The organism is Pigmentiphaga sp. GD03639 (assembly GCF_029845405.1).
Classification (GTDB): domain Bacteria; phylum Pseudomonadota; class Gammaproteobacteria; order Burkholderiales; family Burkholderiaceae_B; genus Pigmentiphaga; species Pigmentiphaga daeguensis.
Window position 1 is genome coordinate 55135 of record NZ_JAOCLR010000006.1, and the last position, 109664, is coordinate 164798.

The window sequence follows — 109664 nt, forward strand, 5'->3', positions numbered from 1 at the left end:
GTGATTGACGTAGGCCGAGCCGTCGGCCCACTGGAAGGCCCGTGGCAGGGGGGCCGCGCATTGCTCGGCCGAGAATTCGAACGGCCGCACGGCGCGTCCGGCGTTCAAGGCGTCGTACAGGTCCTGCAGCTGCGGCGCGATGAAATTCCAGTCGTCCAGCGCGCGTTGCAGCGTGGGCGCGATCTCGGTGGCGAAATGGGCGGTGCGCAGGTCGCGGGAAACGACGATCAATTGGCCGTCGCGCGAGCCGTCGCGATAGGAAGCGAGTTTCATGGCTGCCTGGAAGGAATGCGATGGGGGGACAAGATGCCGAACAGTAACACGAGGCGGGCAGGGGCCGCGGCAGCCCGGTAGCAGTCGCTAACAGCCTGGCCGCGCGGGTCCAGTACGATAGAGGCATCACCGTATCGAGGGCCGCGCGAACGCGGCCCGGACTCGCCATGCCTTTCGTCTTTCGTCCCTCTCGCCGACATTTCACCCGCGCCTGCGCGGCCCTGGCGTTGGCCGCCGCCGCGCCCGCGCTGCATGCGGCCGAACGCTATTCGCCGCCCGCCTCGGCCGTCTTGACCTACAAGCTGAACGCCTCCGCCAAGGGCTTCAAGATCAACGTCGACAGCACGCTGGAATGGCAGCGCAACGGCAGCGACTACCGGCTGGTGAACCGCGGCAGCTTCCTGTTCTTCAGCTTCGTCTGGGAAAGCACCGGCAAGGTCGGCGACGACGGCCTGCAGCCCGCGCGCTACCAGGAGACGCGCAACAAGCGCGTCAAGACGGCCGAGTTCGACGCCGCCGCGGGCCGCCTGCGCCTGCCCAGCGGCAACGAGGAACCGCTCAAGCCCGGCACGCAGGACCGCATGTCGGTGCTGCTGCAACTGGCCTCGCTCGGCCGCGCCGACAGCGGCGCCTTCGCCGACGGCAAGGTCGTGCCCTTTCGCGTCGCCGGTTCGAGCCAGTCGGACAACTGGCGCTTCCGGGTGGTGGGCCGCGACAAGCTGTCCACGCCCATGGGCAGCATCGAGGCGGTGCACCTGAAGCGCGAGCGCGACCACGACGATGGCCAGAAGATCGAGGTCTGGCTGTCGCCCGCGCATGACTGGCTGCCGGTGCGGGTGCTGTCGAACGAAGCCGACGGCGACTTCCTGGACCAGGTGGTGCAGAAGATCGAGCGGTCCTAGCCCCCGGGCTGCGTTGCTCGCGCAGCAACGCATTGTTCCGCCCACGGTGATTGTCCACCCCGGTAGCGCCCGCGAGAATGGGCGCCTGGCATTTCCCGGGTGGTTCCGTGTCTTCTTCCTTCGTTTCTTCCGTGCTGCGGGACGGCATCGCCATCCTGTGGATCGATCATCCTCCGGTCAACGCCATCGGAGCGGACGTGCGTGCCGCCCTGGCCGAGGCGTTGGCCGGCATCGAGCATGACCGGGCCCTGCGCGGCGTGGTCGTGGCCGGCACGGGCCGTATGTTCTCGGGCGGCGGCGACCTGCGCGAGGTCGGCCGGCCCGATGCGTCCGGCACGGTCCGCATGGCCGACCTGGCGCGGCGCATCGAGACTTTCCCCAAGCCCGTCGTGGCCGCGGTGCGCGGCAAGTGCATAGGCGGCGGCACGCTGCTGTCGCTGGCCTGCCATGCGCGAGTCGGCGCCGACGACGCGCTGCTGATGCTGCCCGAGCTGAACCTGGGCCTGGTGCCGGGCGCCGGCGGGACTCAGCGCCTGCCGCGCCTGGTGGGCCTGGAGGCCGCCCTGGACATGGTGACGCGGGCCCGGGGCGTGGACGCCGCGGCCGCGCTGGCCCAGGGGCTGCTGGACGAGGTGGCCGACGATCCGGTGGCCGCCGCCGTGCGCCGCGCGAGCGACATCGCGTCGGGCCGCCTGCCGTGGCGGCGCACCGCCGAGCTGGCCGTTCCTGACGGCGCGCAGGCCGACGCGCTGCGCGCGCGCTACCTGGACGTGGCCGAGCAGGCTTTTCCCGGCCGCGAGGCCGGCCCCCAGGCCGTCGACCTGATCCTGGCCGCCGCGGCCTTGCCCTTCGAGCGGGGCTGCGAGGCCGAGCGCGAGCGTTTCGCGCAACTGGCCGCGGGCCCGCAGGCCCGGGCCCTGCTGCACCTGTTCTTCGCCGAGCGCGCGCTGGCCAAGGCCGCCGATGCGCCCGATGCCGCCACGCGCGCCCGCATCGCCCGCAGGCTGCGCGCCGCGGGCGAGCCCGTGCCGCCCTATGCCGCCTGGACAGAGGCCGCGCGCGCCTGCCTGGCCGAGGGCCTGGCGCCGCGCGCCGAATTCATCGATGTCATCGCTGTCAAGGACTGCGGCTTTCCCGCCCTGTCCGGAGGACCCCTGCACCATGCTGGACCGTATTGAATCCCCCGTCCGCGAGCACGCGGCCGGTTCCCTCGATCCGCTGTTCTCCCCGGCTTCGATCGCCGTGCTGGGGGCCTCGGCCGATCCGCTGAAGATAGGCGGGCGCCCCATCAAGTTCCTGAAGGCGCACGGCTATGGCGGCACCATACTGCCCGTGAACCCCCGGGGGGGCGAGGTGCAGGGGCTGCCGGCCCTGCGCGGCGTGGCCGAGCTGCCGTGGGGCGTGGACCACGCGGTCGTGGCGCTGCCGGCCTCGGCGGTGCTGGAGGCCGCGCAGGCCTGCGCCGACCGCGGGGTGAAGGCGATGACGGTGTTCAGCGCCGGCTTCGCGGAAGTCGGCCCCGAAGGCGCCGCCATGCAGGCCCGGCTGTCGGCGCTGGCGCGCGAGAGCGGCATGCGCATCATCGGTCCGAACTGCATGGGCGTGATGAACTTCCGCATCGGCATGATCGCCAGCTTCGCCTTCATGGTGGACCTGGGCCTGCCGCGCCTGGGCCGCACCGCGCTGGTCAGCCAGAGCGGCGCGTTCGGCGGCCAGGCGCTGGTGATGGCCCGCCGCCGCGGGCTGCCGCTGGGCGCGTGGGTGACCACCGGCAACGAATGCGACGTCGAGATGGCCGACTGCCTGGCGCACTTCGCGCGCGACGACGAGACCGACGTCATCATGGGCTACATGGAAGGCTGCCGCAGTCCCGACCGGCTGGTGCATGCGCTGGCGCTGGCGCGCGAGCGCGGCAAGCGCGTGGTCATGGTCAAGGCGGGCAGCTCGGACGTGGGGCGGGCGGCGGCGCAGTCGCACACGGGCGCGCTGGCCGGCAACGACCGTGTCTTCGACAGCCTGTTCCGCCAGTACGGCGTGCATCGCGCCGACTCCATCGAATCCTTCTTCGACGCCGCCTACGCGGCGGGCAGCGGCAAGCGCATCACCGAAGGCCGGGTGGGGGTGTTCACCGTGTCGGGCGGCGTGGGCGTGCTGATGGCCGACGTCGCCGAGCACGAGAAGCTGGACATGGCGCCGCTGCCGCAGCCGGCGCAGGACGAACTGCGCGCGATGCTGCCGCTGGCCGCCGTGCGCAATCCGGTGGACGGCACGGCGCAGATCTGGAGCGACATGGAACTGTTCCGGCGTTTCCTGCGCACGATGCTGCGCGAGGGGCGCTACGAAGCGGTGGTGTTCTTCCTGACCGCGATGCCGTATTCGCCGCCGTTGCAGCAGCCGCTGGCCGAGATCTTCGCGGACCTGCGCCGCGAGTTCCCCGAGCCGGCCCTGGTGTTGTCCATGCTGGCGCCGCAGGCGCTGCAGGACGAACTGGCCGACCACGGCTACCTGCTGATCGAGGATGCCTCGCGCGCGATCCGGGCGCTGTCCGCGCTGCGCGCGCTGTCGCGGTCCAGCCCCGGACCGGCCGACCCGGCCAGCCTGCCGAGCGTGCCGCACTTCCCGGCGCTGGAGGCGGCCAACGAGCATGCGGCCAAGGAAGTCCTGGCCCGGGTGGGCATTCCCGTGCTGCCCGAGCGGGCGGCGGCCGATCTCGACGCCGCCTGCGCGGCCGCGTGCGAACTGGGCTATCCCGTGGCGCTCAAGGTGCTGTCGTCCGACATCGTGCACAAGAGCGAAGCGGGGGGCGTGGCGCTGGACATCGCCGACGAGGCGGGGCTGCGCCAGGCCTGGGCCGCCATGCGCGAACGTGTCGCGCAGGCCGCGCCGCGGGCGCGCATCGAGGGCATGCTGGTCGCGCCCATGGCGCCCGCCGGCGTGGAAATGATCCTGGGCGTGCAGCGCGATCCGGTGTTCGGCCCGGTGGTGATGGTCGGCATGGGCGGCATCTACGCCGAACTGCTGGACGACGTATCGCTGTGCGTCGCGCCGGTCGACGCCGAGGGCGCGATGCGGATGGTGCGCGAGCTCAAGGCCTTCCCGCTGCTGGACGGCGCGCGCGGCCGGCCCCGCGCCGACCTGGACGCGCTGGTCCGCGCCATCGTGCGCCTGTCGGTGTTCGCGCACCAGCACGCCGACCGCATCGCGTCCATCGACATCAATCCTTTCCGGGTGTTCGAGGCCGGCCGCGGCGCCGCCGCGCTCGATGCCGTGCTGCTGACCCGCGAAGCGGAAGACGGAGGCCACGCGTGAAGACCCTGACCTTCTATTTCTCGCTGCTGTCGCCCTGGGTCTACATGGCCGGGCCGAGGCTGCACGAACTGGCCGCCGAGACGGGCGCCCGCATCGTCTACCGCCCCATCGACCTCTTGCGCGTGTTCCGGGAAACCGGCGGCGCGCCGCTGGCGGGCCTGCATCCCTCGCGCCGGGCCTACCGGGGCGTAGAGCGCACGCGCTGGGCCCGGCACCTGGGCATGCCCATCAACGACCAGCCGCGCCATCATCCCGTGGACGAGTCGCTGGCGGCGTGCACCGTGCTCGCCGCCGAGCGCGCCGGACTGCCCGCCTGGCCGCTGGCCCAGGCCATCCTGGCCGGGGTGTGGGTGCGCGACCTGGACATCGCCGATCCGGAGACGCTGGTCCGGATCGCCGACGAGGCCGGCTATCCCGGCCGCGAGCTGGTGGCCGAGGGGGATACTCCGTCCTGCCGCGGTCTGTTCGAGGACCATACCCGGGAGGCGCTGGCCAACGGGATATTCGGCGTACCGAGCTTCGTCATCGACGGTGAACTGTTCTTCGGACAGGATCGCCTGGATTTCGTGCGTCGCGCGCTTGTCTGACTAAGGAACCCATCATGAATCCTGCAAGGAAACTCTCCGCTTTCATCCTGCTCGCGGCGGGCCTGCTCGGCTGGCAGGGCGCCAGCGCCCAGTCCTACCCGGCCAAGCCCATCCAGTGGATATCTCCGTGGACCGCGGGCGGCGGCAACGACATCCTGTCGCGCGCGCTGGCCGAGCAACTGGCCAGCCGCCTGGGACAGCCCGTGGTCGTGGAGAACCGGCCCGGCGCCACCGGCACCATCGGCACCGCCCAGGTCGCGCGGGCAGCGCCCGACGGCTACACCCTGACGCTGGCCAGCGCCGCCACGCATGCGACGGCCCCGGCCATCTACAGCAAGCTGACCTACGATCCGGTCAAGGACTTCACGCCCATCACGCTGGTGGCGACCGTGGCCAACGTGCTCGTCATCCATCCCTCGGTGCCGGCGCACAACCTGAAGGAACTCATCGCCTACGCCAAGGCCAACCCGAACAAGCTGAACTTCTCGTCGGTGGGCGCGGGTTCCATCCAGCACCTGTCGGGCGTGATGTTCAACCAGCTGGCCGGCGTGCAGACCGCGCACGTGCCGTACAAGGGCACGGCGCCGGCGGTGGTGGACCTGCTGGCCGGCCGCGTGCAGATGGCCTTCGAGAGCCTGCCCACCATGCTGCCCCACATCCGCAGCGGCGCGCTGCGCGCCATCGGGGTGACCACGCCCAAGCGCTCGGCGGTGCTGCCCGAGCTGCCCACGCTGGCCGAGGCGGGCCTGCAGGGCTTCGATGCTTCGCTGTGGTACGCGGTGATGGGGCCGGCCGGCATTCCCCAGCCGGTGGTCAAGGTCCTGCACGATACCGTGGTGGCCAGCCTGCAGTCGCCGGAAGTCATGCGCCGCCTGTCCGAGCAGGGCGCGGAACTGGCGACCAGCTCGCCGCAGGAGCTGGCCGAGTTCGTCCGCAAGGACACCGAGAAGTGGAGCGGCTTCATCAAGCGCGCCGGCGTGACGCTGGATTAGGGCCTGTTCCCGCCCTCGACGTGGGCGCGCAGGTGGCGCAGGTAGGCGTTGACCGCCGGCGTCAGCCGGCGCCTGCCCAGCACGCAGATCTCGAGCGCGGTGCGGCCCAGCAGCGGGTCGGACAAGGGTACGCCGACCACCTCGGCGCCGGGCCCCTGCCGGCTCAGGGACAGGCCCAGCAGGATCGCCACGCCGCCCTGGTCGCGCACGAAGGCCTGCATCGCCGCGATCGAACTGGTGACCAGGGCTGGCGTCAGCTCCAGCTTTTCGACGCGGGCCACCGCGTCCAGCAGGTGCCGGATGCCGGTGTCCGGCGGCGGCAGCGCCAGCGGATAGGCCAGCAGCTCGGCCATCGATACCGAGGCCCGTCCGGCCAGGGGATGGCCGGGCCAGACCACCGCGCACAGCGGCGCAGGCAGGCGGACGGCACATTCGACCGCGCTGGCCGCGCGCGGCGACAGGGCGATGCCGATGTCGGCCCGTCCCGCCTCGATGGCCGCCATGATCTGGTCGCTGCCATCCATGGCAAGCTCGAAGGTGATGCCGGGGTACTGCCGGCGGAAGGTCGCGATCGTGGACGCCGCCAGTTCGGCGGCATGGCCCTCTATCGTGCGCAGCTTCACATGCCCCGTGCGCAGTCCCTTGAGCGCGTCCAGTTCCTCCAGCACCAGCTTGCGGTTCTGGCGCAGGCTCTCGACGTAGTTCAGGTAGACCTGGCCCGCCGGCGTCAGGGTCATGTTGCGGCTGTTGCGGTCGAACAGCTTGATCTGCAGTTCCGATTCCAGGCGGCCGATCTGCCGGCTCACGACCGAGGGCGCGAGGTCCAGCCGCTCGGAAGCCTTGCGTATGCCGCCGCACAGGGCGACCTGGTAGAAGCAGTCGAGCTCGTCGCTATGCATGGCCGGTCCGCGCCGGAACGCCGCGCGGCTCAGGGCAGCACATGGACCTGGTCGACGATGTCGGTCGTGAACGCCGACCGGTAATCGACCTTGGGACTCAAGAGCTTCTCGCGCACCATGAATTCATAGGTCTTCTTCCAGCGCGCGTCGGTCATGGTCAGCAGGCCCTGCGTCCTGGCGTCCCCGCCGTCGACCAGCCGCGCGTCGCGCAGCGCCTTGACGCCGTAGTCCAGCAGCGCCTTCGTCATCTGCGGGTTGTCCTTCAGGATCAGCGCGTTGCCGGGGGCGGGATTCTTCAGGTAGCTCTTCCAGCCCTCGGCGCTGGCCTCGACGAAGCGGCGGATCGCGTCCTTCTTCGCATCCAGCCCCGACTTGGTGGCCACGATGGTCTGTGCATACGGGGGGTAGCCGTAGGTGCCCAGCAGGAACACGGTGGGCTTGAAGCCCCCCTGGGTCTCGATGGTGTAGGGCTCGGACGCCAGGTAGCCCTGCACGGCGGAGTTCTTGTCCACCAGGAAGGGCTGGACCGAGAAGGTATAGGGCTTCTTCTGGGCGTCGGTGAAGCCGTACTTGGTCTTGAGCCAGGGCCAGTAGGTGGTTTCGCTGGCCTGGCCGATGTACAGGGTCTTGCCCTTCAAGTCGCCCAGGGTCTTGGGGCCGGGGTGGGAAACCAGGACGGTGGGCGACTGCTGGAAGGTGGTGGCCACCGTGACCAGCGGCAGGCCTTGTTCCACGGCCTTGTAGGTCTGCAGGTCGTCGCCCATGGCGACGTCGTACTGGCCGGCCAGCAGCAGTTGCAGCACGTTGATCTGCGGGCCGCCCATCTTGATGGTGACGTCCAGCCCGTGCTTCTTGTACGTGCCTTCGGCCAGGGCCTGGTAGAAGCCGCCGTGTTCGGCCTGGGCGTACCAGTTCGAGCCGAAGACGAGCTTGTCGGCCGGCGCGGGGGCCTGGGCGTGGGCCTGGAAGGCCAGGGCCAGGGTGGCCAGCAGGGAGGGGATTAGGGCGTGGGAGGGACGCATGGGCGGGCTCCGGGTAACGGAATGCGGTGGTGTTGCATGGTACCGGGGACGGGCGAGGGTCGCCAGATGGGGCCGCTACCGCATCTCGTGCCAGCCCCGCAGCACGACGCGCGACAACAGCGTCATCGCCGCGAACAGCACCACGCCGGCCACGGTGATGAGCAGCAGCGCGGCGAACAGGCGGGGGATGTTGATCTGGTAGCCGGCCTGCAGGATCTGGTAGGCCAGGCCGGTTTGCGAGCCGCCGGTGCCGGCGACGAATTCGGCCACGACGGCGCCGATCAGGGCCAGGCCGCAGGCGATGCGCAGGCCGCCGAAGAAGGCCGGCAGGGCCGAGGGCAGGCGCAGCCGCCACAGGATCTGCCAGCGGCTGGCCCGCTTCAGGCGGAAGAAGTCGAGCAGGCCGGGGTCGATGCTGCGCAGTCCCAGCACCGTGTTGCTGATGATGGGGAAGATCGCGACGATGGTGGCGCACAGGGTCAGCGCCACCAGGGTGTGCTTGACCCAGATGATGATGAGCGGCGCGACCGCCACGATGGGCGTGACCTGGAGCAGCACCGCATAGGGGAAGAGGCTGGCTTCGATGACGCGGCTCTGCACGAACAGGAAGGCCAGCAGCACGCCCAGCACGGTGGCGGCCAGCAGCGCGAGGCCGGTGATCTCCAGGGTGACCCAGAGCGAGCCGGACAGCAGGTCCCAGTCCCGCACCAGTGCCTGGGCCACGTCCATCGGTGCGGGCACCAGGTAGACGGGGACGTCGAACGCGCGCACCAGGGCCTGCCACAGCGCGATCACGATCAGCGCGACCACGACAGGGGCGCCCAGGCGCAGCCAGGTGTTCATCGCTGTCCCTCCAGCAGCGCGGCCTGCAGGCGCGCGGCCTGCATGGCGAAGGCGGGCGAGACGCGGAAGGCGGCGTCGCGGGTGGGGGCCTCGATGGGAATGTCGGCCACGATGCGGCCGGGCCGGCGCGACAGGACGATGACGCGGCTCGACAGGTAGACGGCCTCGAAGATGCTGTGGGTCACGAACACCACGGTCAGCTTCTGACGCGCGGCCAGGCCCAGCAGTTCATCGTCCAGGTGCTGGCGGGTGATGTCGTCCAGCGCGCCGAAGGGTTCGTCCATCAGCAGCAGGCTGGGCTCGGTCGCCAGCGCGCGGGCGATGGACACGCGCATGCGCATGCCGCCGGACAGCTCGCTGGGGCGCGCGGTGTCGAAATCGGCCAGCCCCACCCGTTCCAGCGCCTCGCGCACCCGGCCGCGCCGCGCTTGCATGGGCAGACGGCGCGGGCCGCGTTCCAGGTCCAGCGGCAGCCGCACGTTGGCGGCCACCGAGGCCCAGGGCATCAGCGTGGCATCCTGGAACACGTAGGACAGGTCGTCGACGTCGCCGTGCCGCCGCAGGGTGCCGGCGGTGGGCATATCCAGCCCGGCGAAGATGCGCAGCAGGGTCGTCTTGCCGCAGCCGGACGGGCCCAGCAAGGTCACGAACTCGCCCGCGCGCACGGTCAGGTCGATCGGCGACAGGGCGTCCACGCCGTTGGGAAAGCGGCGGGCGACGCCTCGGGCCTCCAGGACCGGCGTGGCGTTCAATGCGTGGCGCCGTCGCGGAAGAAGCGCACGGTGCGTTCGGCCAGGGGTTCGCCGGTCTCGTCGCCGCATGCGCTGGCGGACGAGGGTTGCGGATCGACGTGGTCGAAGGCCGTGTCGCCTTCCGGGTCGGGCACGCCGGTCGGCCGGAGGTTGGCGAAGTCGAACAGGCCGCGGTCGAGCAGGTGCGAGGGCGTCACGCGCGACAGGGCGTTGAAGATGTTCTCGATCCGCCCGGGGAAGGCCCGTTCCCATTCGTCGATCAGGCGGCCGGCTTCCTTGCGCTTGAGGTTTTCCTGCGAGCCGCACAGGTTGCACGGGATGATGGGGAAGGCCTTCCATTGCGCGTAGGCGACCAGGTCGTCTTCCTTGATGTAGGCCAGCGGCCGGATCACCGTGTGGCGGCCGTCGTCCGACACCAGCTTGGGCGGCATGCTCTTCAACTGTCCGCCGTAGAACATGTTCATGAAGAACGTGGCCAGTATGTCGTCGCGGTGATGGCCCAGCGCGATCTTGGTCGCCTTCAGTTCGTCGGCGACGCGGTACAGGATGCCGCGCCGCAGCCGCGAACAGAGCGAGCACATCGTCTTGCCCTCGGGAATGATGCGGGTGACGATGGAATAGGTGTCCTGGGTCTCGATGTGGAAGGGCACGCCCAGTTCGGTCAGGTAGCGCGGCAGCACGTCGTCCGGGAAGCCGGGCTGTTTCTGGTCGAGGTTGACGGCGACGATGTCGAAGTCGATGGGTGCCCGCTCGCGCAGCTTGAGCAGGATGTCGAGCATGCCGTAGGAGTCCTTGCCGCCCGACAGGCACACCATTACGCGGTCGCCCGCCTCGATCATGTTGAAGTCGCCGATGGCGCGGCCGGCCTCGCGCATCAGCCGTTTTTCCAGCTTGTTGCGCTCGCGTTCCTGCTTGAGCCGCGCGCGGCCCGCGTCGGCGGTATCCGGAAGGGGCGATACGATGGCGTTCATGTCGGCGCTCCATGGCGCTGCGCGCCGTCCCCGGGGGCCCGGGTGGCCGACACCTCGATGCCGACGGCCGCGCAGTCGGCGAAGGCCTGGGGCTTGGCGACGCGCAGTCGCACGTCGCGGATCTCGGGGAATTGGGCCAGCAGCCGCGCGGCCAGCCGGTCGCACAGGGTTTCGATCAGGTTGACGTGGGTGCGCGTGCACTCGTCGATGATGCACTCGCGCAGCCGGCGATAGTCCAGCACTTCCTGGATGCCGTCATGGGCCGGCATGTCCACGCCCTCGAGGTCGATCTCGGCGTCCACGTGCAGGGGCTGGGTGGCGCCGCGTTCGTGGTCCAGTATGCCGATCTGGGCATCGATGGCCAGGCGGTTGAAGAAAATGCGGCGTGTGCCCATGGTTCCACTCAAGTCTGGCCGGCGGCGTTGCCCGCCGGCGGGTTCATCATGCTGAAGTCGCGGTCGAAGCCGACCAGGTGCTGTCCGCCGTCCACCAGCAGCGTCGTGCCGGTGATCGAGCGGTTCTGCGCCGCGAACAGGACCGCCTGGGCAATGTCCTCGGGGTGGCTGGCATGGCCCAGCGGCGACATCGCATGGGTCTGCGCGAACTGCTGGGGCGTCTGCAGGTGGCTGATCATGGTCAGCCCCGGCGCCACGCCCACCACCCGCACCGCCGGCGCCAGCGCCTGGGCCAGCATGGTCGTGGCGGCTTCCAGGGCGGCCTTGCTCAGCGTGTACGAGAAGAAGTCCGGGTTGTAGTTCCAGAGCTTCTGGTCCAGCAGGTTGATCACCGCCCCGCGGGCATCCGGCCCGCGCCGCGCCACGTCGGCGGCCAGCGCGCGCGCCAGGATCACGGGCGCCACCAGGTTGGGCAGCAGGTGGGTCTGGAGCAGCCGGGTGTCGAACGAGGCGACGTCGTCGTATTCGAAGGTGGAGGCATTGTTGACCAGCGCGTCCACGCGTCCGAATCCTGTCCGGACGGCGGGGACCAGCGTTTCGGCGGCGGCCGGGTCGGCCAGGTCGCAGGCATGGGCCTCGGCGCGGACGCCCAGGGCGCGCAGGGCATCGCAGGTTTCCAGCGCGGCGTCGCGCGAGGTCGCATAGTGCACGGCCACGTCCCAGCCTGCGCGGGCGAAGGCCAGCGCGATTTCGCGGCCGATGCGGCGGGCGGCGCCGGTGACCAGGACGACGGGGCGGGAAGAGGAAGGGCGCGCTTCGCGCATGGCGAGTCGGGTCCGGAAAGGCGGCAAAACAGGGATTTTAGCAAGGAGCCGCCTGGCCGCGCTCTCCGCCCGGCCAGGGCCGGGGGAGCAGGCGGGGGGTTTACAGGTTCAGGTCCTCGGCCGCCTGATAGACGGACCAGGGAAGGTATTTGGCCAGGGTTTCCTGCGGTATGTCGGCCACGGGGAAGAAATAGTATTCGCCGCCCAGCAACCGGCCGCTGTCCGGTTGCGCATAGGCCGTCCGCTTGTAAGAGGCCAGCTTGCCCAGGTCGTACAGGCTCAGCTGGAAGCCCCTGCCGCCATCGACGGGCCGGCGGCCCGCGCCCTCGATGGGGTCTCGCAGCACGACGGCGTCGATGGGTACGGCGGGCTGGGACACGCGGCAGAAGCCGGTGCTGTCGAATAGATTGAACTCGTCGGCGAAAGTCTGGAAGTTGAATGCCTTGCCGTAGCGCTCGCGGATGACGGTGGCGAACGAGCTGTTGAGCTCGGCCGCGCTGGGCAGCCGCCAGGAGAACCGGGCGATCAGGTCTTCGCCGATGGCCGCCGACCATCCGGGCGGCATGTCGTCGGGCGAGCACGGATCGACGTAGGTGTTGCGCATCTCCCTGGGCAGGTCGAGATGGCCGGGCAGCCGGAATGCCTGGCTCTGCGCCGCGGGCATCATGGCATCCACCTGGTCGGTGGCCGTGCAGCGGCCAACCCAGGTGAGGCCGTGACGCAGATCGATGAGCTGGCGGCGGCTGCCCAGGTACCGAGGGCGCAGCTTTTCCAGGTTGATGGCGGAGGCTTCCAGCAACTGGTTCAGCCGCAGCACGGTCGCGGCGTTGACCTTCTTGCCGGTGAGCTTCTCGATCGACTCATGGGCATTGATCAGGTAGGCGTAGCACAGGGTGTTCCACTGCTGGAAGTAATCGAGCAGGTCGGTGTATTGCTTCTGCACCAGGGCGGAGTAATAGCGGCCCTTGCCCATGTACTCCATCCAGCGGGTGAGCACGCCGGCATCGAGGAATGAACGCAGGCCGACAAAGCGGTTGTAGGCTTCGACCAGTTGCGCGTCCCGGGCCACCAGGTCGTTGCAGTGCCTGAGCATGTCGGCCGAGTAGTCTTCCAGCGAAATCGCGCCGCGCTCGTAGTTGCCGGAGGTGCGGTTTATCGAGATGGAGATCGCGTCGAAGGCGTTGAATACGCTGCGCACTTCGTCGAAGCTGCGATTGAACTCTGCCTTGTCCAGCCGTTGCAGGATCTGCTGGATGTTGGCGGACAGGTCGCGCAACTGCGCCTTGATTTCCGCCAGGGTTTCCTTGACGGGGTCGGAGGAGGGGAAAAGCTGCTCCAGGATCAGGTCGCCCACGGTGCCGATGATGGGCACGCCGATGGCGCTCGCGCCTTTCTTGACGGCGAAGCCGAGGGCCCACTTGGCGGCCTTGGTCCAGTGGCGGTTGACCAGCTCCTTCAACTCGTCGGGGATGTTTTCGTCGATGAGGTCGTCGTACCGTGGCGTGCCGCCGCATTCGTCCGGCGCCCCGGCCGCCGATCGCGCGGAACGCCGGGCGCCGTAGCCGGACAGCGTGTCGTAGTTCGTGGCGAAGCCGTCGGCGATGCCTTGGGCCATGCCGTCGACGAGCGCGTCCAGGTAGCCTTGCAGCCCCAGGCCCGAAGCCTGGGCGCGGTGCGCGAGCCTGGCCTGGTCCAGCGCGCTGCCCGTCGGGCCGAGGTCCGACAGCAGGATCCAGGCGTCGACGCCGAAGAACTTCTTCATCACGAAATCGATGCCGGCCGGAGACAGGCGGGTGCGCTCGTAAAGCCTGGCCAGGACGGTCGGCAGGAGGTTGACGTCGATCACGGGCTGGATCTTCGTCCCGAAGTTGTATTCGAACCCGTACAGCCGCCCCTGGGCGGTGTCGGCCACGGCCACCAGGAAATTGCGGCCTTCCGCGGTGGACACGAATGTGCCCGCGGCATCGGTGGTACCGCTGTCCACCAGGATGTCGCGGACGTCGTAGACCTGTACCTGCACGCCGGCTTGCGGGGCATCGCCGATCATGACCGATACCGAGAAGCTCTGGCCCGGCGTGGGCGAGGCCAGCAGGTCGGGATCGATCGCCGGGGATTGGGGCAGCATGTCGAGGCCGTAGCGGTACTCGATCTGGTCGGCCACGATGGCGCCGCTGCCGCCGCAGCCGGACAGCCAAGCCAGCATGCCGCTCGCGGCGGCGGTGTTCAGGAAATGACGTCTATCCATGGGATCTGGTTCGTACGAGGGACGGATCAGCCTATCAGCGCCGCCGCAGGGGCGGGATCCCTACAAGTGGGTATTCGCAAGGCAGTCCGCCGGTTGCGGCGCGCAGTCATGGGAAAATGGCGGCATGAGCAAGCTTCCCGATCTCGACCCCGCGTCCAGCGCCCATTCCCGCCTGGTTGCCGACCATCTTGCCGCGCAGATACGCGGCGCCGGAGGCTGGCTGCCGTTCGATCGATGGATGGAGCAGGCCCTTTATGCGCCCGGCCTGGGCTACTACGCCGCCGGCAGCGCCAAGCTGGCCGAAGGGGGACGGCATCCGTCCGGGGATTTCGTGACCGCGCCCGAGCTGACGCCGCTGTTTGCGCAGACCTTGGCGCGCCAGGTGGCCGAGGTGCTCGAGGCCTGCGGCGGCATCGAGGTATTGGAGTTCGGCGCCGGCACCGGCGCCTTGGCGGCGGGGATGCTGGCGGCGCTGGACGAACTGGGCGTGGCGGCGCGCTACCGCATCGTGGAGGTCTCGGCCGACCTGCGCGATCGCCAGCGCGCCCGGCTGGCCGCCTACGGCGACCGTGTGGCATGGCTCGATGTGCTGCCGGCCGCCTTTACCGGCTGCGTGGTGGCCAACGAGGTGCTCGACGCCATGCCCGTGCGGCTGTTCCGCTGGACCGAAGGCGGCCTGGCGGAGCGCGGCGTGGCCCTGGACGAGAACGCGCGCTTCGTCTGGCGGGACCGCGCCGCGCCGGCCGACCTGGCCGAGGCCGTTTCATCGAGAATGCCGCCGCTGCCGGGCTACGTGTCCGAGATCAACCCGCGGGGCGAGGCCTTCGTGCGCGGCATGGGGGCGTGGCTGCGGGCGGGCGCGGCGCTGCTGATCGACTATGGCTTCTCGCGCGCCGAGTACTACCACCCGCAGCGCATGGAGGGCACGCTGATGTGCCACCTGCGGCACGTGGCGCACGCCGATCCGCTCGTCGCCGTGGGCGTGCAGGACATCACCGCCCACGTCGATTTCACCGCCATGGCCGAGGCGGCGGCCGAGGGCGGGCTGGAGGTGCTGGGCTATGCCTCGCAGGCCGGCTTCCTGATGAACGCCGGGTTGATGGAGCTGCTGTCGCGCTTGGATCCGGCGGACGCGGCCGCCTATGCGCAGGCGGTGGCGCCGGTGCAGAAACTGCTGTCGCCGGCCGAGATGGGCGAGCTGTTCAAGGTGCTGGCCGTGGGCCGCGGCCTGGACCGGCCGCTGTCGGGCTTCGGCCGGGGCGACCGCAGCCATACGCTCTAGAGCCCGTGCGGGCGCCTTTTAGCGTGAACAGGCCCTAGGAGGCGGTCGCCAGGCCCAGGCGGCGTGCCGTGTCCATGATGGCGCGCGCGCGGCGGATGAAGGGCGCGTCCACCATGCGGCCGTCCACCGTGAAGGCGCCCAGGCCGGCGCGCGCGGCGTCCTGCTCGGCCTGCAGTACCCGTGCCGCGTGCCGGACTTCCTCGTCCGTGGGCCGGAACGCCTCGTTGGCCATCGCCACCTGGCTGGGGTGGATGCAGCTCTTGCTCACGTAGCCCAGCCGCCGGGCCATGTGCGCCTCGGCCAGGTAGCCCGCGCGGTCGGCGATGTCGGCATAGGCGCCGTCGCAGGCCCAGACGCCGGCCCGGCCGGCGGCCAGCCGTATGGCCAGCAGGACGTGGTGCACGGCGGCGCTGTCGCGCCGGTCGACGCCCAGGTCTTCGAACAGGTCGCCCAGTCCGACCTGCAGGCCCGCCACGCGCGGATGGGAGCCAGCGAGTTCCGCGGCCCGAGCCAGGGCCTCGGGCGTCTCGATGTTGACCAGGATGCCGATCGGCCGGGCAATGCCCCGCGCGCGCTCGATCTCGTCCAGCCGCTGCGCCGTGGCCTGGATGGCTCGGGGGGATTCGGCCTTGGGCAGGTTGACCAGGTCCAGCGCCGGCAGCGCCACCGCGTCCAGGTCGGCGCCGAAATGCGGCGTATTCCAGGCATTGATGCGCACGACCATGCGCTTGCCGGTGCCGGCGGCCGACGACGCGAGAAAGGCAGCGACGGCCGCGCGCGCCTCGTGCTTGCGATCGGGCTGCACCGAGTCCTCCAGGTCGAAGGACAGCGCATCGGCGTCGCCGGCCAGGGCCTTGGCGAAAAGTTCGGGGCGGGAGCCGGGAACGAAGAGTTTGCTGCGCATGGCGGGTCTCTTGAAGGCGGGACCGTCAACGGTCCTCGTTTTCCTGGTGCACGGCGCCGTCCCGCACCAGTGCCTGGTAGCGCCCGTCGTCCACGCCCAGCGCGGCCAGCACCTCGCGGTTGTGCTGGCCGATGGCCGGAGCCGGTGTGCGGATCGCGCCGGGCGTGCCGCTCATGCGCGGCACCACGTGATGCATGGGGAAGGCGCCCATATCGGGATCGGGATAGTCGGCCAGGATCTCGCGGTCGACGAAGTGCGGATCGTCCACGATCTGCGAGATGTCGTAGATGGGGCCGATGGTGACCTGCGCCTCTTCGAAGAAGCGGACGTTCTCGGCTTGCGTGCGCCGCGCGATGAAGGCGCCGATGATGGCGTCGAGTTCCTCGGCATGGCGCACGCGGTCGGCGTTGGTGCGGTAGCGGGGATCGGCGGCCAGGTCGGGCCGGCCGATGGAAACGAACAGGCGCTCGGCCATTTTCTGGGTCGAGGCCGACAGGCCCACGTACAGGCCGTCCTTGCACAGATAGGCGTTGCGCGGACCGGAGTTGGTCGAGCGGCTGCCGGTGCGTGGCTTGATGCGTCCGGTCAGGCGGTAGTTGGCGGCTTGCGGGCCGAGCACCGCGAACAGCGGGTCGAGCAGGGGCAGGTCGATCACCTGTCCCTGTCCGCCGTTGACCTCGACCTCGCGCAGCGCGATCAGCAGGCCCGCCACGCCGTACAGCCCGGCCACCGTGTCGGCCAGGTACATGGGCGGCAGCACGGGTTCGCGGTCGGCGAAACCGTTCATGGCGGCGAAGCCCGAGATGCCCTCGACCAGCGTGCCGAAACCGGGCCGGCCGCGATAGGGTCCGGTCTGGCCCCAGCCCGAGATGCGCACCACGACCAGGCGCGGATTGCGCGCCAGCAGTACGTCGGGCGCGAGGCCCATGGCCTCCAGCACGCCCGGCTTGAAGCTCTCGACCAGCACCGCCGCCGAGGCCGCCAGTTCCAGCAGCAGCTCGCGCGCCGCGGGCTGGCGCAGGTCCAGGCCCAGGCTTTTCTTGTTGCGCGCGTACAGCTTCCAGTTGGTGTCCACGTCCTGGGTGCGCCAGGCGCGCAGGGTGTCGCCGTCCGGACTTTCCACCTTGACCACGTCGGCGCCGAAGTCGGCCAGCACCTGGGTGAGCGTGTTGCCCGCCACCAGCCGCGACAGGTCCAGGATGCGTACGTCCGACAGCGGACCGCCCGCGCCGGGTTCATAACCGCGTTGCTTCAACGATGCCATCACTCCGCCTTGATGTTCGCCTGCTGGGCGATACGGCGCCATTGCTCGATGTCGCCCCGCAACTGGGCGCCGAACGCGTCCGGCGTCTTGGGGTCGGGCTCGGCGCCTTCGCGCAGCAGCAGGTCCTTGATCTCGTCCTGGCCCAGGATACGATTGATCTCGGTGTTCAGGCGAGCCACGACCGGGGCCGGCGTGCCAGCGGGCGCCAGGATGCCCCACCACAGCCCCGATTCGTAGCCCGGCGCGCCGTTGGCGGCCAGCGGCGCCAGCCCGGGCGCCACCGCCGAGGGCGTGGCGCTGGTCACGCCCAGCGCGCGCACCTTGCCCGCCTTCACGGAGGGCAGGATGGACGGGCCGCTGGCGATCAGCACCTGGATATGTCCGCCGATCAGGTCGTTGATGGCCGGCGCCATGCCCTTGTACGGGACGTGCGTCATCTGCACGCCCGCGACCTGGGCGTACTGGTGCGTGGCGAAGTGGTTGATGCTGCCTACCCCCGAGCTGGCGTAGTTCAGCTTGCCCGGCTGGCTTTTCGCCCGCGCGAGCAACTCCTGCGGCGTCTTGACGGGCAGCTCGTTGTTCACCGTCAGGATCATCGGTCCTTTGGCCACCATGGCGACCGGCGTGAAGGCGTGCACCGGATCGAACGGCAGATTGGTCTGGATGGCGGCATTGGTGGTGTAGGTGGACGACACGAACAGCAGCGTGTAGCCGTCCGCCTGCGCGCGCGCCGCCAGCCCCGCACCCACGCTGCCGCCCGCGCCGGCCTTGTTGTCCACCACCACCGGCTGGCCCAGCGCGTCGCCCAGGCGCTTGCCGATCGCGCGGGCGAACACGTCGTTGGAGCCGCCGGGCGGATTGGGCACGATCAGCGTGATCGGCCGGGCGGGAAAGGCTTCCAGGGCCAGCACCTGCGCCGGCCCGGCGCAGGCCAGTATCGCGGCCAGGCAGGTCGCGCGGCGGCCGGGACGGAAAAGGGGCAGGGCAGCGGCGGGCGGGACGGTCTTCACGGGTGTCTCCTGTCATGGTTATCCAACGGATTCTAGACACTCGATAAACTACGAAAAGCGATTTTTCGTGATGCGTCTGTTTAGGAAATCTAATGAAACTGGAATTCCTGCAAACCCTTTGCGCCGTCCTGCGCCGGGGCACTTTCGCGGCCGCCGCCGAGGAAGTGAACCTGACCCCGGGCGCGGTCAGCCAGCACATCAAGTACCTGGAGCAGCATTTCGGGCAGCCCTTGTTCGACCGCGCGGCGCGCCAGGCCCGTCCCACGCCGTTCGCGCACGAACTCGCGGCGCTGGTCCAGGGCACGCTGGAATCGCTGGAGGCCCTGCGCGCGCGGCGCCAGACGCGGGTGTCCGGCAAGGTCGCGCTGGGCACCATCGATTCCATCCAGGCCACGCTGCTGCCCATGGCGATGAAGGTGCTGCAATCGGACTATCCCGAACTGGACGTGCACCTGGCCCGGGGCCGCTCGGAGCGGCTGCTGGGCGAACTGCGGGACGGCGCCATCGACGCCGCGGTGCTGGTGCGGCCGCAGTCGGGCGGATCGAGCCGGTTGCACTGGCAGACGTTGATGCACGAGACCATGGTGCTGGTGGCCCCGCCCGACGCGCGGGGCGACACGGTCGAGCAATTGCTGCGCGGCCACGACTGGATACGCTTCGACAAGACTTCCACGGGTGGCCGCATTGCCGCGCAATACGTGCACCGCCTGCATCCGCGCATGAAAAGCCGTATCGATCTCCTGTCCAGCCATGCCATCATCGCGATGGTCTCGGCGGGGCTGGGAGTGTCCATCATTCCGCAGCCCTACGACCCGCTGCGCAAGGCCTACCGCTTCCGCGAGCTGTCGCTGGGGCGGGGCGGACCACGGCGGCAGATCGCCTTCGTGTGCCGCCGGGCGGATGTCGACAAGCCGGCGCTGGGCGTGCTCAGGGCGGCGTTCGAGCGGGTGGCGGCCCAGGCCAGGGACGCGGGCGCGGATGCGGCGTGAGCGGGCCTAGGCTGGGCGCGGCAGCGCCTCGTCGGCCGGCAGGTAGCGAGGCCCATCTCCCGCCGCATGGACGGGACGGTAGCGCAGGTGGCGGCCGTGCCAGCGGGCGACCGTGCTGCGGTGGGCGATGCTGACGATGGCCGCGCGCGGCAGCCGCTCGACCAGCAGGGCATACATGGCGGCCTCGGTTTCCTCGTCCAGCGCCGAGGTCGCCTCGTCCAGGAACAGGAAGTCGGGCCGCTGCAGGATGGCGCGGGCGAAGGCCAGGCGCTGCTGCTCGCCCGGCGACAGCCGCATCCCCCAGTTGTCGCGTCGTTGCAGCAGGCCGGCCAGGCGCTCCAGCCGGCAATCGCGCAGCAGCGCGGCCAGGGTGGCGTCGTCGTGGGTGCCGGGCGGCGAGGGATAGTCCAGCGCGGCGGCCAGCGTGCCGGCGGGAACGTAGCTGCGCTGCGGCAGGAACAGGATGCGCGCGGCGGCGGGGCGTTCGATGGTGCCCCGGCCGTAGTGCCAGATGCCGGCCATGGCGCGGAACAGGACGCTCTTGCCCGCGCCCGAGGGGCCTGTCACCAGCACCCGTTCGCCCGGCCGCAACGTCATCGAGAAAGGCTCGGTCAGTGTCCGCCCCCCGCCCCGGCCGGGCAGGGCCAGCACCAATGCGCTGGCGGCGATGGCGCCCGGCGCGCGGGTATCTTCGCGGTCGAACAGCGCGATGCCGCGCAGGCCATCGCGCGCCGCGTGCTCGGCTTCGGCCGCCCCCAGCGCGGACTGGAAGTCCAGCAGGCGGTTGGCGGCGGCCTGCCAGCCCACCAGCGAGGCATAGCCGTCCACGAACCACGACAGCGCGCCCTGGACCTGGCCGAAGGCCGAGGCGATCTGCATCAGTACGCCCAGCGTGATGGCGCCGGAGAAATAATGCGGGGCGGCCACGATCAGCGGAAAGACGATCGCCGCCTGCCCATAGCCGGAGTTCACGAACACCAGCCGGCGCGTGTAGACCATCAGCCAGCGCCAGTTCTCGCGGATGTGGCCGAAAGACCCATGCAGCCCCGCACGCTCGGCGGGTTCGCCGCCGTACAGCGCGATGCCCTCGGCGTTCTCGCGCAGCCGCATCAGCGCGTAGCGAAAATCCGCCTCGGTCTGCTCCTGGCGGAAGCTCAGGCCGATCAGCGGCTTGCCTATCCTGTGGGTCAGCCAGGATCCGGCGGCGGCATACAGCACGGCGAACCACACCATGTAGCCGGGTATGGCGATGGTCCGGCCGCTTAGCGCGAAGACCAGCGGCCCCGATATGGTCCACAGCAGCGTGACGAAAGACAGCAGCGTCACCACCGAGTTCAGCAGCCCCAGCGACAGCGTCAGGCTGGTGCTGGCCAGGGTGCGCAGGTCCTCTGCCAGGCGCTGGTCGGGGTTGTCGGCGCCGTGCGACTGCTCCACCCGGTAGTACGCCTGCCCCGAGGTCCAGCGCCGCAGCCATTCCCCGGTCAGCCAGGTGCGCCAGCGCATCTCCAGCATCATGGTGTAGAACTGCTTCATGACGGCGATGACGATGAACGCCGCCGCGATTGCGCAGAAGTGCGCCAGTTGCAGTTTGAACGCCGCGAAGTCGCGCGCTTCCAGGGCGTTGTAGAAGACGCGGTTCCAGTTGGTCAGCCAGACGTTGGCGGCCACCAGGGCCAGGTTCAGGCCGACGACCAGGGCCAGCAGGCCGAGCGCCGCCTTGCGGTCGCCGGATATCCAGTAGGGCTTGAGCAGCCGCCATGTGGCGCCCAGGCGCAGTTGTCCGCGGATGTCGCGGGGGGCCGGGCCGGTGTCTGCGGCCGGGTCGTCGGGGCGGGGCATGGCAAGAGACATGGCGGGCATCCACGTGGCAACGCTGCCACGTTAGCCGCGCTGTCTTAAGTGCCGCTTAAGTGCCGCCCAATGCCGCCAGCCGGGCGGCCCGCACGGCCTCGCGGATGCCGCCGGGCCGGTCGGCGTGCCGGGCGGCGATGGCGCCGGCGTCGACCGCCCTGACCGTATCCCGCCACGCCGTCCACTGCGCCGCGTCCACCGGCATCCGCTGTTGCGCGGCGGCCAGCAATTGTTCGAAACGCTCGGGCTTGCGCAGGGCGTCCGCGCGTTCCAGCAGGGCCAGCACGCGTTCGGGGTCCCGGCCCGCGCGCGGCAGTTCGGCCAGGGCCAGTTGCAGCAGGCGCGCCATGTCGTTGCAGTCGTTCGAGGCGCGCAGCCGCCTGCCCAATCCGGCCGGGTCGGCGCTGTCCGAGCACAGCAGGGCGTAGCGCGAGGCCAGCGGCAGCCCCGCGTCGGCGGCCTGGTCCAGGACGGCCAGTAATTGCCCATCCACCGCCAGGCCGGGCGCGACACGCGGCAGCGCATCGGTGTCGGCCAGCACCTGCAGCATGCGCGCAGGCCGCTCCTGCATCAGGCCGCGCGACAGCTCGCGCCAGACGCGTTCGGGCACCAGGGCGTCGACCTCGCCCTCGGCGGCCATGCGGCGGCACAGCGCCAGGGTCTCGGGCACCACCTCGAAGTCGTGGAAGCGGGCCGCGAAGCGCGCCAGCCGCAGGATGCGCACCGGGTCTTCGGCGAAGGCCGGGCCGACGTGGCGAAAGCGCCGGGCGCGCAGGTCGTCCTGGCCGCCGTAGGGGTCGATCAGGCGGCCGTCGGGCGTCTGGGCGATGGCGTTGACGGTCAGGTCGCGCCGGCCCAGGTCGTCCTCCAGCGTGACCTCGGGGCCGGTGTGGAAGGTGAAGCCCTTGTAGCCGCGCCCCGACTTGCGTTCGGTGCGGGCCAGCGCGTATTCCTCGCGCGTGGCCGGATGCAGGAAGACCGGGAAGTCGCCGCCCACGGGCACGAAGCCGCGGGCCGACATCTGTTCCGGCGTGGCGCCCACGACCACCCAGTCGCGGTCGCCTGCGGGCAGGCCCAGCAGAGCGTCGCGCACGGCGCCGCCCACGACGAAGACCTCGAGTCCGTCGGTGGCCGGGTCGGGACCCGGCGCCGGCCGGGCGAGGTCAGCGTCGGCCATGGCGCATGCGGAACATGTCGAAGCGCGTGTGTTCGCCCTGACCGAGGTAATCGGGCGCCAGCGCTTCCAGCGAACTGGGGTGGATGCCCAGTTCCGGCGCCAGCGGCCCGTCCAGGACCGCATCCCGCGTCAGGGTATCGAGGTTGTCGCGCGTGATCAGCGGCGTGCCGGGCAGCATCTCCATGGCGGCGGCCTGGAGTTTGCCCAGGCCCATGGGCAGCGGCAGCACGCGGCGGGGATGGCCGCTCCAGGCGGCGGCCTTCTCGACCAGATCCCGCAGCGTATACGCCTGCGGCCCGGCCACGGCATAGGTCTTGCCGTAGGTGCGATGGTCGCCCAGTGCGTTGACCATGGCTTCGGTCAGATCGCCCACGTAGATGGGCTGCAGGCGCGCCGACCCGCCCGCCACCGGCAGCACCGGGAAGCAGCGGGCCAGTGCGGCGAAGGTATTGAGGAAGCGATCGTCGGGGCCGAATACCACCGACGGCCGGAAGATGGTCAGCGCGCCCTGGGGCCAGGCATCGAACACGCCGCGCACGGCGGTCTCGCCGTCGCCCTTGGAGCGCTGGTACATGCTGGCGCCGTGGGAATCCGCGCCCAGCGCGCTCATGTGCAGCATGCGGGTCACGCCATGCGCCACGCAGGCCCGGGCCAGGCGTTCCGGCAGCTCGACGTGCAGCTTGCGGAAAGTCTTGCCGTAGGGCGTGCCGCGCTCGCCATGCAGCGTGCCGATCAGGTTGATGACCGCGTCACACCCCTGGACCAGGCGGTTCAGGGTGGCGTCGTCGGACAGGTCGGCCTGGGCGATGTCCACCGTGGGCAGCGGCAGCAGGTGGCGGGCGCTCATGTAGCGGCGGGTCGGGACCAGCAGCTTGCGGCCCTGGGCCGCCAGGCGGGCGACCAGGTGGCTGCCGATGAAGCCCGAACCGCCCAGCACGAGTATGCGTGGATAGATCATGGTCATGGCGTGCGCTTCCTCAGGGTATCGCGGTGGTCTCCACCGTCTGCGGGGCGACCGTTCCCAGCCGGGCCTTGAGCGACTGCGGCTGTCCCGTGAACAGGGCCGCGTAGTAGGTGGCGTTGGACAGCACCTTCTTGACGTAGTCGCGGGTCTCGGTGAAGGGAATGGTCTCGGCGAAGATCGCGCCTTCCACCGGCCCCGGCAGGGTCGAGCGCCAGGTATGGGGCCGTCGGGGGCCGGCGTTGTAGCCGGCCGAGGCCAGCAGGGGCGAACCGCCCAGGTCGTCCAGTACGATGCGCAGATAGCTGGTGCCCAGGGTCAGGTTGGTGTCCATGTCGTTGACGCGGTGCTGCGCGTAGTCGCTCATGCCGATGCGGCGCGCCACCCACTTGGCGGTGGCCGGCATCAGCTGCATCAGGCCGGAGGCGCCGACGCTGGAGCGGGCATCCATGACGAAGCGCGACTCCTGGCGGATCAGGCCATATACCCAGGTCGCGTCCACGCCGATCTCGCGCGACTTGTCCACCAGTTGGTCGCGGAAGGGCGTGAGGAAACGCAGGTTGAAATCGTGCTGGTCGCGCGTGCGCTCGGCGGTGTTGACCGCGCGGTCGTACAGGTTCTCGCGGTGGGCGAGCTGGGCGGCGGCCAGCAACTGCCGGTCGTTCATGCCGCGCAGCGCGTAGTTCCATTCGCGCACCCCTTCCGTGCGCCAGCCCAGCCGGAACAGCGCGACCGCGCGTTGCAGGCCCGGGTTGTACTGCGCCTTGGCCAGTTCGTCCGGCGTGATCGGGGCGGAAGACGTCGGAATGGTGGTGGCGATGCCCAGTTCCTCGGCGGCCAGCTGGCCGTAGAAGTTGAACTGCCCGGCGATGCTGCGGTAGAGCGCCTGGCCTTCCTGCACGGCGCCTTGCGCGACCAGGCCGCGCGCATGCCAGTAGACCCAGGTGGGGTCCTCGCGCATGGCCGCGGGCATCTGCTCGATGTAGCGGTTCAGCGTGCGCCAGTCCACGGGCTGCTGGCGCAGCACCATGCGGGCGCGCCAGCCCTGGTTGTATTCGGTCAGCCTGCCGCCTTCGCCGGCGCGATACCAGGCGACGGCGATCGGATCGAGCTTGAACGAGGCCTGCAGCGCGAACTGGTTGCGCACCCAGCTGGCATCGTCGGCCGGCAACTGCCGTGCCCAGCTGCGTTCGAAATAGTCGTAGCCCACCTGCAGGTCGTTGCGCGCCAGGCGGCTCAGCGCGGTCACCACCAGCTCGCGGCCGGCGCGGTCGCGCGGCAGCGTGTTCTGCCGCACCAGCCAGATCATGGGCTGGTCCAGCACGCCGTTCAGCGTCTTCAATTGCGCGGGGTCGAACACGTAGCGCGCCATGCGCCGGGCATTGGCCAGCGAGTTGGTCTCGAGCAGGTTGCGCATCTGCGCGGCGAAGTCGTCCCATTGCATGACGCCGTCGGCCTGGAGCCGGTCGTACAGCGACCAGCAACTGTCGCCCGGCTCGAACCTGGACATGGCCAGTTGGGCCGTGATCCGCTCGCCGCGCGCATGCATGGCCAGCAGCACCGCACAGTCCACTTGCGGCGTATTCACCGTGGTGTCGGCCAGCGTGCGCACCGTGGCGTAGTCGGCCTGCTTGGCGGCGGCCAGCAGCCATTCGCCGCGCAGCCGTTCCGCCAGGTAGGTGCCGCGGTGGGCGTTGACGAACTCGTTCAGCTCGGACTCGGGCAGCGGCTTGCGCGGATCGTTCAACTGCTGCCGCAGCACCCAGTACTGCGGATAGGCCGCCAGCACATGGCCTTCCAGCCGCGGGATCAGCGACCGGACGATGTCCCAGTTGCCCGTCTGCACCGCGGTCCGCGCCGCCAGCAGGGCGTCGTCGGACCCGGGCGCCGAGACCTGCGCGCAGGCCGAGCCCATGGCGGCGCTTGCCAGCACGGCGGCAAGTGCTGTAATGCGGATTCTGTTGAAGAGAGCTGAATAGGCCATGGCAGCAAGAATAGCATCGGGTAAACCCACAAAGCCCAGAGAGGCCACCGCCGCCGCGCTGCGCCCACGCCTGCGCGCCCTGCGCGCGGCCATGAGCGCCACCGAGCGCGCCGTGGCCGACGCCCGCATCGCCGGCCTCCTGCAAGGCAGGATACACGACTACCTGGCCGCGGCCCCGCGGGGCGGCAGGCGCGTGGTGCTGTCGGCATTCTGGCCCATCGGCGACGAACCCGACCTGCGCCCCGCCTTGCGGGCCTGGGCCCGCGACGACCGGCTGGAACTGACCCTACCCGTGATCTTGACCAAGGCCGCCCCCCTGGAGTTCCGCGCCTGGACGCCCGACACCCCCATGGCCCCCGGCGCCTACGGCATCCCCGAACCCCAGTCCACCGGTCCCCGTACCCCCGACATCGTCCTGGTCCCCACCCTGGGCTACACCGTCGACGGCGACCGCATCGGCTACGGCGGCGGCTACTACGACCGCACCCTGGCCGCCCTGCGCCAGGGCGGCCACGAAACCCTGGCCCTGGGCATCGCCTACGCCTGCGGCCGCCTGGCCCCCGACGTGCACGTACCCGAGCCGCACGACATGCGGCTCGACGCCATCATCACCGAAGAAGGTTGTATTCCCGGCCCCCACACCACCGACCAGGGCGCTACACCCGCTACACCATAAGACGCCCCAAGGCCGGAAACAACCGTCTAAAGAAGAACTCGAACGACCGTCACCGCTCCAACTCTTTCCAAACCGCCTGCGTAGCATCCGCCTGGTTCATCGTATAGAAATGCAACCCCGGCGCTCCCCCATCCAGCAAGGTCTGGCACAACTCCGTCACCACATCGTGCCCGAACGCCCGGATCGAAGCCCGGTCATCCCCGTACGACGCCAGCCGCAACCGTATCCACCGCGGAATCTCCGCCCCGCACATGTCCGAGAACCGGGCCAGCTGCGTGTAATTCGTGATCGGCATGATTCCCGGCACGATGGGTGCCAACACCCCCTTCGCCGTCGCCCGGTCCACGAAATCGAAATACGCATCCGCGTTGAAGAAATACTGCGTGATCGCACTGTCCGCGCCCGCCTGCATCTTCTCCACGAACCGGTCCAGGTCCGCCTCCGGCCCCTGGGCCTGCGGATGCATCTCCGGATACGCCGCCACCTCGATATGGAACCAGTCGCCCGTTTCCCGGCGGATGAACTCCACCAGGTCCCGCGCATAGCGCAGCTCGCCCATGTCGCCCATGCCCGACGGCATGTCCCCGCGCAGGGCCACCAGCCGCCGGATCCCGGCCTGCCGGTAGGCATAGAGAATGTCGCGCAGGCTCTCGGGCGTCGAACCTATGCACGACAGGTGCGGCGCGGCCTCGTAGCCCAGCTTCTGCAACATCGACACCGCCAGCATCGTGCCGTCGCGGGTCGAACCGCCCGCGCCGAACGTCACGCTGGCGAAATGGGGATGCAGGCCCTGCAGCTGCTTGGCCGTGCGCACCAGCCGTTCCTGCGCCGCGATGTCGCGCGGCGGGAAGAACTCCAGGCTGTAGACCGGCGCGGCGTCAGCCGCCGCGTCGGGAGATAGGGATGAACTCACTTGCGGGCAACCTGTAGGAAAAGGGTCAGTTCGGCACGATGGCCGACAACAGGCCCGAGATCAGACTGTAGAGCACCGCCCCGATCACGGCCCACCAGAAACCGTTGACCTGGAAGCCCTTCAGGATCGAACCGGCGAACCAGAACAGCAGCGCGTTCAGCACGATCAGGAACAGGCCCAGCGTGACCACGGTGATCGGCAGCGTCAGCAGCACCAGCACCGGCTTGACCAGCGAATTGAGCAGGCCCAGCACCAGCGCCGCGATCAGCGCCGAACCGAAGCTCGCCACGGTGATGCCGGGCAGCAGATAGGCCACGACCAGCAGTGCCACGGCGTTGAGCAACCAGACGAGTAACAGGGTCATCGCGAACTCCTTGCCAGAGGGAAAAGGGTGGGGCGTTCCGGGGCGGGGAGCCCCGGAAGGGAACGATCAATAGCGATAGTGCTCGGGCTTGTAGGGGCCCTCGACCGGCACGTTGATGTAGGCGGCCTGGTCCGCGCGCAGCTGGGTCAGCTGGACGCCCAGCTTCTTCAGGTGCAGGCGCGCGACCTTCTCGTCGAGTTGCTTGGGCAGCACGTAGACCTCGCCCTTGGCGTAGTTCTCGTTGCGGGTCCACAGCTCGATCTGCGCGATGGTCTGGTTGGCGAACGAGGACGACATCACGAACGACGGGTGGCCGGTGGCGCAGCCCAGGTTCACCAGCCGGCCCTGCGCCAGCAGGATGATGCGCTTGCCCGAGGGCAGGACGATGTGGTCGACCTGGGGCTTGATCTCTTCCCACTTGTACTGCTTGAGCGAGGCGACGTCGATCTCGTTGTCGAAGTGGCCGATGTTGCAGACGATGGCCTCGTCCTTCATCGCGACCAGGTGCTCGTGCGTGATGACGTGGTAGTTGCCGGTGGCGGTGACGAAGATGTCGGCCTTGTCGGCCGCGTAGTCCATGGTCACGACCTTGTAGCCTTCCATCGCGGCCTGCAGCGCGCAGATGGGATCGACTTCCGTCACCCATACCTGGGCGCGCAGCGCGGCCAGCGCCTGGGCGCAGCCCTTGCCCACGTCGCCGTAGCCGCACACCACGGCGACCTTGCCCGCGACCATGACGTCGGTGGCGCGCTTGATGCCGTCCACCAGCGATTCGCGGCAGCCGTACAGGTTGTCGAACTTGGACTTGGTGACCGAGTCGTTGACGTTGATCGCGGCGAAGGCCAGCTCGCCCTTCTTGGACATCTGGTAGAGGCGGTGCACGCCGGTCGTGGTTTCCTCGGTCACGCCCCTGATCTGGGCGAGGCGGGTGGAGTACCACTTCGGATCGCGCGCGAGGGTCTTGCGGATCGAGTCGAACAGCGCGACTTCCTCTTCGCTGCCGGGCTTGGCCAGCACGGTGGCGTCCTGCTCGGCGCGGGTGCCCAGGTGCAGCAGCAGCGTGGCGTCGCCGCCGTCGTCCAGGATCATGTTGGCGTGGGCGCCGGCCGGCCATTCGAAGATCTGGTGGGTATATTCCCAGTAGTCGGCCAGCGTTTCGCCCTTGACCGCGAACACCGGCGTGCCCGAGGCGGCGATGGCCGCGGCGGCGTGGTCCTGGGTCGAGAAGATGTTGCACGAGGCCCAGCGCACGTCGGCGCCCAGGGCCTTGAGCGTCTCGATCAGCACGGCGGTCTGGATGGTCATGTGCAGGCTGCCGGCGATGCGGGCGCCCTTGAGCGGCTGGGTGGCGGCGAATTCCTCGCGGATCGCCATCAGGCCGGGCATCTCGGTTTCGGCGATGCTGATCTCGCGGCGGCCCCAGTTGGCCAGGGCGATGTCGGCGATGCGGTAGTCGGGGGTCTGGGCGTTGGGTACAGCGTTCATGAGGACTCCAAAGTGCTTGCCCTTTGACGCCGCGGCGTGAGCCGGGAAGGCTCGCCGCATGGCCTGCAAGGGGCAGGATGTGGGGCGAGCGCCGTTGCCGTGGACCGGCGCCGCCCTGGCGGGCCGCTGCCGATCCGTTACCTGAGCCTGGCGGCCTGGCGGGGATGCCGGTCGTCGCAACGCTCCTCAGGTGGCTGGCATTGTAGCGGGTTCCCGCGTCGCCGGCATGACAGGCGAGGGCGCGCGGCGCGGGATTCGGGCATCAGAATGTTGCCGGAACCAGGTCCGGATTGCGCTTGAGTCCGGCCAGCAGATAGTCGGCCAGCGCCCGGCAGCGCAGGGGGGTGTGGTCGCGCTGGGGCAGGTAGAGATGGACGTCGACCTGGCGCGAGACGTAGCCGATGGACACCGGACGCAGCCTGCCCGCGCGGATGTGCGGCGCCGCGTAGTAGCTGGCGATCTGGCCGATGCCCGCGCCGTGCAGCACCGCGCGGTGCTGGCTTTCGGCGTCCTGCACCGACAGCGCGCCCTCGGGGTTGAGCGTGACGATGTCGCCGCCCGACTGGAAGGTCCAGGGCCAGAGCCTGCCCGTGCGGGGATGGCGCAGCAGCACGCAGCGATGGCCGCGCAACGCGTCCACGTGGTCCGGCACGCCCCATTCGTCCAGGTAGGCCGGCGAGGCGCACAGCACGTGGTTGAAGGCCCCGGCCTTGCGGGCGACCAGCGAGCTGCTGGGAAGCTCGCCGCCTATGATGCCCACGTCCACGCCGTGCTCGACCACGTCCGGCAATTGGTTCAGGGTCAGCATGTCGACCCGGATCTGGGGATAGCGGTCCAGGAAGCGGCCCATCAACGGCGCGACGAGTTCATAGCTGATGGCATAGGGCAGCGCCAGCCTGACCGTACCCACCATCTGTTCGGTGCGGTCGCGCAGGACATCGAGCCCGCCCTGGATGGTTTCCATGCCGACCCGGCAGCGTTCGTGGAAGGCCCGGCCTTCCTCGGTCAGGTTGATGCTGCGGGTGGTGCGGTAGAACAGGCGCACGCCCACCTGTTGTTCGAGCTGTCTGATCTGGGCGCTGACGGCCTGCGGCGTGACGCCCAGCGTGCGGGCCGCCTTGCTGAAGCTGCCCGCTTCCGCCGCCCGGGCGAACGTGACGATGAGCCGCAGGTGGTCCATATTTGCAAATGCAGCTTGAAAGTGATTCAAGCGATTATCCACTACACGATAAATATCGACCACCCTAGACTGCGCTTGCATCGAACGCATTCGGGGAGATCAAGCATGGATGGCAAGCGCAGGGACGGCATGCGGCCCGGCCGGCGGGCGGGGCTGCGCGCGGGAGCCGGGCTGACGGCCTGCTGGCTGGCGGGCGGGGGGCTGCCGCCCCGGCCCGCGATGGCCCAGGGGTTTCCCGCCAGGGCGGTGACGCTCGTCGTGCCCTTCCCGCCCGGGGGCGGTGTGGATCCCATCGCCCGGCTGCTGAGCGAGAAGCTGGGCAAGGCCTGGGGCCAGCCGGTGGTGGTCAGCAACCGTCCCGGCGGAGGCAGCAGCATAGGCACCGGCATCGTGGCGCGCGCCGAGCCCGACGGCTACACCCTGCTGGTCACGGCCAACACTTTCGCCATGGCTCCGCACGTTTTGCCCCGGAACCTGGGCTACACCTTCGACGTGCAGCGGGACTTCACGCCGATCGCGATGATTTCCTCCACGCCCATGCTGCTGCTGGCGCATCCCGGCCTGGGCGTGAAGAACGCCCGCGAACTGGCCGAGCTTGCCCGGAGCGGGCCGCCGCTGGCCTACGCGACCTCCGGCAACGGCTCGCCCATGCACATCGCCGGCGAACTGTTCAACCGCGCCGCCGGGCTGTCGCTGCTGCATTCTCCGTACCGTGGCGTGGGGCCGGCGCTGAACGACGCGCTGGGCGGGCAGGTCAAGCTCATCTATCTGGGCTATGGCGGCGCCAAGCCCTACATCGAGAGCGGACGGCTGGTGCCGCTCGCGGTCGTGGACGAGCGCCGCAGCCCGCTGATCCCCGACCTGCCCACGATGGCGGAGCAGGGCTTCCCGGGCGTGTTCGTGAACATCTGGTTCGGCGTCTACGGTCCGGCAGGCATGGCGCCCGCGCTGGCCGACCGGCTGAACGCGCAGATCAACGCGGCCCTGCGCGAACCGGATGCCGTGGAGCACTTCAGGCAGCGCGGCGAACTGGTGGCGGGCGGACCCCGCGAGGTGCTGGCCAAGGCCACGCGCGATGACTACGAGCGCTACGGCGAGATCGTGAAACGCTTCAAGATCCAGGCGGACTGAGCCATGCCCGCGCCCAACATCCTGATCTTCATCACCGACCAGCACCGGGCCGACCACCTGGGCTGCTACGGCAACCCCGTGCTGCGCACGCCCCACATCGACGCGCTGGCGTCTGCGGGCGTGCGCGCCGAGCGCTTCTACGCCGCCAGCACGACCTGCATGTCCAACCGCGCGACGTTGATGACGGGGCGCCTGCCGTCGGTGCACGGGGTGGTCCACAACGGCATCAACCTGTCGCTGGACCAGACCACCTTCGTGGAGTTGCTGCGCGACGCGGGCTATGCCACAGCGTTGATCGGCAAGTCGCACCTGCAATGCTTCGGCTACGACCATCCCGACAAGCGCGCCTGGCGGCCCGTGGAGGGGCGCCGGACGCCCGCCGAAGGCCTGCGCGACGCCACCAAGCGGCCGCGCATGGGCGAAGGCTACGGCAACGAATGGACGCCGGACTGGAAGGCGGGGCGCCGGCAGCGGGTGGATACGCCGTACTACGGCTTCGATCACGTCGAACTGTGCACGCTGCACGGCGACCAGGTGCAGGGTGACTACGCCCGCTGGCTGGCCGAGCGCCATCCGGATCCCGACAGCCTGCGCGGGCGGGACCACGCGCTGCCCGCCCAGGGGGTCGGGGCGCCGCAGGCCTGGCGCACGCGCGTGCCGGAGGCGCTCTATCCGTCGTCCTACATCGGCGAGCGTGCCTGCGGCTGGCTGGAGTCCCTGGCCGCGCAAGCCGGGCCGGCGGCGCCGTTCTTTCTGATGTGCTCCTTTCCCGATCCGCACCACCCCTTCACGCCGCCGGGGCGGTTCTGGGACCTGTACGATCCGGCGGACATGCCGCTGCCGGCGTCGTTCCATGCGCCCGGCGGCTCGCCGCTGGTGCGGGGTGTGCACGACTACGGCCGCGGCGGCGGCACGCGCGAAGGCTATACGGCCTTCCCCGTTTCCGAACGCGAGTGCCGCGAGATCACGGCCCTGACCTACGGCATGATCGGCCTGATCGACGAGCAGGTCGGCCGCGTGATGGCGACGCTGGACCGCCTGGGGCTGCGCGAGAACACCCTCGTCATCTTCACCAGCGACCACGGCGACATGATGGGGGACCACGGCGTGATGCTGAAGGGGCCCATGCACTATCAGGGCGTGGTCAGGGTGCCTTTCATCTGGAGCGACCCCGCGCTGCCGGAAACCCGGCGCGGAACGGTCTGCGAGGCGCCGGCCGGGACCCTGGACATCGCCGGGACCGTGCTCGACCGGGCGGGCATCGCCGCCTACAACGGCATGCAGGGCCTGAGCCTGCGCGAGGCGCTGGAGCGCGGCGCCCCGCTGCCGCGGCCGGGCGTGCTGGTCGAGAACGAGCCGGTCATGTTCCAGTTCGGACGTCCGCGGCGCTTCCGCCTGCGCACGCTGTTGACCGGGCAGTGGCGGATCACGCAGTCGGACGACCGGGCGCTGTGCGAACTCTATGACCTGGAAAAGGATCCGCTGGAGCTGCGCAATCTTTGGGACGATCCGGGCGCGGCAAGCCGGCGCGCCGAACTGACCGATCTCCTGCTGGCCGCCATGATCGAGCATGCCGACGCATCGCCGCTGCCCGCCGGGGTTGCGTAAGGCTCAGCGGTGGCCGTGCGGCGGATGCAGGTCCGGGTAGACCAGGGACAGCAGCGCCAGGTCCCGCAGGTCTTCGGTGGACAGGTCGGTTGGCGCCAGCGTGCCCAGGGCCCGCATGCCCTTGCGCAGCCAGGCGCGCGACTCGCGTCCGTCGGCGAAATAGCTGCCGGCGAAGATCAGCGCCTTGGCGATATCCGGGCGCGGGCCGTCGCGCCACTGGCGCGAGAAGAAGTGGCGCAGGTAGCGGACCTGGACCACGAGACTGCGGCGGGTGGTCTCGCTGGCCAGCCCGCCGCCGCGCAGGTCCCATTTGATCCAGTTGACGATGCGGGGCGCCAGGCTGGGCGCTTCCCATCCGGGGCCGCGGCCCGGACCGTTGGCGACCGCCCAGTTCAGGACCAGCGCCCGGTGCCAGTCGCGCCGCTGTTCGGCATCGACAGCGTTCAGATCATCGAAGCGGTGCAGCTGGCCGATCCAGTCCTGGCCCCAGGGCTGATGATGCCAGCCGCGCGAATCCGGCAGGACGCGTTCGATGCCCTGGAAGGAAAAGGCCCGGGGAGCGGTCATGGAGCGGGGGCCGCTGCCGGCCGGCCAGCGCCGCGCGGCGGGCCGCAGCGACGGCGACCGGCCATGGACGGGGTCCATGAGATAGCGCTCGTGGCGCTTCAACCCATGGACGTAGTCGCGGACGAAACGGGACAGGAGGCGGCGCAATCCGGCCGGCGGGCGCCGGTCGCCCCGGACGTGGCCTGCCCCGCCGGTGGCCTGCCGGGTCACAGGAAGTGGCGCAGATCCGTCAGGCATGGGGACTTGAGGTGACGGGCTAGGCATGGCGTCTTGGGCGGAACGGACAAGGTGAAGGGGACGCCGGGCTCGAGCAGGAGGACGATCTGGAAGTCCCGCGGCAAGTGGGGGTATAGCGGCGTCAGTTCTCCCAGATCGAGGTTCGGCAGGGAGACGTTCAGGAACAGCGTCGTCGGCTGCCATTCGGCCAGGACCTGGACGAGGTGCCGCCGGTCGTGCACGGCGCGCGCATGGCAGCCCTGCTGGCTGAGGAAGTCGCAGACATCGGCGCAGAACCGCTTGCCCATGTCGGCCACCAGCACGCGCTTGTTGGTGCGCGCGGGCGGGGGGGAGGGCGAGGCGACGGCCAGGGCGAAGTCATTGCGGGGGATGCGCTTGGCGCTGCGGCGCGGCGTCTTGCGCGCGGGGCGGGCCTTGGCCGCGGGGGCGGCCGGTTCGTTCCGGGCGGGGGCGGCGGTCATGGTGGCGGTCCGGTCAGTGACGTTCGCCCGCGCAGGCCGCCAGGCGCCACGGGCTGGGCCGCAGCCAGGGAGCATGCAGCGCGGGAAGGCCCGCCAGGACGCCCTGGATCCATACGCCCGCCTCGCGCGGCAGGCGCAGCAGGTCGGCGGGATCGTCCACGCCCTGGATGACGACCGCCGGCGTGAGCCGGCGGCACAGGCGGATCAGGCCGGAGGTGCCGCCCACGCCGTGCAGGCGGCGCGCGCGATGCAGGTATGCCGGAGCGATCCTGACGATGTCGGGGCGGGCATCCAGCAGGAAGTCCACCGTGCCGCCGGCCGCGCCGAAATCGTCGATGGCCAGCAGGCAGCCCAGTCCGCGCAGCCGGCCGGCAAGGCCGAGGGCATGCCGGGCTTCCCGTCTGTCGCCGCCCTGTGCCAGTTCGATCACCAGCCGCCGGGCGAGCCGGTTGTCGGCGCGCAGTTCGTCCAGCAGGGGGGCCCAGCCGGCCTCGTCGGCCAGCATGTCCGGCGAGACGGCGCAGCCCAGCGTGATCCAGGGGTGGTCACGCAGGACCGCCATCACGGCCTGGACAAGCGCAAGGCCGGGCGCGTCCCGCGCGTCGTCGTCGGGCGATGCCAGGAGGCGGGACGTGACACTCTGGTAGAGGTTGCGCGTGCCGTCCAGCAGCGACGAGACAGGCTGGAACGCCAAGGCCCGGGCGCCGGGTCCGGGCATGTCGACGTAAGCGGGCGGCGGGGCGGGAAAGGAGAGAGGGAGGGCCGGCTGCGCTGGCGATGGATGGATAACCTGCATGGAATGCTGCCTTCGACGTCAGTTCTCTCGACCTGCCGTCCATGCCTATGGACCGATAGTCAAGAATGCAAGGATAAGGGGGGCATCGCATCTTTATCTGAGCAAATCTGAGCAAGCGGCCCCGATTCCGCGATTCAGATCGTGGCGGCCATGGCGCGGCTGCAGTCCAGGACCAGGTCCAGCATGGCCTGGGACGCCGGGCTCAGGCTGGCGTCGCGCAGCGTGATCAGATCGAGGCTGCGCGTTGCGCCCTGGTCGGCCAGGGGAAGCAGGCGGATGGTCCGGCCGGCGGCGACGGCCATGGTCGGCAGCAGCGTGACGCCGAAGCCCTGGGCCACGAAGGTCAGCAGCGACGTGGTGTTGTGCAGGTTCAGCGGCGCCTGTTCCACCAGGCGCGACAGTTCGGGCGAGGAAAAGCGCGAACACAGGCCGTTGGCGATGAACTCGGCCGGATCGATGTCGCGCCAGCGGACCGGCCGTTTCAGCGCGTTCAGGCGGTGCCCGGCGGGGCAAACCAGCACGAAGGGATCCTTGAGCAGCGGTTCGGCCTTCAGGTCCGGGTCGGCATTGGAGGCGGGCGCCGTGGCGATGCCGAAGTCGACGACGCCGGCGGAAACGGCCTGGATCACCGCCGCCGAATCGATGTCCCGCAGGTCGATGCGCACGCCGGGGCGGGTTGCCCGCATGCGGGCAATGGCGGCCGGCAGCAGACGGGTGGCCGCCGACGGCACGGCGGCGATCCGGGCGATGCCCTGGCCGCCCTGGGCGTAGCCGCGCATCTGGGCCAGCGCGGCATCGAAGGCATGCAGCGCCCGCTGCGCCTGGAGATGCACGTGCCGGCCCAGCGGCGTCAGCCGGTTCTTGCGTTCGCCCTCGAACAGGGCTCCGCCCAGTTCCGATTCGATCTGCTTCAGGGTCATCGACAGCGCGGCGGGCGTGCGTCCGACCCGGTCGCCCGCCTCGACCAGCGCGCCGGTGTCCACCACCGCGACGAAAGTCCGTAGTTGATCGATCTTCATTTAAGGAAAATTTGAATTTGTTGAATATATTTTAGTTTGACTGAATTCGGCCCGGATCTCTACAGTTTCGCCATCAATGACGCAGGAGCTGGAACCGGGAATGGGCAACGACAGGACGCATCCCTTTCGCATCGATGGGCTGCAATACAACAACTGGTCCGAGAAGATCTTCCGCCAATGGCGGGAGGGCGGCCTGGACGCCGTGCACGTCACCATCGCGTACCACGAGAACTTCCGCGAAATGGTGCAGGTCATCGAACGCTGGAACCGCTGGTTCGAGGCTTTTCCCGAGCTCATCGTGCTGGCCCGCAGCGCCGGCGACGTGCGCCGGGCGCGCGACGAAGGGCGCACGGCGGTCGTGTTCGGATGCCAGAATCCCTCGCCCATCGAGGACGACATCGGGCTGGTGGAAGTGCTGCACACGCTGGGCGTGCGCTTCATGCAGCTGACCTACAACAACCAGTCGCTGCTGGCCAGCGGCTGCTATGAAGCGAACGACGGCGGCGTCACGCGCATGGGGCGCGAGGTCATACGCGAGATGAACCGCGTCGGCCTGGTGATCGACATGAGCCACTCGGGCGAGCGCTCGACGCTCGAAGCGATCGAACTGTCGCAGCGCCCCATCGTCGTCAGCCACGCCAACCCGCATGCGTGGGCGCCCGCGCTGCGCAACAAGTCGGACAGGGTCATCAAGGCGCTGGCCGCGTCCGGCGGCATGCTGGGTTTTTCGCTGTATCCCCATCACCTGAAGGACAAGTCCGCCTGCAGCCTGGAAGCGTTTTGCGAAATGGTGGCCCGTACCGCCGAGCTGGCGGGGATCGAGGCGCTGGGCATAGGCTCGGACCTGTGCCAGGACCAGCCGGACTCCGTCGTGCAGTGGATGCGGATGGGGCGCTACACCAAGCGGATGGACTACGGCGAGGGGTCGGCGGCGCAGCCGGGATTCCCGCCGCAGCCCGACTGGTTCCGCGACAGCCGTGACATGGCACGGATCGAGGCCGGACTGCGCGCCGTGGGCTTCTCCGAACGGGATACCGCGCGGGTGCTGGGCGAGAACTGGCTGCGCTTTTTCGAGGCGGGCTTCGGGCCCATGCAGGCCGACGCGCGGGAGGCGGCGTGATGGGCATCCAGAGAATCGGACCCGGCGCGCGCATGTCGGAAATCTCGGTCTTCAATGGCGTCCTGTACCTGGCGGGCCAGGTGCCCAAGGAAACCCGCGGGCGCGACATCCGCGAGCAGACGGCCGAAGTGCTGGGCATGATCGACGGGCTGCTGGAAGGCGCGGGCAGCAATCGCACCCGGCTGCTGTCCTGCCAGATATACCTGCGGGACATGGCGCTGTTCGCGCCCATGAACGAAGTCTGGGATGCCTGGGTCGCCGCCGGCCAGGCCCCGGCCCGCGCCACGGTGCAGGCCGCGCTGGCTTCGCCCGGGTGCGACATAGAAATCGTCGCGGTCGCCGCGGCCTGAACAACGAAGAAGGAGACCTTTCATGTCCATGTATCGCGTAGCCGCCGCCGTCCTGGCGCTGTCATGTGCCGCGGGCGCCCAGGCGGCGTCCTTTCCCAGCAGGATGATCCATCTCGTCGTGCCCTTTCCCCCGGGCGGCGTGGCCGATCTCGTGACTCGCACGGTGGGCCAGAAGGTGGCCCAGGACATCGGCCAGCCCGTGGTGGTCGACAACAAGCCGGGCGCCAGCGGCATCATCGGCGCGGAACACGTGGCGCGGGCCGCGCCCGACGGCTACACGCTGCTGGTGGCGAACCTGCCGGTCATGTCCATCAACGAGCTGCAATACTCGGACCTGCCCTACTCCGCGAGCCGCGACTTCACGCCCGTCGTCATGCTGGCGGACCAGCCCTACATCATCGCCGCCAAGCCCGGCCTGCCGGCAGCCGACCTGGCCGCGTTCATCCGGCTGGCCAAACAGAAGCCGGGCGCGCTGACCTTCGGTTCGGCGTCCAGTTCGACCTACTTGGCGGGCGAGCTTTTCAACGCACGGGCCGGTACGCGGATGACGCACGTGCCCTACAAGGGCAGCGCGCCCGCCATCAACGACCTGCTGGGCGGACATATCGATCTGCTGCTCGATCCGGTCATCACGCTGTTGCCGCATGCCCGGGCCGGGAAGATCCAGGCCCTGGCGGTGACCTCGCCCACGCGCATCGAGATCGCGCCCGAGATCCCGACCTACAAGGAAGCCGGCCTGGAAGGCCTGGACATTACGTCCTGGCAAGGCATCGTGGCGCCCGCCGCTACCCCGCGCGAGGTGGTCGAGGCCCTGAACGCGGCGTTCAACCGCGCGCTCAAGTCGCCCGAGGTCGCGGCGCGCCTGAAAGAGCAGGGCGTGTCGGTGAAAGGCGGATCCGCCGCCCAGTTCGCGGCCTTCGTCGAGGCCGAGAACCAGCGTTGGGCCAAGCTGGCCCGGGAAGTGGGCTTCAAGCCCACGAAGCGCTAGGAGACGTCCATGCCGAATGCCGATGAGCGCCTGCGCGCGCTGGGGCTGGCGCTGCCGCCGCCCACGCCGACGCTTTTCTCGTACGCGCCGGCGATCCGGCACCGCGATACCGTCCACGTCGCCGGACAGATCCCCAAGACCGGGGCCGATACGCTCCTGGCCCAGGGGGTCGTGGGCGAGTCGGTGGATGCCGGCATGGGGCGCGAGGCCGTCCGGCTGTGCGTGCTGCACGCCCTGGCGTGGGTGCGGCACCTGGCCGGCGGCTCGCTGGCCGGCGTCGACCGGGTGCTGCGCGTGAACTACTTCTTCCAGGTTGGCCGCGAGCGAGGGCGGTGGTCGGAACTGGCCGACGAAGGGTCCGAGCTGCTGGTGGCGCTGTTCGACGATAGCGGGCGCCATCCGCGTTCCGTCATCGGCGTGAGCGAGCTGCCGCGCAACGCTCCGGTGCTGGTCGACCTGGACATCGCGCTTCGGGAAGGAACGCCCGGCGCCTGACCCTCAGGGCCGCTACACCGCGCCTTGCGGATACCAGTCCAGGTCGGCCTTCTCGCGCTTCGGATCGGCCGGCACCTGCAACTCCAGCAGGCGGGCGGCGATGGCGGTCCAGCTGTGCTCCAGCGCGTGCTGGCGGATGTCGCTGCCCGACAGTTCCAGCGCCCCCATGCAGGCCGCGCGCAGGTCGTCGTGCAAGACGCCGGTGCGTCCTTCGCTTACGACCGCCATCGGTGCCTCGCTGCGATAGGCGGCCACCGGCGTGCCGCAGGCGATCGCCTCCAGCATGACCAGGCCGAAGGTATCGGTCTGGCTGGGAAAGACGAACACGTCGGCGCCGGCGTAGTAGCGCGCCAGCTCGCCGTGCGGCTTCATGCCCAGGAACACCGCGCCGGGGAACTTGCGCCGCAGCCTGGCCTCGTCCGGGCCGCCGCCCACGACCACCTTGGTTCCCGGCAGGTCCAGGGACAGGAAGGCATCCAGGTTCTTTTCCCTGGCCAGGCGGCCCACGCTCAGGAAGATGGGGCCGGGGTAGGGCAGCGCGTTGCCCGCTTCGGGTCGGAAGCGCTCGGTGTCCACGCCGCGCGCCCAGATGTGGAGATTGCCCAGGCCCTTGGCCGCCAGCGTGTCGCGCACGGTGGGAGTCGGAACCAGCACGCGCTGCGAGGGCCGGTGGAACCAGCGCATGAAGCGCCAGGTCCAGTTCGCCGGGATGCCCATCCGCGCCTGGAGATAGTCCGGGAACATGGTGTGGAAGGAAGTGGTGTAGCGCCATCCCCGCTGCCGCGCCAGCCGCCGCGCCGCCAGGCCCAGCGGCCCTTCGGTGGCGATGTGCAGGGTATCGGGCGCGCGGCCCGCCAGCGTGCGCAGCAGGTGCCGGCGCGGTTCCACGCACAGCCGCACGTCGGGTTCGGTGGGGGTGGGGATGGTGCGGCTGCCGACGGGGCTGACGATGATGAGTTCGTGGCCCCAGGACGTCAGCGTCTTCTGCATGTACGTCCAGGTGTGGACGACGCCGTTGATTTGCGGATGCCAGGCATCCGTGACGAGGACGATGCGCATGGGCGGTGGAAGTCGGTGCGATGGCGCCTATTTAGCCTGCGGCATGTGACAGGCCGAAGACTGTCATGACGCGGGGGCCGTGACAAGGCGCAGCCGGTCAGCCCTTGCGCCGGGGATAGCCTTGCGCCCGGATCCGCTGCCAGACCACCTGCTTCTCCTCGGGGCTCATCTGCACCCAGTTGGCCACTTCCATGGCGGTGCGGCCGCATCCGCGGCAGATGTCGTCGAACAGGGTGGAGCACACCGCCACGCAGGGCGAGTCGGGGGTGGAAGAGAGGCTGGGGGAGTCGGAAGCAGGCAACTTGGCGGTCATATGAAGGCAGTGTAACGCCAACGGATGGGCCTTCCGGCCGAGGGCGAGACGCCGACACGACATATCCTTACTTCCAGGGATTGGTTCCAGGAAGCGCCGGGGTGTTCTAGCATAGTCGGTTCCTTCCATTCTCCACCGACGCATCCACCATGACCTTGGCCACCACCCGCCTGGGCCGCACCGGCCTGACCGTCAGCCGCCTCGCGCTCGGCACCATGACCTTCGGCCTGCAGACCGAGGAATCCGTCGCCCGCCAGATCCTGGACAAGGCCGCCCAGGGCGGCATCAACTTCCTGGACACCGCCGACGTCTATCCGCTGGGCGGCGGCTTGAACACGATAGGCGCCACCGAAGAAATCCTGGGCCGCTGGCTGCGCGACGCGCCGGGCCGGCGCGCCGGCTTCGTCGTGGCGACCAAGGCCTTCGGCCGGACCGGTCCGCATCCGTGGGACCAGGGTTCGTCGCGCAAACATCTGCTGGATGCGATCGACGCCTCGCTGGCACGGCTGCAGACGGACTACGTCGACCTCTATCAACTGCACGGCGACGACACGCGCACCCCGCTGGACGAGACCCTGGAAGCCCTGGATACCATCGTGCGTTCCGGCCGCGCCCGCTATGTGGGCGTGTCCAACTTCCTGGCGTACCGCCTGGCTCGCGCGCTGGGCAAGTCCGAGCTGCATGGCCTCGTGCGCTTCGTCTCGGTGCAGCCCCGCTACAGCCTGCTGTTCCGCGAGATCGAGCGCGAACTGCTGCCGCTGGCGCAGGAAGAGGGCCTGGGCGTGATTCCGTACAACCCGCTGGCCGGCGGCCTGCTGACCGGCAAGCATCGCCGCGGCGCGCCCACCGAAGGCACCCGCTTCACGCTGGGCACCGCGGCCGAGCGCTACCAGGAGCGTTACTGGGCCGACCGGTATTTCGATACGGTGGATGCGTTGCAGGCGCTGGCCAAGGAGGCGGGCGTGTCGTTGACGACGCTGTCGGTGGCGTGGGTGCTGGCCAACCCGGCCGTCACCGCGCCGCTGCTGGGCGCGAGTCGGCCCGATCAACTGGACGATACGCTGGCGGCGGCGGACTACGTGCTGGACGCGGACCTGAAGCAGCGGCTGGACGAACTGACCCAGGTCTATCGCTGGGGCGATTCGGCGCGCTAATTATCCGCCGTCCGTATGGACACGTGCAGCGGGGCGCCGCGCGACAGCGTCCCGTAGATGGGGCAGGCCGCCTGGAATTCCTCGACCAGGCGTTCGGCCTCCTCCCGGGTCGGGCCGCGCAGGTCGAAATCCAGCGTGATGGAAGCGTAGCGCCCGGCCTCGTTTTCGTCCCGCGCCGAGGCGGCCGCCACGTCCAGATGATGCAAGGCCACGCCGTCGCGGGCGGCGGCATGGGTCACGATCGAGGCCGCGCAACTGGCCAGCGCGGCCACCAGCAGTTCGCCGGCCACCCACGGTTCGCCTGTGCCGCCGCGCTCGGGCGTCGCGCTGGACACGAGGTAGTTGTGGCGGGACTTCAGCAGCCAGGTGCCGGGTTGGCCGGCGGAAGTGGCCAGGGCCTGGTTGGGCATGGGAAGACTCCTGTCGATGTCGAGGAAGGCGCGTAAATACGCGCTAGGGCCGGGCCAGGCCGAGCCGGTCGCGCAGCGTCGTGCCCTCGTAGGCGGTGCGAAACAGGCCGCGGCGCTGCAGCTCCGGCACCACGAGATTGGCGAAATCGTCCAGCCCGCCGAACAGATAGGGGATCTGGATCATGAAGCCGTCGCAGGCTCCCCGCGTGAACCATTGCTCGATGCGGTCGGCCACCTCGCGGTAGCCGCCGATAAAGTCCCGGTTCGTCTTGATCGCGTACTGCTTGCCGATCTGCGCCAGCGACATGCCGTGCTTGCGCGTCAGCTCGGCCACTTCCTTGTAGTGCCCGTGTATGCCTGGCTGTTCGATCTCGGGCAGGGGCGTGTCCTGCGGAAACTGCGACAGGTCGATGTCCAGGTGATAGGCGAGGGTGGACAGGCCCGCCTTGGCGTCGGCCAGGCCGGTCAGCAGCGCATCCTTGGCGCGCGCGATCTCGGCTGTCTCCCCCGTCAGCGGAGCGATGCCCGGCAGGATCTTCAGCCCGTCCGGATCGCGGCCCAGCGCAGCGGCGCGTTCCTTCATCTCGCGGTAGAACTCGCGCGCGGACTCCAGCGAGGCATGGGTGACGAAGATTACGTCGGCCCAGCGCGCGGCGAAATCCTTGCCCCGGCTGGAGGCGCCGGCCTGGATGAACACCGGCCGGCCCTGCGGAGGCCGGCTGACGTTCAGCGGGCCCTCCACGTTGAACCAGCGGCCGTGATGGTCGATGGGCCGCACCTTGGCCGGATCGGCGAACAGGGGGGCCTGCGCGTCGCGCACCAGCGCGCCGTCGTCCCAACTGTTCCACAGCTTGCAGGCCACTTCCAGGAATTCGTCGGCCCGGTCGTAGCGGTCGTCGTGGCCGATGTGGTCGTCGCGGCCGAAGTTGCGTGCCTCGGCATGCTGGAACGAGGTGACGATGTTCCAGGCCGCGCGGCCGTCGCTCAGGTGGTCCAGCGTGGCCAGTGAGCGGGCCACGTCATAGGGCTCGAAATAGGTGGTGGAGACCGTGGCGGCCAGCCCCAGGTGCTCGGTGTGCCCGGCGATCAGGGACAGCACCGACAGCGGCTCCAGCCGCAGCGCGCCCAGCGCGCCGTAGCGCAACTGGCTGTCCAGGCTGTTTTCCAGCCGGGTGGGAATGGCCAGGATGTCGGCGATGAACAGCAGGTCGAAGCAGGCGGCCTCGAGCTTGCGGCCCAGCTTGCGGTAGTAGCGGCCGGACAGCAGATCGAGGTCGGCGCCGGGATAGCGCCAGCCGCCGTGGTTGCCAGATACGGGGCCGGCCGCGGCGAAGGCGGCCAGGTGCAGCTTGCGGTCGGACATGGATTTCTTCCTCAGTCCGCCTTGATGCCGGCCTGCGCGACCAGGGCCTTCCAGTGCGCGTAGTCCCGCGCGACGAAGGATTGGAAGGCCGCGCCTTGCTGGGCCATGGGGTTGGTGCCCAGGTCGGCCAGGCGCTTGCGGGTATCGGGCTGGGCCAGGATGGCCGTCAGGGCCTGCGCCAGCCGCTGCTGGATGCCGGCGGGCAGCCCCGCCGGCGCGAAGACGCCGAACCAGGCGGTGATCTGCGCCCCCGGGACGCCGGCTTCGGCGGTGGTCGGTACGTCGGGCAGCACGGCGCTGCGATGCGCGGCGGTAACGGCCAGGGCCGTCAGCCGGCCGGCGCGCACGTGTTGCTGCGCGGTCGGGGCCAGATCGAACATGAAGTCGACCTGACCGGCCAGCAGGTCGTTCAGCGCGGGGGCGCTGCCCTTGTAGGGAATGTGCGTGATGCGGATCCGCTCGACCGAGCCCAACAGCTCGCCGCCCAAGTGGTTGGACGAACCGGTGCCGGCCGACGAGTAGTTCAGCTCGCCCGGATGGGCGCGCGCATAGGACACCAGGTCCTTCAGGGTGCGGAACCCGCGCTTGGGATGCGAGACGATGACGTAGGGCACTTCCGCCACCGCCGCCACCGCGGCGAAGTCGCGCACCGGGTCGTAGCCGATGTCGGACTGCAACGCCGGATTGATGGCATGCGAGGTACTCGTGCCGACGAACAGCGTATGGCCGTCGGCCGGCGCGCCGGCCACGTAGCGGGCGCCGATGGCGGTGCCGCCGCCGGCGCGGTTCTCGACCAGCACGGGCTGGCCGAGTTCCGGGGCCAGGCGTTCGGCCAGTAGCCGTCCCAGGATGTCGGCCGTGCCGCCGGGCGGATAGGGCACGACGATACGGACCGGCTTGTCGGGATAGGAAGGTTGGGCGGCCGCGCCTAGCGAGGCGGCGCCGAAAGCCAGGGCTATGCCCAGGCGGGACAGGGAACGAAGGAGTATGGGAGCCATGAGGACACGCGCGCCGGGCGGACGGGGCCGCCGGCCAGGACAGGTGCGCGCAGGACGAATCGCTGCGCAGTCGGACCGTTCATCCTAGGTGCCGGGCTCCGCGGGGCCAACGAATAAAAACGACGATGCTTATGCGTTTCGCGTTGGCCGCGGGGATTCAGGAGAAATAGAAGCGCAGCGCGTTGCCGCCGAAGATGCGGCGCCGGTCGGCCGGGTCCGGGATCGTCTCTTCCAGCCACGTGATGGCGGCCTCGTAGGTCATGGTCGATTCCGCGCCCACGAAGGGGCAGTCGCTGGCCCACATCAGCCGGTCCACGTCCACTTCGCGGTACAGCGCCTGCGCGCATTCGCGGGCATTGGCTCCCAGCCGGTAGGCGCCCGACAGCTTCACCCAGGTGCGGCCCTTGCGGACCGACCGCAGCATGGCCTGGAAACCTTCGCTGGCCGTTCCCGAGACCGGATCGGGCCGGCCGATGTGATCGATGACGATCTTCACGCCGGATTGCTCGAGCAAGGGCAGCACCGCCGGCAGCCGGGGACCCTCGATGTGCACGTGCACGTGCCAGTCCAGGTCCACCAGCCGGCGCAGGAACTTGCGATAGTTCCACGAGTCCAGGTCGGGCAGTTCCGGCAGGCCGATGAAAGGCAGCCGCACGCCCCGCATGCCGGCGGCGTGCATGGCATCCAGCGAGACCTTCTCCACGGCGGGGTCGGTGATGATGGTTCCGCGCAATCGCGCCGACTTGCCCAGGGACTCGAGCACGTAGTCGTTGTAATCCCCCCAGGGACTGGCGGCGGCGATGACGGCGTAGTGCACGCCATGCCGGTCCATGGTGTCCAGCAGTTGCTCCACCGTGAAGCTGTAGTCCGGGCTGTGCCGCGGGTTGGGCACGAGCGGCATGTCGCGCGTGAAGACGTGGACGTGGGCATCGACCAGTACCGCGTCGGCCGGGGAAGTCGCGAAGGTCACGGAAAAGCTCCTGCTAGTTCTGTTGCATGGGAATGCCCGCCTTGCGGATGACGTCGGCCCACTTGGCGATGTCACGCCTGAACACGTCCTCCAGCTCCTCGCGCGTGCTGCCCTGGGCCTGCGTGCCGAGTTCCTCCAGGCGCTGGCGGATGGCGGGTTCGCGCAGTACTTCGTTCAGCGCGGCGTTCAGGCGGTCCAGCCTGCGGGGCGGCGTGCCGGCCGGTGCGAACAAGGCGTTCCAGCCGGCGACTTCGTAGCCGGGCACGCCGCTCTCGGCCACGGTGGGCACCTTGGGCAGCCAGCTCGAGCGGCGGCTGCCGGTGGCCGCGATCGGCGTTGCCTGGCCCGACGTGATGGCGCCCTTGAGCGCCGCATAGGACTCGAACATCACGTCGACGTCGCCGCGCAGCAAGGCGGTCAGCACTTCGGGCGTGCTCTTGAAGGGCACGACCATGGCATCGATGCCGGCCATGGACTTGAACAGTTCGGCCGACAGGTTCTGCGTGCTGCCCGGGTTGATGGTGCCCAGCACCAGTTGGCGTTTCCTGCCCTCGGCCAGCAGCGCGGGCAGGGATTGCAGCTTGCCCTTGGCGTTGGTCAGCAGCACCAGGTCGAAGTAGGCGACGGTGGAGACGGGTTCGAAATCGGCGACGAGGTCGTAGGGCAGCTTGAAGAGGGTCTTGCTGATCGCCGTGCCGTTGGCGAACAGCGCGAGCGTATAGCCGTCGCGCGGCGCGCCCAGTACGGCGTTGGCGGCCACCACGCCGCCCGCGCCGGGCTTGTTCTCGACCACGACCTGCTGGCCCAGGCGTTCGGACAGGCGCTGCGTGACCAGGCGCAGCGAGATGTCGGCCAGCCCGCCGACGCCGAAGGGCACGACCACGCGTATGGGCTGCTCGGGGTAGCGGTCGTCCTGCGCGTGTAGCGGGGCGGTGGCGGCGAACATCAGCGCGGCGGCAATGGGCCGCGCGGCGCGGTGGAACATGGCGGTCTCCTCGTGGCGCGGTCCGGGCCCGTGCCGAGGCATGCGGGAGGACCGTCGATTCGCCGCCAGTCTAGGCAACCGGGGTGGCGCGGACAAATGAATTGTTTGGCGGATTCATGCGCGCTGTTCATGGACGGCCGCCAGGCGGTCCCGGATCTCGGCCACCAGCAGGTCGCGCATGGCCTGCGCGGCCGGAGCGAGCACGGCGCCGTGGCGCGTGACCACCGCCAGATGACGTGCCACCGAGGGACCGGCCAGCGGCCGCGTGACCACGCCGGGCGCCCTGGTGGCCGACAGCGCCGGCACCACGGTCAGCCCCAGCCCGTTGGCGACGAAATCCAGTGCGATCGACGTGTGCTGGGCCTCGTAGGCCCAGCGGAACTGCAGGCGGCGATCGCCCAGCGCATCGTCGATGGTGGCCGCGTTGCCGGCGGGCAGGCTGATACGGATCAGGGGTTCGCCGCGCAGGCGCTCCCAATCCACTTCCCTGGCCCGTGCCAGGCGGTGGCGGGGCGGGCAGGCCAGCACGAACGGTTCTTCGGCGAACACGTCCATGTCCAGCCCGAACCGGTTCGAGCTGGCCAGCGACACGCCGAAGGCCGCGGTGCCGTTGTGCACGTGCTCGGCGATCTCGCCGATGGAATCGTCCAGCACGCGCACCGAGATGTCCGGATGCTGCGTCGCGAAGCGCAGCAGCGCCGGCGACAACTGGGTGGCCGCCAGGGTCGGTAGGCAGCCGAACACCAGCCAGTGCGGCGCGCTGCCCGCGTGCTGGCGCACGGTATCGTAGGACAGCTCCAGCTCCTGCATGGCCTTGCGCACGCGCGGCAGCAGGGCGCGGCCGGCATCGGTCAGCGTGATCGCGCGCGTGGTGCGCGTCAGCAGCTTCATGCCCAGGCTGTCCTCCAGCTTGCGCAGGCGATGGCTGACCGCTGTCTGGGACAGGTTCAGGTGCGTGGCGGCCGGCAGGAAGCCGCCTTGCTCGACGATGCAGAGAAAGGCCTGCATGCCGAGGAAATCGATTTGCATGGATGCCTCGTCGGAAGGAAAACGGCACAGCGACATCATCATCACGAGCGGGGCGGCATGCAAGGAATTCATGGACTGGTGCAAAACAATCATTTGAGGCGGGTCGGCCACCGCCTCTAAGCTCAGCGTCCCGCAAACCAGGAGGCGAGACCCGATGCCGTGCCCATACCCTGTCCGTCGCGCGTGGCTGCATGCCGCCGCCTGCCTCGGCGCCAGCCTGGCACTGGCCGCGCCGGCCGAGGCTGCCCGCTATCCGTCCCGGCCGGTCACGATGGTGGTGCCGTTCTCGGCCGGCGGTTCGGTGGACGCCGTGGCGCGCATGCTGGCCGCGCAGCTCGGCCGGCGGCTCGACGCTCAGTTCGTGGTCGAGAACGTTCCTGGCGCCGGTGGCGTGATCTCCACCCAGCGCGTCGCCCGCGCGGCGCCCGACGGCTACACACTGCTGTTCACCACGCCCAACCACACCATCAATCCGGCGATCACGCCACGCCTGTCCTTCGATACGGAAAAGGACTTCGCGCCCATCGGACTCATCGCGCAGATCCCCGAGCTGCTGGTGGCCAACGGCCAGCAGCCCTTCGACGACTTCAAGGGCTTCGTCGATTTCGCCCGCAAGAACCCGGGCAAGCTGACCTACGGTTCGGCAGGCAACGGCACGCTGCCCCACGTCACGATGGAACTCCTGCTGGAGAGACTGGGCATCCAAGTCGTGCACGTGCCCTACAAGGGGGCGGCGCCGGCGCTCAACGACCTGCTGGGTGGCCAGATCGCGGTCAAGATGGACACCGTCACCACCTCGCAGCCCCATTTCGCCAGCGGACGGATCAAGCCGCTGGCCATCGCCAGCGCGAAGCGCTCCGCGTTGCTGCCCGAGGTGCCGACCATCGCCGAGTCCGGCGTGCCGGGCTACGAAGGCATCCTGTGGCTGGGCGTGCTGGCGCCGGCGGGCACGCCGCGCGAGGTGATCGACGTGTTGCACCGGACGATGGCGGATATCGGCAAGGACCCCGCCTGGAACAGCCAGTTGCAGGCGGCGGGCGTGGAGCCCAGGACCAGCACGCCCGAGGACTTCGCCGGCATGATCTCGGCCGAGATCCGGCAATGGAAGGACGTGGTGCGGCGTGCCCGCATCACCGCGGACTGATGGAGAACCCCATGTCCGGCCAGGACGCGCTTCCGCTGACGCCGCCGCCCGACCCGCACCCGCGCAAGCCCCGGCTGGCCGCGCCGGCGGGCGCCATCGATTGCCATGTGCACTTGTTCGGACCCGCCAGCCGCTATCCGTTCCATCCGGGCAGCAAGTATCGCTCGGCGGACGCGCTGCCCGAAACCAACATCGCCTTGCAGGACACCTTGGGATTGTCCGGCGCGGTGGTGGTCAGCGGCGCCGGCTACGGCCAGAACCCGGACCACCTGGCCGAAGTGCTGCGGCGCTTCCCGGACCGCTTTCGCGGCGTGGCGCTGCTGCCCGACGACGTGGACCGCGCGCGCGTGGCCGAGCTCGACGCGCTGGGCGTGCGCGGCGCCCGCTTCGTCAGCCACGGCCATCGCGGCGCCTTGCCCCGATTGTCGTCGCCGCGCATCCCCGAGCTGATCGCCGAGTTCGGCTGGCACGTCCAGTTCTATCCGCATGGCACCGACCTGGTCGAACATGCCGATGCGCTGCTGCGGCTGCCCAACCGCATCGTGCTGGACCACTTCGCCTGCATTCCCGCCGCGGGCGGGGTGGAGCAGCCGGCCTTCCGGCGGCTGCTGGAGCTGCTGGATACCGGGCGTGTCTGGGTGAAGATCTCCGGCCCCATGCGCAGCACGGCACAGGACTACCCCTATGCCGCCGTCACGCCTCTGGCGCGCGCGTTGGTGCGCCATGCGCCCGAACGCCTGTTGTGGGGCAGCGACTGGCCCCACACGAACATGCAGGGCAGGGGCATGCCCAACGACGGCGACCTGTTCGACCTGCTGGCCGAGTGGGTGGAGGACCGTTCGGTGCTCGAACGGATCCTGGTCCGCAATCCGCGCGAAGTCTACGGAGACTTCGGCGGGTAGCGAGGCGTTACCGCGCCGACCGCAGCGCCGCCGCCTTGTCGGTGGCTTCCCAGCTGAACTCGGGCTCGGAGCGGCCGAAGTGGCCGTAGGCGGCCGACTTCTGGTAGATCGGGCGCAGCAGGTCCAGCATGTTGACGATGCCCTTCGGACGCAGGTCGAAGTGCTCGCGCACCAGCTTGGCGATCTGGTCGTCGGGGATGACGCCGGTGCCGTAGGTGTCGACCGTGATGTTGATGGGCTCGGCCACGCCGATGGCGTAGCTGACCTGGATCTGCGCGCGCGTGGCCAGGCCCGCGGCGACGATGTTCTTGGCCACGTAGCGGGCGGCATACGCGGCCGAACGGTCGACCTTGGACGGGTCCTTGCCCGAGAACGCGCCGCCGCCGTGCGGGCACGCGCCGCCGTAGGTGTCGACGATGATCTTGCGGCCGGTCAGGCCGCAGTCGCCCTGCGGGCCGCCGATGACGAAGCGGCCGGTGGGGTTGACCAGGTAGCGGGTCTTGTCGGTGATCAGGCCATCGGGGAAGGTCTTCTTGATGATCTCTTCGATGACGGCTTCGCGGATGGTGTCCTGGCTGACGTCCGGCGAGTGCTGCGTGGACAGCACCACGGTGTCGACCTCGACCGGCTTGCCGTCGACGTAGCGGAAGGTGACCTGCGACTTGGCGTCGGGACGCAGCCACGGCAGGCGGCCGTCCTTGCGCAGTTCGCTCTGGCGCTGGACCAGGCGGTGCGAATACCAGATCGGCGCGGGCATCAGGTCGGGCGTTTCGCTGCACGCGTAGCCGAACATCAGGCCCTGGTCGCCGGCGCCCTGGTTCAGGTAGTCGTCCGAGGCGCGGTCCACGCCCTGGGCGATGTCGGGCGACTGCTTGTCGTAGGCGACCAGTACCGCGCAGCCCTTGTAGTCGATGCCGTAGTCGGTGTTGTCGTAGCCGATGCGCTTGATGGTGTCGCGGGCGACCTGGATGTAGTCGACGTTGGCGCGCGTGGTGATCTCGCCCGCCAGCACGACCAGGCCGGTGTTGCACAGCGTTTCCGCAGCCACGCGCGAGGTCGGGTCCTGCGCGAGGATGGCGTCCAGGATGGCGTCGGAGACCTGGTCGGCGACTTTGTCGGGGTGTCCTTCGGAGACGGATTCCGAAGTGAAGAGGTAGGAATTGGCCACTCGATAGTCCTTTGAAAGCTGACCGGCGCGCACGCCGGCTATCGGTTCCGCGGCGTGTTGCACGTTGCTGGGTCTTGGACCTGTGGCGAGCAGCGACGCTTTAGCGGCATTTATGCGCGCACCGGACGGGCCGGCGCCGCGATCGCCCCGCAAGTTGTCTGTTAACTCGGCGATCTTTTCCATTTTAGGGGAAAATCCCGATGGAGCCCACCCCCCTTGCCGGCAACGTGGCGGCGGGGCTTGTCATTCGAGGTTCGGATCGTTCGATGCTGCTGACTTTCTATCGTTTGCTCGCGCGGCTGCCGCTGGGCTGGCTGCACCGCCTGGGGCGCTGTCTGGGACTGCTGGTGTATCGCGGTTCCGCCGACTATGCCGCGCGCCTGCGCGCCAACGCCGCCCTGGGCGGCTATGAAGGCGAGGATTTCGCGCGCCGCTCGGCCGCCGCCGCGGGCGAGGGCGCGCTGGAGATCCCGCGCGTCTGGTTCCGTCCCGACCGGGCGCTGGCCGAGTGCCGCACCGACGACTGGGACGCGGTGCAGGGCGCGCTGGACGAGGGCAAGGGCATCCTGTTCCTGACGCCGCACCTGGGCTGCTTCGAGGTCGCGGCGCGTTACTACGCCCACCGGGGCGGCCCCATCACGGTGCTTTACCGGCCGCCGCGCAAGGCCTGGGTATCGCAGCTGGTCGAGGGCGGCCGGCGCGGTCCGAACCTGGACACCGCGCCCGCCAACCTGCAGGGGGTGCGCCAACTGGTGCGGGCCCTGCGCCGTGGCGAGGCCATCGGCATCCTGCCGGACCAGGTGCCCGGCAACGGCGAAGGCGTCTGGGCGCCGTTCTTCGGCAAACCCGCTTTCAGCATGGTGCTGCCCGGCCGGCTGGCGGCGCAGACCGGCGCCGCCGTGGTGCTGGCGGCGGGCGAGCGACTGCCCGGCGGGCAGGGCTGGAAGGTCCATTTCGTGCGGCTACCCGGCCCGGTGCCCGAGACGGCCGAAGACCAGGCCGCCTGGGTCAATGCCGGCATGGAGGCCATGATCCGGCGTTGTCCCGAGCAATACCTGTGGGGCTACAACCGCTACAAGGCGCCACGCGGCGAGACCCCGCCGGCGGCATGACGCGCGGGCATCACTCGGTGAAGAACTTCGCCCCGCCGAAGAAGCGGTTGGGCTTCATGAAGACCGACAGGAAGGTCGCCCCTTCCGGGGCGCGGGCGATGTGGATGTTGCCGCCCGGCCGCCAGACGAAGCCCCCCGGACCCACCTCGCCCTCGTCGTCCACCAGGCGTCCGGACAGGATGTAGGTTTGCTCCAGCGCCGTGTGCTCGTGCAGGGGCACGACCGAACCGGGCGCCATCCGGAACAGGATGGTCGACATGCCGCTGTCGGCATCGGCATACAGGATCTTCATGTCGATGCCGGGGAAGTCCGTCGGGTGCCAGGCCATGGCGGCGGCATCGACGTAGCGCGAGCGAAGGTTCGGGGGCTGGCTCGGCCGGGCGGGCGAGCGCTGTTCATGCGGTTGTGTCATGAGGCATTCCGTCGGAGGGAACAAGTGGGGAAGGGCCCGCCAGCCGCAGGCTGAACGCGCGCTCGTGGGACAGGCCGGGCAGCTCCGCGCGGACCCGAGTCACGGCGGCCAGGTCCAGCGGCACGGTCAGGCAGCCGGGCTCGTCGCCCAGTTCGCCCAGCGTGTCGCCCCAGGGGTCCAGCGCCAGGCTGTGGCCGTAGCTGGCCCGGCCGCCGGGGCTGTCGCCGCAGGTCGCGGGCGCCAGCACGAAGGCGCCGTTCTCGATGGCACGGGCGCGCAGCAGCGCATGCCAGTGGGCGGCGCCGGTGGCGCGGGCGGGGGACCACGAAGATGCGCGCGCCGGCCAGCGTGGCGTCGAACAGGTGGAGCTTGTCGTAGCGGGCGGCCAGGCGGCCTGCGGCATCGAACAGCAGGCTGCGGTTGAACATGTGGCGCGGTCCGTCGGGAACCACGAGCGAGCCCAGCAGCACCCACATGTCCAGCTCCCGCGCGAGGTTGCGCACGGCGGTTTCGACGTCGTCGGCACGGTCCGGACCCGGCCGCACCTGCGCCAGCGCGACGCGCAACGGTTCTTCCGTGGTCATCGCGGCGGCAGGCCGATCAGGCGCCGCGCCTCGTCGGGCGCGGCCGGGTCCATGTCGAGCGCGTGCAGGATCTGCACCGCGCGCTCGACCAGTTCCGCGTTGCTGCGGGCCTGCACGCCTTGCGACAGGTACAGGTTGTCCTCCAGCTCCACGCGCACGTGGCCGCCCTAGCCCCAGGCGTGCCACCAGCCCGGCGCAACCGCCGCCTGGCGACGAGGAGATCTTCATGCATTCCCTGCTACGCTACGTCCCGCTTGCCTGCGCCATCGCGTTCGCCGGTCCCGCGCCGGCCCAGAATGGTTATCCCTCCAAAGCCGTGCGCATCATCGTCGGCGCCGCGCCCGGCGGCCCGACCGATCTGGTCGCACGGCTGCTTGGGGAAAAGCTGTCGCAGGACATGGGAGTTCCTTTCATCGTGGAGAACCGCGGAGGGGGCGTCGGCGTGATCGCCTCCGAGACCGTCGCGCGCGCCGAGCCCGACGGCTACACGCTGCTGATGGGTTCAGTCAGCACGCATGGCATCAATCCCGCGCTGTATCGCAAGCTCAATTACGACGCGTTGAAGGATTTCGCGCCAATCTCCCAGGTGGTGTCCTATCCGCTGGTGCTGCTGGTCAATCCGACCACCGTGCCGGTGTCCAATATGGGCGAGTTCCTGGCTTACGTCCGCAAGCATCCGGGCAAGGTGAATCGCGGTTCGGCCGGCAATGGCACCTCGATGCACATTGCCGGCGAACTCTTCAAGAGCCTTGGCTCAAGTCATGCAGCCCGTGGGCGATTCGCCCGAATCCTTCAGCCGCTTCATCCGGAGCGAGATCGCCAAGCGGGGGGCGGTGGTGAGGGAGTCGGGCGCGACGGTGGATTGAAGACTTTCGCTCCGCTGCCGGGCACGAGGCCGCCAGCCCCTCCACGTGAGTTTTCCTCACGCCCCTCCCCGACTTATTCGATTGAGCGCGGCGTCCGCCCTGCGCATGATCTCTCCACCGGCAAGCCATCGTGCCGGAGCACGGAGAGAGCATGCTTTCATCATTCACTGTCCTGGACCTGACCTGGGTGCTCGGCGGCCCGTTCGCCGGCCAGTTGCTGGCGCAGCTCGGCGCCGAGGTCATCAAGATCGAGCCGCTCGAAGGCGACATGGCGCGCCAGGTGTCGCGCCATGCCATGGAGTTCGAGGGCGACCCGGGCTTTTTCCTGTCGGTCAACCGGGGCAAGTCCAGCCTGGCGCTGGATCTCAAGAACCCGAAGGGCCGCGAGGTGTTCTACGATCTGGTGCGCCGCAGCGACGCCGTGCTCTACGGCTTCGCGCCCGACGTGCCCAGGCGGCTGGGGCTGGACCGCGACACCTTGCTGGCCATCAACCCCCGGCTGTGCATCGCCCAGTTGATCGGCCTGCATGACCAGCCCCCCTATGCCAGCGCGCCGGCCTTCGATCTGATCGTTCAGGCGCTCAGCGGCGTGATGAGCGTGACGGGCGAGCCCGGCGGCCGGCCGGTGCGGGTGGGCTACCAGATCGCCGACCTGGCGGGCGGGCTGTATCTCGCGCTGGCCTGCGTGGGCGGCATGCTCAAGGCGCTCAAGTCGGGCCGCGGCGATCTGGTGCAGGTCTCGCTGCTGGATTGCCAGCTCGCGCTGCTGACCTGGCAGGCGCAAAACTATTTCCTGTCTGGGGAGGTGCCAACCGCCAACGGCGCGCGCCACCCGGTCATCGCGCCCAGCGACATCTACCCGTGCCTGGACGGCCGCTTCATCGCGGTCTCGCCGACCGGCCAGCAGTTCTGGCAGACCTTTTGCGCGGCCATCGGCCGCACCGATCTTGCCGAGGATCCGCGCTTCAAGCTGGCCAAGGACAGGGTGGAGAACGTCGAGGCGCTGACCGCCATCCTGAACGAGGTATTCGCCGCGCGCGCCTCGACCGAGTGGGCCGAGCATTTGTTCGCGTCGCGCGTGCCGGCGGCGCCGGTGAACAGCGTCGCCGACGCGGTCGAGCAGCCGCTCGCCCGGCTGCGCGCCATGGTCGAGGAACTGCCACATCCGCGCTCGGGCAAGACCTTGCGCTTCCTGGGCAATCCCTTCAAGTACGCGGGGGCCGAACCCCTGTCCTATCCCCCGGCGCTGGGCGCGGACTCGCGCGCCACGCTGCGGCGCCTGTGCGGCTACGACGATGCCGCCATCGACCAGCTCGTTCAACAACGTGTCATTTCCGAAGGAGGACCAGCATGACGCGACCCAGCGAAGTCAAGCCCCGCGAAGGGGACCTGCCCGCCGCCCTGTTCAAGGATTGGCAGATCGGCGCGGAGTTTCCCGAACTGCGCTTCACCATCACGCCGGACGTGATCGACGAATACCTGTCGGTGGTCAGCGGCACGCCCGAAGCCTACGTGATCGACGGCCGCCGCGCCGCGCCGCCCAATGTGGTGGCGGTCTACCTGATGGCGGTGATGTACCGCAAATATCCGCCGCAGCAGGGCGGCATCATGATCGGCAATACCTTCTCCTTCCATCACCCGATCTGGGCCGACGAGGAAACCGAAGTCATCGGCTCGGGCCGGCTCGAAGACAAGTACGAGAAGAAGGGCCGCAAGTACATCTGCTATTCGGTCGACTTCCGCCGCGCCGACGGCCAGAAACTGACCAGCATCGTACACACCTCCGCCTTTCCCGAATGAGGACGCCATGGAACGCACCATCCCGCAGACCCAGGAAATGTTCGACGCCTACGGCCGCCTGAACGGCGACAACGACATCCTGCACTACGACGACGAATACGCCAAAGCGCGCGGCTTTCGCGGTACGCTCGGGCACGGCCTGATGTACCTGGGCTACGTGGCCGACCTGGCCGCGCGCAAGTACGGCAAGGACTGGCACACTCGCGGCGAGATCTCGGTCAAGTTCGTTGCCCCGGTCTGCCCCGGCGACGAGCTGAAGGTCTCCATCGACGACGATGGCCATGCCCAGTGCGAGTCGCAGTTCGGCAAGACCTTGGTGGGCTACGCAAAACTGGTATAGCCCTGGAGATGACCTCCCCTACGCGCTGACGCGCGGCCCCCAGAGGGCGGCACTGGCGGACCGGAAGGGAAGCCCACCTCTACGCGGCTACGCCGCGCCCCTCAAGGGGCGGCACTGGCGGACCGGCAAAGCCGGATCCGCGGTGCCCTGGGAAACCATACAGTGCATCGCGTGGCTAATGAGGGACGAACGGAAAAGGGAGTCGTGATGGCTGACCGGGGTGCCGAGGGGCCTTATACGCATACGGGGTATTCGGATGCGACGTCGGTGCGGGTGCGGGGCAAGGACCTGATCAATGAGCTGGTGGGGCATTGCAGCTTCACCGAGATGCTGTATTTCCTGACTTGCGGGCGCATGCCGCAGGCGGGGCAGGTGCGGGTGCTGGATGCGTGCCTGGTGACGCTGATGGAGCATGGGCTGACGCCGAGCGCCGTGATCGCCCGGCTGATGGCCGATAGCGTGCCGGAGGAGCCGCAGGTGGCGGTGGCGAGCGGGTTGCTGGCCATCGGCAGCGTGTTCGCGGGCACGACCGAGAATTGCGCGCGCCTGTTGCTGGAGATCGAGGCCGCGGCGCCGGCCGAGGAGCTGGAGCAGGCCATGGAGACGCGCGTCGCCCGGTTGCGCGGACAGCGCCTGCCAGCGCCGGGTTTCGGCCATGCCACGCACAAGCCCGACGATCCGCGCACGCCGCGCCTGCTGCAGGTCGCCCGCGAGGCCGGCCAGGCCGGCCGCTACGTGGCGCTACTGGAGCAACTGGGCGGGGTGGTCGATCGCGTCTACGGCCGCCACCTGACCATCAACGCCACCGGCGCGATGGGCGCGCTGTTCCTGGAGATCGGTATCCCGGTCGAGGCGATGCGCTGCTATTCGGTGGTGTCGCGCGCCGGCGGCCTGGTCGGCCATTTGCTGGAAGAGCGCGCCGTGCCCTCGGCGCGCATGATCTGGCGGATGAGCAAGCAGGCCGTGCCCTATCGCGAGCCGCCGGAAAGCGTGTAGCGCGTGTCGCGCCGGCACGACCCGCGTGTCCGCCGACGCATGGCCTTAGCGGCGATGCCGCTGGCCCAGCACCTCGACGCACAGGCGATCGGATTCGTCGCCCTGCTCGCACAGCCACTCGGTGAAGTCGTCCAGCAGCGCCCGGTGGGTGGTGTGCGGCGACGCGATCAGGTAGTAGCTCGGGTCGTAGACGCGCGGTGCGCCCAGCGGCGCCGCCAGCCTTCCCGCGGCGATGTCGTCCACCGCCAGCGGCTCCGGCACCAGCGCGATGCCCAGACCATCGACCGCGGCCTGGAGCGCGAAGTACATCTCCTCGAACATCAGCAGCCCGCCCGGCGTGATCGCTTCCAGGCCGGCCGCCGCGAACCATTGTTCCCAGGCATGCGGATGCGTGGACGCGTTGATCAGCGTATGCCGCGCCAGGTCCTGGCTGCCGCGGATGGACGCGCGCTCGAGGATCTCGGGCGCGCATACCGCCACGAGGTTGGTGCGCAGGAATTCGCGGCTGTCGAAACGGGCCAGCGGCGCGGGCAGCCGGCGGATCACCGCATCGAGTTCGGGCAACGCCATGGACTCCACCGGCGCGATGCTGGTGGTCAGGCGCAATTCCACCTCGGGATGCCGGCGCTGAAAGCCCGACATGCGCGGAATCAGCCATTTCATCGTGAACGTGGGTGGAGCGTTGATCGAAAGCACCACCCGGCCGGCCTTGCGGGTCAGCGCATAGGTGGACAGGGCGATGCGGTCGAGCGCCGGGCCGACCTCGGCCAGCAGCGTGCGGCCCTCGTCGGTGAGCTGTATCTGGTGGTTGAGCCGGCGGAACAGCTGCAGGCCCAGGTGGTGTTCGAGCGCCGCGACCTGCCGGCTGACGGCGCCGTGCGTGACGCAAAGCTCACTGGCGGCCTTGGTGAAGCTCAGATGCCTGGCGGCGGCTTCGAAGGCGCGTATGGCGTTCAAGGGGGGCAGACGGCGCATCGTTTGTGATGAAAACTCACGCTCCCATGAGCTTAAATGGATTGTGCCCGCATCGCTTATTCAACACATTAGGGGCTGACCCTGGCCGGATGCCGATGCCGTCTTCGTCGGCCCGCATTTCGCACCCGGCCGGCCCGCGCGGTGCGTTCCGGCCGAGCGGGCGGGCTCTCACGATAACAGCCATTCCGGAGACACCGATCATGACGGTTCGCACCCTTTTCGCCAGGCGGATGTGCCTGCTTTCCGTATGTGTGTTCTCGTGCGCGGCGCTGCCCGCGGCGGCGGAGTATCCCGACAAGCCCTTGCGCATCATCTGCGCGCACGCGCCCGGCGGGGCGGCAGATCAGCTGTCTCGCATCGTGGCCGACCGGCTGGGCCACGAACTGCACCAGACGGTCATCGTCGAGAACCGACCCGGCGCCAGCACCATGCTGGCCGCCGAGCAAGTCGCCCGATCGCCGGGCGACGGCTACACACTGCTGATGGCCACGGTGACGACGCTGTCGATCAACCCCTATCTGTACGGTCAGTTGCGCTACGATCCGGTGCGGGATTTCGAGCCGGTCACCGTGGTCGCTTCCACGCCGTTCTTCCTGGCGGTAAACGCCGGTGTCCCGGCCGCCAGCGTTTCGGAGCTGGTGGCGCTGGCCAAGCGCGAACCGCGCAAGCTGAACGTGGGCTCGTCCGGCAACGGCACCTCGTCGCACCTGGCGGCCGAGCTGTTCAACGACATGGCGGGCGTGCAGACCGTGCACGTGCCCTATAAGGCGACCGCCACGCGCAACAACGAACTGGCGGCGGGCGTGATCCAGATGGTGTTCGGCAACGACGTCATGCCCATGGTCCAGGCCGGCAAGGCGCGGGTCCTGGCCGTGACATCCAACAAGCGCCTGTCCGGCTATCCCGACATTCCCACCGTGGCCGAAAGCGGGGTGCCCGGGTTCGAGGCCAGCGTCTGGTACGGGCTGGTGGCGCCAAAAGGCACGCCGGACGCCGTCGTGCAGAAACTGCACGCGGCGCTGGCCAGGGTTCTTTCCACGCCGGACGTCAGGCGTCAGGTCATGACCTCGCTGGGCGGCGACGTCGTTGCCAACACGCCTGCGGAGTTCGCCGCGCTGATCCGCAGCGACGGGGAAAAGTGGCACCGGGTGATCCAGCGGGCCGGGATCAAGGTGACGGAATAGCGCCGCGCCGCCGGGAAGAGATCGCGTTACCGCGGCGCGGCCGATTTTGCCAGCCCGTCCCGGACCGCCGCCATCAGCGATCGCACCCGGATAGGCTTGGCGCAGTGGGCCTCCAAGCCCACCTCCATCGCCATCTGCAGATCCTGCCGGCTGTCAGACGACGTCCTGCAGCAGCGCCCCCAGTCCATGTTCCATCGCGTGTCGCGAAACGACCAGCTCCAGCCGCAGCATGGCCCGGGTCGCTCCCACGAACAGCTTGCGCGCCGTGCGCTCGTCGAGCTGGTCGAAATCCACTTCGGTGAACACGATGGCCGGCGCGGCCTGCCCCTTGAAGCGATAGACCGAGTCCATGAGCACTTCTCCGGCCGAGAACTCGGGTTTGCCGAACAGGTCGTAGCGGCCGCTGAAGGTCCGCATGGCATGGGGTCCGAGTTGCGGCTGGCCGAGCAGCGCGGAACTATCGCGCCCGCGGAAACTGACGACGGCGATGTCCGAACGCTGGAAGCCCGCGGCCAGGCATTGCGAGATGGCCTTCTTGGTTTGAGCCAGCAGTTCCGCTTCATTGCCGTAGACCTGCACGTGCAGGCCGCCGGCCGCGATGGGGCCGCGCGCCTCGATGCGTTGCCCATCGGGCGCGAGGCGGTTCAGCAGCTTGACGATGCTGCGCGGGCTTCGATAGTTGCTGTCGGCGCGCAGCGTGACCCACCCCGGCAGATGCACGGGCGGCTTGCCATACAGGTTCTGCATGGGGTCTTCGAGCCAGATCATGCGGGAGTGGGGCCGCGCGTGGCGCAGTACCTGGTCACGCCACTCGTCGGTGAAGTCCTGGCCCTCGTCGACGATGATGGTGTCGAAGCGCAGCGAATCGGGAACTTCTTCGCGCGCCGCGCGCGCCACCAGGGTGTCGAAGGCGTCCGGACCGGAGAAGTCCACGGGTTGGCCGGCGGCGTGCAGCACCTTGTCGCACAGCGTGTGGAAGGTGCAGGCCAGGCCGCCTTCGGGCGCGATGCCGTTGAAATGATCGGCCAGGGGCCGGTTGAAACACACGTACAGCGGCCGGCGCCCGGCATCGATCGTCGCGCGGAATTCGGCTTGCGACAGCTGGGTCTTGCCCGAGCCCGCCGTACCCACCACATGCAGCCGGAACGGCTCGAACTCCAGCCGCCGCGCCCAGTGCGCCAGGCCCCCCGAGATGCGGGTGACCAGCGCCCGCGCCTGCCCCACCAGGGCGTTGGCGTCGGGTTCGAGCTGGATGATGTCGTCCAGGAAGCGCCGCACGGCGGGCGCGGCCTGGGTGGCGGGCGCCTGCGGCAGCGCCAGCTGGATGACCGCGCACAGGCGGTCGCGTTCGGCGGCATCGACGATGCGTTCGGACGACAGGCCGGCGGTTTCCGGGTGGCGCACCGAGTAGTCCGGGCAGTACAGCAGGTATTCGACGCGGATGGCGTCCAGGTGCGGGCGCCGGGCCAGCCGGCCGCGCAGCACCGCCAGCTGGCGGGCGATCTGTATCGGCACGTTGGTGCTGTGGCTGGGGTATTTCTTGCAGAGCCCCTCGGGCGTTTCCTCCAGAAACCCGCTGACCTGCTCGATCAGCAGCAGGTCGCCGGCGGCGTTGACGATGGCGAAGTCGATGTCGCCATAGACGGAGAAGCCGTGCTCGACGTTGGTCCAGTGGACGGCGTGGTAGACGGTGTAGGAATCGGGCAGGCCGCGTTCGAGCGTGGCCAGGGTTTCGATTTCCCGGCGGGCGGCGCCGGTGGCGTTGATTTCCCGCCAACCGTCGGGGACGATACGAGCCATTGCGAGTTCCAGTAGACCGGCCAGTCGCCAGAATACCAAGCTCCGCCCCCGGCGGCGCGTGGTGCCTGGGCGCGGACTATAATTCCGGCATGACCTGGCACTTCACCAAAATGCATGGCGCGGGCAATGATTTCGTCGTCCTGGACGGCGTGCGCCAAGATATCCGGCTCACCCCCGAGCGGGCGCGCAAGCTCGCCCATCGGCAGTTCGGGATCGGCGCCGACCAGATCCTGCTGGTCGAGCGGCCCACCCGTTCCGATGCCGACTTCCGCTATCGCATTTTCAACGCCGACGGCGGCGAGGTCGAACACTGCGGCAACGGCGCCCGCTGCTTCGTGCGCTTCGTGCACGAGCAGGGGCTGACCGACCGCAATCCGGTGCGCGCCGAGATCTGCACCGGCATCATCGTGCTGAACGAACAGGACGATGGCGAGGTCAGCGTCGACATGGGCCGCACCAGTTTCGATCCGGCCGCCGTGCCGTTCGATCCGGCGGGCCTGACGCCGCGGCGTGAAGGCGCGGACGACGTCTGGCCGCTGGATGTGTCGGCGCCGGGCGAGGCCGAACGCATCGTCTGGGTGTCGGCCGTGGGCATTTCCAACCCGCATGCGGTGCAGGTGGTCGACGACGTCGACGCGGCGCCGGTGGCGTCCGTCGGTCCGCGGGTCGAGAGCCATCCGCGCTTTCCCCGCCGGGTCAATGCCGGCTTCATGCAGGTCGTCGGTCGCCACGACATCCGGCTGCGCGTCTACGAGCGCGGCGCGGGCGAGACGCTGGCCTGCGGCACGGGCGCTTGCGCGGCGGTGGCCGCGGGCATCCGCCGGGGGCTGCTGGAGTCGCCGGTGCGCGTGCAGACGCGGGGCGGCGTGCTGACCATCGCCTGGGACGGCGAGCAACTGCTGATGACCGGCCCGGCCGTGACCGTGTTCGAAGGCACTGTCGACGTCGACCGCCTCCTGGGCTAGAGGGGGGGAATCCACCCCCCACGCGCTTCGCGCGCCCTTGCCTTAATCAACAATGAATTCCGGAACGTACATGGACGCCAACGAAGTCGCGCAATACCTCAAGGACAACACCGATTTCTTCGAACGGCACGCCGAGCTGTTCTCCACCATGAAGGTGCCCCATCCCCACGAGGGCAAGGCCGTCTCGCTGGCCGAGCGCCAGGTGCTGGCGCTGCGCGAGCGCGTGCGCGGCATGGAGCTGCGGGTGTCGGAACTGGTGCGTGCCGCTTCCGAGAACGAACACATCTCCGACCGGTTGTTGCTGTGGAGCCGGGGCCTGCTCAAGGAGAGCGATCCGCAGGCGCTGCCCGCCGCCGTTGCCGGCGGCCTGGGCGAGATCTTCAGCGTGCCCGACGTGGCGCTGCGCATCTGGGCCGAGACCGCCCCGGGCGATGCCGAGGCCCCCTGGCGCGGAGAAGTCTCGGCCGATGCGCGAACCTTCGCCAATGGACTGATGTCGCCGTACTGCGGCCCCAACTCGGGCTTCGAGGCCGCGGCCTGGCTCGATCGCGAAGTGCGTTCGCTGGCCCTGATCCCGCTGCGCGTGGGCATCGCGCCCGAAGCCTTCGGCCTGCTGGTGCTGGCATCGCCCGACGCCGAGCGCTTCACGCCCTCGATGGGCACGACCTTCCTGACGCGCATCGGTGAACTGGCCAGCGCGTCGCTCTCGCGCCTCCTGACCGAGGCGCCGCGCGCCTGACCCATACCGTGGCCGACGATCCCCGTCCCGGTTCCGAGGCCACGGGGCCGGCGCTGGCCCGGCCCATGCTGGAATGGCTCGAACACCTGGGTTCGGGCCGCCGCTATTCCCCCCATACCCTGGCCGCCTACCGGCGGGACCTCGTCCACCTGGTCGAACTGGCCGATGACGTGCCGCTCGAGCGCGTGTCGCAGGGGCACGTGCGTCGCTACCTGGGACAACTGCACGCGCAGGGCATGAGCCCGCGCAGCCTGGCCCGCCTGCTGGCCAGCTGGCGCGGCTTCTACCAATGGTGGGCGCCGCGCGTGGGCATGCCCGGCAATCCGGCCGCGGGCGTACGCGGCCCCAAGGCGCCGCGCGGCCTGCCCAAGGCCTTGTCGGTGGACCAGACGCAGGCCCTGCTCGATCACACCCCGCCCGTCGCGGCGGAAGTCACCGGCCAGAGCGCCGAGCAGCGACATGCCATCGAATTGCGCGACACCGCCATGTTCGAACTGTTCTATTCCAGCGGCCTGCGCCTGTCCGAACTGGTGGGCCTGGACCTGGCCTACGCGCGCGAACCCGGCTACGAATCATCCAGCTGGCTGGACCTGGCCGAGGCCGAGGTCAGCGTGCTGGGCAAGGGCAGCAAACGCCGCATCGTGCCGGTCGGCACCCAGGCCTGCGAGGCCCTGCGCGCCTGGCTGGGCGCGCGTCCCGTTCTGGCCGCGGGCGGCGATGCCCACGCGCTGTTCGTCGGACTGCGCGGCCGCCGCATCTCGGCCCGCGTCGTCCAGGCGCAACTGGCCAGGCGCGGCCAGGCCGCGGGCGTGCCCACCCACGTGCATCCGCACGTGCTGCGCCACAGTTTCGCCAGCCACGTGCTGCAATCGGCCGAGGACCTGCGCGCGGTGCAGGAGATGCTGGGCCACGCCAGCATCTCGACCACCCAGATCTATACCCGGCTGGATTTCCAGCACCTGGCCAAGGTGTACGACAAGGCGCATCCGCGGGCGGGTCGCAAGGAACCCGGGAAGAAGGAATAGGGCGGATCCGTTCCAGGCCCTGCCAGGCGTGCGCGGGGAGCAATTTGGGCCTGGCGCCCGGCGGCGGTACCATGGCGGCCTGCCATCCGGCCCCATCCCTCCGCTTTGAAGAAGTCCCGATGAACGACGTCGTTCTCAAGCCCGGCAAGGAAAAGTCCCTGCTGCGGCGCCATCCCTGGGTCTATGCCACGGCCGTGGCGCAGGCCGTCGGCCGGCCGCTGGCCGGCGATACCGTGCGCGTGGTCGACAGCCGCGGCAATTTCCTGGCCTGGGGCGCCTACAGTCCCGATTCGCAGATACGCGTGCGCTGCTGGACCTTCCGCGAGGATGAGCCGGTGGATGCCGGGTGGATGGCCGCCCGGGTGGCCGACGCCGTGGCTCGCCGCGCGGCGCTGGCCGGCCGCACCGACGCGGTCCGGCTGGTGTTCGGCGAGGCCGACGCCCTGCCGGGTTTCGTGGCCGATCGCTATGCCGGCCAACTGGTGGTCCAGTTCCTGGCTGCCGGGGTCGAGCGCTGGCGCGAGGCCCTGGTCGATGCGCTGGTGGCCGCGACCGGCTGCGCCGACGTGTACGAACGCTCCGACGCCGCGGCGCGGGAACGCGAAGGCCTGGCACCCCGCACGGGCGTGCTCCGGGGGGCGGAGCCGCCCGCCGAGGTCGAGATCGTCGAGGATGGCGTGCGCTACGGCGTGGACGTGGTCCATGGCCACAAGACCGGCTTCTACCTGGACCAGCGCGAGAGCCGGCGCCGGGTGGCGGAGCTGGCCGCGCTGGTCGGGCCCGGCGCCACGGTGTTGAACTGCTTCTCGTACACGGGCGGTTTTTCGCTGGCGGCGATGCGCGCCGGGGCGGCGCGCGCCGTGTCGGTCGATTCGTCGGCCGACGCGCTGGCGATGGCCGCGCGCAACGCGGTCCGCAACGGCCTGCCGGAAGCGGCCTTCGAGTGCCGGGTGTCCAAGGTGGCCGAGGCGCAGAAGGCGCTGGCCGCCGAGGGACAGTTGTTCGATATCGTGGTGCTGGACCCGCCCAAGTTCGCCCCCTCGGTGCACCACGTGGACAAGGCGGCGCGCGCCTACAAGGACGTCAACCTGAAGGGCATGAAGCTGGTCAAGCCGGGCGGCTACCTGCTGACCTTCTCGTGTTCCGGCGCCATCAGCGTGGACCTGTTCCAGAAAATCGTGGCTGGCGCCGCGGTGGATGCGCGGCAGGACTTCGTGCTGCTGGAACGGCTGGCGGCCGGCATCGACCATCCCATGCGCATGACCCACCCCGAAGGCGAGTACCTGAAAGGGCTGCTGCTGCAGCGGGTCTAGCGGCGCGGCCGGAGCGGGCCAGGTGCCTGCCCGGATGGCCCGTTTCAGGGCGTATGTGCCCGCTGCCGTCGCAAACGGTTACCAAAATCGGCCGAAAGGCTTGAATTCCCCCAAAACGACCCCACATGTCGCGTTTGCCGGTGGCGATTCGTGGTACACCGTCCGGTGCTTTTTGTCTGGGGTCGCCTCCAGCGGAAAGCAATTGCGCCGCGGGGGCCTACCGGGGGTTAGTCCGGGTTTGCCCAGGCAAAGCGGCTTGTGCTGTAATCCGGCCCCGCTTGGCGGGCCGAACGGAAGGAGCGACGCGTGGAGGATCTGGCCCGCGAGGCGATACGTGCCCAAGGCGCACGAGTCACCGCGACACGGGTGCATGTCTTGGCAACCCTGATGGAGGCGGCAAGCGCGCTGTCGCACCAGGAGTTGTTCGACCGCATCGGGTCGTCGGTGTCGGTCGACCGGGTCACCGTGTACCGCGTGCTGGAATGGCTGGTGCAGTCCGGCCTCGCGCACCGCATCGCCGGGGAAGACCGCGTCTGGCGTTTCAGCGTCGCCCGGCCCGGCGACGAAGCGGGAGCGCCCCATGCGCACCACCACCACGGCGAGCCGCATGGGCACTTCCAATGCGATGTCTGCCGACGCATGTTCTGTATCGATGCACCGGTGGGTATCCAGCAGAATCTCGATCGCCTGCCCGACGGTTTCGAAGGGCGCGATGTGGAAATGGTCGTTCGCGGGCGCTGTCCCGCCTGCGTCCAGGCCGGCCGCGAAGCCGGCGACGAACGCAAAACGCATTGACGCGTCCCCGGACGCATGTGCAAGGAGCTGTATAGATGAAGGCTGCGGACAAAACACCGAAGCAGATTCCGGTAACTGTCCTGACGGGGTTCCTGGGCGCGGGCAAGACGACGCTGCTCAACCGGATTTTGAACGAGCATCATGGCCGCCGGATCGCCGTGATCGAGAACGAGTTCGGGCCGGAAGGCGTGGACAACGATCTCCTGATCCAGGACCGCGACGAACAGATCATCGAGATGAACAACGGCTGCGTGTGCTGCACGGTGCGCGGCGATCTGGTGCGCATCCTGATCGACCTCAAGGACAAGCGGCGCGCGGGCGCGCTGGACTTCGAGCGGGTCATCATCGAGACCACCGGCATGGCCAACCCCGGCCCGGTGTGCCAGACCTTCTTCATGGAAGACGAGGTGGCCAGCTACTTCAGGCTGGATGCCGTCATCACCGTGGTGGACGCCAAGCACGGCATGCAGACGCTGGACGAGCAGCCCGAGGCGCTCAACCAGGTTGGGTTCGCCGACCGCCTGCTGGTTTCCAAGGTGGACCTGGTCGAGGACGCCGACTACCAGGCCCTGCGTTCGCGCCTGGTCCACATCAACCCGCGCGCCACGATCACGCCGGTCAATTTCGGCGAAGTCGACCTGAAGGAAATCCTGGACATCAATGGCTTCAACCTGAACGCCATCCTGGACATCGATCCGGAGTTCCTGGCCGACGAGCATCCCGATGCCGCGACGCACGACCACGATCATGACCATGGACACGACCACGATCATGGCCACGGCCACGAGCACGGCGAGCACTGCGCGGTAGACGGCTGCGACGATCCCAGCCACCATCATGCGCACGGCCATCACCACCACCATCACGACGACGCCATCGGCGCCTTCGTCTTCAAGTCGGACAAGCCGTTCGATCCCATGCGCCTGGAGGAATTCCTGGGAGGCGTGGTGCAGGTGTACGGAACCGATTTATTGAGGTACAAGGGTATTCTGTACATGAGTGGCGTGAACCGCCGGATGCTGTTCCAGGGCGTGCACATGCTGATGGGCGCCGATGCCGGCCGGGCCTGGGCGCCGGGCGAGAAGCGCGGCAGCAAGCTGGTCTTCATTGGTCGCAACCTGCCTCGCGACGTCTTCATGCACGGCCTGGAGCAATGCCTAGTGTAGGTCGCCCCCCTACGCGCTGACGCGCGCCCCCAGGGGGCGGCGCTGGCGGACCGGCGGAGCCGGATCCGCGGCGCCCATGGTGGGATACCCGGCTCGCCGGGAGCGATTGGAATATGCGGTGCTGTGTGGGAATTGGAAAGCCTTATTGATTCGCGCGGAGCATTTTCATGGCAACGAAAGCGTCGAGCAAAACCTTAAAAGTCACTCAGGAGGACGCGTTGGAAAACGTGATGACCAAGCCGGCCGAGGCCGTGCTCTCTGAAAAAGAGTTGTTGGCCATGCCCGAGGCCGACTATATGAACGAAGCGCAGCTTGCCTTTTTCAAGAGCCGGCTCCAGGAAATCGAGCGCGAACTGCTGCAGAACGCCGGTGAAACCACCGAGCACCTGCGCGAGACGCCTTTCGTGCCGGATCCGGCCGATCGCGCCACGATCGAGGAAGAGCATGCGCTGGAACTGCGCACGCGCGACCGCGAGCGCAAGCTGCTGAAGAAGGTCCAGCAGGCGCTGGGCCGCATCGAGTCGGGCGAGTACGGCTGGTGCGAGGAAACCGGCGAGCCCATCGGCGTCGCCCGGTTGCTGGCGCGGCCCACGGCCACGCTGTCGCTGGAGGCGCAGCAACGCCGCGAATTGCGGCAGAAGCTGTACGGCGACTGACGCGATCGTCCGCGCGATCCGTATGAACGGCGCCTCTGGCGCCGTTTTTTTCGCGAAAACTTGCTTTATCATGAAGTATCAAGATGAATCATGATGGAACGGCCATGACCACAACCGTTCGGGAGAAATTCTCCTCTCAAGCCGCCCCTGAAGTGCTCGCCGCCTTGCGCCAGATCGCGGAAACCCAGGGACGCCAATTCCAGGCAGTGCTGGATGACGCATTGCGCGATTACATCGACAGGCAGCAAAAAGAACGTCCCCGCCGCCACGTCATGGCTGCGTTCGCGTCGAGTGTGGACGAATTCGACAGTCTGTATCGCGAACTGGCCAAGTAGACCGTGTCGCACGATTATCTGACCGTGGCGGACGTGCTGGGCATGCATGCGCTATTGATGCAGCGCTACGGTGGCGCGCCGGGCGTACGTGATCCGGGTGCAATCGAAGCGGCACTGTTTCGGCCGCAAACCGGCTATTACGAGGATATCGTGGCCGAAGCCGCGGCCCTGATGGAAAGCATGGCGATCAATCATCCGTTCGTGGACAGCAACAAGCGCATCGCTTTCGCCGCGGCCGACGTGTTCCTGCGCATCAATGGCTGGCGCCTGCAACGGCGACCGGCGCGTATCCACAAGGAGACGATGCAGATGTTCGAGGCAGGAACGTTCGATATTGCCCATCTCGATCCGTGGCTGCGCGGGTTTGCGGTTTCCGGGGAATAAGGCTCAGGGCGGGAGACCCACCTCTTGAATCGGGCCCCGTCGCCCCCACTATCCAGAAGTCGTTTTCGCTCGCCGGCCCGGCGCGCCAGCGCGGGGCCTCGGGCCCATCAGGAAGAGCAAATGGAACAATTCCACGGCACGACCATCATCAGCGTGCGCCGCGGCAACCGCGTTGCCCTGGGCGGCGACGGGCAGGTCACCCTGGGAAACATCGTCATGAAGGGCAGCGCCCGCAAGGTGCGGCGCCTGTACAAGGATTCGGTGCTGGCGGGTTTCGCCGGCGCCACGGCCGACGCCTTCACGCTGATCGAGCGTTTCGAAGGCAAGCTGGAAAAACACCAGGGCCACCTGCTGCGCGCGGCGGTAGACCTGACGCGTGACTGGCGCACCGACCGCGTGCTGCGCCGGCTCGAAGCCATGCTGATCGTGGCCGACCGGGAATCGACGCTGGTGCTGACCGGCAACGGCGACGTGCTGGAGCCCGAGCACGGCCTGGCGGCCATCGGTTCGGGCGGCGCCTATGCACAATCGGCCGGCCTGGCACTGCTGCAGAATACCGACATGGCACCCGAGGACATCGTCAGGAAGTCGCTGGCGATCGCGGGCGATCTTTGCATTTACACCAACCAGCATCACACCGTCGAGGTACTGGAATGAACATGATGACCCCCGGTGAGATCGTCTCCGAACTGGATAAATACATCGTCGGCCAGGACCGCGCCAAGCGTTCCGTGGCCATTGCGCTGCGCAACCGCTGGCGTCGCCAGCAGGTGGCCGAGCCGCTGCGCCACGAGATCCATCCCAAGAACATCCTGATGATAGGCCCGACGGGCGTGGGCAAGACCGAGATCGCCCGCCGCCTGGCCAAGCTGGCCGATGCGCCCTTCGTGAAGGTCGAGGCCACCAAGTTCACCGAGGTGGGCTACGTGGGCCGCGACGTCGACACCATCATCCGCGACCTGGCCGAGGTGGCCGTCAAGCAGGTGCGCGAAGCGGAAATGCGCCGCGTGCGCACGCAGGCAGAGGACGCCGCCGAAGACCGCATCCTGGACGTGCTGGTGCCACCCGCGCGCGACGCGATGGGCAACCCGCAGCGCGACGACAATGCCGCGCGCCAGACCTTCCGCAAGCGTCTGCGCGAAGGCCAGCTCGACGACAAGGAGATCGAGATCGAAGTGGCCCAGCCGGTGCCGCAGATGGAGATCATGTCGCCGCCGGGCATGGAGGAAATGACCGAGCAGATCCGCGGCATGTTCGCCGGCCTGGCCCAGGGCAAGAAGAAGGCGCGCAAGCTGCGCATCAAGGAAGCCTTCAAGCTGCTGGTGGACGAGGAGGCCGGCCGCCGCGTGAACGAGGAAGAGCTGCGCACCAAGGCGTTGGCCAGCGTGGAACAGAACGGCATCGTGTTCCTGGACGAGGTCGACAAGATCGCCACCCGCCAGGAGACCAGCGGGTCGGACGTCTCGCGCCAGGGCGTGCAGCGCGACCTGCTGCCGCTGGTCGAGGGTACGACCGTCAACACCAAGTACGGCATGGTCCGCACGGACCACATCCTGTTCATTGCGTCGGGAGCCTTCCACCTGTCGCGGCCGTCCGACCTGATCCCCGAGCTGCAGGGGCGCTTCCCGATCCGGGTCGAGCTCGATTCGCTGTCGGCCAAGGATTTCGTGCGCATCCTGTCCGAGACCGATGCGTCGCTGGTCAAGCAGTACACCGCGCTGCTCGAAACCGAGGGCGTCAGGCTGGAATTCACCGACGATGGCATCGAACGCCTGGCCGAACTGGCCTTCGCGGTGAACGAGAAGACCGAGAACATCGGCGCGCGCCGGCTGTACACGGTGATGGAAAAACTGCTGGAGGAACTGTCGTTCGACGCGACCCGCAAGAGCGGGGAAGTGGTGCGCATCGATACCGACTACGTCAACCGGCAGCTGGAAGAAGCCGCGGCGCACCAGGACCTGGCGCGCTACGTGCTGTAAGCCTTATTTCGGCTGGATGGCCGTGATCGTGTATTGGCCGTTGATTTTTTCGGCGGCGAACCGCACGTTGTCGCCGGCCTTGATCTGGCTCAGCATCGAGGGGTCGGCCACCTTGAAGACCAGCGTCATGGCCGGCAACTGAAGGTTGGAGATCGGGCCGTGCTTGAGGGTGACCTTGCCGTTCGCCGCGTCGATGCGGCGCACCTCGCCTTCGGCATTGAGCGCCTGCGCAAGCGCGGCGCCCGCGGTCAGCGCGAGCGCGGCGACCGTGGCGATCAGGGCGAGTAGACGTTTCACTGCATTCTCCTTCTTGCGATAGACGCGGCGGGCAAGCCGCCGATACCCGAAATGCTAACAGGGTCGACCGGCGGGCTACCCGGGCATGGGGATTGGTTTCATCCGTTGCAGGTATGCTCGGCCAGGCCGCGCGTGCCCATGCCCGGGGTCGCCAGCCCGCTCAGGATGGGGCAGTCCGGACGGTGGTCCCCATGGCAGTGGGAAGCAAGCTGCTCCAGCGTGGCCTTCATGGCCTGTAGACCCCGGATCTTCTCGTCCAGTTCATCGATGTGGGCGCAGGCCAGGCGCTTGACCTCGGCGCTGGGTCGGCCGCGGTCATTCCAGAGTTCCAGCAGCGTTCCGATCTGCGGGATCGAAAAGCCCAGGTCGCGCGCATTGCGAATGAACTGCAGCGTATGGACATCGCTTTCGCCGTAGAGCCGGTAGCCGGATTCGGTGCGGTGGGCGGGCGGTATCAATCCTATGGATTCGTAATGCCGGATCATCTTGGCCGAGACGCCCGATGCCTCCGAAGCCTGTCCGATGTTCAACGCCTGCATGGTGATCTCCTGACCTGGAATGGGACGATTCTAGACCTTCCCATCATGTCAAGGTAAATACGGCCAATCCGCGGTATTTCAAGCTTCGCGCCTTTTGTGGACAACCCTGGGGGCAAGGCTGTGGAAGACCGTTGGAAACCTATGTGGACAACATGTGGGCAACCTTGTGGAAAGGCTGTGGGCAAGCTGTGGGTTTCCTGGGGAAATGCAGTGGAAAACCGGGGGCGTTCATGTGGAGAAGCTGTGTGGAACCCTGTGGGGAAGCCGTGGACAGCCCTGCGGACAAGCCTGGGGAAAAGGCCGGGACAAGCGGGGGATAACGGCGGGATATCCTGTGGACGGAATCCGGCTGGCGCAGTGGCTACAATTGAGCCTGTTTGTCCATTCCTTCCCTCAGGCGCGCCGCCATGACCGACACCCATCAAGCAGATTCCTCGTCTCCCGAACACGGACCGCTGGCTACGCTCACGCCCCGGATCAAGGCCGGCGTGCTGGCCGAAGCCCTGCCGTACATCCGCCGTTTCCACGGCAAGACCATCGTGGTCAAGTACGGCGGCAACGCCATGACGGAAGAACGCCTGCAACGCAGCTTCGCGCATGACGTGGTGCTGCTCAAGCTGGTGGGCCTGAACCCCATCGTCGTGCATGGCGGGGGCCCGCAGATCGACGACGCGCTCAAGCGCGTCGGCAAGCAGGGCAGCTTCGTGCAAGGCATGCGCGTGACCGACGCCGAGACCATGGAAGTGGTGGAGTGGGTGCTGGGCGGCCAGGTCCAGCAGGACATCGTGATGATGATCAACGAGTTCGGCGGCAAGGCCGTGGGCCTGACCGGCAAGGACGGCGGCCTGATCCGCGCCCGCAAGATGCTGATGCCGGACAAGAACAACCCCGGCGCGCAACTGGACCTGGGCTTCGTGGGCGAGATCGCGTCCGTCGACCCGTCGGTGGTGAAGGCGCTGCAGGACGACCAGTTCATCCCTGTCATCTCGCCCATCGGCTTCGGCGAGGACGGCATGGCCTACAACATCAACGCCGACCTGGTGGCGGGCAAGATCGCCGAGGTGCTGCACGCCGAGAAGCTGATCATGATGACCAACACTCCGGGCGTGCTGGACAAGAACGGCAACCTCTTGACCGGCCTGACCGCCAGCAAGATAGACGAGCTGTTCGCCGACGGCACCATCTCGGGCGGCATGCTGCCCAAGATCTCGTCGGCCCTGGAAGCCGCCAAGAGCGGCGTGAATTCCGTGCACATCGTCGACGGCCGCGTCGAACACTGTCTGCTGCTGGAAATCCTGACCGCGCAAGGCGTGGGAACCATGATCAAAAGCCACTGATGGGGGCCATGTTCGCCGGTCCGCCCGCATCGCCCCCTGGGGGGCGCGCGCAGCGCGTAGGGGGGGACCTCTACGTAAGTGAAGTTGCCGCGGCGGTTACTGGGGTACCTTCGGTGGCGTCGGCGCCGCGGCGGCAGGTGCGGCGGCCGTTGAGCCGCGTGCGGGTGACGCGGCGGCCGGCGGGCGCGGGGAAGGGGGAGCCGGTCTGGTTCTTCGACCTGGACAACACGCTGCACGATGCCTCGCACGCCATCTTCTCGCACATCGACCTGTCCATGACCCAGGCGGTCATGGAGACACTGAACGTGTCCGAGGAAGAGGCCCACGTGCTGCGCAAGCGCTACTGGCAGCGCTACGGCGCGACGCTGATCGGCATGGTCCGGCACCACGGCGTGTCGCCGGCGGAGTTCCTGCACCGCAGCCACAGCTTCGACATCCGCCCGCTGGTGCGCGCGGACAAGGATTTGCGTAACCGGTTGTCACGGCTGCCCGGACGCAAGATCCTGTTGACGAACGCGCCACACAATTACGCCCGCACCATCCTGCGCCATCTCGGCATCCTGCACTGCTTCGACAGCCTGTGGGCGGTCGAGGACATGCGCTTCCATGGTGAATTCCGGGTCAAGCCTTCGCCGGCTTTGATGCGCCACGTCATGGCCATGGAGGGAGTAAGCGCTAACAATTCAGTGCTGGTCGAAGACACGTCCGCCAACCTGCGCGGCGCTCGCAAGGCCGGCATGCGCACCGTCTACGTCCGCCATCCGGGCACGCCGTTCGCCAAGACGCATCGAGGACGCCCGCTTTTCATCGACCTTCAAGTAAACTCCGTCAGTCACTTGTTGTTACAGCGTCGCGCCCTGCGCCGTAGTTAGCCGTTTCCGTCTGGGGCGGCCCTGCGAAGCGGGCGATTTTTCCTCCTTTGCACGGAAACCCACCGCGACATGGCCTCTAGCAAGACGAGCGAGCGCAAGACCCAGATCCTCCAGATGCTGGCCGAAATGCTCGAGCATCCCAAGGGCGAACGCATCACCACCGCGGCGCTGGCCGCGCGTCTCCAGGTTTCCGAAGCCGCGCTGTACCGGCATTTCGCCAGCAAGGCGCAGATGTTCGAGGGCTTGATCGAGTTCATCGAAAGCTCGGTGTTCGGCCTGTTCAACGTGATTTCCGAATCCGAGACCAGCGGCCTCGCGCAGGCGCGCAAGGCCATCCTGATGCTGCTGACCTTCGCCGAGCGCAACAAGGGCATGACGCGGGTGCTGATCGGCGATGCGCTGGTGTCCGAGGACGAACGCCTGCAGGAACGCATGAACCAGTTCCTGGACCGCATCGAGGCCTCGCTGCGGCAGTGCCTGCGCAACGCGCTGGCCTTGAACGAGCTGCCTCCCACCGACGACATCCATGCCCGCGCCAGCCTGATCCTGCATTTCATCCTGGGACGCTGGCAGCGCTACGCCAAGAGCGGCTGGAAGAAGTCGCCGTCGGAATTCCTGGACGTGCAGATCCAGATCATGCTGGCCTGACCGCCGCCGTCCGGTGGCCAGTCAGTCGCGGCCGGTGCCTTCCCAGCCGCTTTTCGAGATGTCGAACACCACGCCGAAGGGGTCCTTGAACTTCTTCTCGAAGTTCTTCTTTTCCGGATCGTTGCCCAGCGAGAAGAAGAACTTGCCGCCGGCCGCCTCGATCCGGCGCTCGGCCTCGGCCAGGTCGTCGACCTGGAAGCCGAAGTGGTGCACGCCCGCAAAACCGCTGGACGGCGCCAGCGGATGGCCTTCTTTGTACTGCAGCAGGGCCAGGTTGGTGCTGCCGTCCGACAGGTAGATGCCCGAGCCCATTTCCAGGTCGTCGCGCCCGACGCGCTTCATGTCGAACGCGGTTTCGTAGAAGGTGGCGGCTGCCTCGAGATCGGGGACGACCAGCGCGATGTGCTTGATCTTCATGGGGACCTCCCAGGGCGGGCGCCGATACCGTTCAGGAGGCGGGTGGATGCGCGGGACGCCCGCCGCACACCGGGCAGCCCGCGTCCCGGCCCACCCGCACTTCGTGCCATTTCATCGCCAGCGCGTCCAGCATCAGCAGGCGCCCCGACAGGCTGGTGCCGATGCCCGCCAGCAGCTTGATCGCCTCGGCCGCCTCGGTCGAACCGACGATGCCCACCAGCGGCGCGAATACGCCCATGGTGGCGCAATTGACTTCGTCGACGTCCTCGCCGTCGGGGAACAGGCAGTGATAGCACGGCGCATCGCCGCGCCGCAGGTCGAACACGCCGACCTGGCCGTCGAACCGGATGGCCGCGCCCGAGACCAGCGGCTTGCGGTGCCGGACACAGGCGCGGTTGATGGCGTGGCGGGTGGCGAAGTTGTCGGTGCAGTCCAGCACGATGTCGGCGGCGGCCACCTGGGCGTCCAGCGCCTCGTCCATCAGCCGCTGGGTCAGGGCCTGGACGGCGACCTCGGGGTTGATAGCGGCCAGGGTCTGCTTGCCGGATTCGGCCTTGTAGCGGCCCACGCGGTCGGTGGTGTGCAGGATCTGGCGTTGCAGGTTGGTCAGGTCGACGGTGTCGTCGTCGGCCAGTACCAGGTTGCCCACGCCTGCCGAAGCCAGGTAGAAGGCGGCGGGCGAGCCGAGTCCGCCCGCCCCGACGATCAGGGCACGCGCCTCCAGGAGGCGCTGCTGCCCTTCGATGCCGATTTCGTCCAGCAGCACATGCCGCGAATAGCGCAGTAGCTGCTCGTCGTTCACTTGGCCGGCGCGGGAACGGGTTGCTCGGGCGGCGCGGGGACGGGCGCGGCGGGCTTCTCGTCCTTCGTGGCGTCCTTGGCCTTTTCGGCGGGAGTCTTGTTCCGCTCGGCCAGTTCGGCGGCGGCCTTGGCCACGTCTTCGGCCTTGGCCAGCTGCACCGGCTTGCCGGCCAGCAGGTTCAGCGCCTGCGCGAGCTGGAAGTCGTCGGCGCTGCCGAACTCGATCGGCTTGATGGTCTTGCGCTCGGCGGCCTTGGCCGGATCCTGGGCGGCCGACTTGATCTCGCCGTTTGGATCCTTGTCGTTCAGCAGGTGCTTGGCCAGGTCGGCTTCGCGCGGCCGCTCGTACAGGTCGCCCTCGGGCGTGTCGGTGACCGGGTAGTCGGGCACGATGCCCTTGGCCTGGATGGACCGTCCGTTGGGCGTGTAGTAGCGCGAGGTGGTCAGCTTGATGGCCGAGTCGCGCGAGATCGGCAGGATGACCTGTACCGAGCCCTTGCCGAAGGTCTGGGCACCCAGCACCCGGGCGCGCTTCTGGTCCTGCAGCGCGCCGGCCACGATTTCCGAGGCCGAGGCCGAGCCGGCGTTCACCAGCACCACCATGGGCACGGTCTTGGTCCAGGCCGGCAGGCGCTTGATGTAGTCGTCGCTGCTGCGCAGGTAGTCGGCCGGATTGGTCTGGTACTTGCGCTTGGCGTCGGCGGTGCGGCCGTCGGTGGAGACCACCAGCGTGTTCTGCGGCAGGAAGGCGGCCGAGACCGCGATCGCGCTGTGCAGCAGGCCGCCCGGGTCGTTGCGCAGGTCCAGCACCAGCGCCTTGGGCGCGCCGCTCTTGCCCAGGCGTTCGAGGTGCGTGGCCAGGTCGGCGCCGGTCTGCTCCTGGAACTGGGCGATCCGCACGTAGGCGGTATTGCCGTCCAGCATCTTGCTGCGCACGCTCTGGACCTTGATGATGTCGCGTTCGATCTTGACGACGATGGGCTGGACCTCGTTCTTGCGCACCAGCGTCAGCGTGATCGAGGTCTTGGGCTTGCCGCGCATCAGCTTGACCGCATCGTTCAGCAGCAGCCCCTTGGTGGACTTGTCGTCGATCTTGACGATGAGGTCGCCGGCCTTGACGCCCGCGCGCGCGGCGGGGGTGTCCTCGATGGGGGAGATGACCTTGACGAAGCCGTCCTCGGTGCCGACTTCGATGCCCAGGCCGCCGAATTCGCCTTGCGTGGCGGTCTGCATTTCGCGGTAGGCGTCGGCGTCCAGGTAGGCCGAATGCGGGTCGAGATCGGACAGCATGCCGGCGATGGCGCCGTCGATCAGCTTCTTGTCTTCGACCGGCTCGACGTAGTTGTTCTTGATGGTGGCGAAGACATTCGAGAACTGCCGGAGTTCTTCCAGCGGCAAGGGGCCACGGGTTTCCCGCTGCGCCACGGCGGTGATGCCCAGGCTGACCAGGACACCGGCGACCACGCCCAGGCTGACCAGGCCGATACTGCGAACTTTACTCTTGCTGCCCATGTATTCCTCCGGGCCCCGGTTCGGGACGTCAAGCTTTGACATCCCAGGGCCTCGCGGGTTCTCGTCGATAGGTTGAATGTGCTGGGGAAGGCGCGCAAGCGCGCGTGCGATCAGGATATCCGGGTAGGGGGGTCAGCGCAACGAGGCCCACCGCAGCGGGTCGAACGGCGCGCCTTGATGCCGCAGTTCAAAGTATAGGCCCGATTCCGCCTGCCCTCCGGTGGCGCCCACGCTGGCCACGACGTCGCCGCCCTTGACGTCGTCGCCGACGTGGCGAAGCACCGACTGGTTGTTGCCGTAAATCGACAGGTACTGGCTGCCGTGGTCGATGATCAGGAGATTGCCGAAGCCTCGCAGCCAGTCCGCGAAGACCACCTTGCCGGCGGCGACCGCCCGTACCTCGGTGCCTTCGCTGGCGCGGATGAAGACGCCCTTCCAGGTGCCGCCTTCGCCGCGGGCGGCGCCGAAGCGGCCCACGATGTCGCCCCGCACGGGCAGGCGCAGGCGGCCGCGCAGCTTCTCGAACTGGCCCGCCAGCGAGGCGTCGGGCAGGGTGTCGTTGCGCGCCACCGCGCGCTCGGGCGGGGGCTCGGGGGGCGGTGGCGGGGGAGGCTTGCCGGCCTCGCGCGCGGCCTGTTCGGCGGCGCGCTGCGCGGCGGCCCGCCTGGCCGCTTCCTCCGCCCGGCGGGCGAGTTCCGCCTTGCGCGCCTGCTCGGCCTTGCGGCGGGCTTCCTCGGCGCGCCTGGCCAGCATGCGGGTCAGGTCCTCGATCACGCGCGACAGGCGCTGCTCGTCGCGCGCCAGGCTGGCGGCCTGGCGGCGCTGGCTGTTCAGCTTGGACGAGATGTCGGCCAGGACCTTGCGGCGCTGCTCGGACTGCTTGAGCAGTTCCTGGCGCTGGTTGTTCTCCTCGGACGCCAGTTGTTCCAGCTCGCTGCGCTTGGTGTCGGCCTGGGCCCGCAACTGCGCCAGTTCCTCCAGCTCGCCCTGCAGCTCGGTCACGGTGTTGGCGCGGGCCTGGGCGATGTAGCCCAGGTAGGCGAGATTGCGGTTCAGCCGCTGCGGATCGTCGCCCGACAGCAGCGCGCCCCAGGGCGTGAGGCCACCCACCGCGTACTGGCGGCGCAGCAGGTCGGCCAGGTGGGCCTGGCGCTGGGCCAGGTTCTTTTCCTTTTCGGCAATGGCCTGCTTCTGGCGCTCCAGCTCGGCATTGGCCCGGCGCTGGGCGTTGCCCAGCTCGACCAGCCGGCGGTTGACCTTGGAGATGGTCTGCTCCGACTCCTTCAGGGCGTCGGCCGCGTCGGCGTGTTCTTCCTCGCCCTCGGCGATGTCCTTCTTGAGCGCTTCCAGTCGCTTGCGCAGGGCTTCGCGCTCGCGCGCCACGGCCGCCGGGTCGGAGGGCGCCTTGCCCGCGTCGGCGGCGGCCGCGGCAAGCGGCCAGCCCGCCGCCGCGGGCAAGGCGATCAGAAGTATCGCCGCGAGCCGCTTCACTTGGCCTTGGCCTTTCCTTGCGCGGCCACGGCGGCCATGGCGGCGGCGATTTCGTCCGCGTTGCCCAGGTAGTAGTGGCGGATCGGCTTGAGGTCGTCGTCCAGCTCGTACACCAGCGGCTGGGCCGTGGGGATGTTCAGGCCGACGATGTCGTCGTCCGAGATGCCGTCCAGGTGCTTGATGAGCGCGCGCAGGCTGTTGCCGTGGGCGGCGATCAGCACCCGCTTGCCGGCCTTCAGCGACGGGGCGATGGTCTCGTTCCAGTAGGGAACGACCCGGGCCACGGTGTCCTTCAGGCATTCGGTGGCGGGCAGTTCGTCGGCCGGCAGGCCGGCGTAGCGCGGATCGAAGCGCGGGTGGCGCTTGTCGTCCGCGGACAGGGGGTTCGGGGCGATGGCGTAGGCGCGGCGCCAGACCAGCACCTGTTCCTCGCCGTACTGGGCGGCGGTCTCCGCCTTGTTCAGGCCTTGCAGGGCGCCGTAGTGGCGCTCGTTCAGGCGCCAGCTGTGCTCGATCGGCAGGTACATGTGGTCCATGGCGTCCAGGGCGATCCACAGGGTGCGGATCGCGCGGCGCAGGACCGAGGTGTAGGCGAGGTCGAAGTCGTACCCTTCCTGCTTGAGCAGTTCGCCCGCCTTGCGGGCTTCTTCGCGGCCCTTGTCCGTCAGGTCGACGTCGGTCCAGCCGGTGAAGCGGTTTTCAAGGTTCCATTGGCTTTCGCCATGACGCATCAGTACGAGTTTGACCATGTCCCGGGAGCGCAGGGGCGCTGCGCGTAAAGGTTGAATACAATTCGGCTGCCCGCCCGAAAACGGCGGGGACTGACGGCAGCAGCCCGTTGAAAAAGCGGCTGCCTATCCCGACATTTTATAATCCTGCGGCATTGTCTTTGCCGCGGGGCCGGAATCGGGCCGCCGCAACGGCAAAAATCCGGCGGATCTTGTGGTTTTCCCGCCGTTTTGCGAATTCGTAAGCGCGCGTAACGCCAGGCTGTCCGGCCGGCGGGGCGTGTGTTCCTCCCACCAGGTTTCCAGGGTCCGCTCGTGAAATTCATCCTCGACAACATTCTCCTGATCGCATTGGCCCTCGTGTCGGGCGGCATGCTGCTGTGGCAATCGCTGCGGGGCGGCCAGGCCGGGGGGGCCATGAGCGCGGCCGAAGCCACGGCCGCGGTCAACCAGCGCCAGGCGGTGTTCGTCGACGTGCGCCCGGCGGCCGATTTCGCGGCCGGGCACATCGCCCAGTCGCGCAGCGTGCCGCTGGCCGACCTGGCACAGAAGGCGGCCGGCCTGCCCAAGAACAAGCCGCTCATCCTGGTGGGCGGCAACGGCCGCGACGCGGCCAAGGCGGTGGCCCAGTTCAAGGCCCAGGGTTTTGCCGAGGTCAGCAGCCTGTCGGGAGGACTGTCCGGCTGGGTGCAGGCGGGCATGCCCATTGCGAAGGGATAGCGCCATGCAGAAAGTCCTGATGTATTCGACGGGGTATTGCCCCTTTTGCATGCGCGCCGAGATGCTGCTCAAGCAGCGCGGCGTGCAGGAGATCGAGAAGGTGCGCATCGATGCCGAGCCCGAGCGCCGGGCCGAGATGATCGAGCGCACCGGCCGGCGCACCGTGCCGCAGATCTACATCGGCGATACGCACGTGGGCGGTTTCGACGAACTCGCCGCGCTCGACCGCGCGGGCGGGCTGCAACCCCTGCTTGCCGGCCAGGCGACGCAGGACCAGTGATTTCGTTGTAGCCGGGGCGCGTCCCCGGCGTGTTCTTTTGGTGCATACGTTTCGGCTCCGCGCGTACCGGGGGCCGGGTTCAGCCAGCAGGCTTTCCGTTTCCAGACTTTCTCCCCATGTCCGACAATCAAGAGCAGCAAGCCCCCGTGTTCAACATCCAGCGCGTCTACCTGAAAGACCTGTCGCTGGAGTTGCCCAACGCGCCCCAGATCTTCCTGGAAACCGAGCAGCCCGGAGTCGAGGTCGCCATCGACGTCGGCGCCCAGGCGCTGGCCGAGACCGTCTTCGAAGTGACCGTGACCGCCACCGTGACCACCAAGGTCGGCGACAAGGTCCTGTACCTGGTCGAAGGCAAGCAGGCCGGCATCTTCGAACTGGCCAACATTCCGCTGGAGCAGCTCGACCCCATCCTGGGCATCGCCTGCCCCGGCATCATCTACCCCTACCTGCGCAGCAACATCGCCGACGCCATCACCCGCGCGTCGATGGCGCCGCTGCACCTGGCCGAGGTGAACTTCCAGGCCATCTACGAGCAGCGCGTGGCCCAGGCCGCCGCCGAGCAGCAAGTCGCCCAGGCCGGCAACGATGCCGGCCTGATCCTGCCGCCGGGCACCAAGCACTGAGCGGCCGCGGCATCATGGCGGACATGGCGCCGGGCCTGCGCGTCGCCGTCCTGGGGGCGGGCAGCTGGGGCACGGCGCTTGCCGCCGCCTGCGCCCGCGGCCATGCCACCATGCTGTGGGCGCGCCGTCCCGAACTGGCGCGCCGCATCGCCGATACCCACGAGAACGCCGATTACCTGCCCGGGGTCGCGCTGCCGCCGGATCTGCGCTGCACGAGCGAACTGGACGACCTGTTCGGCCACCTGCGCGGTGCCCCGCGCCCGCTGCTGATCCTGGGCGTGCCGGTGGCCGGCATGGAGCAGGCCTGCCGCGACGTGGCGGCAGGCGTGGCCCGCCACGGCATCAGCGACCTCGCCGTGGCCTGGACCTGCAAGGGCCTGGACGCGGGCACCGGCCGGCTGCCGCACGCCATCGCTGAGGCGGCGTTCGCCGGCGCGGCCGGTATTTCCACCGGCGTGCTGTCCGGCCCGTCCTTCGCCCGCGAGGTGGCCCGCGGGCTGCCGGTGGCGCTGACCATCGCCAGCGCCAGCGCGGAACTGCGCGACCGCGTGACCGATGCGCTGCACGGCGGCGCGATCCGCGTCTACGGCAGCGAGGACATCGTCGGCGTCGAGGTCGGGGGCGCCGTCAAGAACATCATGGCCATCGCCTGCGGCATCGGCGACGGCCTGGGCATGGGCGCCAACGCCCGTGCCGCCCTCATCACCCGAGGCCTGGCCGAGATGACGCGCCTGGGCGTGGCCCTGGGCGCGCAGGCCGACACCTTCTCCGGCCTGACCGGACTGGGCGACCTGATCCTGACCGCCACCGGGGACCTGTCCCGCAACCGCCACGTTGGCCTGGAAATCGGCCGCGGCCGGTCGCTGGACGAGATCCTGGGCGACATGACCCAGGTGGCCGAGGGCGTGCGCTGCGCGCCGGCCGTGCGCGACCTGGCTCGCCGCTGCGGGATCGAGATGCCGATTACCGAGGCCGTCTGCTCGGTGCTGTTCGACCGCGTGCCGCCGGCGCAGGCGGTGTCTCGCCTGCTGGCTCGTGATCCGAAGGTGGAAGGAAACTAGATGGATGCGGTTTGTGTGTATTGCGGCGCCAGTGCCGGGAACGATCCTTTCTTCGCCGAGGTGGCGCGCGACTTCGGGCGCGCGGTGGCGGCGCGGGAGATGCGGCTGGTGTACGGCGGCGGCAGTGTCGGGTTGATGGGGCACGTGGCCAATGCCGCGCTCGAGGCGGGCGGGCAGGTGACCGGGGTCATCCCCGAGCGGCTGTGGGAAAAGGAAGTCGGGCACAAGGGCCTGACCGACATGTACGTCGTGCCCACCATGCACGCCCGCAAGGCCCGCATGGTCGAGCTCTCGGATGCCTTCGTCGCGCTGCCCGGCGGTTTTGGCACGCTGGACGAACTTTTCGAGGTGCTGACCTGGCAACAGATCGGCTACCACTCCAAGCCGGTGGGGTTGCTCAACGCCAACGGCTATTACGATGCCTTGCTTGCCTTCGCGCGCCATGCCCATGAACAGGGGTTCGTGCGCGCCGTGCATCTCGAGGCGCTGATCGTCGACACCGATATCGACCGCCTGCTGGACCGCCTGGCCAGCGCGCAGCCGGTACATGTGGACCGATGGGTCAAGAACAGCGACGCGGTGTGAAGCAGTCCCGCCCGCCAGTCCAACATCCAATAACGGAGATATCCATGCATTCTTCCGCCTCCTCCGCGCCGGCCCTGCGCCGCCGCCTGCTCGGCGCGGCCGTGGCCGCCGGCCTCATGGCCGCCACCCCCGCCTTCGCCCAGCACGACTGGCCCAGCCGGCCCATCAAGCTGGTCGTGCCGTTCCCCGCCGGCTCGTCGCCCGACATCATCGCGCGCGTGATCTCGCAGCCGCTGGCCAAGCAGCTCGGGCAGGCGATCGTGATCGACAACAAGCCCGGCGCCGGCGGCAACATCGGTACCGGCACGGTGGCCCATGCCGCGCCGGACGGCTACACCATGCTGTTCACCATCAACGGACCGCTGGCCACCGCCCCCGCGCTCTACACCAAACTCAACTACGACCCGCTGAAGGACCTCGCGCCCGTCACGCTGGTCGCCACCAGCCCCAACGTGCTGGTCGTGCCGCCTTCGCTGAACGTCGACTCGGTCGGCGCCTTCACCTCGCTGGTGAAGAAGGAGCCCGGCAAGCTTAACTACGGCACCGTCGGCGCGGGCAGCTCCGCCCACCTGGCGATGGAATTGCTCAAGGGCAAGGAAAACCTGGACATCCTGCACGTGCCGTACGCCGGCTTCCCGCAGGTCGTGACCGCCATGCTGGGTGGCCAGGTGCAGGCCGGCTTCATGGTGCCCGCCATCGCCATGCCGCAGGTGCGCGACGGCAAGCTCAAGGCCCTGGCCGTGACCAGCACCAAGCGCAGCCCGGCGCTGCCCGACCTGCCGACCATGGGGGAGCAGGGCGTGCCCGATTTCGAGGTCATCTCCTGGCAGGCCATCCTGATGCCCGCGGGTACGCCGCAGCCCATCATCGACCGGCTGAACAAGGAGCTGGTGCAGATCATCAAGAGCGAGGAAGTGCAGAAGCAGCTGACCGCCCAGTACTTCACCGCCGCGCCGTCCACCCCGGCCGAACTGACCGCGCTGATCAAGAAGGAACAGCAGACGCTGGGCGCGGTGATCAAGCGCTTGAACCTGACGCTCGATTGAACGGGACCCCGTCCTCTTCAAGCCAAGGCGCTCTCCGGAGCGCCTTTTTTTTCCAGATGAGAACGTCCCCTGGGGGGCAGCGCCGCCGCACAGCGGCAAGCGCGGGGGCTATTTTCCATCTGGCGCTTCAGGCCAGATGCACCGCTCGTGCCAGCATGAACGCGCCGGTCGCGGCCAGGACCAGCCCGGTGACGCGCGCCACCCGCAGTCCCCCGGGTGCGAGGCGTTCGCCGGCCGTGGCCGCCGCGGCGATCGCCATCGCGCGCCAGTCCATCATGCCCACGGCAAGCAGGCTGGCGGTCAGGCCGGCGCAGGATACGCCGCAGCGCAGCCCCAGCCGCAGTCCGTGGCGCCATGCCGCGCCGGGATGCGCGCGGGGCATGGCTTCGCAGGCATCCACGCGGCAGCCCGCCAGGTAGCGGGCCTTGAGCGCGGTGAACTGGAACAGGCCGCCGGCCAGGACGGCCGTCGCGGGGGCGAGGCGCGCCAGCGCGGGGGCCTGCGCTTGCAGCGCGGCCAGGGCGGCGCCCGATGGAAACACCAGGAAGCCAAGCAGGGTCCACGTGCAGAAGTAGCCCAGGCCGACCACCGCGGCCAGTCCATCCGCGTGGCGCGATCCCGCTTCGTGCAGGCTACGGCGATAGCGCCATAGCGCCGGCGCGATCGAAGGGAGCATCATCGCCACCGTCATGGCCGTCCACATGCCCAGGAAGGCCGCGAGCACACCGGGCCACGTTCCACCCGGCGGCGGCAGCCAGGACATCGCCGCCATGTTCCCGCACAGGACGGCCATGCCGCGCATGGCCTGCATGGCGGCATTCCAGGCCAGGACGGCGGCGGCGAGCGCCAGCGCCGTGCCGCCCACGAAGCGCGTGCCGGCATGCCGCCACGCCGCCCGCATCTCAGCGCCTGCCGTATTCATCGCGCCGGCGCCACCAGACTCCCTGCTCATTGCGCCCCAGCGGCGCGCGGTCCAGCCACTGGTACATGCCCCAGAGTCCGTCCAGCCCGCGCGCGTAGGTGGAATAGGTGTGGTAGACGGTGCCGTCCTGGATCGCGAAGGCGCTCATGCCTGGGCGTTCGCGCAGGTAGGTGTTCGTGTCGGTGCCGCACATCGCGGCCAGGCGGCCATCGACGCGCTGGCCGGTGTCAGCCGGGGCCGGGTGGCAGCCGCAGGCGGGTTCGCGCCGGTAGTTGTAGGCGATGCCTTGTTCGAACTGCTGGGCCTCGGTGTGCGAGACGCTGAAGTCGAAGTTGAAGTCGGCGTCCTGGGACGAGGCCCAGGGAAAGCGCCAGCCCATGCGCTGCCTGTACGCCAGCAGCCTGGCCAGCGGCGCGCGCGAGACTGCCATCAGCGTGACGTCGTGGTTGGCCAGGTGGACGGCGAAGCCGTCGAAGCTGTCGGCGATCGACGAGCAGGACGGGCATCCCGCCTGATAGTCGGGACCGAACATGAAGTGATAGACGAGCAGTTGCGATCGTCCCTGGAAGAGATCGGCCAGCGATGCGCTGCCTTGCTCCGTGTCGAAGCGGTAGTCCTTGCCGATCGCCACCCAGGGCAGCGCCTGCCGCTGCCGGGCCAGTGCGTCCGATTGGCGCGTCAAGGCCTTCTCGGCCTCCAGCAGATCGAGCCGCGCGGCCAGCCATTCTTCCCGTGTGCCTGTCGTATGTCGCATCATCGTTTCTCCTTGGATTTCCCGCGGGTCGGACCCGATCGGCGCGATCGGCATGCGGGAGGCGTGTGCTAGATTAGGATCGGGCCGCCGGACGGCGGGAGTGACAAATGTGGCGGGATTCGGATGGATGCGTTGATAGCCGAGGCCGCCCGGGCGCTGGCCGCCGGTGATCCCTTCGGGGCCTTGAACCGCGTGGCGCTGCGCGACGATCCGCCGGCACTGGCGCTGCGCGGCATCGCGATGGCCCAGCTTGGCGAATTCAGCCGCGCCAGGATGCTGGTGCGGCGGGCGGCTGGCGCGTTCGGACCCCGGCAGGCCCTGGCCCGCGCGCGATGCGTCGTGGCCGAGGCCGAGATCGCGCTTGCGTCGCGTGAGCTGGCCTGGCCGGACAAGGCGCTGGCGGCCGCGCGCGCCACGCTCGAGGCGCATGGCGATCTGGCCAATGTCGCGCACGTGCGCCACCTGGAAATCCGGCGTTGCCTGTTGATCGGTCGCCTGGCGGAGGCTGAACAGCTGCTGGCCGGGGTCGATGCCGGTCCGCTGACGGTTGCCGCGGCGGCCATCCATGAACTGCTGGCGGCGGGGATTGCAATGCGGCGCCTGCGCACCGCCGACGCCCGGGCGGCGCTGGCACGGGCGGAACAGGCCGCGAACCGCGCCGGTATTCCCGCCCTGCAAGCCGAAGTCAGGCAGGCCGCCGCCGTCCTGGACATGCCCGCGGCCCGGCTGAGATGGCAAGGGCAGGAGCGCCTGGTCGCGCTGGCGGAGGTGGAAGCGATGTTGGCCTCGGATGCGCTCGTGGTCGATGCCTGCCGCCATGCGGTGCGCGAGGGGAGGCTGGTGGTGCCGCTGGCGCGGCGCCCGGTCTTGTTCACGCTCGCGCGCATGCTGGGCGACGCGTGGCCCGCCGACGTGGCCCGCGAGACGCTGATCGAGCGCGCCTTCCGCACGCGGCATCCCGACGAGACGCATCGTGCGCGACTGCGTGTGGAGATAGGCCGCCTGCGCAAGGCGCTGGCGGGACTGGCGGACGTCGGTGCGACGCGGCGCGGCTTCGCGCTGGCGCCATGCCGGGCGCGCGATGTCGCCGTGCTGGCCCGGCCCGTGGAAGGGCCCCACGCGGCGGTGCTGGCCCTGCTGGCGGACGGCGAATCGTGGTCGAGTTCGGCGCTGTCGCTGGCGCTGGGCGCCAGCCAGCGTACCGTGCAGCGGGCCCTGGACGAACTGGCCGGAGCGGGCAGGGTGCAGGCCACCGGCCGGGGGCGGGCTCGCCGCTGGCTGATGCCGCCGGTGCCCGGGTTCGCGACAACCTTGTTACTCCCGGCCGCGTTGCCGGAGGGCTAGGATGCCTCCATGGACATCCCGTTCCTTGACCCTACCAGCGAGCAAAAGCCATGAAGACATCGACAGCCCACATTCTCCGCGAGTACGGCCCTTTTCCCGGTGCCGAAGGCGTGCACGGCGTGACCTACGACGGCAAGAACGTCTGGTTCGCCACCGGCGACCGGCTCAGCGCCATGGACCCGGCCAGCGGCGAGGTCCAGCGCTCCATCGAGATCCCGGCGAATGCCGGCACCGCGTTCGACGGCCGGCACCTCTACCAGATCGCCGACGGCCACATCCGCAGGATCGACCCGGAAACGGGGCGGGTGCTGGCCACCATCCCGTCGCCGGCCGGCGGCGAGGACTCGGGGCTGGCATGGGCGGAAGGATCCTTGTGGGTGGGCCACTACCGCGCGCGCAAGATCCACCAGATCGATCCCGAGACCGGGAAGATCCTCCGCTCCATCACGTCCGAGCGCTTCGTCACCGGTGTGACCTGGGTCGACGGCGAGCTTTGGCACGGCACCTGGGAAGGCGACGCCAGCGACCTGAGGCGCATCGATGCGCGCAGCGGTGAAGTCCTGGCGAAGCTGGAGATGCCGCCGGGCACTGGCGTGTCGGGCCTGGAGTCCGATGGCGCCGACCGCTTCTTCTGCGGCGGCGGCACGAGCGGGACGCTCAGGTCGGTACGGCGCCCGGCGCGTGCCTGAACGCCCCCCGGTCCTGGCTTGCCGCCCGGGCCGGGGAAGTCAGATCCGGCCCAGCAGATTGGTCCGCGCGTGCACGATGTGTTCGAAGATTTCCCGCCGCGCGGTGTCCGCATCGCGATGCTTCAAGGCTTGCACGATGCGGCGGTGTTCCGCCTCGTATTCCCTGCGCCGTTCGGGCGTCACGATCTTCTTTTTCAGGAAGCCCCATTCCCCGCTGTTCCGCACCTCCGCCAGCAGCCTGAACATGCCGACGAACAGCGCGTTGTGGGTGGCCAGTGCCAGCTGCTCGTGCAGCGCGTTGTCCCAATGCTCGAACTCCTCCAGCGTGTCGGCGGCCTCGGACCGCGCGCAGCAGGACTCGAGCCGTTCGAAGTCGGCCAGGGTGGCGTTGCTGACGATGAGCTCGACGATCATGGGTTCCAGCAACAGCCGTGCTTCCATGATCTCGGCCGGGCTGGCCGACGGAATCGCCAGCAGCTTGCCCGCAGCCGCCACGATGCCCGGTGCGGCGCCGGACGGCGTGTCCGAGACATAGGTTCCGCTTCCCACCTTCTGCACGATCAGGCCCTGGTCCCGCAGCTCTTGCAGCACCCGGCGCAAGGCGGACCGGCTGACGCCGAAATCCGCGCACAGGCTGCGCTCGGTCGGCAGGCGGCTGCCGGGCGCCCATTTTCCCGTACGCAGGCCGTCTAGCAATTCCGCGCGCAGCGCCTGGACAGGATCGGCGCGGACCTGGAGGCTGGGGGACGGGAGCATGTCTGGTCCTATATTGGTTCAAATTGGTTTCATTGTAAGGCGCTGAACGGTATTGAATCTAGGTGAAAACACCAGGAATGTCGCGGGAAGAATGGCTTTATAGTTCGACAAATCAATACCATTGAAAACCAAATAAAACCAATTGGTCGGATGAAAGGCAGATCCGGCCATCCAGCCAGGATGGCGGGCCCGGCAGCCGGGCCGCCTGCAAGGCGCCGCCAGAGCGCCGCCAGACCACTTTCACATGGAGACAGACCATCATGAAAACCACGCTGTGGGCCGCGGCATTCGCCGCCCTGTCGCTGGTCGCCGCGCCCGGCGCGCGGGCGGAGTATCCCGACCGGCCGGTCAACCTGATCGTTCCCTTTCCCCCGGGCGGCACGGCGGACAACATGGCTCGCGCGCTGCAGCCCGCGCTTCAGCGCGCGCTCAAGCAGACCGTGGTGGTCGTCAATCGCCCGGGGGCGGGCGGCGCCATAGGCGTGAGCCAGGTCGCCAATGCGCCGGCCGACGGCTATACGATCCTGTGTTCGCTGCTGAGCGTGGCCAGCCTGCCCGAGCAGGCGGTGGTCAACAAGCAGAAGCCGCCGTTCACGCTGGAGCAGCTCACGCCCATCGCGATGCTGAGCGCCGAGCCGGTGGCCATGGTGGTGCCCGAGGCCAGCCCCTACAAGACCTTTCCTGACTTGATCGCGGCGGCCAAGGCCAGGCCCGACGCCCTGACCTACGGGTCGACCGGCTTCTTCGGCGAGGTGCACGTGCGCACCGCCGCATTCGCGGACACGGCGCACATCAAGGTCCGGCACATTCCCTACCAGGGGGGAGGCCCGCTGGTGACCGCGCTGGTGGCCGGCGAGGTCGATTTCGCGCTGCTGTCGCGCTCGCTGTCGCTGACCCAGGTCAAGGCCGGGCGGCTGAAGTACCTGGCCACCGCCGGCGACGAACCATGGACCGATCCGGCCGGCCTGCCCCGGATGAAGGATGGCGGCGTGGACTTCGACTCGGTCGCGGGCACGGCCATCTTCATTCCCTCCGGCACGCCGCAGACGGTGGAGCGCAGGATCCGGCAGGCGGTGGAGGCCGCGGCCGGCGATCCCGAGTTCAAGAAGATCGTGTCCAGCGCGGGCGGCGAGGTCAAGTATTCCGCCGGAACCCAGTTCGCGGCGTTCTGGGCCTCCTACGTGAAATCGATCGCGGCCATCACGCACCGCATCGCCGCGACCGAGACGCGGGAGGTGGCCAAATGAGCGGCACGGCGCCGGTCTTCATCGGCACCGACGCGGTCGAGCGGGTGCTGACCTGGGACGCGTTGGTGGCCGCGCTGCGCGAGGCCTATGCCCAGCGCCACGACGAGCACATCAGTCCGCCCCGCACCTTCGCCCGGGGCGACGGCGCGTCGCTGCGCGCCCTGGCCAGCGTGCCGCCCGGCAAGCGCTTCATGGGCGCCAAGGTGTTCGGCCGCGGCCGCAACCGCGGCATGAACTACCTGATTTCGCTGGCGGACCAGGACACGGGCGAGATCCGCGCGCTGCTCGACGCCAACAAAATCACCGCCTATCGCACCGCGGCCACCTCGGCGCTGGCGGTCGACTGCCTGGCGCCCCGGCGGCCGGTGCGGCTGGGCGTGCTGGGCAGCGGCGCCGAGGCGCGCGCCCACGTCCAGGCCATCGCCTCGCTGCGGCAGGTCGAGGGCTTGCGGATCTACAGTCCCACGCCGGCCAACCGCGAGCAGTTCGCGCGTGATTTCGAAGCGGCGCTGGGCGTGCCGTGCCGGCCGGCGGCTACCGCGGCGGCGGCAATGGAAGGCGCCGACATCGGCATCGCGGCCGCGCGGTCGCGCGACGAGACGCCCATCCTGCATGCCGACGCGCTGCGCGACGGCATGGTGCTGGTATCGGTCGGCTCCACGCTGCCGCAGCAGCGCGAGATCGACGCCTCGGTGGTCGAGCGCTGCGACCTCATCGTCTGCGACATGCCCGACGAGGTCAGTGCCGAGTCCGGGGACATGCTGGAGGCGCGGGCCCGCGGCATCGATTTCGCCCCCAGGCTGCGCTCGCTCAACCAGCTGGTGCGCGGCGAGATCGCGGCCGGCGCCCGGCTGCCGATGTTCAAGTCGGTGGGCTCGGCCTTGCAGGACATCGTCGCGGCCGAGCTCGTCTTCGACCTGGCCACCCGCGCGGGGCTGGCCGTCGAGCTGCCCATCGCCTTCACCTACAAACAATAGATTTCTTCGCACAGGAACTGGAACATGGCCTCCTACCAACGACACGAAGCCCGCGACTGGGCACACGAACACCTGCGCGGCGTCGCCAACGTCGTGATCCCTTCGTTCACCGCCGACCTCAAGGGCCTGAACGAGCAGGGCATCCGCCACGACATCCGCCATGAGATCGAGCTGGGCTTCTCCGGCACGCTGATGGTCTCGGAAGTGGCCATCACGCTGCCCGAGTACGAGCAGTTCTTCGCGTGGGCGAACGACGAATCGCGCGGCCGGCTCAAACTCATCCACCATGCCAGCTTCAACACGCTGGAAGAGAACATCGAGGCGGCGAAGATTGCCGAGCGCAACGGCGCCGAGCTGATCCTGCTGTCCTATCCGGCCAACTTCTACGCCCGCACCTCGCAGGACATCTACGACTACACCAAGGCCTTCTGCGACGCGACGGACCTGGGCGTGATGCTGTTCCAGGTGCCCCACTGGGGCTTCGAGCGCGTCCACCCGTCCGACCTCGAGGCGCCGCTGATCCGGCGCCTGCTGGACGACTGCCCGAACATCGCCGCGCTGAAGGCCGAGGGCGGCATGCCCAGCATCATGGGCTGGGTCGAGGCCTATCGCCTGTTCAGCAAGGACGTGGTCGTGACCATGCCGCTCGAACAGTACGCACTGGCGCTGGCCCAGCTCGTGCCCATCCAGTTCATCGGCACCAGCGACACCGAGTACTACGGCGGCATGATCCCGCGCATCTTCAACCTGATCCAGGAGAAGAAATACGACGAGGCCACGAAGCTCTACTGGCAGCTGACGCCGGCGCGCAAGGCGCGGGCCGCGGCCAATTCGTATTCCTCGCAGACCCAGTTCCTGAACCGCATGCTGTGGAAGTTCGAGGGTTGGCTCAATGGCTTCAACGGCGGCCCGGTGCGCCAGCCGACCATGCGCATCAACGAGAACACGATGAACAGCCTGCGGCAGGCGCTGGTCAAATCGGGCCTGACGCCCACCGACTCGCCCAACGGCGATTTCTTCGTCGGCCGTCATCCCATGGATACCGCCGCCTGACGCCATGCGCGAGATCCCTATGCTATCCATCGCCAATCTGCCCACCGGTCTCTACATAGACGGCAACTGGGCGCGGCCTTCCCAGCCACGTTCGTTCACGGTGTCGGACCCGGCCACGGGCGAGTCGGTCGCCCAGGTGGCCGACGCCGGCCTGGACGACGCGCGCGCGGCCGTCGACGCCGCCGCGGCGGCCTTGCCCGCGTGGCGCGACACACCGCCGCGCACCCGGGCCGAAGTGCTGCGCAAGGTCCACCTGCTGATGCTGGAACGGCTGGAGGAACTGGCGCGCATCATCACGCTGGAGAACGGCAAGCCGCTGGCCGACAGCCGGGCCGAGATCCGCTATGCCGCCGAGTTCTTCCGCTGGTATTCGGAAGAGGCCTGCCGCAACCTGGGATCGGTCAGCCAGGCGCCGGCCGGCGGTTACCGGATCCTGGTCCAGCATCAGCCCATAGGCGTCGTCGCGCTGGTCACGCCATGGAACTTTCCCTCGGCCATGGGGGCGCGCAAGATCGCTCCCGCGCTGGCGGCCGGCTGCACGGTGCTGGTCAAGCCGGCCTCGCTGACGCCGCTCAGCATGCTGGCGCTGGCCGGCATCCTGGCCGAGGCGGGCGTGCCGGACGGCGTGGTCAACATCGTGCCGACGTCGCGCTCGGGCCCGTTGGTGGACCTCTGGCTGCACGACCCGCGCGTGCGGCTGGTGTCCTTCACCGGTTCGACCGAGGTGGGACGCATCCTGCTGAAGGCAGCCGCCGACCAGGTCCTGAAGACGCCGATGGAACTGGGCGGCAACGCCCCTTTCCTGGTGCTGGACGACGCCGATGTGGAGGCCGCGGTCGACGGTGCGATGATCGCCAAGATGCGCAACATGGGCGAGGCCTGCACGGCGGCCAACCGCTTCTATGTCGGAGCGGGGGTCTACGACGCCTTCGTCCGGGCCTTCGCGCAGCGCATGCGCGAACAGAAGATCGGCCATGGCCTGGACGAGGCCAACCAGGTTGGCAGCCTGATCGACGCCGCGACCCGCGACAAGGTGGAGGAATTGGTCCAGGACGCCGTGTCGCGTGGAGCAAAAGTATTGTGCGGTGGGGAAAGGCTGCCCGGTCCGGGCTACTTCTATCCGCCCACCGTCCTGGGCGACGTTCCCGCCGACAGCCGCGTGCTGAGCGAGGAGATCTTCGGCCCCGTCGCGCCCATCGTGCGCGTGGCGTCCGAGGACGAGATGGTGGAACTGGCCAACGGCACGGAATACGGCCTGGCCGCGTACCTCTACACGCGCGACCTGGCCAAGGGCTTGAAGCTGGCGGAGCGGCTGGAGTTCGGCATGGTGGCGCTGAACCGGGGGCTGGTGTCGGATCCGGCGGCGCCGTTCGGCGGGGTCAAGCAGAGCGGGCTGGGCCGGGAGGGCAGCTGGGAGGGTATGCAGGAATACATGGAGACCAAGTACGTGTCGGTGCAGTGGTAGGCGGCCCGCCTGCCCGGGCCGCTCCTTCCGTGTCCGCCTATCGGGCGGCGCTGGCCCGGTCGGCGCCGTCGCGCAGCGCCGACAGCTTCATCCAGGTCACGGCCGGATCGATCTTGCCGTAGTTCGCGAAGGTGCCGAAGCCGCAATCGGTACTGGCCACCACCCGGTCTTCGCCCATGAACGAGACGTAGCGCTCCAGCCGCTGGCGGATCAGTTCCGGATGCTCGACGTAGTTCGAGCAGCTGTCGATCAGCCCGGGGGCCAGGATCTTGTTCTCGGGCCGGGCCGCGCGCCAGATTTCCCATTCGTGTTCATGGCGCGGGTTGGCGGCTTCGAACAGGATGGTGGCCGGCCGGGCCGCCAGGATCAGGTCGATGACCTTTTCCAGCGCGATGTCGCAGTGGTGGGGGCCTTCGTAGTTGCCCCAGCAGATGTGCATGCGCAGCTTCTCGGGCGGGATGTTGCTAGTGGCGGCGTTCAGGGCCTCGACGTTCTGCCATGCCCGCTTGATGAACTCGGCCTCGCTCAGGTTCTGGTAGCCGGTGTGGGCGGCCATGGCCAGGTCCGGGCAGTCCAGTTGCAGGTCGAAGCCCGCCGCCACGATGGCCTCGTATTCGGGGCGCATGGCCTCGACCAGGTCCGCCAGGTAGGCCTCGTGCGTCGGATAGTGCTTGTTGGGCTGGAACGCGGTCACCAGCCCCGGCGAGGCCGCGTTCATGAAGGCCCGACGGCCCTGGCCGTGGCGCTCGACGGCGGACTTGAAGCGGCGGATGTCGGCGTGGCAGGGCTCCATGGTGCGCAGCTTCACCGGACCGACGCAGGCGGCGCGCACGAACTCCTGGGAGCCCATGATGGCGGCAAGTTTCTTGCGCAGTTCGGGAAAGTCGGCCAGGTCCTTGGCGGGCTGCCGGTCGATGTGGCCGCCGAAGCCTTCCAGCCGTTCGGTGATGTAGGTGGCATAACCGACCTTGCCGAGTTCGCCGTCGCTCATGATGTCGACGCCGGCCTGGACCTGTTTCTGCACCGCGCCGTCGATGGCCGCTTGCACGGTCCGCTCGAACTGGTCGAGATCGACTTCCTGGCCATGGTCGCGCGCAAGCAGCAATTGCGCCAGTTCGTCGCCGCGGGGAAGACTGCCGACGTGGGTGGTCAGAATGGGCATCGCGTTCCTCCTTTTCGTATCCGTATCTTACAGGCCGCCTTCGTAGCCCGACTGCCGCCAGGCCTCGAACACCGCCACCGCGACGGAGTTGGACAGGTTCAGGCTGCGCTGGCCCGGTCGCATCGGCAGGCGCAGCCGCTGGGTCTCCGGAAAGCCGTCGCGGATGGCGGCGGGCAGTCCCGCCGTCTCGCTGCCGAACACGAAGGCGTCGCCGGGCTGGAAACGGACCGCGCCGAACAGCCGGGAGCCGCGCGTCGTGAAGGCGAACACGCGGTCCGCCGCCGCGCCGGTGGCGGCGATGGCGGCGGCGAAGTCGTCGTGCACCTGGACCTGGGCCCATTCGTGATAGTCCAGCCCCGCGCGCCGCAGCTTGGCGTCCTCGAGCTCGAAGCCCAGCGGGCGCACCAGGTGCAGCTGCACGCCGGTATTGGCGGCCAGGCGGATGGCGTTGCCGGTGTTGGGAGGGATTTCCGGGTGGACGAGGACGACGTGGAACACGGTGCGCAGTGGAGCGGGACTGGGTTGCGCCGATGGTACCGCATCCGGCTCCCCCAGGCGCGCTACAGCTCCAGCACCAGCTTGCCGCCACGCGCCCGCGAACAGCAGGTCATCATCCTGTCGTTCGCGTCGCGTTCGGCCTTGGTCAGCACCATGTCGCGATGGTCGACCTGGCCGGCCAGCACGCGCACCTCGCACGATCCGCACAGGCCTTCCTCGCAGTCGCTGGGCACGTCGATGTTGGCCGCGCGCAGCGAAGCCAGCACGGTGCGGTCGGCCGGGACCGTCACGGTGATGCCCGAGTCCTTCAGCTCGACCTCGAAGGCGTGCTCCCTGGCCGGGTCGAGCTGGGCGAGGTTGGACTCGAAATGCTCGATGCGCAGCGCGTCGTCGGGCCAGGCCGCGCAGTGCGCTTCCAGGGCTTGGAGCATGCGCTTGGGGCCGCAGGCGCAGATCTTCCAGCCTTCCCGGGGCTGGCCCAACAGCGCGGCCAGGTCGTTGCGCCGGCCTTCTTCCGAGACGTACACGTGCAGGCGCTCGCCATGCAGGGCGGCCAGTTCGTCCAGGAAGGCCATGCCGGCGCGACTGCGGCCGCTGTAGTGCAGTTCGTAGTCCATGCCCAGTTCGCGGGCGCGCCGGGCCATGGCGGCGATGGGCGTGATGCCGATGCCGCCGGCGACCAGGACCAGCTTGCGGGCCGTCTCGTCCATGCGGAAGTGGTTGCGCGGGCCGCGTATGCGCAGCTTGTCGCCCACGCGCACATTGCCGTGTATCCAGGACGATCCGCCGCGTCCCCCGGGTTCGTGCAGCACGGCGATCTCCAGCGCCGCCGCGTCGGCGGGGTCTCCGCACAGCGAGTACTGGCGCGAGCGTCCGGGTTCGCCGCATTCGACGTCGATGTGCGAACCGGGCGTCCAGCGCGGCAGCGCGCGGCCGTCGGGCGAGACCAGGCGCAGCTTGAGGACACCGTCGGCCACGGGCGTGGCGCTTTCCACCACCACGCTGCGCGCGATCGCGTGGCGCGAGGGCTCGCCTATGCGCACCGGCGCCTGGACCCGCAGCAGAGCGGCATTCCGCCGCTCGGGGTTCTGTGCCGGATCCCACTCCACCCACAGGTGCTCCGGCCCCCGGAACGAGGTGTTGGGCACATAGGTGAAGCGCTGGTCGGCCAGCCGCATGTGGGGCAGCCGGCGCGTGAGTTCCTGCAGGAATATCTGCATCTCCATGCGCGCGAGGTTCTTGCCCATGCACTGGTGCGAGCCGTAGCCGAAGGTCAGGTGGTCGCTGGCGTTCTCGCGGCGGATGTCGAAGAAGTCGGCGTCGGCGAAGTGGCGCTCGTCGTGGTTGGCCGACGAGGTCACGATCAGCAGCTTCGAGCCGGCCGGGACGTCCATGCCCTCGATGCGCGTGTCGCGGGTGACCAGGCGGCGCCAGGCCGCGACCGAGCCGTTGTGGCGCAGGCATTCCTCGACCGCGCTGGGGATCAGGCCGGGATCCTCGCAGATCTCGCGCCAGGCGTCGGGGTGCTGCAGCAGCAGCTTGATCGCGTTGGCCGTGGCGTTGGCGGTGGTTTCGTGGGCGGCGACGATGCCGGCCATCATCATCGAATGCAGATAGGAGTCGGTCACCACGTCGGGGTGCTCTTTCTGCTTGCGGATGCCGTAGCGCATCCAGCCGGGCTGGTCCGGCGCCTGGCGCATCTTTTCCAGCACCTTGCCGGCGTATTGCCAGAAGTTGCCGACGGCGTGGGCCACCGCCACCTGCTCCTCGGGCTTGGGCCGGCCCCAGGTGTTGACCGTGTGCGCGATGGAATACCGCCGCAGCGTGTCCATGTCTTCCTCGGGCACGCCCAGGAAATGCAGCGCCACGGTCAGCGGCACTTCCCACAGCATCTGGTCGACCAGGTCGGCGCGTCCGTCGTCGATGAAACGGTCCACGTACTCGCGCGCCAGCCGCCGCACCATGGGCTCGTGGTGCTTCAGGTGCTCGGGCGTGAAGGGCTCCATCAGGATGCGCCGGCGCGGCATGTGCGCCGGTTCGTCCTCGTTGACCAGCGTGCGGTTCATCGCATAGCCGTACTGTTCGAGCACCGCGTTGGCCTCGGGGCCGGTGGGGGTGATCTTCTCCAGCGCGATCGAGGGGCTGAAGGTGATGTTGTCGCGGAAGATGGCCTTGATGGCCTCGTAGCGCGTGACCACCCAGTAGCCCAGCCGGGGACTGTAGAAAATGGGTTCCTGCTCGCGCGCCCAGCGTACGTACTCGGGCGGATCCTGCTGGTAGCCGTCCTCGAAGGGGTCGAACTCGGCCGCGCGCGCGCTGACGGGGCAGCCGGTGAGGCCGACGCCGGCGGGCGCGGCATCATGGTGGATCGGGCAGCCTGCGGCCCGGGTCGAGGGTGCGGCCATGGCATGTCTCCTGTTGCCGGATCCCGGGAAGGGGATCAATTTGCGTAATTATTGTACGCAATGCGTAAAAAGAGAACTGCCGATTACACCTAGATACCGTAGCCCAGCCGCTTGCTGACGGCGTCGGCCGCTTCGCGGACCCACCGGGCGACCTCCCCGCCCGGTTCCGGATCGAAGGCGCCGGTCGGGCCCAGCGCCGTGATGACCACGGTGACGGCACCGTCGGCGTTGAACACGGGGGCCGCCACCGCGCTGATGCCGTTCAGCATCACGTCGCGCACGGGGGCGCAGCCCATGGCGCGGACGGCGGCGAACAGGCGGTCGGCGGCCTCGCGGTCGGGAACCTGGCGGCGGTGCTCGGGCGTGGCGCCGGCCAGTTCGCCCGCGACCAGCGCGTCGAGCACCGCCGACCGCGCAAAGGCGCCGAAGGCCCGCCCGGTGGCCGACCACAGCACCGGCATGACCGAGCCGACACGCACATTCACCGCCACCGGCTGGACCGGCTCGCTCCAGCGGACGATGGTCGGGCCGGCGTTGCCCAGCACCGAGACGAAGCAGGACAGGTTGTGCGATTCGCCCAGCCGCGCCAGTTCGGCGGCGGCCAGCGTCAGGGCGTCCGACTGCCGCATGGCGGCCAGCCCGATGGCCAGCGATTCGGGGCCCAGCACGTAACGCGAGGTGGCCGGGTCCTGGATGACGAACCCGGCCTCGACCAGGCTGGCCAGGTAGCGGTGGACCTTGGCCGGGCTTTCCCCCAGCCGGCCCGCCAGCGCGGTCAGCGGCGCGGCGCCCCCCATGGCGGCCAGGGTCTTGAGCACCGCCATGCCGGTGCCGGCCGACTGCACCTTGCTGCGGCGGGAGGCGGCCCTGGCGGGCGCGGTATCGGCAGGGGACGAAAGGGGCGTGGCGGTGTCGCGCTTGCTGGGCATGGGATGGGAAAGAGAAAGGGATGCGCGCTATGTTACGCAAAAGGCGGTTGCGCGCCTTGTCCCGTATCAGGACAGCGCCGCCAGGCCCGCCCGCAGCGCGGCGGCCGGGTGCTCGCCCAGGTCGGCGTCGATTCCAGCATGGGTGGCGCGCCAGATGGGCAGTGCCCGCGCCAGGGCCGCATGTCCCTTTTCGGTCAGGACCAGCAGGCGGCTGCGGCGGTCGCCGGGGTCCACGTCCACCCGCACCAGTCCCTCGCGCTCCAGCGGCTTCAGGGCGGCGGTCAGTGTCGTCCTGTCCATGGCCAGCAATTGGGCCACGGGCGCCATGGGGGGAGGCTCGGGCCGGTTCAGCGACATCAGCAGCGAGAATTGCCCATTGGTCAGGCCCGCCGGCCGCAGGGCATCGTCGAAGCGCTTGGCCAGCGCCCGCGCCGCGCGCTGCACGTGCAGGCACAGGCAGGTGTCGCGCACTTCCTGCGTGGTGTCGAACGGAATTTTCTTTGACATGATGAGGCTATTATGTTGATATCAACATAAATGTCAAATTGGCGAGGCATGATCGCCAACGAAGACCGGTTCGCCGCGGGGCGGACCGCCACACCCGCAAAGGAGATCGACGATGGCGATGAAATACGTGGAGGGTTTCCTCGTGGCCGTGCCGGCCGCCAACAAGGAGCAGTACATCAAGCACGCCGCCGACGCGGCGCCGCTGTTCAAGGAATTCGGCGTCACGCGCATGGTCGAGTGCTGGGGCGACGACGTGCCCGACGGCAAGCTGACCGATTTCCGCCGGGCCGTGCAGGCCAAGGAAGACGAAGTGGTCGTCTTCAGCTGGTTCGAGTATCCGTCCAAGGAAGTACGGGATGCCGCCAACCAGAAGATGATGTCCGACCCACGCATGAAGAGCATGGGCGAAACCATGCCTTTCGACGGCAAGCGCATGATATTCGGCGGCTTTGTTCCCGTCGTGGACGTCTGACGGGCGGGCGGCGTCTAGCCGCGTTCGGCCAAGGCCTTGCGGAAGTACACGACCCTCTCGGTTTCCTCGAAGCCCAGGGCCCGGTGCATGTGCTGCGAGCCAACGGCGTCGGCGGCCGCGTCCGAGGCGAACTCGGTGCAGCCCAGCGACCGCGCCCAGGCCTCGGCCGCCGCGCACAGGCGCCGCGCGACACCCTGGCGTCGCGCGGCCGGGTCCACGTAAATGCCTTCCAGGAAACCCACGGGCGAGGTCTCGCAGCCGTTCACGTAGTCCCGCCGCAGCGACGCCTCGGCCAGGCCGATAGCCCGGCCGGCGGCGTCGCGCGCGATCCAGGCCGCCTCGGCGTCGGGTGGGCCGTCCAGGATGCCGCGCACCTGCTCGGTCTTGGCCATCGTGCCTTCGCCGGGCCAGAGGGCGTCGCGCAGGGTGGCCCAATCGGCGACGTCGGCGGGGCCGCAGCGCCCGATGGTGTGGCCGTCCGTCATTGCGTGGCCGTATCGGCCTTGGCGCCGTCCTGCTTCGAAGCCAGGGCGTCGGCGTGCCAGCCGCCGCCCAGCGCTGCGATCAGGTTCACGCTGGCGGTCAGGCGATTGCCCAGCAATGACAGCGCGGTGCGTTCGTTGCTGAGCGCCGAGGTCTGCACCGTGACCACGCTCAGGTAGTCGATCAGGCCGGACTCGAACTGGTTGGTGGTGAGCCGCAGCGATTCGCGCGCCGCATCCAGGGCACGCTGTTGCACGGCCTGCTCTTCCTCCATCACGCGCAGTTGCGACAGATAGTTCTCCACCTCACCCAGCGCGGACAGCACAGTCTGCCGGTAGGCGGCCACCTGCTGGTCGTAAGTGGCTTCGGCCTGGCGGGTCTGCGCGCGGCGCAGGCCGGCGTCGAACAGCGGCGCGGCCAGCGAAGGGCCAAGAGACCAGAAGCGCGCCGGCGCGGTCAGCCAGTCCGAGAACTGCGAACTGCGATAACCCAGCGAGGCCGACAGCGTCAACGACGGGAAGTAGGCCGCCTTGGCGACGCCGATGCGGGCATTGGCCGCCTGGACCTGGCGTTCGGCCGCGGCGATGTCGGGCCGGCGTTCCAGCAGCTCCGAGGGCAGGCCCACCGGGATGGCGGGCAGCATGGCCCGGAATTCCGTGGGCGCCAGGCTGAACTCGGACGGCGGCTGGCCGGCCAGGATGGCGATGGCGTGCTCGAGCTGGGCGCGCTGCCAGCGCAGGTCCACGGCCTGGGCCCGCGTCGATTCCAGCTGGGTGCGCGCCTGGGCGATCTCGGCCTTGGCCGAGACGCCCACCGCATAGCGGTTCTCGTTCAGGCGCAGCGAGCGTTCATAGACCTTGATGGTGGTTTCCAGCAGGCGCTGTTGCTCGTCCATGATCCGCAACTGGAAGTAATTGCGCGCCAGTTCGGCCTGTGCGCTCAGGTGGGCATTGGCCAGGTTGGCCGCGCTGGCCTGGGCGCTGGCGGTGTCGGCCTCGATGCTGCGGCGGATGCGGCCCCACAGGTCGGCTTCCCAGCTGGCCGTGGCGCTCATGCTGTATTGGTTGCGGATGCTTTGCGAGCCGCCCTGGCTGATGACGACGCCGCTGCTGTTGGTGGTGGTGCTGCTGCTGGTGCCGGTACCGCTGCGCGTGGCCGAGGCGCTGCCGCTCAGCGTGGGGAACTGCCCGGCGCGCGTGGCCTGCACGGTGGCCAGCGCCTGCCGGTACTGCGCCTCGGCCTGGGCGATGGTCTGGTTGGCGGTCTCGACCTGCGCCATCAGGCGCGACAGCTCGGGGTCGCCGAAGACCTCCCACCACGGGCCGCGGCGGACGTCGTCGCGAGGCTCGGCGGCCTTCCAGCCGGCGGCTTCCTTGAACTGGACGCCGCTGTTCACGGTCGGCCGCACGTAATCGGGCCCCATGGCGCATCCGGCCAGCAGGGCGGCCAGCGCGGCGCAGACGGCCAGGCGCGCGCCGCCGGTCCGCGGCGGGCGGTCATCGGAAAGCGGCGAAGGGCGGGGCGTGCCCGCCACGGCGGGCCACGTCTTGGTCATAGATTGTCTCCGGGTAGCGCAAGGCCCGCCGATCGCGGCCGGCCCCAGCGCCGTTGCGCCCGCCAGTGCAGGCGGTCGAGATACAGGTAGACCACCGGGGTGGTGAACAGCGTCAGCAACTGGCTGACGACCAGCCCGCCGACGATGGTGATGCCCAGCGGCTGGCGCAGCTCGGCGCCGGCGCCCGTGCTGATCACCAGCGGTACGGCGCCCAGGATGGCCGCCATGGTGGTCATCAGGATGGGACGAAAGCGCATCAGGCAGGCTTCGTGGATGGCCTCGCGCGAACTCAGCCCGCGCCGCCGCTCCGCATCCAGCGCGAAGTCCACCATCATGATGGCGTTCTTCTTGACGATGCCGATCAGCAGGAACACCCCGATCAGGGCGATCAGCGAGAACTCCCGGCCCAGCATCATCAGCGCCAGCAGGGCCCCCAGCCCGGCCGAGGGCAGGGTGGACAGGATGGTCAGCGGATGGATGTAGCTTTCGTACAGCATGCCCAGCACCAGGTACATGGTGACCAGCGCGGCCAGGATCAGCCAGGGCTGGGCGCTCAGCGACGATTGCAGCGCCTTGGCGCTGCCGGCGAAGCCCGCCTGGATCTCGGTGGTGGGCAGACTGATGCGGGCGACTGCCTCGTTGACCGCGCGCGTGGCCTGTTCCAGCGATACGCCCGGGGCCAGGTTGAAGGAGACGGTGTCGGCGGCGAACTGGCTCTCGTGCGAGACGCTCAGCGGCGCGTTCGTGGTGCGCCACTTCGCGAAGGCCGACAGCGGCACCCGCGCGCCGGTCGAGGTGACGACGGTGACCTGCTGCAGCGCGTCCGCGTTCTGCGCGAAGCGCTGGTCCACCTCCATGACCACCCGGTACTGGTTGAGCGGGTTGTAGATGACCGAGACCTGCCGCTGGCTGAACGAGTTGTTCAGCACCGCGGCGATCATCGACATGTTCACCCCCAGCCGCGTCGCGGTCTCGCGGTCGATCTCCAGCGAGATCTGCCGCCCCTTGTCCTCGACGTCCACGTCGACGTCGGCCAGCTCGGGCAGCGCGGCCAGCGCGCGCGTCACGCGCGGCATCCAGGTGCGCAGCGCCGACAGCTCCGAGGCCTTCAGCGAATACTGATAGCTGGAGTTGGACATGCGGGCCCCGATGCGTATGTCCTGGTTGGGCATCAGGAACATGCGCGCGCCGGGCACGTTGCCCAGCCTGCCCCGCAGCCGGTTCATCACCTCGTCCACCGATACCTTGCGCTCGGCCAGCGGCTTGAGCTGGATCATCATGAAGCTGGTGTTGCTGCCGCCGCGTCCGCCGCTGTAGCCGACCATGCTCTCGACCGCCGGATCGGCCAGCACCACCTTGCGGAAGTATTCCAGCTTGGGACGCATGGCCTGGAAGGACGTGCCCTGGTCGGCGCGGATGAAGCCCATCAGCTGGCCCGTGTCCTGCTGGGGGAAGAAGCCCTTGGGCACCTTGACGTACAGGTAGACATTGAGCCCGATTACCACGCCCAGCACGATCAGGGTCAGCAGCGAATGGCGCAGCACCCAGTGCAGCGCCCGGCCGTAGCCCCGCGTCATGCCGGCGAAGCCGGCTTCCATCAGGCGGGAGATCCGCCCCGGGGGCCGCTGCTCGCGCACCGGGCGCAGCATGCGGGCGCACATCATGGGCGTCAGGGTGACGGACACGATCAGCGACATCAGGATGGCGGCGGACAGCGTGACCGAGAATTCGCGGAACAGCCGGCCGACGATGTCGCCCATCAGCAGGATGGGGATGAATACCGCGATCAGCGACAGGCTCATCGACAGCACCGTGAAGCCGACCTCGCGCGAGCCCACGAGGGCCGCCCGCAGCGGCGACATGCCGGCCTCCAGGTGCCGCGAGATGTTCTCCAGCACGACGATGGCGTCGTCCACCACGAAGCCGGTGGCGACGATCAGTGCCATCAGCGACATGGTGTTGAGCGAGTAGCCGCACAGGTACATCACGGCGAAGGTGGCGATGAGCGAGACCGGCACCGCCACGCTGGGGATGATGGCGGCGCGGACGTTGCGCAGGAACAGCAGCACCACCAGGATGACCAGGATGACGGCGATGATGAGCGTGTGCTCGGCCTCGGCCAGCGAGGCGCGGATGCTGGGCGTGCGGTCCTGCGCCACGGTCAGCGCCACGTCGCCCGGCAGCAGCGCCCGCATCTGCGGCAGCGCTTCGCGGATGCGGTCCACCGTCTCGATGATGTTGGCGTCGGCCTGGCGCCCCACCACCAGCAGGATGGCCGGGCTGTTGTTCAGGAAGCCCATGTTGAAGAGGTCTTCCACCGAATCCTCGACGCGCGCCACGTCGCTCAGCATCACGGGCGAGCCGTTGCGGTAGGCCACGATCAGCCCGCGATACTCGCGCGCCTTGCGCAACTGGTCGTTGGTGGCGACCTGCCAGCTCGTCTCGTCGTTCTCGAGCACGCCTTTCGGGCCGCGCGCGTTGGCGTTGTTCAGCGCGGTGCGCACTTCGTCCAGCGCGATGCCGTACTGGTTGAGCGCGGTGGGGTTCAGTTCCACCCGCACCGCGGGAAGCGAACTGCCGCCCACCTGGACGTCGCTGACACCCTTGATCTGCGCGATGCGCTGCGCCAGGATGGTCGAGCCCACGTCGTAGAGCTGGCCCTGGTCCAGCGTGGGCGAGGTCAGCGCCAGCACCATGATGGGCGCCGAGGCAGGGTTGCGCTTGGTGTAGGTCGGATTGCTGCGCAGCGCGCTGGGCAGCATGGTGCGCGCCGCGTTGATGGCGCCCTGCACGTCGCGCGCAGCGCCGTCGATGTCGCGGCTCAGGTCGAATTGCAGCGTGATGCTGGCCGAGCCCTGGGTGCTGCGCGAGGTCATCTCGCTGATCCCGGCGATGCTGCCCAGCGCGCGCTCCAGGGGCGTGGCGACGCTGGAGGCCATGGTCTCGGGGCTGGCGCCGGGCAGGCTGGCGCGCACCGATATCGTGGGGAAGTCCACTTGCGGCAAGGGCGCGACCGGCAGCTTGACGAAGGCCAGGGCGCCGGCCAGCACCACGGCGATGGCCAGCAGCACCGTGGCCACCGGCCGCATGATGAACGGCGCGGAGATGTTCATGGCGTGCCGCCCGGCTGGCCCAGCGAGGCCGTGCGCCGTTCGCGCCTGCGGTTCATCGCGTGGCCCAGGCGGTCGAACATCAGGTAGATGACCGGCGTCGTGAACAGCGTCAGCAACTGGCTGAACAGCAGGCCGCCCACCATCACGATGCCCAGCGGCTGGCGCAGCTCGGCGCCGCTACCGGTACTGAGCATCAGCGGCACGGCGCCGAACAGCGCGGCGCAGGTCGTCATCAGGATGGGCCGGAAGCGCAGCAGCGCGGCCTGGTGGATGGCGTCGCGCGGCGCCATGCCCTGCTTGCGCTCGGCCTCGAGCGCGAAATCGATCATCATGATGGCATTCTTCTTCACGATGCCGATCAACAGGATGATCCCGATGATGCCGATCATGTCGAGATCGCTGCCCGCGATCATCAGCGCCAGCAGCGCGCCCACCCCGGCCGAAGGCAGGGTGGACAGGATGGTGATGGGGTGGATGTAGCTTTCGTACAGCACGCCCAGCACAATGTACATCGTGGCGATGGCCGCCAGGATCAGCAGCAGCGTGCTGTTCAGCGAGGCCTGGAAGGCCTGGGCCGCGCCCTGGAAGCTGGTCTGGATGCCGAGCGGCATGCCGATCTCGTGCTCGGCCTGCAGGATGGCGTCCACCGCGCCGCTGAGCGAGGCGCCATGGGCCAGGTTGAACGAGACCGTGGCCGAGGGGAACTGGCCCAGGTGGCTGATCGACAGCGCCGTCGTCCGTTCGGATACCTGCACGATGTTGGTCAGCGGCACCTGCTTGCCGTCGGCGGTCGCCACGTAGATCTGTGACAGCGACGACGGGTCCTGGCGGAACTGCGGCGCCGCTTCCAGCACCACGCGGTACTGGTTGGCCTGGGTGAAGATGGTCGATATCAGCCGCTGGCCCAGCGCGTCGTACAGCGCGTTGTTGATGTCGGCCGCGGTCACGCCCAGCCGCGAGGCGGCATTGCGGTCGATCTCGACGTAGGTCTGCAGGCCGCGGTCTTGCAGGTCGTGGGTGACGTCGGCCAGCTGCGGCAACTGCCTGAGCCGGTCGACCAGCTTGCGGGTCCAGGTGCCCAGGGTGTCCAGGTCGGGGTCCTGCAGCGTGAACTGGTACTGGGTGCGGCTGACGCTGTCCTCGATGGTCAGGTCCTGCACCGGTTGCATGTACAGCCGCAGGTCCTCGAGCTTGTCCAGTTGCGGCTGCAGGCGGGCGATCACCTGCGCCGCCGACGCGCTGCGTTCGGCATGGGGCTTCAGGTTGATCTGCAGGCGGCCGGTGTTGAGCGTGGCGTTGGTGCCGTCCACGCCGATGAAGGACGACAGGCTGGCCACGTCGGGGTCGCGCAGGATGATGTCGGCCGCGGCCTGCTGGCGCCGCGCCATGGCGGCGAAGGATACCGACGGCGAGCTTTCGCTGATGGCCTGGATGACGCCCGTGTCCTGCTGGGGAAAGAAGCCCTTGGGGATGACGGCGTACAGCAGCACCGTCAGCAGCAGCGTGCCCAGCGCGACCAGCAGCGTCAGCGGCTGGTGCGACAGCACCCAGCGCAGCATGCGGTCGTAGCCGGCGATGATGCGGTCGAACCATTCGCCGCTCTTGCGGTAGAACCGGCCCTGTTCCTCGTCGGGTATGTGCCGCAGGTACTTCGAGCACATCATGGGAGTCAGGCTGAGCGAGACCACCAGCGAGATCAGGATGGAGACCGCCAGCGTGATGGCGAACTCGCGGAACAGCCGGCCGATCACGTCGCCCATGAACAGCAGCGGGATCAGCACGGCGATCAGCGAGAACGTGAGCGAGATCAGCGTGAAGCCGATCTGCGCCGCGCCCTTCAGGGCCGCCTGCACCGGCGTCTCGCCCTGCTCCAGATAGCGGGCGATGTTCTCGATCATGACGATGGCGTCGTCCACCACGAAGCCGGTGGCTATGGTCAGCGCCATCAGCGTGAGGTTGTTGATGCTGAAACCGGCCAGGTACATGACGCCGAAGGTGCCGATCAGCGACAACGGCACGACCACGCTCGGGATGATGGTGGCCGTGAGGTTGCGCAGGAACACGAAGGTGACCATGACCACCAGCGCGACCGCCAGCATCAGCTCGAACTGCACGTCCTTCACGGACGAGCGGATGGATTCGGTGCGGTCCGACAGCACGGCCACGTCCAGCGTGCTGGGTAGGGCCGCCTGCAGGTCGGGCAGCAGCTTGCGGATGTTGTCCACCACCTGGATCACGTTGGCCCCGGGTTGGCGCTGCACGTTCAGCAGGATGGCGGGCTGGCCGCCGGCCCAGGCGGCCTGGCGGGTGTTCTCGGCGTCGCGCTCGATCTCGGCCACGTCCGACAGCCGCACCGGCGCGTTGTTGGCGTAGGCGATGATCAGGTCGCGGTACTGCTCGATGGTCTTCAACTGGTCGTTGGCGTCGAGCGTGGTGGCGCGCGTGGGACCGTCGAAGTTGCCCTTGGGCTGGTTGACGTTGGCGCCGGTGATGGCGGTGCGGATATTGCCGAGGTTTAGCCCCACCGAGGCCAGGGCGCGCGGATTCGCGCGGATGCGCACGGCCGGGCGTTGGCCGCCGGCGATGCTGACCAGGCCCACGCCCGATACCTGCGAAATCTTCTGCGCCATGCGCGTGTCCACCAGGTCGCGCACCTGGTAGAGCGGCAGCGTGGGCGAGCTGATCGCCAGCGTCAGGACCGGCGTGTCGGCGGGATTGACCTTGTTGTAGATGGGCGGCGCGGGCAGGTCGTTGGGCAGCAGGTTCGAGCCGGCGTTGATGGCGGCCTGGACCTCTTGCTCGGCCACGTCCAGCGGCAGGTCGAGGTTGAACTTCAGGGTGATGACCGAGGCGCCGCCCGAACTGATGGACGACATCTGGTTCAGGCCCGGCATCTGGCCGAACTGGCGCTCCAGCGGAGCCGTCACCAGCGAGGTCATGACGTCGGGGCTGGCGCCGGGATATTGCGTGACCACCTGGATGGTGGGGTAGTCGACCTCGGGCAGGGCCGAGACCGGCAGCATCTTGTAGGCGATCAGCCCCGACAGCAGGATCGCCACCATCGCCAGCGACGTGGCGATGGGGCGCAGGATGAACAGCCGCGACGGATTCATGGCGCGGCGCGTCCGTTGCCTCGGCGGCGCGCGCCCTGGCCGGCGCCGCGCTGCAACTGCGAGCCGGCGGCCTCGGGAACGGCCTCGCTGCCTGTCACGACCTGGACCTGGGCGCCGTCGCGCAGGCGGTCCACGCCCTCGACCACGATGCGGTCACCGGGCTTGAGCCCCTCCTGCACCGACACGCGCTCGCCATCGCTCGGGCCGAGCTTGATCACGCGCAGCGACACGGTGTTGTCGTCGTTGACGACGTAGACGAAGGTGCCCGGCGTGCCCCGCTGCACCGCCCCCGCGGGAATGACCGTGGCGCCGGCCAGCGTGCGCACGTGCAGCCGGGCGTTGACGAACTGGTTCGGGAACAGGCTTTCGTCCTTGTTCTCGAAGCGGGCCTTGAGCTTGACCGTGCCGGTGGTCGTGTCGATCTGGTTGTCCACCGTGGTCAGCACGCCGTCGGCGATGTGGCGCACGTCGGCCCGGTCGTAGGCCTGGACGGCCAGCGTCTTGCCCGCGCGCAACTGGGCCAGCACGTCGGGCAGGTCGGCCTCGGCGATGGTGAACAGCAGGGAAATGGGCTGGGTCTGGGTGATGATGACCAGGCCGTTGGTGTCGCTGCTGCGCACGAGGTTGCCCAGGTCGACCTGGCGCAGGCCCAGGCGGCCGGAGATCGGGGCCACCACGCGGGTGTAGTCCAGCTGCAGCTTGGCGTTGTCCACCGCGGCCTGGTTGGTCTTGAGCGTGCCTTCGTACTGGCGCACCAGGGCCACCTGGGTATCCACCTGCTGGCGCGCGATCGAATCCTGCGCGTACAGGGTCTGGTAGCGTTCGAGGTCGCGCCGCGCGTTGTCGAGCTGCGCGCGGTTCTGTTCCAGCGTGCCCTGGGCCTGGGCCAGCGCCACCTGGTAGGGGCGCGGGTCGATCTGCACCAGCAGGTCGCCGGCCTTGACGAGCTGGCCTTCCTGGAAAAGGATCTTCTGCAGCTCGCCGTCGACCTTGCTGCGCACGGTGGCCGTGTTGTATGCGGTAACCGTGCCCAGCGCCTTCAGATAGACCTTCATGTCCTCGGCTCGGGCGGGCGAGACCCGGACCGGCGTGGCCGCCTGGAAGCCGCCGGGGCCGCCCGGGCCGCCGGGTCCGCGCGGTGCGCCGGCCCCCGGCTTGCCCGCGTCGGGCGCCGCCTGCTGGCGCGCATGCCACCACCAGTATCCGCCGCCGGCCAGGGCGACCACGACCGCCAGCCAGAGCCAGCGCAGTTTTTTCTTGCCGTTCGACGTGGAAGAAGACGGAGCCCGTTCGGGCTGAGGGGGAATATCGGCCATGGAGTTCCAGAAAAGGCTTGCCTGATTCGCGCCGCGAGGAAAATGCCCCGGATCGCGGCGCCCTCTAAGGTATTCCAGTTGCGCCGCAATGTGTTGACAAGAAGCCCGGGTTTGAAATCGATCGAAATCGTTTGTTGCCTCAGTCCCGACATTCTGCCCGTGGCCTTGCGCGCGAACCGGCTGGGAATTGCCCTGGGGTGCGCGCGACGGCCAATGCGACCACCGAGGCGGCCCCGGCCATCCGCAGCGCGGCCGCCGCTGCATGCAGGGTGCTGCCCGTGGTCATGACGTCGTCCACCAGGCCGATGCGCAGCCCGCCGGCCCGGGGAGCGCAAGCATACAGTCCCCGCACCGCCTCGCGCCTGCCCAGGCGCCCCAGGCCGCTCTGCTTGGCCTGTTCGCGGCTGCGGCGCAGCAGGTCGTGCCGCACCGGCAGCGCCAGGTCGCGGCCCAGGGCGCGGGCGATCTCGGCGGCGGGGTTGAAGCCGCGCCGCCGCAGCGAGGCGTAGGACGACGGAATGGGAACCAATACGGTCCCGGGCTCCAGGGGTCGAGCCTGGTGGCGCACCGCTTCGGCCAGGAGGTTGCCCAGCAGGTCGGCCCGGCCATAGCGGCGGCCGTTCTTCAGTTGCAGCACCAGGGCGTCGGCCGGCGGCGCATAGTCGAAGGCGATGATGGTGCGGGTGAACGCCGGAACCTGGCCCGCGCAGTCGGGGCAGGCGGTGTCGTGCTCCGGCAGGGGCAGCGCGCACCGGGCGCAGCGCCACGGCAGGCCCAGCCCCGGCGAGGTGCGGGCGGTCCAGCAGACGGCGTCTTCGCAGGCGGCGCACAGCATGCCGCCCCGGCTGCGGCCGGCGCACAGCGGGCAGTCGGACGGCACGAGCGCCCGCAGGCGCGCCGCCAGGTGCCGCCAGCGCGGCATGGGAAAGGGTCCGGGCATGAAAAATCTGTCGGTGGCATCATGGAGGGTGGGCGCGGCCCGTGCGCCCGGGCGCTTTTGCGCCGCAGTTTAGGGATTCCTTGGATTTTCGTGCGTGTTGCAATGACAGAAAGCTCCCATCCAGACCGCCTGCCGTCGCTGCCGCTGGCGCGCGAGCACGTCGCGCTGCAGTTCGGGCGCCGGGGCGACCTGGAGGCGGCGCAGTTCCTGTACGGCGAGATAGGCGCCCGCATGTTCGAGCGCCTGGAATACATCCGGCTGGCGCCCAAGGCCATGCTGGATGCGGGCTGCGGCGCCGGCGCGGCGCTGGAGCGCCTGCAGGCGCGCTATCCCGGGGCCGCCTATACCGGCGTGGATCTCAGCGCCGCGGTGCTGGCCCATGCGCGCCGGCTGCACCTGCCCTCGTCGGTGGGGGCCCGGCTGCGCCATTCCGCGCTGAAGCTGGCCGGCCGCGGCGCGCCGCAACTGCCGGCGTTCGTCCAGGCCGACATGGCCGGAACGGGCCTGCCGCCCGAGTCGCTGGACCTGGTCTGGTCCAACATGGCGCTGCACTGGCATCCCGAGCCGCACGCGGTGCTGGCCGAATGGCGCCGCCTGCTGCGCGTGGGCGGGCTGGCGATGTTCAGCTGCCTGGGGCCGGCGACGTTCCGCGAGCTGCGCGAGGCCGTGGCGCGGGCGGGCCTTGCCACGGCCACGCCAGAGTTCGTCGACATGCACGACTTCGGCGACCTGCTGATCGAGAACGGTTTCGCGGATCCGGTGATGGACCAGGAGGTGCTCACCTTCACCTACCGGCATGCCGACAGCCTGCTCGACGACGTGCGGCGCCTGGGCGGCAATCCCGCGCGGGGCCGCAAGCGGGGGCTGGCCACGCGCGCATGGCGCGCCCGGCTGGTCGAGGCCATCGAGGCGGGACGAGGGCCGGACGGCCTGATCCGCCTGACGGCCGAGGTCGCCTACGGCCATGCGTGGCGGGCCGCGTCGTACCGTTCGGCGCCAGGCGAGACGCACGTTCCGGTCTCGTCCATACGGCGTGGCGGAGTGCGTTGAGCCTGCTCGGAAGCGGGTCGGGTTGCTGGTCCTGTCTGGCACCCCGTATAATCCTGCGATTCTATGCGCTAGCAACATAATTATTTTCCAAGGCGCATGGTAAGGAGTTTTGTGGCGGTGGGGGCCCGCGCAAGCTGCGCACGGTGTCGGCTGCCTGAATAACACTAAACGCTGTTCTTCGAGGTCGGACATGAAGAAGTGGTTGGGTGG

The 109664-nt window shown here is 69.0% G+C and carries 112 protein-coding genes and 1 riboswitch (2 of these 113 only partly in view); of the genes, 53 read left to right on the top strand and 59 right to left on the bottom strand.

Annotated features, from left to right (window positions below; translation table 11 throughout):
* Positions 1-273 carry the beginning of a fumarylacetoacetate hydrolase family protein gene (locus N5K27_RS08250; RefSeq protein ID WP_087837994.1) on the bottom strand. Its footprint begins 717 nt before the window's first position, so the window shows 273 of its 990 coding nt (coding positions 1-273); it begins with the start codon at positions 271-273; its stop codon lies beyond the left edge, outside the window.
* A gap of 167 nt (positions 274-440) precedes the next feature.
* On the opposite strand from N5K27_RS08250, the gene N5K27_RS08255 reads away from it, so the two are divergent.
* The 5 genes from N5K27_RS08255 to N5K27_RS08275 all read left to right on the top strand — a co-directional run bounded on the left by N5K27_RS08255 (position 441) and on the right by N5K27_RS08275 (position 6063).
* On the top strand, positions 441-1175 hold the full coding sequence (locus N5K27_RS08255; RefSeq protein ID WP_132979545.1) for a DUF3108 domain-containing protein: 735 nt from the start codon (positions 441-443) through the stop codon (positions 1173-1175).
* 107 nt (positions 1176-1282) lie between these two features.
* On the top strand, positions 1283-2353 hold the full coding sequence (locus tag N5K27_RS08260; RefSeq protein WP_279815723.1) for an enoyl-CoA hydratase/isomerase family protein: 1071 nt from the start codon (positions 1283-1285) through the stop codon (positions 2351-2353).
* On the top strand, positions 2337-4484 hold the full coding sequence (locus N5K27_RS08265) for an acetate--CoA ligase family protein (protein ID WP_279815725.1): 2148 nt from the start codon (positions 2337-2339) through the stop codon (positions 4482-4484). Before N5K27_RS08260 ends, N5K27_RS08265 begins: the two co-directional genes overlap by 17 nt.
* Entirely contained in the window at positions 4481-5071 is a 591-nt protein-coding gene (locus N5K27_RS08270; RefSeq protein ID WP_279815727.1) for a 2-hydroxychromene-2-carboxylate isomerase, read from the top strand. Before N5K27_RS08265 ends, N5K27_RS08270 begins: the two co-directional genes overlap by 4 nt.
* 14 nt (positions 5072-5085) lie before the next feature.
* The gene (locus tag N5K27_RS08275) at positions 5086-6063 is read left to right on the top strand and encodes a tripartite tricarboxylate transporter substrate binding protein (protein ID WP_279815728.1); all 978 of its coding nucleotides are present in this window, start codon (positions 5086-5088) and stop codon (positions 6061-6063) included.
* Here the strand turns inward: N5K27_RS08275 and N5K27_RS08280 are convergent.
* The 8 genes from N5K27_RS08280 to N5K27_RS08315 form a co-directional block, all read right to left on the bottom strand.
* Positions 6060-6962, bottom strand: a complete 903-nt coding sequence (locus N5K27_RS08280; protein ID WP_279815730.1) for a LysR substrate-binding domain-containing protein — start codon at positions 6960-6962, stop codon at positions 6060-6062. The two genes, N5K27_RS08275 and N5K27_RS08280, sit on opposite strands and share 4 nt — an antisense overlap.
* A 29-nt stretch (positions 6963-6991) precedes the next feature.
* Positions 6992-7984 carry an ABC transporter substrate-binding protein gene (locus N5K27_RS08285; protein WP_279815732.1) on the bottom strand — a complete coding sequence of 331 codons (993 nt, stop codon included), beginning with the start codon at positions 7982-7984 and terminating at the stop codon, positions 6992-6994.
* A gap of 75 nt (positions 7985-8059) precedes the next feature.
* Positions 8060-8827 (bottom strand): ABC transporter permease, encoded by a 768-nt coding sequence (locus N5K27_RS08290; RefSeq protein ID WP_087838735.1) that lies wholly within the window; start codon positions 8825-8827, stop codon positions 8060-8062.
* On the bottom strand, positions 8824-9579 hold the full coding sequence (locus N5K27_RS08295) for an ABC transporter ATP-binding protein (RefSeq protein ID WP_279815733.1): 756 nt from the start codon (positions 9577-9579) through the stop codon (positions 8824-8826). Before N5K27_RS08295 ends, N5K27_RS08290 begins: the two co-directional genes overlap by 4 nt.
* Positions 9576-10550, bottom strand: coding sequence for a tRNA 2-thiocytidine(32) synthetase TtcA (gene ttcA, locus N5K27_RS08300; RefSeq protein WP_087838733.1), 975 nt, complete (start codon positions 10548-10550; stop codon positions 9576-9578). The genes N5K27_RS08295 and ttcA overlap by 4 nt, the downstream gene beginning before the upstream one ends.
* Complete coding sequence (folB, locus tag N5K27_RS08305; RefSeq protein ID WP_087838732.1) at positions 10547-10945, bottom strand: dihydroneopterin aldolase; 399 nt, start codon at positions 10943-10945, stop codon at positions 10547-10549. Before folB ends, ttcA begins: the two co-directional genes overlap by 4 nt.
* An 8-nt stretch (positions 10946-10953) precedes the next feature.
* A complete protein-coding gene (locus N5K27_RS08310) occupies positions 10954-11769 on the bottom strand; it encodes an SDR family oxidoreductase (protein ID WP_132979551.1) in 816 nt (271 codons plus the stop codon).
* Positions 11770-11869: 100 nt separating this feature from the next.
* Positions 11870-14014, bottom strand: coding sequence for a hypothetical protein (locus tag N5K27_RS08315; protein ID WP_279815736.1), 2145 nt, complete (start codon positions 14012-14014; stop codon positions 11870-11872).
* Positions 14015-14138: 124 nt separating this feature from the next.
* On the opposite strand from N5K27_RS08315, the gene N5K27_RS08320 reads away from it, so the two are divergent.
* Positions 14139-15296 carry an SAM-dependent methyltransferase gene (locus N5K27_RS08320; protein ID WP_132979553.1) on the top strand — a complete coding sequence of 386 codons (1158 nt, stop codon included), beginning with the start codon at positions 14139-14141 and terminating at the stop codon, positions 15294-15296.
* Positions 15297-15330: 34 nt separating this feature from the next.
* On the opposite strand, the gene N5K27_RS08325 is transcribed toward N5K27_RS08320, so the two are convergent.
* Genes N5K27_RS08325 through N5K27_RS08335 form a run of 3 tightly spaced genes read right to left on the bottom strand, consistent with a single transcriptional unit; the run spans position 15331 to position 18474 of the window.
* Positions 15331-16200 carry a CoA ester lyase gene (locus tag N5K27_RS08325; protein WP_087838725.1) on the bottom strand — a complete coding sequence of 290 codons (870 nt, stop codon included), beginning with the start codon at positions 16198-16200 and terminating at the stop codon, positions 15331-15333.
* 25 nt (positions 16201-16225) lie between these two features.
* Positions 16226-17464 (bottom strand): CoA transferase, encoded by a 1239-nt coding sequence (locus tag N5K27_RS08330; RefSeq protein ID WP_279815739.1) that lies wholly within the window; start codon positions 17462-17464, stop codon positions 16226-16228.
* Positions 17464-18474, bottom strand: coding sequence for a tripartite tricarboxylate transporter substrate binding protein (locus N5K27_RS08335; protein WP_279815740.1), 1011 nt, complete (start codon positions 18472-18474; stop codon positions 17464-17466). Before N5K27_RS08335 ends, N5K27_RS08330 begins: the two co-directional genes overlap by 1 nt.
* A 92-nt stretch (positions 18475-18566) precedes the next feature.
* On the opposite strand from N5K27_RS08335, the gene N5K27_RS08340 reads away from it, so the two are divergent.
* Positions 18567-19463, top strand: a complete 897-nt coding sequence (locus tag N5K27_RS08340) for a LysR family transcriptional regulator (RefSeq protein WP_279815741.1) — start codon at positions 18567-18569, stop codon at positions 19461-19463.
* Between the two features lie 6 nt (positions 19464-19469).
* Here N5K27_RS08340 and N5K27_RS08345 read toward each other — a convergent pair whose 3' ends face one another.
* From N5K27_RS08345 to N5K27_RS08360, 4 genes are all read right to left on the bottom strand, one after another.
* Positions 19470-21302: an ABC transporter ATP-binding protein/permease gene (locus N5K27_RS08345; protein ID WP_279815929.1), complete on the bottom strand. Its 1833-nt coding sequence runs from the start codon at positions 21300-21302 to the stop codon at positions 19470-19472.
* A gap of 67 nt (positions 21303-21369) precedes the next feature.
* Complete coding sequence (locus tag N5K27_RS08350; protein WP_130355820.1) at positions 21370-22491, bottom strand: CCA tRNA nucleotidyltransferase; 1122 nt, start codon at positions 22489-22491, stop codon at positions 21370-21372.
* Positions 22478-23455, bottom strand: coding sequence for a complex I NDUFA9 subunit family protein (locus N5K27_RS08355; protein ID WP_242621310.1), 978 nt, complete (start codon positions 23453-23455; stop codon positions 22478-22480). The genes N5K27_RS08350 and N5K27_RS08355 overlap by 14 nt, the downstream gene beginning before the upstream one ends.
* A gap of 13 nt (positions 23456-23468) precedes the next feature.
* Positions 23469-25385, bottom strand: a complete 1917-nt coding sequence (locus N5K27_RS08360) for a lytic transglycosylase domain-containing protein (RefSeq protein ID WP_279815745.1) — start codon at positions 25383-25385, stop codon at positions 23469-23471.
* Between the two features lie 49 nt (positions 25386-25434).
* Here N5K27_RS08360 and N5K27_RS08365 point away from each other — a divergent pair, with 49 nt between their 5' ends.
* On the top strand, positions 25435-26112 hold the full coding sequence (locus tag N5K27_RS08365) for a 5-formyltetrahydrofolate cyclo-ligase (protein ID WP_279815747.1): 678 nt from the start codon (positions 25435-25437) through the stop codon (positions 26110-26112).
* Between the two features lie 49 nt (positions 26113-26161).
* Here the strand turns inward: N5K27_RS08365 and metF are convergent, their stop codons facing one another.
* The 4 genes from metF to N5K27_RS08385 form a co-directional block, all read right to left on the bottom strand.
* Entirely contained in the window at positions 26162-27025 is an 864-nt protein-coding gene (gene metF / locus N5K27_RS08370; RefSeq protein ID WP_130355818.1) for a methylenetetrahydrofolate reductase [NAD(P)H], read from the bottom strand.
* Between the two features lie 25 nt (positions 27026-27050).
* A complete protein-coding gene (locus N5K27_RS08375; protein ID WP_130355817.1) occupies positions 27051-27389 on the bottom strand; it encodes a phage holin family protein in 339 nt (112 codons plus the stop codon).
* A 66-nt stretch (positions 27390-27455) separates the two neighbouring features.
* Positions 27456-28874 (bottom strand): adenosylhomocysteinase, encoded by a 1419-nt coding sequence (gene ahcY, locus N5K27_RS08380; protein ID WP_130355816.1) that lies wholly within the window; start codon positions 28872-28874, stop codon positions 27456-27458.
* 79 nt (positions 28875-28953) lie between these two features.
* Positions 28954-29068: riboswitch (S-adenosyl-L-homocysteine riboswitch) on the bottom strand.
* Between the two features lie 68 nt (positions 29069-29136).
* Positions 29137-30054, bottom strand: a complete 918-nt coding sequence (locus N5K27_RS08385; RefSeq protein WP_279815751.1) for a LysR family transcriptional regulator — start codon at positions 30052-30054, stop codon at positions 29137-29139.
* A 105-nt stretch (positions 30055-30159) separates the two neighbouring features.
* On the opposite strand from N5K27_RS08385, the gene N5K27_RS08390 reads away from it, so the two are divergent.
* The gene (locus tag N5K27_RS08390; RefSeq protein ID WP_279815753.1) at positions 30160-31185 is read left to right on the top strand and encodes a tripartite tricarboxylate transporter substrate binding protein; all 1026 of its coding nucleotides are present in this window, start codon (positions 30160-30162) and stop codon (positions 31183-31185) included.
* 3 nt (positions 31186-31188) lie between these two features.
* Entirely contained in the window at positions 31189-32793 is a 1605-nt protein-coding gene (locus N5K27_RS08395) for a sulfatase-like hydrolase/transferase (RefSeq protein ID WP_279815755.1), read from the top strand.
* Positions 32794-32796: 3 nt separating this feature from the next.
* Here N5K27_RS08395 and N5K27_RS08400 read toward each other — a convergent pair whose 3' ends face one another.
* The 4 genes from N5K27_RS08400 to N5K27_RS08415 form a co-directional block, all read right to left on the bottom strand.
* The gene (locus N5K27_RS08400; RefSeq protein ID WP_279815757.1) at positions 32797-33597 is read right to left on the bottom strand and encodes a hypothetical protein; all 801 of its coding nucleotides are present in this window, start codon (positions 33595-33597) and stop codon (positions 32797-32799) included.
* Entirely contained in the window at positions 33567-34058 is a 492-nt protein-coding gene (locus tag N5K27_RS08405; RefSeq protein ID WP_087838709.1) for a hypothetical protein, read from the bottom strand. The genes N5K27_RS08400 and N5K27_RS08405 overlap by 31 nt, the downstream gene beginning before the upstream one ends.
* Positions 34059-34071: 13 nt before the next feature.
* A complete protein-coding gene (locus tag N5K27_RS08410) occupies positions 34072-34752 on the bottom strand; it encodes an EAL domain-containing protein (protein ID WP_279815759.1) in 681 nt (226 codons plus the stop codon).
* A gap of 236 nt (positions 34753-34988) precedes the next feature.
* The gene (locus tag N5K27_RS08415; protein ID WP_279815760.1) at positions 34989-35873 is read right to left on the bottom strand and encodes a LysR family transcriptional regulator; all 885 of its coding nucleotides are present in this window, start codon (positions 35871-35873) and stop codon (positions 34989-34991) included.
* Between the two features lie 100 nt (positions 35874-35973).
* On the opposite strand from N5K27_RS08415, the gene N5K27_RS08420 reads away from it, so the two are divergent.
* Genes N5K27_RS08420 through N5K27_RS08435 form a run of 4 tightly spaced genes read left to right on the top strand, consistent with a single transcriptional unit; the run spans position 35974 to position 38826 of the window.
* On the top strand, positions 35974-36993 hold the full coding sequence (locus N5K27_RS08420) for a membrane dipeptidase (protein WP_130355811.1): 1020 nt from the start codon (positions 35974-35976) through the stop codon (positions 36991-36993).
* Positions 36993-37343, top strand: a complete 351-nt coding sequence (locus N5K27_RS08425) for a RidA family protein (RefSeq protein WP_279815761.1) — start codon at positions 36993-36995, stop codon at positions 37341-37343. Before N5K27_RS08420 ends, N5K27_RS08425 begins: the two co-directional genes overlap by 1 nt.
* 22 nt (positions 37344-37365) lie before the next feature.
* Positions 37366-38331: a tripartite tricarboxylate transporter substrate binding protein gene (locus tag N5K27_RS08430; protein WP_130355809.1), complete on the top strand. Its 966-nt coding sequence runs from the start codon at positions 37366-37368 to the stop codon at positions 38329-38331.
* Between the two features lie 9 nt (positions 38332-38340).
* Positions 38341-38826: a RidA family protein gene (locus N5K27_RS08435; protein ID WP_279815763.1), complete on the top strand. Its 486-nt coding sequence runs from the start codon at positions 38341-38343 to the stop codon at positions 38824-38826.
* Positions 38827-38838: 12 nt separating this feature from the next.
* On the opposite strand, the gene N5K27_RS08440 is transcribed toward N5K27_RS08435, so the two are convergent.
* Entirely contained in the window at positions 38839-39885 is a 1047-nt protein-coding gene (locus tag N5K27_RS08440) for a glycosyltransferase family 1 protein (protein WP_279815765.1), read from the bottom strand.
* Positions 39886-39982: 97 nt separating this feature from the next.
* Positions 39983-40198: a DUF1289 domain-containing protein gene (locus tag N5K27_RS08445; protein ID WP_130355806.1), complete on the bottom strand. Its 216-nt coding sequence runs from the start codon at positions 40196-40198 to the stop codon at positions 39983-39985.
* Between the two features lie 155 nt (positions 40199-40353).
* Here N5K27_RS08445 and N5K27_RS08450 point away from each other — a divergent pair, with 155 nt between their 5' ends.
* Positions 40354-41352: an aldo/keto reductase gene (locus tag N5K27_RS08450; RefSeq protein ID WP_279815931.1), complete on the top strand. Its 999-nt coding sequence runs from the start codon at positions 40354-40356 to the stop codon at positions 41350-41352.
* Here N5K27_RS08450 and N5K27_RS08455 read toward each other — a convergent pair.
* The 6 genes from N5K27_RS08455 to N5K27_RS08480 form a co-directional block, all read right to left on the bottom strand.
* Complete coding sequence (locus N5K27_RS08455) at positions 41349-41762, bottom strand: OsmC family protein (protein WP_132979564.1); 414 nt, start codon at positions 41760-41762, stop codon at positions 41349-41351. The two genes, N5K27_RS08450 and N5K27_RS08455, sit on opposite strands and share 4 nt — an antisense overlap.
* Positions 41763-41805: 43 nt before the next feature.
* Positions 41806-43125 carry an LLM class flavin-dependent oxidoreductase gene (locus N5K27_RS08460; protein WP_132979565.1) on the bottom strand — a complete coding sequence of 440 codons (1320 nt, stop codon included), beginning with the start codon at positions 43123-43125 and terminating at the stop codon, positions 41806-41808.
* An 11-nt stretch (positions 43126-43136) separates the two neighbouring features.
* On the bottom strand, positions 43137-44123 hold the full coding sequence (locus tag N5K27_RS08465; RefSeq protein WP_279815768.1) for a tripartite tricarboxylate transporter substrate binding protein: 987 nt from the start codon (positions 44121-44123) through the stop codon (positions 43137-43139).
* Positions 44124-44280: 157 nt separating this feature from the next.
* Positions 44281-45093 carry an amidohydrolase family protein gene (locus N5K27_RS08470; protein ID WP_243724486.1) on the bottom strand — a complete coding sequence of 271 codons (813 nt, stop codon included), beginning with the start codon at positions 45091-45093 and terminating at the stop codon, positions 44281-44283.
* Positions 45094-45106: 13 nt separating this feature from the next.
* On the bottom strand, positions 45107-46078 hold the full coding sequence (locus N5K27_RS08475) for a tripartite tricarboxylate transporter substrate-binding protein (RefSeq protein ID WP_279815771.1): 972 nt from the start codon (positions 46076-46078) through the stop codon (positions 45107-45109).
* 114 nt (positions 46079-46192) lie between these two features.
* A complete protein-coding gene (locus N5K27_RS08480; RefSeq protein WP_279815772.1) occupies positions 46193-47179 on the bottom strand; it encodes a LysR family transcriptional regulator in 987 nt (328 codons plus the stop codon).
* A gap of 82 nt (positions 47180-47261) precedes the next feature.
* On the opposite strand from N5K27_RS08480, the gene N5K27_RS08485 reads away from it, so the two are divergent.
* Both N5K27_RS08485 and N5K27_RS08490 read left to right on the top strand, forming a co-directional pair.
* Complete coding sequence (locus tag N5K27_RS08485) at positions 47262-48251, top strand: tripartite tricarboxylate transporter substrate binding protein (RefSeq protein WP_279815773.1); 990 nt, start codon at positions 47262-47264, stop codon at positions 48249-48251.
* Between the two features lie 11 nt (positions 48252-48262).
* Positions 48263-49153: an amidohydrolase family protein gene (locus N5K27_RS08490; protein ID WP_279815775.1), complete on the top strand. Its 891-nt coding sequence runs from the start codon at positions 48263-48265 to the stop codon at positions 49151-49153.
* A gap of 7 nt (positions 49154-49160) precedes the next feature.
* Here N5K27_RS08490 and metK read toward each other — a convergent pair whose 3' ends face one another.
* On the bottom strand, positions 49161-50321 hold the full coding sequence (metK, locus tag N5K27_RS08495; protein WP_087838690.1) for a methionine adenosyltransferase: 1161 nt from the start codon (positions 50319-50321) through the stop codon (positions 49161-49163).
* A gap of 266 nt (positions 50322-50587) precedes the next feature.
* Here metK and N5K27_RS08500 point away from each other — a divergent pair, with 266 nt between their 5' ends.
* Positions 50588-51433, top strand: a complete 846-nt coding sequence (locus N5K27_RS08500) for a lysophospholipid acyltransferase family protein (RefSeq protein WP_279815933.1) — start codon at positions 50588-50590, stop codon at positions 51431-51433.
* 10 nt (positions 51434-51443) lie between these two features.
* Here the strand turns inward: N5K27_RS08500 and N5K27_RS08505 are convergent, their stop codons facing one another.
* From N5K27_RS08505 to N5K27_RS08515, 3 genes are all read right to left on the bottom strand, one after another.
* Entirely contained in the window at positions 51444-51845 is a 402-nt protein-coding gene (locus N5K27_RS08505) for a cupin domain-containing protein (RefSeq protein WP_087838688.1), read from the bottom strand.
* Entirely contained in the window at positions 51829-52248 is a 420-nt protein-coding gene (locus N5K27_RS08510) for a nitrilase-related carbon-nitrogen hydrolase (protein ID WP_279815777.1), read from the bottom strand. The genes N5K27_RS08505 and N5K27_RS08510 overlap by 17 nt, the downstream gene beginning before the upstream one ends.
* A 177-nt stretch (positions 52249-52425) precedes the next feature.
* Entirely contained in the window at positions 52426-52587 is a 162-nt protein-coding gene (locus N5K27_RS08515) for a 3-keto-5-aminohexanoate cleavage protein (RefSeq protein WP_279815779.1), read from the bottom strand.
* Between the two features lie 68 nt (positions 52588-52655).
* On the opposite strand from N5K27_RS08515, the gene N5K27_RS08520 reads away from it, so the two are divergent.
* The 5 genes from N5K27_RS08520 to N5K27_RS08540 all read left to right on the top strand — a co-directional run bounded on the left by N5K27_RS08520 (position 52656) and on the right by N5K27_RS08540 (position 56431).
* Positions 52656-53477, top strand: a complete 822-nt coding sequence (locus N5K27_RS08520; protein WP_279815781.1) for a tripartite tricarboxylate transporter substrate-binding protein — start codon at positions 52656-52658, stop codon at positions 53475-53477.
* Entirely contained in the window at positions 53447-54649 is a 1203-nt protein-coding gene (locus N5K27_RS08525) for a CoA transferase (protein WP_279815783.1), read from the top strand. The genes N5K27_RS08520 and N5K27_RS08525 overlap by 31 nt, the downstream gene beginning before the upstream one ends.
* The gene (locus N5K27_RS08530) at positions 54646-55095 is read left to right on the top strand and encodes a hypothetical protein (protein ID WP_279815785.1); all 450 of its coding nucleotides are present in this window, start codon (positions 54646-54648) and stop codon (positions 55093-55095) included. The genes N5K27_RS08525 and N5K27_RS08530 overlap by 4 nt, the downstream gene beginning before the upstream one ends.
* Positions 55096-55102: 7 nt before the next feature.
* Positions 55103-55435, top strand: coding sequence for a MaoC family dehydratase (locus N5K27_RS08535; RefSeq protein WP_279815786.1), 333 nt, complete (start codon positions 55103-55105; stop codon positions 55433-55435).
* A gap of 207 nt (positions 55436-55642) precedes the next feature.
* Positions 55643-56431: a citryl-CoA lyase gene (locus N5K27_RS08540; protein ID WP_279815788.1), complete on the top strand. Its 789-nt coding sequence runs from the start codon at positions 55643-55645 to the stop codon at positions 56429-56431.
* A gap of 45 nt (positions 56432-56476) precedes the next feature.
* Here the strand turns inward: N5K27_RS08540 and gcvA are convergent, their stop codons facing one another.
* Positions 56477-57406, bottom strand: coding sequence for a transcriptional regulator GcvA (gcvA, locus tag N5K27_RS08545; RefSeq protein ID WP_279815790.1), 930 nt, complete (start codon positions 57404-57406; stop codon positions 56477-56479).
* A gap of 200 nt (positions 57407-57606) precedes the next feature.
* Between gcvA and N5K27_RS08550 the strand changes: the two genes are divergently transcribed.
* Positions 57607-58590, top strand: a complete 984-nt coding sequence (locus N5K27_RS08550; protein WP_279815792.1) for a tripartite tricarboxylate transporter substrate binding protein — start codon at positions 57607-57609, stop codon at positions 58588-58590.
* A gap of 153 nt (positions 58591-58743) precedes the next feature.
* On the opposite strand, the gene N5K27_RS08555 is transcribed toward N5K27_RS08550, so the two are convergent.
* On the bottom strand, positions 58744-60390 hold the full coding sequence (locus N5K27_RS08555) for an ATP-binding domain-containing protein (protein WP_279815794.1): 1647 nt from the start codon (positions 60388-60390) through the stop codon (positions 58744-58746).
* Positions 60391-60479: 89 nt separating this feature from the next.
* Here N5K27_RS08555 and dapF point away from each other — a divergent pair, with 89 nt between their 5' ends.
* The 11 genes from dapF to hslU all read left to right on the top strand — a co-directional run bounded on the left by dapF (position 60480) and on the right by hslU (position 69747).
* The gene (gene dapF / locus N5K27_RS08560; RefSeq protein ID WP_087838675.1) at positions 60480-61355 is read left to right on the top strand and encodes a diaminopimelate epimerase; all 876 of its coding nucleotides are present in this window, start codon (positions 60480-60482) and stop codon (positions 61353-61355) included.
* Between the two features lie 70 nt (positions 61356-61425).
* Positions 61426-62094 carry a DUF484 family protein gene (locus N5K27_RS08565; protein ID WP_279815796.1) on the top strand — a complete coding sequence of 223 codons (669 nt, stop codon included), beginning with the start codon at positions 61426-61428 and terminating at the stop codon, positions 62092-62094.
* Positions 62095-62159: 65 nt separating this feature from the next.
* Positions 62160-63119, top strand: coding sequence for a tyrosine recombinase XerC (xerC, locus tag N5K27_RS08570; protein ID WP_087838753.1), 960 nt, complete (start codon positions 62160-62162; stop codon positions 63117-63119).
* 119 nt (positions 63120-63238) lie between these two features.
* Positions 63239-64432 (top strand): class I SAM-dependent rRNA methyltransferase, encoded by a 1194-nt coding sequence (locus N5K27_RS08575; RefSeq protein WP_087838673.1) that lies wholly within the window; start codon positions 63239-63241, stop codon positions 64430-64432.
* 306 nt (positions 64433-64738) lie between these two features.
* The gene (locus N5K27_RS08580; protein ID WP_132979578.1) at positions 64739-65227 is read left to right on the top strand and encodes a transcriptional repressor; all 489 of its coding nucleotides are present in this window, start codon (positions 64739-64741) and stop codon (positions 65225-65227) included.
* A 35-nt stretch (positions 65228-65262) separates the two neighbouring features.
* Complete coding sequence (locus N5K27_RS08585; RefSeq protein WP_279815800.1) at positions 65263-66393, top strand: GTP-binding protein; 1131 nt, start codon at positions 65263-65265, stop codon at positions 66391-66393.
* A 167-nt stretch (positions 66394-66560) separates the two neighbouring features.
* Positions 66561-67049 carry an RNA polymerase-binding protein DksA gene (gene dksA, locus N5K27_RS08590; protein ID WP_087838669.1) on the top strand — a complete coding sequence of 163 codons (489 nt, stop codon included), beginning with the start codon at positions 66561-66563 and terminating at the stop codon, positions 67047-67049.
* 104 nt (positions 67050-67153) lie between these two features.
* On the top strand, positions 67154-67384 hold the full coding sequence (locus tag N5K27_RS08595; protein WP_087838667.1) for a hypothetical protein: 231 nt from the start codon (positions 67154-67156) through the stop codon (positions 67382-67384).
* Between the two features lie 3 nt (positions 67385-67387).
* Positions 67388-67768, top strand: coding sequence for a type II toxin-antitoxin system death-on-curing family toxin (locus N5K27_RS08600; protein WP_087838666.1), 381 nt, complete (start codon positions 67388-67390; stop codon positions 67766-67768).
* Between the two features lie 120 nt (positions 67769-67888).
* The gene (hslV, locus tag N5K27_RS08605; RefSeq protein ID WP_087782942.1) at positions 67889-68425 is read left to right on the top strand and encodes an ATP-dependent protease subunit HslV; all 537 of its coding nucleotides are present in this window, start codon (positions 67889-67891) and stop codon (positions 68423-68425) included.
* Positions 68426-68430: 5 nt separating this feature from the next.
* Positions 68431-69747 (top strand): ATP-dependent protease ATPase subunit HslU, encoded by a 1317-nt coding sequence (gene hslU, locus N5K27_RS08610; protein WP_087838752.1) that lies wholly within the window; start codon positions 68431-68433, stop codon positions 69745-69747.
* Positions 69748-69750: 3 nt separating this feature from the next.
* On the opposite strand, the gene N5K27_RS08615 is transcribed toward hslU, so the two are convergent.
* Positions 69751-70044 carry a copper-binding protein gene (locus N5K27_RS08615; RefSeq protein WP_087838665.1) on the bottom strand — a complete coding sequence of 98 codons (294 nt, stop codon included), beginning with the start codon at positions 70042-70044 and terminating at the stop codon, positions 69751-69753.
* Positions 70045-70142: 98 nt separating this feature from the next.
* Positions 70143-70574 (bottom strand): Cu(I)-responsive transcriptional regulator, encoded by a 432-nt coding sequence (cueR, locus tag N5K27_RS08620; protein ID WP_087838751.1) that lies wholly within the window; start codon positions 70572-70574, stop codon positions 70143-70145.
* Between the two features lie 416 nt (positions 70575-70990).
* On the opposite strand from cueR, the gene argB reads away from it, so the two are divergent.
* The 3 genes from argB to slmA all read left to right on the top strand — a co-directional run bounded on the left by argB (position 70991) and on the right by slmA (position 73440).
* Positions 70991-71920 (top strand): acetylglutamate kinase, encoded by a 930-nt coding sequence (argB, locus tag N5K27_RS08625; protein WP_087838664.1) that lies wholly within the window; start codon positions 70991-70993, stop codon positions 71918-71920.
* A gap of 149 nt (positions 71921-72069) precedes the next feature.
* Positions 72070-72792: a pyrimidine 5'-nucleotidase gene (locus N5K27_RS08630; RefSeq protein ID WP_254914585.1), complete on the top strand. Its 723-nt coding sequence runs from the start codon at positions 72070-72072 to the stop codon at positions 72790-72792.
* A 69-nt stretch (positions 72793-72861) separates the two neighbouring features.
* Positions 72862-73440: a nucleoid occlusion factor SlmA gene (gene slmA, locus N5K27_RS08635; protein WP_087838663.1), complete on the top strand. Its 579-nt coding sequence runs from the start codon at positions 72862-72864 to the stop codon at positions 73438-73440.
* Positions 73441-73461: 21 nt separating this feature from the next.
* Here the strand turns inward: slmA and N5K27_RS08640 are convergent, their stop codons facing one another.
* From N5K27_RS08640 to gpmA, 5 genes are all read right to left on the bottom strand, one after another.
* Complete coding sequence (locus tag N5K27_RS08640; protein WP_087838662.1) at positions 73462-73857, bottom strand: VOC family protein; 396 nt, start codon at positions 73855-73857, stop codon at positions 73462-73464.
* A gap of 31 nt (positions 73858-73888) precedes the next feature.
* Positions 73889-74659: a molybdopterin-synthase adenylyltransferase MoeB gene (gene moeB / locus N5K27_RS08645; RefSeq protein WP_087838661.1), complete on the bottom strand. Its 771-nt coding sequence runs from the start codon at positions 74657-74659 to the stop codon at positions 73889-73891.
* The gene (locus tag N5K27_RS08650) at positions 74656-76170 is read right to left on the bottom strand and encodes a S41 family peptidase (protein WP_087838660.1); all 1515 of its coding nucleotides are present in this window, start codon (positions 76168-76170) and stop codon (positions 74656-74658) included. The genes moeB and N5K27_RS08650 overlap by 4 nt, the downstream gene beginning before the upstream one ends.
* A 132-nt stretch (positions 76171-76302) precedes the next feature.
* Positions 76303-77661, bottom strand: a complete 1359-nt coding sequence (locus N5K27_RS08655; RefSeq protein WP_087838659.1) for a peptidoglycan DD-metalloendopeptidase family protein — start codon at positions 77659-77661, stop codon at positions 76303-76305.
* A complete protein-coding gene (gpmA, locus tag N5K27_RS08660) occupies positions 77658-78410 on the bottom strand; it encodes a 2,3-diphosphoglycerate-dependent phosphoglycerate mutase (protein ID WP_087838658.1) in 753 nt (250 codons plus the stop codon). Before gpmA ends, N5K27_RS08655 begins: the two co-directional genes overlap by 4 nt.
* A 294-nt stretch (positions 78411-78704) precedes the next feature.
* On the opposite strand from gpmA, the gene N5K27_RS08665 reads away from it, so the two are divergent.
* The 6 genes from N5K27_RS08665 (at position 78705) to N5K27_RS08690 (ending at position 82704) form a co-directional block, all read left to right on the top strand.
* Complete coding sequence (locus N5K27_RS08665) at positions 78705-79109, top strand: rhodanese-like domain-containing protein (protein WP_279815810.1); 405 nt, start codon at positions 78705-78707, stop codon at positions 79107-79109.
* Between the two features lie 4 nt (positions 79110-79113).
* Entirely contained in the window at positions 79114-79389 is a 276-nt protein-coding gene (gene grxC / locus N5K27_RS08670) for a glutaredoxin 3 (RefSeq protein WP_087838657.1), read from the top strand.
* 116 nt (positions 79390-79505) lie between these two features.
* Entirely contained in the window at positions 79506-80012 is a 507-nt protein-coding gene (gene secB / locus N5K27_RS08675) for a protein-export chaperone SecB (RefSeq protein ID WP_087838656.1), read from the top strand.
* A gap of 14 nt (positions 80013-80026) precedes the next feature.
* Positions 80027-81073 (top strand): NAD(P)H-dependent glycerol-3-phosphate dehydrogenase, encoded by a 1047-nt coding sequence (locus N5K27_RS08680; protein WP_279815813.1) that lies wholly within the window; start codon positions 80027-80029, stop codon positions 81071-81073.
* Positions 81074-81658, top strand: a complete 585-nt coding sequence (locus N5K27_RS08685; protein WP_279815815.1) for a TIGR00730 family Rossman fold protein — start codon at positions 81074-81076, stop codon at positions 81656-81658.
* Between the two features lie 116 nt (positions 81659-81774).
* The gene (locus N5K27_RS08690; protein ID WP_132979665.1) at positions 81775-82704 is read left to right on the top strand and encodes a tripartite tricarboxylate transporter substrate binding protein; all 930 of its coding nucleotides are present in this window, start codon (positions 81775-81777) and stop codon (positions 82702-82704) included.
* A gap of 127 nt (positions 82705-82831) precedes the next feature.
* Here the strand turns inward: N5K27_RS08690 and N5K27_RS08695 are convergent, their stop codons facing one another.
* Together N5K27_RS08695 and N5K27_RS08700 are read right to left on the bottom strand one after the other, a co-directional pair.
* Positions 82832-83626, bottom strand: coding sequence for a DUF2182 domain-containing protein (locus N5K27_RS08695; protein WP_279815816.1), 795 nt, complete (start codon positions 83624-83626; stop codon positions 82832-82834).
* A complete protein-coding gene (locus N5K27_RS08700) occupies positions 83607-84383 on the bottom strand; it encodes a DUF899 domain-containing protein (RefSeq protein ID WP_279815818.1) in 777 nt (258 codons plus the stop codon). The genes N5K27_RS08695 and N5K27_RS08700 overlap by 20 nt, the downstream gene beginning before the upstream one ends.
* 120 nt (positions 84384-84503) lie before the next feature.
* Between N5K27_RS08700 and N5K27_RS08705 the strand changes: the two genes are divergently transcribed.
* Together N5K27_RS08705 and N5K27_RS08710 are read left to right on the top strand one after the other, a co-directional pair.
* On the top strand, positions 84504-85724 hold the full coding sequence (locus N5K27_RS08705; protein WP_279815820.1) for a helix-turn-helix domain-containing protein: 1221 nt from the start codon (positions 84504-84506) through the stop codon (positions 85722-85724).
* Positions 85725-85774: 50 nt separating this feature from the next.
* Positions 85775-86413 carry a PQQ-binding-like beta-propeller repeat protein gene (locus N5K27_RS08710; RefSeq protein ID WP_279815822.1) on the top strand — a complete coding sequence of 213 codons (639 nt, stop codon included), beginning with the start codon at positions 85775-85777 and terminating at the stop codon, positions 86411-86413.
* A gap of 39 nt (positions 86414-86452) precedes the next feature.
* Here N5K27_RS08710 and N5K27_RS08715 read toward each other — a convergent pair whose 3' ends face one another.
* Entirely contained in the window at positions 86453-87169 is a 717-nt protein-coding gene (locus N5K27_RS08715) for an FCD domain-containing protein (protein ID WP_087838650.1), read from the bottom strand.
* 260 nt (positions 87170-87429) lie between these two features.
* On the opposite strand from N5K27_RS08715, the gene N5K27_RS08720 reads away from it, so the two are divergent.
* From N5K27_RS08720 to N5K27_RS08735, 4 genes are read left to right on the top strand one after another with little or no spacing between them, the layout of a single operon-like run.
* Positions 87430-88416, top strand: a complete 987-nt coding sequence (locus N5K27_RS08720; protein WP_087838649.1) for a tripartite tricarboxylate transporter substrate binding protein — start codon at positions 87430-87432, stop codon at positions 88414-88416.
* Positions 88413-89393, top strand: coding sequence for an ornithine cyclodeaminase family protein (locus tag N5K27_RS08725; RefSeq protein WP_087838648.1), 981 nt, complete (start codon positions 88413-88415; stop codon positions 89391-89393). The genes N5K27_RS08720 and N5K27_RS08725 overlap by 4 nt, the downstream gene beginning before the upstream one ends.
* A gap of 24 nt (positions 89394-89417) precedes the next feature.
* Positions 89418-90446: a dihydrodipicolinate synthase family protein gene (locus tag N5K27_RS08730; protein ID WP_087838647.1), complete on the top strand. Its 1029-nt coding sequence runs from the start codon at positions 89418-89420 to the stop codon at positions 90444-90446.
* A 19-nt stretch (positions 90447-90465) separates the two neighbouring features.
* Entirely contained in the window at positions 90466-91911 is a 1446-nt protein-coding gene (locus N5K27_RS08735; RefSeq protein WP_087838646.1) for an NAD-dependent succinate-semialdehyde dehydrogenase, read from the top strand.
* A 37-nt stretch (positions 91912-91948) separates the two neighbouring features.
* Here N5K27_RS08735 and N5K27_RS08740 read toward each other — a convergent pair whose 3' ends face one another.
* The 5 genes from N5K27_RS08740 to N5K27_RS08760 form a co-directional block, all read right to left on the bottom strand.
* Positions 91949-93073, bottom strand: a complete 1125-nt coding sequence (locus N5K27_RS08740; RefSeq protein WP_132979590.1) for a cobalamin-independent methionine synthase II family protein — start codon at positions 93071-93073, stop codon at positions 91949-91951.
* Between the two features lie 27 nt (positions 93074-93100).
* A complete protein-coding gene (locus tag N5K27_RS08745) occupies positions 93101-93571 on the bottom strand; it encodes a tRNA (cytidine(34)-2'-O)-methyltransferase (RefSeq protein ID WP_087838644.1) in 471 nt (156 codons plus the stop codon).
* 62 nt (positions 93572-93633) lie between these two features.
* Positions 93634-95976, bottom strand: a complete 2343-nt coding sequence (locus N5K27_RS08750) for a cytochrome P450/oxidoreductase (protein ID WP_087838643.1) — start codon at positions 95974-95976, stop codon at positions 93634-93636.
* A gap of 89 nt (positions 95977-96065) precedes the next feature.
* The gene (locus tag N5K27_RS08755) at positions 96066-96905 is read right to left on the bottom strand and encodes an IclR family transcriptional regulator (RefSeq protein WP_087838642.1); all 840 of its coding nucleotides are present in this window, start codon (positions 96903-96905) and stop codon (positions 96066-96068) included.
* Positions 96906-96971: 66 nt separating this feature from the next.
* Positions 96972-97412 carry a MarR family winged helix-turn-helix transcriptional regulator gene (locus N5K27_RS08760; RefSeq protein ID WP_087838641.1) on the bottom strand — a complete coding sequence of 147 codons (441 nt, stop codon included), beginning with the start codon at positions 97410-97412 and terminating at the stop codon, positions 96972-96974.
* 118 nt (positions 97413-97530) lie between these two features.
* On the opposite strand from N5K27_RS08760, the gene N5K27_RS08765 reads away from it, so the two are divergent.
* Positions 97531-97884, top strand: a complete 354-nt coding sequence (locus N5K27_RS08765) for a DUF1428 family protein (protein WP_087838748.1) — start codon at positions 97531-97533, stop codon at positions 97882-97884.
* Between the two features lie 14 nt (positions 97885-97898).
* Here the strand turns inward: N5K27_RS08765 and aac(6') are convergent, their stop codons facing one another.
* From aac(6') to N5K27_RS08795, 6 genes are all read right to left on the bottom strand, one after another.
* Positions 97899-98369, bottom strand: coding sequence for an aminoglycoside 6'-N-acetyltransferase (gene aac(6'), locus N5K27_RS08770; RefSeq protein WP_087838640.1), 471 nt, complete (start codon positions 98367-98369; stop codon positions 97899-97901).
* Positions 98366-99922: an efflux transporter outer membrane subunit gene (locus N5K27_RS08775; RefSeq protein WP_087838639.1), complete on the bottom strand. Its 1557-nt coding sequence runs from the start codon at positions 99920-99922 to the stop codon at positions 98366-98368. The genes aac(6') and N5K27_RS08775 overlap by 4 nt, the downstream gene beginning before the upstream one ends.
* The gene (locus N5K27_RS08780; RefSeq protein ID WP_132979593.1) at positions 99919-103035 is read right to left on the bottom strand and encodes a multidrug efflux RND transporter permease subunit; all 3117 of its coding nucleotides are present in this window, start codon (positions 103033-103035) and stop codon (positions 99919-99921) included. Before N5K27_RS08780 ends, N5K27_RS08775 begins: the two co-directional genes overlap by 4 nt.
* A complete protein-coding gene (locus N5K27_RS08785) occupies positions 103032-106148 on the bottom strand; it encodes an MdtB/MuxB family multidrug efflux RND transporter permease subunit (RefSeq protein ID WP_087838637.1) in 3117 nt (1038 codons plus the stop codon). The genes N5K27_RS08780 and N5K27_RS08785 overlap by 4 nt, the downstream gene beginning before the upstream one ends.
* Entirely contained in the window at positions 106145-107464 is a 1320-nt protein-coding gene (locus N5K27_RS08790) for an MdtA/MuxA family multidrug efflux RND transporter periplasmic adaptor subunit (protein ID WP_087838636.1), read from the bottom strand. The genes N5K27_RS08785 and N5K27_RS08790 overlap by 4 nt, the downstream gene beginning before the upstream one ends.
* Before the next feature lie 139 nt (positions 107465-107603).
* Complete coding sequence (locus tag N5K27_RS08795) at positions 107604-108404, bottom strand: ComF family protein (protein ID WP_140416858.1); 801 nt, start codon at positions 108402-108404, stop codon at positions 107604-107606.
* 102 nt (positions 108405-108506) lie between these two features.
* Between N5K27_RS08795 and N5K27_RS08800 the strand changes: the two genes are divergently transcribed.
* Positions 108507-109454 (top strand): methyltransferase domain-containing protein, encoded by a 948-nt coding sequence (locus N5K27_RS08800; protein ID WP_087838635.1) that lies wholly within the window; start codon positions 108507-108509, stop codon positions 109452-109454.
* Between the two features lie 190 nt (positions 109455-109644).
* Positions 109645-109664, top strand: the start of a protein-coding gene (gene coxB / locus N5K27_RS08805; protein ID WP_279815835.1) for a cytochrome c oxidase subunit II. 1141 nt of this gene lie beyond the right edge of the window; only the first 20 of its 1161 coding nucleotides appear in the window; it begins with the start codon at positions 109645-109647; the stop codon falls past the right edge of the window.

Excerpts from the sequence above, each read along its gene's own strand:
- N5K27_RS08325 (WP_087838725.1), bottom strand. The coding sequence starts at position 16,200 with ATGCGCAGCAAACTCTTCGTTCCCGGCTCCCGCCCCGAACTTTTCGCC.
- N5K27_RS08685 (WP_279815815.1), top strand. The coding sequence starts at position 81,074 with ATGGATGCGGTTTGTGTGTATTGCGGCGCCAGTGCCGGGAACGATCCT.
- N5K27_RS08485 (WP_279815773.1), top strand. The coding sequence starts at position 47,262 with ATGCCGTGCCCATACCCTGTCCGTCGCGCGTGGCTGCATGCCGCCGCC.
- N5K27_RS08435 (WP_279815763.1), top strand. The coding sequence starts at position 38,341 with ATGCCGAATGCCGATGAGCGCCTGCGCGCGCTGGGGCTGGCGCTGCCG.
- gcvA (WP_279815790.1), bottom strand. The coding sequence starts at position 57,406 with ATGCGCCGTCTGCCCCCCTTGAACGCCATACGCGCCTTCGAAGCCGCC.
- N5K27_RS08320 (WP_132979553.1), top strand. The coding sequence starts at position 14,139 with ATGAGCAAGCTTCCCGATCTCGACCCCGCGTCCAGCGCCCATTCCCGC.
- N5K27_RS08765 (WP_087838748.1), top strand. The coding sequence starts at position 97,531 with ATGAAATACGTGGAGGGTTTCCTCGTGGCCGTGCCGGCCGCCAACAAG.
- N5K27_RS08800 (WP_087838635.1), top strand. The coding sequence starts at position 108,507 with ATGACAGAAAGCTCCCATCCAGACCGCCTGCCGTCGCTGCCGCTGGCG.
- N5K27_RS08735 (WP_087838646.1), top strand. The coding sequence starts at position 90,466 with ATGCTATCCATCGCCAATCTGCCCACCGGTCTCTACATAGACGGCAAC.
- N5K27_RS08390 (WP_279815753.1), top strand. The coding sequence starts at position 30,160 with ATGGATGGCAAGCGCAGGGACGGCATGCGGCCCGGCCGGCGGGCGGGG.
- N5K27_RS08480 (WP_279815772.1), bottom strand. The coding sequence starts at position 47,179 with ATGAATTCCTTGCATGCCGCCCCGCTCGTGATGATGATGTCGCTGTGC.
- N5K27_RS08730 (WP_087838647.1), top strand. The coding sequence starts at position 89,418 with ATGGCCTCCTACCAACGACACGAAGCCCGCGACTGGGCACACGAACAC.
- N5K27_RS08725 (WP_087838648.1), top strand. The coding sequence starts at position 88,413 with ATGAGCGGCACGGCGCCGGTCTTCATCGGCACCGACGCGGTCGAGCGG.
- N5K27_RS08705 (WP_279815820.1), top strand. The coding sequence starts at position 84,504 with ATGGATGCGTTGATAGCCGAGGCCGCCCGGGCGCTGGCCGCCGGTGAT.
- grxC (WP_087838657.1), top strand. The coding sequence starts at position 79,114 with ATGCAGAAAGTCCTGATGTATTCGACGGGGTATTGCCCCTTTTGCATG.
- N5K27_RS08500 (WP_279815933.1), top strand. The coding sequence starts at position 50,588 with ATGCTGCTGACTTTCTATCGTTTGCTCGCGCGGCTGCCGCTGGGCTGG.
- N5K27_RS08490 (WP_279815775.1), top strand. The coding sequence starts at position 48,263 with ATGTCCGGCCAGGACGCGCTTCCGCTGACGCCGCCGCCCGACCCGCAC.
- N5K27_RS08290 (WP_087838735.1), bottom strand. The coding sequence starts at position 8,827 with ATGAACACCTGGCTGCGCCTGGGCGCCCCTGTCGTGGTCGCGCTGATC.
- N5K27_RS08420 (WP_130355811.1), top strand. The coding sequence starts at position 35,974 with ATGGGCAACGACAGGACGCATCCCTTTCGCATCGATGGGCTGCAATAC.
- N5K27_RS08550 (WP_279815792.1), top strand. The coding sequence starts at position 57,607 with ATGACGGTTCGCACCCTTTTCGCCAGGCGGATGTGCCTGCTTTCCGTA.
- N5K27_RS08555 (WP_279815794.1), bottom strand. The coding sequence starts at position 60,390 with ATGGCTCGTATCGTCCCCGACGGTTGGCGGGAAATCAACGCCACCGGC.
- N5K27_RS08425 (WP_279815761.1), top strand. The coding sequence starts at position 36,993 with ATGGGCATCCAGAGAATCGGACCCGGCGCGCGCATGTCGGAAATCTCG.
- N5K27_RS08365 (WP_279815747.1), top strand. The coding sequence starts at position 25,435 with ATGGCAGCAAGAATAGCATCGGGTAAACCCACAAAGCCCAGAGAGGCC.
- N5K27_RS08780 (WP_132979593.1), bottom strand. The coding sequence starts at position 103,035 with ATGAACATCTCCGCGCCGTTCATCATGCGGCCGGTGGCCACGGTGCTG.
- N5K27_RS08315 (WP_279815736.1), bottom strand. The coding sequence starts at position 14,014 with ATGGATAGACGTCATTTCCTGAACACCGCCGCCGCGAGCGGCATGCTG.
- N5K27_RS08690 (WP_132979665.1), top strand. The coding sequence starts at position 81,775 with ATGGCCGCCACCCCCGCCTTCGCCCAGCACGACTGGCCCAGCCGGCCC.
- N5K27_RS08285 (WP_279815732.1), bottom strand. The coding sequence starts at position 7,984 with ATGCGTCCCTCCCACGCCCTAATCCCCTCCCTGCTGGCCACCCTGGCC.
- N5K27_RS08505 (WP_087838688.1), bottom strand. The coding sequence starts at position 51,845 with ATGACACAACCGCATGAACAGCGCTCGCCCGCCCGGCCGAGCCAGCCC.
- N5K27_RS08650 (WP_087838660.1), bottom strand. The coding sequence starts at position 76,170 with ATGGGCAGCAAGAGTAAAGTTCGCAGTATCGGCCTGGTCAGCCTGGGC.
- secB (WP_087838656.1), top strand. The coding sequence starts at position 79,506 with ATGTCCGACAATCAAGAGCAGCAAGCCCCCGTGTTCAACATCCAGCGC.
- N5K27_RS08585 (WP_279815800.1), top strand. The coding sequence starts at position 65,263 with ATGAAGGCTGCGGACAAAACACCGAAGCAGATTCCGGTAACTGTCCTG.
- N5K27_RS08310 (WP_132979551.1), bottom strand. The coding sequence starts at position 11,769 with ATGCGCGAAGCGCGCCCTTCCTCTTCCCGCCCCGTCGTCCTGGTCACC.
- N5K27_RS08430 (WP_130355809.1), top strand. The coding sequence starts at position 37,366 with ATGTCCATGTATCGCGTAGCCGCCGCCGTCCTGGCGCTGTCATGTGCC.
- N5K27_RS08510 (WP_279815777.1), bottom strand. The coding sequence starts at position 52,248 with ATGCCGCAGGCCGCCTGGCCGCCCGCTACGACAAGCTCCACCTGTTCG.
- N5K27_RS08440 (WP_279815765.1), bottom strand. The coding sequence starts at position 39,885 with ATGCGCATCGTCCTCGTCACGGATGCCTGGCATCCGCAAATCAACGGC.
- N5K27_RS08280 (WP_279815730.1), bottom strand. The coding sequence starts at position 6,962 with ATGCATAGCGACGAGCTCGACTGCTTCTACCAGGTCGCCCTGTGCGGC.
- N5K27_RS08535 (WP_279815786.1), top strand. The coding sequence starts at position 55,103 with ATGGAACGCACCATCCCGCAGACCCAGGAAATGTTCGACGCCTACGGC.
- N5K27_RS08595 (WP_087838667.1), top strand. The coding sequence starts at position 67,154 with ATGACCACAACCGTTCGGGAGAAATTCTCCTCTCAAGCCGCCCCTGAA.
- N5K27_RS08255 (WP_132979545.1), top strand. The coding sequence starts at position 441 with ATGCCTTTCGTCTTTCGTCCCTCTCGCCGACATTTCACCCGCGCCTGC.
- N5K27_RS08575 (WP_087838673.1), top strand. The coding sequence starts at position 63,239 with ATGAACGACGTCGTTCTCAAGCCCGGCAAGGAAAAGTCCCTGCTGCGG.
- N5K27_RS08455 (WP_132979564.1), bottom strand. The coding sequence starts at position 41,762 with ATGCCCAACCAGGCCCTGGCCACTTCCGCCGGCCAACCCGGCACCTGG.
- hslV (WP_087782942.1), top strand. The coding sequence starts at position 67,889 with ATGGAACAATTCCACGGCACGACCATCATCAGCGTGCGCCGCGGCAAC.
- N5K27_RS08680 (WP_279815813.1), top strand. The coding sequence starts at position 80,027 with ATGGCGGACATGGCGCCGGGCCTGCGCGTCGCCGTCCTGGGGGCGGGC.
- N5K27_RS08415 (WP_279815760.1), bottom strand. The coding sequence starts at position 35,873 with ATGAAGATCGATCAACTACGGACTTTCGTCGCGGTGGTGGACACCGGC.
- argB (WP_087838664.1), top strand. The coding sequence starts at position 70,991 with ATGACCGACACCCATCAAGCAGATTCCTCGTCTCCCGAACACGGACCG.
- N5K27_RS08405 (WP_087838709.1), bottom strand. The coding sequence starts at position 34,058 with ATGACCGCCGCCCCCGCCCGGAACGAACCGGCCGCCCCCGCGGCCAAG.
- N5K27_RS08395 (WP_279815755.1), top strand. The coding sequence starts at position 31,189 with ATGCCCGCGCCCAACATCCTGATCTTCATCACCGACCAGCACCGGGCC.
- N5K27_RS08385 (WP_279815751.1), bottom strand. The coding sequence starts at position 30,054 with ATGGACCACCTGCGGCTCATCGTCACGTTCGCCCGGGCGGCGGAAGCG.
- N5K27_RS08715 (WP_087838650.1), bottom strand. The coding sequence starts at position 87,169 with ATGCTCCCGTCCCCCAGCCTCCAGGTCCGCGCCGATCCTGTCCAGGCG.
- N5K27_RS08740 (WP_132979590.1), bottom strand. The coding sequence starts at position 93,073 with ATGCCCATTCTGACCACCCACGTCGGCAGTCTTCCCCGCGGCGACGAA.
- dapF (WP_087838675.1), top strand. The coding sequence starts at position 60,480 with ATGACCTGGCACTTCACCAAAATGCATGGCGCGGGCAATGATTTCGTC.
- N5K27_RS08525 (WP_279815783.1), top strand. The coding sequence starts at position 53,447 with ATGCTTTCATCATTCACTGTCCTGGACCTGACCTGGGTGCTCGGCGGC.
- N5K27_RS08695 (WP_279815816.1), bottom strand. The coding sequence starts at position 83,626 with ATGAATACGGCAGGCGCTGAGATGCGGGCGGCGTGGCGGCATGCCGGC.
- N5K27_RS08755 (WP_087838642.1), bottom strand. The coding sequence starts at position 96,905 with ATGCCCAGCAAGCGCGACACCGCCACGCCCCTTTCGTCCCCTGCCGAT.
- N5K27_RS08795 (WP_140416858.1), bottom strand. The coding sequence starts at position 108,404 with ATGCCCGGACCCTTTCCCATGCCGCGCTGGCGGCACCTGGCGGCGCGC.
- N5K27_RS08700 (WP_279815818.1), bottom strand. The coding sequence starts at position 84,383 with ATGATGCGACATACGACAGGCACACGGGAAGAATGGCTGGCCGCGCGG.
- N5K27_RS08350 (WP_130355820.1), bottom strand. The coding sequence starts at position 22,491 with ATGGCCGACGCTGACCTCGCCCGGCCGGCGCCGGGTCCCGACCCGGCC.
- N5K27_RS08530 (WP_279815785.1), top strand. The coding sequence starts at position 54,646 with ATGACGCGACCCAGCGAAGTCAAGCCCCGCGAAGGGGACCTGCCCGCC.
- N5K27_RS08540 (WP_279815788.1), top strand. The coding sequence starts at position 55,643 with ATGGCTGACCGGGGTGCCGAGGGGCCTTATACGCATACGGGGTATTCG.
- N5K27_RS08760 (WP_087838641.1), bottom strand. The coding sequence starts at position 97,412 with ATGTCAAAGAAAATTCCGTTCGACACCACGCAGGAAGTGCGCGACACC.
- N5K27_RS08375 (WP_130355817.1), bottom strand. The coding sequence starts at position 27,389 with ATGACCCTGTTACTCGTCTGGTTGCTCAACGCCGTGGCACTGCTGGTC.
- N5K27_RS08785 (WP_087838637.1), bottom strand. The coding sequence starts at position 106,148 with ATGAATCCGTCGCGGCTGTTCATCCTGCGCCCCATCGCCACGTCGCTG.
- gpmA (WP_087838658.1), bottom strand. The coding sequence starts at position 78,410 with ATGGTCAAACTCGTACTGATGCGTCATGGCGAAAGCCAATGGAACCTT.
- ahcY (WP_130355816.1), bottom strand. The coding sequence starts at position 28,874 with ATGAACGCTGTACCCAACGCCCAGACCCCCGACTACCGCATCGCCGAC.
- N5K27_RS08345 (WP_279815929.1), bottom strand. The coding sequence starts at position 21,302 with ATGCCCCGCCCCGACGACCCGGCCGCAGACACCGGCCCGGCCCCCCGC.
- N5K27_RS08265 (WP_279815725.1), top strand. The coding sequence starts at position 2,337 with ATGCTGGACCGTATTGAATCCCCCGTCCGCGAGCACGCGGCCGGTTCC.
- N5K27_RS08330 (WP_279815739.1), bottom strand. The coding sequence starts at position 17,464 with ATGGCATCGTTGAAGCAACGCGGTTATGAACCCGGCGCGGGCGGTCCG.
- N5K27_RS08640 (WP_087838662.1), bottom strand. The coding sequence starts at position 73,857 with ATGAAGATCAAGCACATCGCGCTGGTCGTCCCCGATCTCGAGGCAGCC.
- N5K27_RS08720 (WP_087838649.1), top strand. The coding sequence starts at position 87,430 with ATGAAAACCACGCTGTGGGCCGCGGCATTCGCCGCCCTGTCGCTGGTC.
- N5K27_RS08475 (WP_279815771.1), bottom strand. The coding sequence starts at position 46,078 with ATGTTCCACCGCGCCGCGCGGCCCATTGCCGCCGCGCTGATGTTCGCC.
- slmA (WP_087838663.1), top strand. The coding sequence starts at position 72,862 with ATGGCCTCTAGCAAGACGAGCGAGCGCAAGACCCAGATCCTCCAGATG.
- N5K27_RS08275 (WP_279815728.1), top strand. The coding sequence starts at position 5,086 with ATGAATCCTGCAAGGAAACTCTCCGCTTTCATCCTGCTCGCGGCGGGC.
- folB (WP_087838732.1), bottom strand. The coding sequence starts at position 10,945 with ATGGGCACACGCCGCATTTTCTTCAACCGCCTGGCCATCGATGCCCAG.
- N5K27_RS08750 (WP_087838643.1), bottom strand. The coding sequence starts at position 95,976 with ATGGCCGCACCCTCGACCCGGGCCGCAGGCTGCCCGATCCACCATGAT.
- N5K27_RS08565 (WP_279815796.1), top strand. The coding sequence starts at position 61,426 with ATGGACGCCAACGAAGTCGCGCAATACCTCAAGGACAACACCGATTTC.
- N5K27_RS08710 (WP_279815822.1), top strand. The coding sequence starts at position 85,775 with ATGAAGACATCGACAGCCCACATTCTCCGCGAGTACGGCCCTTTTCCC.
- xerC (WP_087838753.1), top strand. The coding sequence starts at position 62,160 with ATGCTGGAATGGCTCGAACACCTGGGTTCGGGCCGCCGCTATTCCCCC.
- N5K27_RS08445 (WP_130355806.1), bottom strand. The coding sequence starts at position 40,198 with ATGACCGCCAAGTTGCCTGCTTCCGACTCCCCCAGCCTCTCTTCCACC.
- dksA (WP_087838669.1), top strand. The coding sequence starts at position 66,561 with ATGGCAACGAAAGCGTCGAGCAAAACCTTAAAAGTCACTCAGGAGGAC.
- N5K27_RS08460 (WP_132979565.1), bottom strand. The coding sequence starts at position 43,125 with ATGTCCGACCGCAAGCTGCACCTGGCCGCCTTCGCCGCGGCCGGCCCC.
- N5K27_RS08400 (WP_279815757.1), bottom strand. The coding sequence starts at position 33,597 with ATGCCTGACGGATCTGCGCCACTTCCTGTGACCCGGCAGGCCACCGGC.
- N5K27_RS08790 (WP_087838636.1), bottom strand. The coding sequence starts at position 107,464 with ATGGCCGATATTCCCCCTCAGCCCGAACGGGCTCCGTCTTCTTCCACG.
- N5K27_RS08520 (WP_279815781.1), top strand. The coding sequence starts at position 52,656 with ATGCATTCCCTGCTACGCTACGTCCCGCTTGCCTGCGCCATCGCGTTC.
- N5K27_RS08355 (WP_242621310.1), bottom strand. The coding sequence starts at position 23,455 with ATGACCATGATCTATCCACGCATACTCGTGCTGGGCGGTTCGGGCTTC.
- N5K27_RS08340 (WP_279815741.1), top strand. The coding sequence starts at position 18,567 with ATGAAACTGGAATTCCTGCAAACCCTTTGCGCCGTCCTGCGCCGGGGC.
- hslU (WP_087838752.1), top strand. The coding sequence starts at position 68,431 with ATGACCCCCGGTGAGATCGTCTCCGAACTGGATAAATACATCGTCGGC.
- N5K27_RS08465 (WP_279815768.1), bottom strand. The coding sequence starts at position 44,123 with ATGGCTCCCATACTCCTTCGTTCCCTGTCCCGCCTGGGCATAGCCCTG.
- ttcA (WP_087838733.1), bottom strand. The coding sequence starts at position 10,550 with ATGAACGCCATCGTATCGCCCCTTCCGGATACCGCCGACGCGGGCCGC.
- N5K27_RS08775 (WP_087838639.1), bottom strand. The coding sequence starts at position 99,922 with ATGACCAAGACGTGGCCCGCCGTGGCGGGCACGCCCCGCCCTTCGCCG.